The organism is Streptomyces sp. NPDC051109 (genome assembly GCF_044455885.1).
In the GTDB taxonomy this organism is placed as follows: domain Bacteria; phylum Actinomycetota; class Actinomycetes; order Streptomycetales; family Streptomycetaceae; genus Streptomyces.
This window is the reverse complement of sequence record NZ_JBITFF010000014.1, coordinates 111812-224762: the sequence shown is the minus strand read 5'-3', so window position 1 is coordinate 224762 and position 112951 is coordinate 111812. Positions and strand designations below refer to the sequence as shown.

Annotated in this window: 103 protein-coding genes, 1 tRNA gene and 3 pseudogenes; 71 read left to right on the top strand and 36 right to left on the bottom strand. The window is 70.7% G+C overall.

Annotation, left to right across the window (positions count from 1 at the left end):
• Nucleotides 1-93: 93 nt before the first annotated feature.
• Complete coding sequence (locus tag ACIBAD_RS25425; RefSeq protein WP_398908640.1) at nt 94-1260, bottom strand: CopD family protein; 1167 nt, start codon at nt 1258-1260, stop codon at nt 94-96.
• Nucleotides 1261-1354: 94 nt separating this feature from the next.
• Between ACIBAD_RS25425 and ACIBAD_RS25420 the strand changes: the two genes are divergently transcribed.
• On the top strand, nt 1355-2245 hold the full coding sequence (locus tag ACIBAD_RS25420) for a LysR family transcriptional regulator (protein WP_134067794.1): 891 nt from the start codon (nt 1355-1357) through the stop codon (nt 2243-2245).
• Between the two features lie 115 nt (nt 2246-2360).
• Nucleotides 2361-2543 (top strand): 4-oxalocrotonate tautomerase DmpI, encoded by a 183-nt coding sequence (dmpI, locus tag ACIBAD_RS25415; protein ID WP_054224821.1) that lies wholly within the window; start codon nt 2361-2363, stop codon nt 2541-2543.
• A 141-nt stretch (nt 2544-2684) separates the two neighbouring features.
• Here dmpI and ACIBAD_RS25410 read toward each other — a convergent pair whose 3' ends face one another.
• The gene (locus tag ACIBAD_RS25410; RefSeq protein WP_398908637.1) at nt 2685-3248 is read right to left on the bottom strand and encodes a hypothetical protein; all 564 of its coding nucleotides are present in this window, start codon (nt 3246-3248) and stop codon (nt 2685-2687) included.
• A 380-nt stretch (nt 3249-3628) separates the two neighbouring features.
• Here ACIBAD_RS25410 and ACIBAD_RS25405 point away from each other — a divergent pair, with 380 nt between their 5' ends.
• The 4 genes from ACIBAD_RS25405 (at nt 3629) to ACIBAD_RS25390 (ending at nt 6415) form a co-directional block, all read left to right on the top strand.
• Nucleotides 3629-4276 carry an SRPBCC family protein gene (locus ACIBAD_RS25405; RefSeq protein ID WP_398908635.1) on the top strand — a complete coding sequence of 216 codons (648 nt, stop codon included), beginning with the start codon at nt 3629-3631 and terminating at the stop codon, nt 4274-4276.
• A gap of 49 nt (nt 4277-4325) precedes the next feature.
• Nucleotides 4326-4787, top strand: a complete 462-nt coding sequence (locus ACIBAD_RS25400; RefSeq protein ID WP_398908633.1) for a pyridoxamine 5'-phosphate oxidase family protein — start codon at nt 4326-4328, stop codon at nt 4785-4787.
• A 194-nt stretch (nt 4788-4981) separates the two neighbouring features.
• Entirely contained in the window at nt 4982-5536 is a 555-nt protein-coding gene (locus tag ACIBAD_RS25395; RefSeq protein ID WP_398908631.1) for a hypothetical protein, read from the top strand.
• 282 nt (nt 5537-5818) lie between these two features.
• On the top strand, nt 5819-6415 hold the full coding sequence (locus ACIBAD_RS25390; protein WP_398908667.1) for a hypothetical protein: 597 nt from the start codon (nt 5819-5821) through the stop codon (nt 6413-6415).
• Here the strand turns inward: ACIBAD_RS25390 and ACIBAD_RS25385 are convergent.
• On the bottom strand, nt 6391-7041 hold the full coding sequence (locus tag ACIBAD_RS25385; protein ID WP_208328874.1) for a hypothetical protein: 651 nt from the start codon (nt 7039-7041) through the stop codon (nt 6391-6393). The genes ACIBAD_RS25390 and ACIBAD_RS25385 overlap by 25 nt on opposite strands.
• 182 nt (nt 7042-7223) lie before the next feature.
• On the opposite strand from ACIBAD_RS25385, the gene ACIBAD_RS25380 reads away from it, so the two are divergent.
• The 4 genes from ACIBAD_RS25380 (at nt 7224) to ACIBAD_RS25365 (ending at nt 11030) form a co-directional block, all read left to right on the top strand.
• Nucleotides 7224-8078, top strand: coding sequence for an alpha/beta fold hydrolase (locus ACIBAD_RS25380; protein ID WP_398908628.1), 855 nt, complete (start codon nt 7224-7226; stop codon nt 8076-8078).
• Nucleotides 8079-8173: 95 nt separating this feature from the next.
• Nucleotides 8174-8872, top strand: coding sequence for a nucleotidyltransferase domain-containing protein (locus tag ACIBAD_RS25375; RefSeq protein ID WP_398908626.1), 699 nt, complete (start codon nt 8174-8176; stop codon nt 8870-8872).
• A gap of 183 nt (nt 8873-9055) precedes the next feature.
• On the top strand, nt 9056-10291 hold the full coding sequence (locus tag ACIBAD_RS25370; RefSeq protein WP_398908624.1) for a cytochrome P450: 1236 nt from the start codon (nt 9056-9058) through the stop codon (nt 10289-10291).
• A gap of 148 nt (nt 10292-10439) precedes the next feature.
• The gene (locus ACIBAD_RS25365) at nt 10440-11030 is read left to right on the top strand and encodes a hypothetical protein (protein ID WP_166681918.1); all 591 of its coding nucleotides are present in this window, start codon (nt 10440-10442) and stop codon (nt 11028-11030) included.
• A 3-nt stretch (nt 11031-11033) separates the two neighbouring features.
• On the opposite strand, the pseudogene ACIBAD_RS25360 reads toward ACIBAD_RS25365, so the two are convergent.
• From ACIBAD_RS25360 to ACIBAD_RS25345, 4 genes and pseudogenes are all read right to left on the bottom strand, one after another.
• Nucleotides 11034-11432: pseudogene (locus ACIBAD_RS25360) on the bottom strand (IS5/IS1182 family transposase); the annotation flags it as partial.
• Between the two features lie 64 nt (nt 11433-11496).
• Entirely contained in the window at nt 11497-12132 is a 636-nt protein-coding gene (locus ACIBAD_RS25355; RefSeq protein ID WP_134067787.1) for a VOC family protein, read from the bottom strand.
• Between the two features lie 266 nt (nt 12133-12398).
• Nucleotides 12399-13625, bottom strand: coding sequence for a PP2C family protein-serine/threonine phosphatase (locus ACIBAD_RS25350; protein ID WP_398908621.1), 1227 nt, complete (start codon nt 13623-13625; stop codon nt 12399-12401).
• A gap of 111 nt (nt 13626-13736) precedes the next feature.
• Entirely contained in the window at nt 13737-16058 is a 2322-nt protein-coding gene (locus ACIBAD_RS25345) for a macro domain-containing protein (RefSeq protein WP_398908619.1), read from the bottom strand.
• A gap of 205 nt (nt 16059-16263) precedes the next feature.
• Between ACIBAD_RS25345 and hemC the strand changes: the two genes are divergently transcribed.
• On the top strand, nt 16264-17199 hold the full coding sequence (gene hemC, locus ACIBAD_RS25340; RefSeq protein ID WP_398908617.1) for a hydroxymethylbilane synthase: 936 nt from the start codon (nt 16264-16266) through the stop codon (nt 17197-17199).
• Nucleotides 17200-17214: 15 nt separating this feature from the next.
• Here the strand turns inward: hemC and ACIBAD_RS25335 are convergent, their stop codons facing one another.
• A complete protein-coding gene (locus ACIBAD_RS25335) occupies nt 17215-18123 on the bottom strand; it encodes a helix-turn-helix domain-containing protein (RefSeq protein ID WP_134073965.1) in 909 nt (302 codons plus the stop codon).
• A 140-nt stretch (nt 18124-18263) separates the two neighbouring features.
• Between ACIBAD_RS25335 and ACIBAD_RS25330 the strand changes: the two genes are divergently transcribed.
• Nucleotides 18264-18857: an MBL fold metallo-hydrolase gene (locus tag ACIBAD_RS25330; RefSeq protein ID WP_398908614.1), complete on the top strand. Its 594-nt coding sequence runs from the start codon at nt 18264-18266 to the stop codon at nt 18855-18857.
• 103 nt (nt 18858-18960) lie between these two features.
• Here the strand turns inward: ACIBAD_RS25330 and ACIBAD_RS25325 are convergent, their stop codons facing one another.
• From ACIBAD_RS25325 to ACIBAD_RS25310, 4 genes are all read right to left on the bottom strand, one after another.
• Nucleotides 18961-19521: a hypothetical protein gene (locus ACIBAD_RS25325; RefSeq protein ID WP_398908612.1), complete on the bottom strand. Its 561-nt coding sequence runs from the start codon at nt 19519-19521 to the stop codon at nt 18961-18963.
• Between the two features lie 238 nt (nt 19522-19759).
• Nucleotides 19760-20740: a RimK family alpha-L-glutamate ligase gene (locus tag ACIBAD_RS25320; protein WP_398908610.1), complete on the bottom strand. Its 981-nt coding sequence runs from the start codon at nt 20738-20740 to the stop codon at nt 19760-19762.
• Between the two features lie 11 nt (nt 20741-20751).
• Nucleotides 20752-21522: a hypothetical protein gene (locus ACIBAD_RS25315; protein WP_134067780.1), complete on the bottom strand. Its 771-nt coding sequence runs from the start codon at nt 21520-21522 to the stop codon at nt 20752-20754.
• A gap of 34 nt (nt 21523-21556) precedes the next feature.
• Nucleotides 21557-22930 (bottom strand): hypothetical protein, encoded by a 1374-nt coding sequence (locus ACIBAD_RS25310; RefSeq protein ID WP_398908607.1) that lies wholly within the window; start codon nt 22928-22930, stop codon nt 21557-21559.
• A gap of 108 nt (nt 22931-23038) precedes the next feature.
• Here ACIBAD_RS25310 and ACIBAD_RS25305 point away from each other — a divergent pair, with 108 nt between their 5' ends.
• On the top strand, nt 23039-23260 hold the full coding sequence (locus ACIBAD_RS25305) for a hypothetical protein (protein ID WP_134067776.1): 222 nt from the start codon (nt 23039-23041) through the stop codon (nt 23258-23260).
• An 88-nt stretch (nt 23261-23348) separates the two neighbouring features.
• On the opposite strand, the gene ACIBAD_RS25300 is transcribed toward ACIBAD_RS25305, so the two are convergent.
• Nucleotides 23349-23795 carry a hypothetical protein gene (locus ACIBAD_RS25300; protein WP_134067774.1) on the bottom strand — a complete coding sequence of 149 codons (447 nt, stop codon included), beginning with the start codon at nt 23793-23795 and terminating at the stop codon, nt 23349-23351.
• A 220-nt stretch (nt 23796-24015) separates the two neighbouring features.
• Here ACIBAD_RS25300 and ACIBAD_RS25295 point away from each other — a divergent pair, with 220 nt between their 5' ends.
• On the top strand, nt 24016-24525 hold the full coding sequence (locus ACIBAD_RS25295) for a hypothetical protein (RefSeq protein WP_134067772.1): 510 nt from the start codon (nt 24016-24018) through the stop codon (nt 24523-24525).
• 90 nt (nt 24526-24615) lie between these two features.
• On the opposite strand, the gene ACIBAD_RS25290 is transcribed toward ACIBAD_RS25295, so the two are convergent.
• From ACIBAD_RS25290 to ACIBAD_RS25280, 3 genes are all read right to left on the bottom strand, one after another.
• Complete coding sequence (locus ACIBAD_RS25290; RefSeq protein ID WP_398908605.1) at nt 24616-25608, bottom strand: helix-turn-helix domain-containing protein; 993 nt, start codon at nt 25606-25608, stop codon at nt 24616-24618.
• Between the two features lie 137 nt (nt 25609-25745).
• Nucleotides 25746-29480 carry a S8 family peptidase gene (locus ACIBAD_RS25285; protein WP_398908603.1) on the bottom strand — a complete coding sequence of 1245 codons (3735 nt, stop codon included), beginning with the start codon at nt 29478-29480 and terminating at the stop codon, nt 25746-25748.
• 214 nt (nt 29481-29694) lie between these two features.
• Nucleotides 29695-31167 (bottom strand): sialidase family protein, encoded by a 1473-nt coding sequence (locus tag ACIBAD_RS25280; protein ID WP_398908601.1) that lies wholly within the window; start codon nt 31165-31167, stop codon nt 29695-29697.
• Between the two features lie 141 nt (nt 31168-31308).
• On the opposite strand from ACIBAD_RS25280, the gene ACIBAD_RS25275 reads away from it, so the two are divergent.
• The 6 genes from ACIBAD_RS25275 to ACIBAD_RS25250 all read left to right on the top strand — a co-directional run bounded on the left by ACIBAD_RS25275 (nt 31309) and on the right by ACIBAD_RS25250 (nt 35994).
• Nucleotides 31309-31725 (top strand): helix-turn-helix domain-containing protein, encoded by a 417-nt coding sequence (locus tag ACIBAD_RS25275; protein WP_398908666.1) that lies wholly within the window; start codon nt 31309-31311, stop codon nt 31723-31725.
• 504 nt (nt 31726-32229) lie between these two features.
• Nucleotides 32230-32433, top strand: a complete 204-nt coding sequence (locus ACIBAD_RS25270) for a cold-shock protein (RefSeq protein ID WP_134067762.1) — start codon at nt 32230-32232, stop codon at nt 32431-32433.
• A gap of 276 nt (nt 32434-32709) precedes the next feature.
• Nucleotides 32710-34227, top strand: coding sequence for a DEAD/DEAH box helicase (locus ACIBAD_RS25265; RefSeq protein ID WP_134067760.1), 1518 nt, complete (start codon nt 32710-32712; stop codon nt 34225-34227).
• 46 nt (nt 34228-34273) lie between these two features.
• On the top strand, nt 34274-34696 hold the full coding sequence (locus tag ACIBAD_RS25260; RefSeq protein ID WP_398908598.1) for a hypothetical protein: 423 nt from the start codon (nt 34274-34276) through the stop codon (nt 34694-34696).
• A 51-nt stretch (nt 34697-34747) separates the two neighbouring features.
• On the top strand, nt 34748-35059 hold the full coding sequence (locus ACIBAD_RS25255; RefSeq protein WP_134067756.1) for an SCO5918 family protein: 312 nt from the start codon (nt 34748-34750) through the stop codon (nt 35057-35059).
• Between the two features lie 596 nt (nt 35060-35655).
• Nucleotides 35656-35994, top strand: coding sequence for a MerR family transcriptional regulator (locus tag ACIBAD_RS25250; protein WP_134067754.1), 339 nt, complete (start codon nt 35656-35658; stop codon nt 35992-35994).
• 175 nt (nt 35995-36169) lie between these two features.
• On the opposite strand, the gene ACIBAD_RS25245 is transcribed toward ACIBAD_RS25250, so the two are convergent.
• Entirely contained in the window at nt 36170-36583 is a 414-nt protein-coding gene (locus ACIBAD_RS25245; RefSeq protein ID WP_134067752.1) for a hypothetical protein, read from the bottom strand.
• A gap of 169 nt (nt 36584-36752) precedes the next feature.
• Between ACIBAD_RS25245 and ACIBAD_RS25240 the strand changes: the two genes are divergently transcribed.
• Complete coding sequence (locus tag ACIBAD_RS25240) at nt 36753-37049, top strand: hypothetical protein (RefSeq protein ID WP_134067750.1); 297 nt, start codon at nt 36753-36755, stop codon at nt 37047-37049.
• Nucleotides 37050-37174: 125 nt separating this feature from the next.
• Nucleotides 37175-37248: transfer RNA gene (locus ACIBAD_RS25235), tRNA-Met, on the top strand.
• A gap of 61 nt (nt 37249-37309) precedes the next feature.
• On the opposite strand, the gene ACIBAD_RS25230 is transcribed toward ACIBAD_RS25235, so the two are convergent.
• Complete coding sequence (locus ACIBAD_RS25230; RefSeq protein ID WP_398908595.1) at nt 37310-38374, bottom strand: AraC family transcriptional regulator ligand-binding domain-containing protein; 1065 nt, start codon at nt 38372-38374, stop codon at nt 37310-37312.
• A 217-nt stretch (nt 38375-38591) separates the two neighbouring features.
• On the opposite strand from ACIBAD_RS25230, the gene ACIBAD_RS25225 reads away from it, so the two are divergent.
• The 3 genes from ACIBAD_RS25225 (at nt 38592) to ACIBAD_RS25215 (ending at nt 42632) form a co-directional block, all read left to right on the top strand.
• Nucleotides 38592-39368, top strand: a complete 777-nt coding sequence (locus ACIBAD_RS25225; RefSeq protein ID WP_398908593.1) for a type 1 glutamine amidotransferase domain-containing protein — start codon at nt 38592-38594, stop codon at nt 39366-39368.
• A 71-nt stretch (nt 39369-39439) separates the two neighbouring features.
• Nucleotides 39440-41590, top strand: coding sequence for a hypothetical protein (locus ACIBAD_RS25220; protein ID WP_398908591.1), 2151 nt, complete (start codon nt 39440-39442; stop codon nt 41588-41590).
• A gap of 304 nt (nt 41591-41894) precedes the next feature.
• Entirely contained in the window at nt 41895-42632 is a 738-nt protein-coding gene (locus ACIBAD_RS25215; protein ID WP_398908589.1) for a transketolase-like TK C-terminal-containing protein, read from the top strand.
• A gap of 113 nt (nt 42633-42745) precedes the next feature.
• Here ACIBAD_RS25215 and ACIBAD_RS25210 read toward each other — a convergent pair whose 3' ends face one another.
• On the bottom strand, nt 42746-43015 hold the full coding sequence (locus tag ACIBAD_RS25210) for a hypothetical protein (RefSeq protein WP_398908587.1): 270 nt from the start codon (nt 43013-43015) through the stop codon (nt 42746-42748).
• Between the two features lie 51 nt (nt 43016-43066).
• Here ACIBAD_RS25210 and ACIBAD_RS25205 point away from each other — a divergent pair, with 51 nt between their 5' ends.
• Nucleotides 43067-44248 (top strand): 3-hydroxybenzoate 6-monooxygenase, encoded by a 1182-nt coding sequence (locus ACIBAD_RS25205; RefSeq protein WP_398908585.1) that lies wholly within the window; start codon nt 43067-43069, stop codon nt 44246-44248.
• 166 nt (nt 44249-44414) lie between these two features.
• Here the strand turns inward: ACIBAD_RS25205 and ACIBAD_RS25200 are convergent, their stop codons facing one another.
• Entirely contained in the window at nt 44415-45179 is a 765-nt protein-coding gene (locus ACIBAD_RS25200; RefSeq protein ID WP_134067734.1) for an aquaporin, read from the bottom strand.
• A gap of 223 nt (nt 45180-45402) precedes the next feature.
• Here ACIBAD_RS25200 and asnB point away from each other — a divergent pair, with 223 nt between their 5' ends.
• The 14 genes from asnB (at nt 45403) to ACIBAD_RS25130 (ending at nt 59746) form a co-directional block, all read left to right on the top strand.
• Nucleotides 45403-47256: an asparagine synthase (glutamine-hydrolyzing) gene (asnB, locus tag ACIBAD_RS25195; protein WP_134067732.1), complete on the top strand. Its 1854-nt coding sequence runs from the start codon at nt 45403-45405 to the stop codon at nt 47254-47256.
• 64 nt (nt 47257-47320) lie between these two features.
• The gene (locus ACIBAD_RS25190) at nt 47321-48013 is read left to right on the top strand and encodes a DsbA family protein (protein WP_398908582.1); all 693 of its coding nucleotides are present in this window, start codon (nt 47321-47323) and stop codon (nt 48011-48013) included.
• 135 nt (nt 48014-48148) lie between these two features.
• Nucleotides 48149-49744: a hypothetical protein gene (locus ACIBAD_RS25185; protein ID WP_398908580.1), complete on the top strand. Its 1596-nt coding sequence runs from the start codon at nt 48149-48151 to the stop codon at nt 49742-49744.
• Nucleotides 49745-50034: 290 nt separating this feature from the next.
• The gene (locus ACIBAD_RS25180; protein ID WP_398908579.1) at nt 50035-51582 is read left to right on the top strand and encodes an AMP-binding protein; all 1548 of its coding nucleotides are present in this window, start codon (nt 50035-50037) and stop codon (nt 51580-51582) included.
• Nucleotides 51583-51911: 329 nt separating this feature from the next.
• Entirely contained in the window at nt 51912-52397 is a 486-nt protein-coding gene (locus ACIBAD_RS25175) for a DUF2975 domain-containing protein (protein ID WP_134067726.1), read from the top strand.
• Nucleotides 52397-52672, top strand: coding sequence for a helix-turn-helix transcriptional regulator (locus tag ACIBAD_RS25170; protein ID WP_134067724.1), 276 nt, complete (start codon nt 52397-52399; stop codon nt 52670-52672). The genes ACIBAD_RS25175 and ACIBAD_RS25170 overlap by 1 nt, the downstream gene beginning before the upstream one ends.
• 246 nt (nt 52673-52918) lie before the next feature.
• Nucleotides 52919-54265, top strand: a complete 1347-nt coding sequence (locus tag ACIBAD_RS25165; protein ID WP_134067722.1) for a discoidin domain-containing protein — start codon at nt 52919-52921, stop codon at nt 54263-54265.
• The gene (locus tag ACIBAD_RS25160; protein ID WP_398908576.1) at nt 54265-55563 is read left to right on the top strand and encodes an MFS transporter; all 1299 of its coding nucleotides are present in this window, start codon (nt 54265-54267) and stop codon (nt 55561-55563) included. Before ACIBAD_RS25165 ends, ACIBAD_RS25160 begins: the two co-directional genes overlap by 1 nt.
• Entirely contained in the window at nt 55560-56546 is a 987-nt protein-coding gene (locus ACIBAD_RS25155) for a hypothetical protein (protein WP_398908574.1), read from the top strand. Before ACIBAD_RS25160 ends, ACIBAD_RS25155 begins: the two co-directional genes overlap by 4 nt.
• Before the next feature lie 152 nt (nt 56547-56698).
• Nucleotides 56699-57205, top strand: a complete 507-nt coding sequence (locus ACIBAD_RS25150; RefSeq protein WP_398908571.1) for a SigE family RNA polymerase sigma factor — start codon at nt 56699-56701, stop codon at nt 57203-57205.
• A 65-nt stretch (nt 57206-57270) separates the two neighbouring features.
• A complete protein-coding gene (locus tag ACIBAD_RS25145; protein ID WP_398908569.1) occupies nt 57271-58074 on the top strand; it encodes a hypothetical protein in 804 nt (267 codons plus the stop codon).
• A 155-nt stretch (nt 58075-58229) separates the two neighbouring features.
• Nucleotides 58230-58853 (top strand): histidine phosphatase family protein, encoded by a 624-nt coding sequence (locus ACIBAD_RS25140; RefSeq protein ID WP_134067712.1) that lies wholly within the window; start codon nt 58230-58232, stop codon nt 58851-58853.
• 142 nt (nt 58854-58995) lie between these two features.
• Complete coding sequence (locus tag ACIBAD_RS25135; protein WP_398908567.1) at nt 58996-59178, top strand: LysR family transcriptional regulator; 183 nt, start codon at nt 58996-58998, stop codon at nt 59176-59178.
• Nucleotides 59179-59356: 178 nt separating this feature from the next.
• Nucleotides 59357-59746, top strand: coding sequence for a hypothetical protein (locus ACIBAD_RS25130; protein ID WP_398908565.1), 390 nt, complete (start codon nt 59357-59359; stop codon nt 59744-59746).
• A 48-nt stretch (nt 59747-59794) separates the two neighbouring features.
• On the opposite strand, the gene ACIBAD_RS25125 is transcribed toward ACIBAD_RS25130, so the two are convergent.
• The 3 genes from ACIBAD_RS25125 to ACIBAD_RS25115 form a co-directional block, all read right to left on the bottom strand.
• Entirely contained in the window at nt 59795-59938 is a 144-nt protein-coding gene (locus ACIBAD_RS25125) for a hypothetical protein (protein ID WP_398908563.1), read from the bottom strand.
• 389 nt (nt 59939-60327) lie between these two features.
• Nucleotides 60328-60729 (bottom strand): hypothetical protein, encoded by a 402-nt coding sequence (locus ACIBAD_RS25120; protein ID WP_134067710.1) that lies wholly within the window; start codon nt 60727-60729, stop codon nt 60328-60330.
• A gap of 270 nt (nt 60730-60999) precedes the next feature.
• A complete protein-coding gene (locus ACIBAD_RS25115) occupies nt 61000-61203 on the bottom strand; it encodes a cold-shock protein (protein WP_053724154.1) in 204 nt (67 codons plus the stop codon).
• Nucleotides 61204-61712: 509 nt separating this feature from the next.
• Between ACIBAD_RS25115 and ACIBAD_RS25110 the strand changes: the two genes are divergently transcribed.
• Complete coding sequence (locus ACIBAD_RS25110; protein ID WP_398908561.1) at nt 61713-62105, top strand: hypothetical protein; 393 nt, start codon at nt 61713-61715, stop codon at nt 62103-62105.
• Nucleotides 62106-62448: 343 nt separating this feature from the next.
• On the opposite strand, the gene ACIBAD_RS25105 is transcribed toward ACIBAD_RS25110, so the two are convergent.
• The gene (locus tag ACIBAD_RS25105) at nt 62449-63180 is read right to left on the bottom strand and encodes an alpha/beta fold hydrolase (RefSeq protein ID WP_398908559.1); all 732 of its coding nucleotides are present in this window, start codon (nt 63178-63180) and stop codon (nt 62449-62451) included.
• A gap of 312 nt (nt 63181-63492) precedes the next feature.
• Between ACIBAD_RS25105 and ACIBAD_RS25100 the strand changes: the two are divergent.
• The 3 genes and pseudogenes from ACIBAD_RS25100 to ACIBAD_RS25090 all read left to right on the top strand — a co-directional run.
• Nucleotides 63493-64110 (top strand): annotated as a pseudogene (locus ACIBAD_RS25100) (carbohydrate binding domain-containing protein); the annotation flags it as partial.
• 135 nt (nt 64111-64245) lie between these two features.
• Nucleotides 64246-65211, top strand: a pseudogene (locus ACIBAD_RS25095) (chitinase); the annotation flags it as partial.
• A 231-nt stretch (nt 65212-65442) separates the two neighbouring features.
• A complete protein-coding gene (locus tag ACIBAD_RS25090; protein ID WP_398908557.1) occupies nt 65443-66036 on the top strand; it encodes a DUF6082 family protein in 594 nt (197 codons plus the stop codon).
• Between the two features lie 182 nt (nt 66037-66218).
• Here ACIBAD_RS25090 and ACIBAD_RS25085 read toward each other — a convergent pair whose 3' ends face one another.
• The 4 genes from ACIBAD_RS25085 to ACIBAD_RS25070 all read right to left on the bottom strand — a co-directional run bounded on the left by ACIBAD_RS25085 (nt 66219) and on the right by ACIBAD_RS25070 (nt 69587).
• Complete coding sequence (locus ACIBAD_RS25085) at nt 66219-67208, bottom strand: endonuclease/exonuclease/phosphatase family protein (RefSeq protein ID WP_398908556.1); 990 nt, start codon at nt 67206-67208, stop codon at nt 66219-66221.
• A gap of 90 nt (nt 67209-67298) precedes the next feature.
• Nucleotides 67299-68372, bottom strand: coding sequence for a M14 family metallopeptidase (locus ACIBAD_RS25080; protein WP_398908553.1), 1074 nt, complete (start codon nt 68370-68372; stop codon nt 67299-67301).
• Nucleotides 68373-68382: 10 nt separating this feature from the next.
• A complete protein-coding gene (locus tag ACIBAD_RS25075; protein WP_134067701.1) occupies nt 68383-68697 on the bottom strand; it encodes a hypothetical protein in 315 nt (104 codons plus the stop codon).
• Between the two features lie 146 nt (nt 68698-68843).
• Complete coding sequence (locus ACIBAD_RS25070) at nt 68844-69587, bottom strand: TetR family transcriptional regulator (RefSeq protein WP_134067699.1); 744 nt, start codon at nt 69585-69587, stop codon at nt 68844-68846.
• Between the two features lie 326 nt (nt 69588-69913).
• Here ACIBAD_RS25070 and ACIBAD_RS25065 point away from each other — a divergent pair, with 326 nt between their 5' ends.
• The 11 genes from ACIBAD_RS25065 (at nt 69914) to ACIBAD_RS25015 (ending at nt 83211) form a co-directional block, all read left to right on the top strand.
• Nucleotides 69914-70456: a GNAT family N-acetyltransferase gene (locus tag ACIBAD_RS25065; RefSeq protein ID WP_398908550.1), complete on the top strand. Its 543-nt coding sequence runs from the start codon at nt 69914-69916 to the stop codon at nt 70454-70456.
• Between the two features lie 409 nt (nt 70457-70865).
• On the top strand, nt 70866-72053 hold the full coding sequence (locus ACIBAD_RS25060; protein ID WP_398908548.1) for a branched-chain amino acid ABC transporter substrate-binding protein: 1188 nt from the start codon (nt 70866-70868) through the stop codon (nt 72051-72053).
• A gap of 6 nt (nt 72054-72059) precedes the next feature.
• Nucleotides 72060-72980: a branched-chain amino acid ABC transporter permease gene (locus ACIBAD_RS25055; RefSeq protein ID WP_398908545.1), complete on the top strand. Its 921-nt coding sequence runs from the start codon at nt 72060-72062 to the stop codon at nt 72978-72980.
• The gene (locus ACIBAD_RS25050; protein ID WP_398908542.1) at nt 72977-74344 is read left to right on the top strand and encodes a branched-chain amino acid ABC transporter permease; all 1368 of its coding nucleotides are present in this window, start codon (nt 72977-72979) and stop codon (nt 74342-74344) included. The genes ACIBAD_RS25055 and ACIBAD_RS25050 overlap by 4 nt, the downstream gene beginning before the upstream one ends.
• 68 nt (nt 74345-74412) lie before the next feature.
• On the top strand, nt 74413-75195 hold the full coding sequence (locus ACIBAD_RS25045; RefSeq protein ID WP_398908540.1) for an ABC transporter ATP-binding protein: 783 nt from the start codon (nt 74413-74415) through the stop codon (nt 75193-75195).
• Nucleotides 75192-75956, top strand: coding sequence for an ABC transporter ATP-binding protein (locus ACIBAD_RS25040; protein WP_398908538.1), 765 nt, complete (start codon nt 75192-75194; stop codon nt 75954-75956). Before ACIBAD_RS25045 ends, ACIBAD_RS25040 begins: the two co-directional genes overlap by 4 nt.
• 613 nt (nt 75957-76569) lie before the next feature.
• Nucleotides 76570-77145, top strand: coding sequence for an NADPH-dependent FMN reductase (locus tag ACIBAD_RS25035; protein ID WP_398908536.1), 576 nt, complete (start codon nt 76570-76572; stop codon nt 77143-77145).
• Nucleotides 77146-77649: 504 nt separating this feature from the next.
• Nucleotides 77650-79548, top strand: coding sequence for a PQQ-binding-like beta-propeller repeat protein (locus tag ACIBAD_RS25030; protein ID WP_398908534.1), 1899 nt, complete (start codon nt 77650-77652; stop codon nt 79546-79548).
• Nucleotides 79545-80828 (top strand): MFS transporter, encoded by a 1284-nt coding sequence (locus ACIBAD_RS25025; RefSeq protein WP_398908533.1) that lies wholly within the window; start codon nt 79545-79547, stop codon nt 80826-80828. The genes ACIBAD_RS25030 and ACIBAD_RS25025 overlap by 4 nt, the downstream gene beginning before the upstream one ends.
• 11 nt (nt 80829-80839) lie before the next feature.
• Nucleotides 80840-81511: a GTP cyclohydrolase II gene (ribA, locus tag ACIBAD_RS25020; RefSeq protein ID WP_134067683.1), complete on the top strand. Its 672-nt coding sequence runs from the start codon at nt 80840-80842 to the stop codon at nt 81509-81511.
• Entirely contained in the window at nt 81508-83211 is a 1704-nt protein-coding gene (locus ACIBAD_RS25015) for a WD40 repeat domain-containing protein (RefSeq protein ID WP_134067681.1), read from the top strand. The genes ribA and ACIBAD_RS25015 overlap by 4 nt, the downstream gene beginning before the upstream one ends.
• A 96-nt stretch (nt 83212-83307) precedes the next feature.
• On the opposite strand, the gene ACIBAD_RS25010 is transcribed toward ACIBAD_RS25015, so the two are convergent.
• Both ACIBAD_RS25010 and ACIBAD_RS25005 read right to left on the bottom strand, forming a co-directional pair.
• Entirely contained in the window at nt 83308-84015 is a 708-nt protein-coding gene (locus ACIBAD_RS25010) for a DUF4232 domain-containing protein (RefSeq protein ID WP_398908530.1), read from the bottom strand.
• Nucleotides 84008-84532 carry a SigE family RNA polymerase sigma factor gene (locus ACIBAD_RS25005; protein ID WP_398908528.1) on the bottom strand — a complete coding sequence of 175 codons (525 nt, stop codon included), beginning with the start codon at nt 84530-84532 and terminating at the stop codon, nt 84008-84010. Before ACIBAD_RS25005 ends, ACIBAD_RS25010 begins: the two co-directional genes overlap by 8 nt.
• A gap of 36 nt (nt 84533-84568) precedes the next feature.
• Here ACIBAD_RS25005 and ACIBAD_RS25000 point away from each other — a divergent pair, with 36 nt between their 5' ends.
• Complete coding sequence (locus tag ACIBAD_RS25000) at nt 84569-85285, top strand: DUF4232 domain-containing protein (protein ID WP_134067675.1); 717 nt, start codon at nt 84569-84571, stop codon at nt 85283-85285.
• Nucleotides 85286-85348: 63 nt separating this feature from the next.
• On the opposite strand, the gene ACIBAD_RS24995 is transcribed toward ACIBAD_RS25000, so the two are convergent.
• Complete coding sequence (locus tag ACIBAD_RS24995; protein WP_134067673.1) at nt 85349-85858, bottom strand: GNAT family N-acetyltransferase; 510 nt, start codon at nt 85856-85858, stop codon at nt 85349-85351.
• Nucleotides 85859-86191: 333 nt separating this feature from the next.
• Here ACIBAD_RS24995 and ACIBAD_RS24990 point away from each other — a divergent pair, with 333 nt between their 5' ends.
• Both ACIBAD_RS24990 and ACIBAD_RS24985 read left to right on the top strand, forming a co-directional pair.
• Nucleotides 86192-87142 (top strand): SDR family NAD(P)-dependent oxidoreductase, encoded by a 951-nt coding sequence (locus ACIBAD_RS24990; protein ID WP_134067669.1) that lies wholly within the window; start codon nt 86192-86194, stop codon nt 87140-87142.
• Nucleotides 87143-88344: 1202 nt separating this feature from the next.
• Nucleotides 88345-88818: a hypothetical protein gene (locus ACIBAD_RS24985; RefSeq protein ID WP_398908525.1), complete on the top strand. Its 474-nt coding sequence runs from the start codon at nt 88345-88347 to the stop codon at nt 88816-88818.
• 63 nt (nt 88819-88881) lie between these two features.
• Here ACIBAD_RS24985 and ACIBAD_RS24980 read toward each other — a convergent pair whose 3' ends face one another.
• Both ACIBAD_RS24980 and ACIBAD_RS24975 read right to left on the bottom strand, forming a co-directional pair.
• Complete coding sequence (locus ACIBAD_RS24980) at nt 88882-89883, bottom strand: DUF4344 domain-containing metallopeptidase (protein ID WP_398908523.1); 1002 nt, start codon at nt 89881-89883, stop codon at nt 88882-88884.
• A 1261-nt stretch (nt 89884-91144) separates the two neighbouring features.
• Nucleotides 91145-92116, bottom strand: coding sequence for a hypothetical protein (locus ACIBAD_RS24975; RefSeq protein ID WP_398908521.1), 972 nt, complete (start codon nt 92114-92116; stop codon nt 91145-91147).
• Between the two features lie 260 nt (nt 92117-92376).
• On the opposite strand from ACIBAD_RS24975, the gene ACIBAD_RS24970 reads away from it, so the two are divergent.
• From ACIBAD_RS24970 to ACIBAD_RS24945, 6 genes are all read left to right on the top strand, one after another.
• Nucleotides 92377-93681: a M48 family metallopeptidase gene (locus ACIBAD_RS24970; protein ID WP_398908520.1), complete on the top strand. Its 1305-nt coding sequence runs from the start codon at nt 92377-92379 to the stop codon at nt 93679-93681.
• Between the two features lie 49 nt (nt 93682-93730).
• The gene (locus ACIBAD_RS24965) at nt 93731-93964 is read left to right on the top strand and encodes a hypothetical protein (RefSeq protein ID WP_398908518.1); all 234 of its coding nucleotides are present in this window, start codon (nt 93731-93733) and stop codon (nt 93962-93964) included.
• A 130-nt stretch (nt 93965-94094) separates the two neighbouring features.
• Entirely contained in the window at nt 94095-94661 is a 567-nt protein-coding gene (locus tag ACIBAD_RS24960) for a hypothetical protein (RefSeq protein ID WP_398908516.1), read from the top strand.
• 275 nt (nt 94662-94936) lie between these two features.
• On the top strand, nt 94937-96502 hold the full coding sequence (locus ACIBAD_RS24955; RefSeq protein ID WP_398908514.1) for an alpha/beta fold hydrolase: 1566 nt from the start codon (nt 94937-94939) through the stop codon (nt 96500-96502).
• Nucleotides 96503-96514: 12 nt separating this feature from the next.
• Nucleotides 96515-98089, top strand: coding sequence for an alpha/beta fold hydrolase (locus ACIBAD_RS24950; RefSeq protein WP_398908513.1), 1575 nt, complete (start codon nt 96515-96517; stop codon nt 98087-98089).
• A 37-nt stretch (nt 98090-98126) separates the two neighbouring features.
• The gene (locus tag ACIBAD_RS24945; RefSeq protein ID WP_398908511.1) at nt 98127-99224 is read left to right on the top strand and encodes a serine hydrolase domain-containing protein; all 1098 of its coding nucleotides are present in this window, start codon (nt 98127-98129) and stop codon (nt 99222-99224) included.
• A gap of 157 nt (nt 99225-99381) precedes the next feature.
• On the opposite strand, the gene ACIBAD_RS24940 is transcribed toward ACIBAD_RS24945, so the two are convergent.
• Both ACIBAD_RS24940 and ACIBAD_RS24935 read right to left on the bottom strand, forming a co-directional pair.
• Nucleotides 99382-99696, bottom strand: a complete 315-nt coding sequence (locus ACIBAD_RS24940; protein ID WP_398908508.1) for an SCO4225 family membrane protein — start codon at nt 99694-99696, stop codon at nt 99382-99384.
• Nucleotides 99697-99820: 124 nt separating this feature from the next.
• A complete protein-coding gene (locus ACIBAD_RS24935) occupies nt 99821-100735 on the bottom strand; it encodes a LysR family transcriptional regulator (RefSeq protein WP_398908506.1) in 915 nt (304 codons plus the stop codon).
• A gap of 79 nt (nt 100736-100814) precedes the next feature.
• On the opposite strand from ACIBAD_RS24935, the gene ACIBAD_RS24930 reads away from it, so the two are divergent.
• The 7 genes from ACIBAD_RS24930 (at nt 100815) to ACIBAD_RS24900 (ending at nt 110360) form a co-directional block, all read left to right on the top strand.
• On the top strand, nt 100815-101543 hold the full coding sequence (locus tag ACIBAD_RS24930; RefSeq protein WP_398908504.1) for a hypothetical protein: 729 nt from the start codon (nt 100815-100817) through the stop codon (nt 101541-101543).
• A gap of 104 nt (nt 101544-101647) precedes the next feature.
• Nucleotides 101648-102877, top strand: coding sequence for a serine hydrolase (locus ACIBAD_RS24925; RefSeq protein WP_134067647.1), 1230 nt, complete (start codon nt 101648-101650; stop codon nt 102875-102877).
• A 276-nt stretch (nt 102878-103153) separates the two neighbouring features.
• Complete coding sequence (locus tag ACIBAD_RS24920; protein WP_398908502.1) at nt 103154-104584, top strand: amidohydrolase family protein; 1431 nt, start codon at nt 103154-103156, stop codon at nt 104582-104584.
• A gap of 766 nt (nt 104585-105350) precedes the next feature.
• Nucleotides 105351-106667: an ice-binding family protein gene (locus tag ACIBAD_RS24915; protein WP_398908500.1), complete on the top strand. Its 1317-nt coding sequence runs from the start codon at nt 105351-105353 to the stop codon at nt 106665-106667.
• A gap of 112 nt (nt 106668-106779) precedes the next feature.
• Entirely contained in the window at nt 106780-107520 is a 741-nt protein-coding gene (locus tag ACIBAD_RS24910; protein ID WP_398908498.1) for a DUF5819 family protein, read from the top strand.
• Nucleotides 107510-108733: an HTTM domain-containing protein gene (locus ACIBAD_RS24905; RefSeq protein ID WP_134067641.1), complete on the top strand. Its 1224-nt coding sequence runs from the start codon at nt 107510-107512 to the stop codon at nt 108731-108733. The genes ACIBAD_RS24910 and ACIBAD_RS24905 overlap by 11 nt, the downstream gene beginning before the upstream one ends.
• Before the next feature lie 724 nt (nt 108734-109457).
• Nucleotides 109458-110360 (top strand): Scr1 family TA system antitoxin-like transcriptional regulator, encoded by a 903-nt coding sequence (locus tag ACIBAD_RS24900; RefSeq protein WP_134067639.1) that lies wholly within the window; start codon nt 109458-109460, stop codon nt 110358-110360.
• Between the two features lie 493 nt (nt 110361-110853).
• On the opposite strand, the gene ACIBAD_RS24895 is transcribed toward ACIBAD_RS24900, so the two are convergent.
• Nucleotides 110854-112332, bottom strand: a complete 1479-nt coding sequence (locus tag ACIBAD_RS24895) for an ice-binding family protein (RefSeq protein ID WP_398908495.1) — start codon at nt 112330-112332, stop codon at nt 110854-110856.
• Nucleotides 112333-112951 lie beyond the last annotated feature (619 nt).

Here is a 112951-nt window from a genome sequence, read left to right as displayed (position 1 = left end):
TCCGGAGGCCGGCGCGGACTGCCCGCCGCGGCCCTGGGGCTGCTCGGGCGGCCCCGGGGCGCGTTGGCCCCCGGCCCCGTCCCGGCCCCAGGGTCAGGCCGTGACCGAAGTCGTCCGTCGGGCGAGGGCGTCGGAGGCCTTGACGGTGGCGTAGAGGGACGCTGCCAGGGTGAGCACCAGCAGGGCGCCCACGGTGAAGATGCTGCCGTCCGAGACGGCGGGCGGGCTGCCGGCCTCGGAGCGGGCGGAGCCGCTCAGGAACGGGACCACGGCAAGGACGGCGATCCCGAGGACGACCTCGCCCCAGACGACCTTGGGGAAGTGCCGCAGGGTCAGGTGCAGGAGCGAGGAGGTGTCGTCCTCGGCGCGGGCCTTGGCGATGCGGGGCATCAGCCAGAACTGGTTCACGGCGCCCGCCGTCACCATGCCGAGGACCAGGAGGACCTTGACGAGGACGAAGAGCCCGTACGTCGTCGTCCACAGCTGGCTGACGGAGCCGACGTGCTTCCAGCTCATCCACAGTCCGGAGGTGAGCACCGCGCCGACGCTGACGAGGGCGACGAGGGCGAAACGGCGCCAGATGTCCGCCCACAGCAGGCCCGCGCCGTCGCCGAGGCGGCTGCGGGAGGCGGTGAGTGCGGCGAGGAAAGCCAGGCCGCCGACCCAGACGACGCCGCTGATGATGTGGGTCTGGCCGAACACGAGGTCCAGTACCTTGTCCGCGTCCTTCGGCTTGGTCGCCGGTACCGCCCCGATGAGCGTGACCGCAAGGCTCAGCGGCAGGGCGGTCAGCGCGAGGGTGTTCAGGTGCAGGCGTGCCCGCGGAACGAACAGCGCGATCAAGGCAGCTGAGGCGAGCACCAGAACGGCGTTCTGCACCAGGTGGATCGTGCCCTGCGCGATCCACGCGCCCTTGCCCGCCGGTGCGAGGAGGAAGTCCCAGATCCGGCCGGGCGAGAGGGCGTCGCCGAACGGCATGCCCTTTCCGGCCCGGGCCAGGCGTGCGGCGAGCTGGAAGTAGCCGGCGACGAGGAGGACGACCCCGGCCCAGGCCAGGTACCCCGCCGTTCTTCGTCTCATGACCTCCGCGTCACCGCTGTGGCTCTCCGGTGCGCGCAGTGCCGGGCGTACTGAGGCCGCGTAGGTCACCGTGGCGCCGATGGCTCCGGACAGGCCGATGAAATAGCCGGCCTTGGTGAGGACGCGCCAGAGCGGAGGCGTGGTGTAGCCGGCCTCGGCAGCCAGGTGTATGAAATGCATAAGGCGAGGCTAACCTAAATAAGGCTGCCCTTGTCTACTCCCTGCGGACACGAAACGACTACGCCCCGTCAGACGCCGTGGTTACAGTCGGCGGATGGAACTGCGGCAGCTGAGGTACTTCGTGACCGTCGCCGAGGAACTGCACTTCGGTCGGGCCGCCGACCGCCTGCACATCGTGCAGTCGGCGGTCAGCCAGCAAGTGCAGCGGCTGGAAAGGGAGCTGGGGGCCGGTCTGTTCGACCGCTCGCCACGCCATGTTCGACTCACCGGCGCGGGGGAGCGGCTGCTGCCCGAGGCGCGGGCCGTGCTCGCCGCCGCCGAACGGGCCAGGGCCGCCGTCCGGGTACAGGCCGGCCTGCGCCTCGGCACCAGCACCGGCCTCGGTGAACACCTGGACCGGGTGCTCGGGGACCTGGCCGTCCTCGCCCCCGACGCCCCGGTCCAGCTGGTTTCGGCCTCCGCTCACGACCGCCTGGAACAGGTCGCGGACGGCCGCCTCGACGCCGCGTTCGTACGTTCCCTGGAGCCCGCGCCGGGCGTGCGGATCCTGCCCCTGTGGGAAGACCCCCTGGTGGCGGCCCTCCCGGCGGCCCATCCACTCGCCCGCGAGACGGAACTGGCCGTCGCCGACCTGGCCGGCCTGCGACTCTGCATCACCGCCCGCCGCAACAATCCGGCCCTGGTCGATCTGGTCGTCGGAGCCTGCCACTCGGCCGGCTTCGAGCCGCTGCCCGGACCGGTCAGCGGCTCGCTCCAGGACACCCTCGCCACCATCGGCGCGGGCTCCGTACCGATGTGGACCGTGGTGTACGCGGCCCACGCGCGTGTGCTGCTCAGCCCCCGGGTCGCCTTCCGCCCGTTCCGCAGCCCCGGCCTGGCCCTGCCCATCGGCCTGGCCGTCCGCCGCGAGGACCCGCCGGCTGCTCTCGACGTACTCCTGAAGGCGCTCACCGGGCTCCCGACCGGCGACGATCACAACAGCTGATCGCTGCGGTCGCGGTCTGCTTCTTGGTCGCTCGGCACGGATCCGATGGACTGGGGTCACGTCGGTGAGCGACCCGGACAGGCCGGGAAGCCGCCGCTGGCAAGGGAGTTCGGACATGCCCATCGTCACCGTTCAGCAGGGTCCCCGCGACGTCGAGCTGAAGCGCGAGCTCGTCAAGCGGGTCACGGACGCGTTCGTCGACGCGTACAAGATCCCGGCCGAGACCGTCCAGGTGTGGATCCACGAGGTCCCGGCGGACAGTTGGGGCGCGGCCGGCACGCTCATCGCCGACAAGTAGGACCGCCCGCGCCGGTGACCCCCCGGCTCCGGTCGACGTCCCGTGACCCGGAGGCGGGATCCGGAGGCGTGACCCGGAGGCGGGGTCCGGAGGCGTTTGCCCGGGCCCTCGGGCCGCCGCGTCATGGGCGCATGCGCGCCCTCAGGGGCTCAGGCCGGCTTGCCTGAGCGCCACTTGGGACAGGTCGCGGATGACCTGCTCGTCTGCCCGGCGCCAGGCATCGGCGAGACCCTGCGGCGGAACGGAGACCGACGCGAGGTCTTTCACCGGCCCGGTCAGGGCGCGTAGGGCGAGCAGGTCGGCGCCGCCGGGAGCGTCGAGAAGACCTCGGATCCGAGCACTGCGCCGAATCCAGCGCACGCGCGGGGGAAGCCAGAGCGCCAGCACGATCGCCACCGAGGTGACGATCAGGACCCATGCGGTCAGGTCGGCCACACGGCCCACCACGTCCTGCATCGACTGCCCCGCATCGGAGAGCCCGTTGCCGGCCTCGGCGGCTGACTGAAGGGGCTTCTTCAGGACGCCCCCGACCAGCGGTACCTTCGAGGCCGCGTCCCCCGCGCCGTCGAGGCCGGAGGCAAGGCTGCCGCCCGCGTCCTCCACCTTCCGCCCCGGCTCGGCCAGCAGCATGATCCCGTCGTGGACGGCCAGCGCGAACCTCACCGCGACCACCACCAGGACCACGGCGATCAGGTCGGCGAGCATCTGCCGGCAGCGACGTGCTCGGGTCTGGGCGTAAAGACGCATCGGCGTACTCCTGTTCCGGCGCCGTCAACGGACGAGACCGGTCCCCGACCGGACGAGGGGCGACAGCCGTGACGGCGAGCCGCGGCCCACCGCCGACCGTACGCGGCGCCCGCCCCGTCCAGTCGTCTTCACATGCCGGTTTCACCGCCACACGGACGAGAGCGCCCCCGCGGGCCCGGCGCCGGACCATGCCCCGTCCAACCGGTGGCCTTCCATGGTGAGTTATGGGGTGTCACGAAACCTATTGCCCATCACACCGATCTGTTATAGCCTCTAACGACAGCTTGAAGCTCTGACGCTCGGAGACGCCCACCCACCGACACGCCGAAGGGGAACCCGTGCCCGGCATCCACCGCACCCGCAGCCACGCCCTGTTCGCCATCCCGCTCGCCATCGGCCTCCTCGGCACCGCCGCGTTACCCGCAGCCGCGGCCGCCACCCGCGGCGGGCCCCCCGCCAAGTCCCTCACCTGCCGCGGCGCCGGCGTCGACCCCGCCGCCCGAGTCCGCCACCGAGCCGAGATCCTCATCGACGCGCCGCTGCGCACGGTCTGGAAGCTGCAGACCGACGTCGAGCGCTGGCCGTCCTGGCAGACTCCGGTGACCACCGCGGAACGCCTCGACCACGGCCCCCTCCGCCAGGGTTCGGTCTTCCGGTGGACCACCCCGGTACCCCCCAACCCGACTCCGGCCACCAGCCTGGAGATCACCTCGACCGTCGAACAGCTCGGGTACCGCTCCTGCATCCGCTGGACGGGCCCCGCGATCGGCGACGGACTGCACATCGACGGCGTCCACGTGTGGAACTTCACCGAGGTCCCCGGTGGCGTCAGGGTGAGCACCGAGGAGACCCACAGGGGCCCTCAGGTCGACGCGGACGTTCCCACCGCGACCGCCATGCTCCGCCAGGGACTCGAAGCATGGCTGAGCGACCTCAAGATCACCGCTGAGGCTCGCGCCCACCGCCCCGTCGGTCATGGGGAGTAGGACCGACGCCCGATGCGCGCCGCGATGCCACTGCCTAGGGTCGGTACCCATGCAGAACAGGGAATTCGTCCGTCGCGAGGTGGCGGACCGCAGGCGCGACTGTCTGGAACGACTGGCCGCGGAACGGGACGTATGGATGGCCACGGCCCATCCTGATCACGGACCGCATCAGGTGCCGTTGTGGTTCTCGTGGGACGGCCGAGCCGTGTGGATGTGCACCGGCGCGACCTCCGCGACCGTGCGGAACATCCGAAAGGAACCGCGGGTGCGCCTGTCGCTGCCGGACACGTTCGACGTGGTGCTTCTGCAGTGCGAGGCGGAGTGCTTCACCGTCCGGGAAGTGCCCGGAGACGCGGCGGATGCGTTCGCCGAGAAGTTCGGGTGGGACCCGCGCACGGAGGACGGCCCCTTTCAGTACGTACGTGCCGTACCGCAGACCGTGCGCGCCTGGAGGGGCGAACGGGAGCTGCAAGGCAGAGTCATCATGCGCGACGGAACCTGGCTGGAGTAAAGGTGGTGCCGTCCCCCGGGGAAGCCCGGATGTGGCGGCACGTCGTTGACACCTGCCGAACGGCGTGCGACAAAGGCCCCATGGTTCCCGTGCCGACGCCGGGACCGGGGCCGGGTGAAAATGCACTGTCGCCACACGCGAGAATGTCGAACAGTGGGCACACCACCGCACACATGTGAACGGACAACTCTCCTTTGACCACGATTCCCGGATCCCGTGTCCCGGGGCGGACCTGGACGGTCCGTCTGACCGGACACGGTGACCACACCGTCTCCGTCACCTGCACCACCGAGGCGTGCCGCATGCCGCCCCGGTCCAAGGACACGGCGGCCATGCGACGGTTCGCCGCCGAGCACGCCCGCGCGCACGCCCGCCTCGCCACCGTCCGCCCCCACGCGGCGTGTGCCTGCCGGGCCGCCGAATGCGGGTTCCACGAGGACACCAGGGCCTCCTGCACCGGTGCCCCGCTGCTCGTCCTCATCCACAACCCGGCCGTCGGCCAGGTCTGGACCCTCGCCGAGATCTGCCAGGCCTGCGCACCCCTGATCTCCCACACCGCCGTCCTCGGCCGCGCCCAGCAGGCGACGCCTCCCCGTCCCGCCGCGGCATCCGCCCCCGCCTCGCCCCACGCCGCGCCCCCGACTCCGGCACGCGTGGCGGTGGCCGGCGGCTTCTCGTCCCCCGAGGCCGCTCCCGAAGCCGTCTCCCGCCGCCGCCCGCACCGAGGCGGCCCCCGGCGCACCCGCTGACGGCCGCGATACGACGCGCCGACACGCCGGCCGGCATCTGCGTCCGGACGTTCCGGTCGGGTGTGCACTGCAGGCGTGGCCGGCGGTGACGGCGAGGACCCGGGCCGTTGTCAGTGGTGGGCGAGAGCATGGGACGTATCGCTGAGCCGACAGCATTCCGAGGGGTTTTCCATGTCCGTATCCGTTTCCGGTCCTGCTGCAGACATCGCGTCCGTCCGGTTCTCCACCGGTTGGTGCGCCACGGACCTGGGGCGATACCGCTCCTGTGCGTCCACCTATGAGGTGTACCCCTTGGACAGCCTGCCGCCGCTGGATGCTGCGCGACTCGACGGCGGCTTCGGCTGGCTGGGCGGGGTGGACGGGCCGGGGTCCGAGCACGGTGAGCATCTCGCGGCCGTGGAGCGGGATCTGGCCTCGGTCGGGCTGGCGCTCCCCGAGGATTTCGCCGCCTTCTACGGCAGCGAGCGCCTCTGCCGCTCCTTCGACGAGGTCTCGGTGACGGCCTGCTGGAGCAACCTCTCCGGTCCGCTGCGCAGCCCGGCCGAGGAAGGTGCACGCCTCGTGCGGTTCCTGCGGGACCAGCAGGACTGCGTCATCTGGTACCTGTACCTCCGGCCTTCCGGTGAGGCGTTCGTCGTCTGCTCGCCGGTGGAGCTGGAGTCCGCCGGGTGGGGGTCGGACGGGGAGCCGGCGGAGGAGGTGCGGGTCGCGGTCGCCTCCTCGCTGATGCGCTGCGCCGGCACCTTCGAGGAGTTCGCGTACCGCTTCGTCGTGGAGAACGAGCTGTGGATCCAGCTGAACTCCGCCAAGCCTGACGGCCCGCTCGCTCCCCGCCTCCAGTCGTACGCCGACCACTACGGTGCCGCTGCCTCCTCCTGACCCGGTCGGGCGGTCGTTCCCGTTGGCGGGAGTCCGCCGGTGCCCACGGGGGTTGCGAAGCCGGCGATCTGGTCCCCGTCAGGTACGTCCTCGACCGTGACGAGGCGGCGGGGCCGTTCGAGTCCCCGGGATACCGCGTCGGCGAGTCCTTCGGGGTCCGGACGTACCGGGTACGGCGGCTGCTCGTCCTCGCCGTAGCTCTCGATCGCCTTCACGAAGTAGCCCGGGTGCCAGGCGCCGACGGCCCCCTTGACTTGGACCGCGGTCACGGCGCGGTTGCCGACGAGGTGCTTGAGCGCGACCAGGATCTCATCGGATCGCAGTTCACCCGCTACCTCGAACAGGCTGGCGTGAGCACCGACGAGGCCGCCGTCCCGCAACCGCACGGTCACCGTCAGGCAGCTGGTGACGCTCGGATAGGTGATGACACCCCCGGGTGCGACCTCCTTGACCTGCCCTTCGGTGACCGTCGCTCTGTCGGGCACCGCAGGGCCGGCCGCCGCGCGCGGTCTCCCGTGGGTGGGCTCGTAGAGCGCATTGTCAGCAGCCGTACCGGGTGAGGCCAGGGCCAAGGCGCCGACGAGGGCAACCGCGAGGGTGGCGACACCGCGCTTGAGTCCGATCACAACTCGGCATTCTCCCTCATCGGCTTCCCATCCTTGATCGTTGCCATCCAACCCTGATGATCATTAGGTTGTGTCATCGACGTTGAGTGACACAGGGCGCCTGCGGGTCTGGGTGGCGGCGGGGGAGCGGTTGCCACGCGCGTGCCGCCGATGCCGCAGGACATCAGAAGGTGAGTAGACAGATGCAACCGACGTTCGTACTGGTTCACGGAGCCTTTTCGAACTCCTTCTCGTTCGCGCCGCTCCAGGCCGAACTCGGCCTCCTCGGGCACCGTTCGGTCGCGGTCGACCTGCCCGGCCATGGCTTCGGGGCGACCTACACGCGTTCCTACCAGGTGCCGCAGGACCTCGACGGGCTCGCCACGGAACCCGGCTCGATCAAGGGCGTCACACTCGCCGACAACGCCGCGCACCTGATCGGGATCCTCGAAAGGGCCAAGCAGAACGGGCCGGTGGTCCTCGTCTCCCACAGCCGCGGCGGTATGACGGCCACCGCGGCGGCCAACGTGCGACCGGACCTGATCGACCGCGTCGTCTACGTCTCGGCCTGGTGCCCTGTCGACCTCGACGTCAGCGACTACTACGCCGAGCCGGAGATGGCCACGGTCGACGCCGCCTCCCTGGCCCTGGCGCTGGCTGGGAACCCGGCCGAACTCGGCCTGCTCCGCGTCAACTTCCGTACCGCGAATCCGGAAGCCCTCGCGGCCTTCAAGGCGGCCTTCCTCGCCGACGGCACCGACGAGGAGTTCCTGGCCTTCCTGAACACCTTCCAGCCCGACGAGAACCTGGACGTCGGCACCTCCGCGGACCGGGCACGGGCCGAGACCTGGGGCCGTATCCCGAAGACCTACATCCGCCTCGCCGATGACGCGAGCCTGCCGCTCGCCATGCAGGACCGGCTGATCCGCGAGGGCAACGCGCTGACGCCGGACAACCCGTACGACGTCAGCACCCTTGCGGGCAGCCACCTGAAGTGGCTTGTCGACCCGGCACCGGCAGCCCGAGTCCTGGCCGAACTCGCGATGCTGGACCGATAGTTCGAAAACAGGAAGAGAACGCCCCGACGAAGGCGCCGAGGCCGCGGCGGACTGCTCCACGCCGCCGCGGCCAGGTCGAAGGACATACTGCGATCATGGATGACCCTCTGCTCACCGCCCGCGAACTGGTTCGGGACCGATTTCCCGCCGCGCGGGCGGCCTTCCTCGCCGGCAGCGTGCTGACACACCGCCGGACGCCCACATCCGATCTGGACATCGTGGTCCTTTTGGACGGGCCGCCCGCCCCCAGCCGGGAGAACCTGGTGTACCGCGGCTGGCCGGTGGAACTGTTCGTGCAGACGGAGGCCGTCTGGCACGGCTTCGCCGACCAGGAGACCGCGAAGCGGAGTTCGCCGCTGCTCGCCATGTGCGCTGACGGCATGCTCCTGGTGGACACGGACGGGCTGGGCGCAGCGCTCCAGGACGAGGCGCGAAGGCGATGGGCCGCGGGCCCTGCGCCCCTGTCGGAACGTGAGCGTGACTACCAGCGGTACGTCCTGACCGACCTGCTCGACGACCTGCGCGGCTGCACGGACCCTGCAGAGCGGATGTACCTGGTCTCTCACATGCTGCAGCGTGCCTCGGAGCTGGCCCTGCTGGTCGGCGGGAACTGGCTCGGCGGAGGCAAGTGGTTGTCGCGGCGGCTGGCCGCTGCCAACCCCGGGCTGCACCGCGCGTTGTCCGAAGCCGCCGCGCAGGCGATCGCCGGGGATGCGACCGACTTCGCCGCGGTCGTGACAGAGGTGCTGGACCTGGCCGGCGGCCCGCTGTGGGACGGGTATGCCATCGGGTGACGCTTCCCGCCGGGGTTTCGCCCCGCCGGGGCGGCGGCGACACCCGAGAGGGGACCGAGTGCTGCCGACCGTACCCGCCCGTCCGGCGGACGCCCCGACGCGCTCTTTCGAACGGGCCGGGGGTCGGGCAGGATGCCCGGTGCACCGGGAACCCCCGGGCGCCGGCCGCGAGACGGAGGCTGTGTGTCAGCAGGGCACGAGCAAGCGGAACAAGCGCTCCGGGACGCGTTCTACCGCGATCCGTACCCCCGCTACGCGCTCGCCCGCCGCGCCGAGGGGCTGACCTGGATACCGGAGGTCGACGCCTGGTTGGTCGCGCGCGAGGCCGACGTACGGGAAGTCCTGCGACGTGCCGAGGACTTCTCCTCCGCGAACGCACTGCTACCGGACGTCCCGCTGTCGGAGGCCGCGCTCGGCGTCCTCCCGCGCGGGTTCGGGCCGCGGCCGACCGTGGTCTCCTCGGACGGCGCCGCCCACCTGCGCTACCGGGCCCCGCTGAACCGGGGCCTGTCCTCCGGCCGCATCGCGGCGCTGATGCCGTACGCGCGCGAGCAGGCGCGCGGGCTGGTGGACGCCTTCGCCGCGGACGGCTCGGCCGAGCTGGTGGAGGCGTACGCCCGGCGGCTGCCCGGACTGGTCATAGGGCGGCTCATCGGGCTGGATCCCGCAGACGTCCCCTCGGCGGTACACGGCGGCTACCGTGCCGAGGAACTGCTCTTCCGCCCGTTGACACCACCTGAGCAGGCGGCTGCCGCGGAGGACGTCGTGGCGCTCCAGCACGTGCTGGACGGGTACGTCCGCGACCGCCGGGCGCACCCCCGTGAGGACCTGTGCTCGGACCTCGTGGCCGCCTTGGCCCCCGGAGAGGGCGAGTTGACCCTCGACCAGCGTCACGAGCTCGTGGCCAATCTGCAGAACCTCTTGATCGCAGGCTTCCTGACGACGAGCGCGCTGATCTCCACCGCCCTGCTGCACCTGCTCCGCGACCGGGAGCAGTGGGGACTGCTCTGCTCCGATCCGACGCTGATCGGCGCCGCGGTGGAAGAGTGTGCCCGCTTCGACACGGCCATCCAGGGCTTTCGCCGGGTCACGACGCGGCCCGTGACGCTGGCCGGGACGAAGCTGCCGGCCGGGGCCACCGTCCTCGTGGCCTACGCCTCGGCCAACCGGGACGATCGCCGCCACGCGCGGGCCGACCGGTTAGAGATCCGCCGTCCCGCGGACCGGCGCCACCTCGCGTTCGGCCACGGGCCGCACAACTGCCCGGGCTCCCGGCTGGCCCGGGCCCAACTCCACCTGACGCTGGAGCTGTTCTCGCACGCCCTGCCCGGTCTGCGGCTGGACCCGCGCCGCCCGCTGCCCTCCATGCGACCCACCCTCATCCACCGTTCACCCGAGACCCTGCACGTGACCTGGTGAGCCCGGATCCCCACCGCAGCATCGACTGACGGTTGTCCCAACAGCCCATGAAATCAACCCGGTTCACGATCGCTTCCAAACGACTGACAGGGCCGCGGCGCCGTGCGAAGTTGTACGTGCAACGACCGCCGAGGGGGAAGGGGGACGCATGCCCGAGTACGCAAGTTCCGACGAGGAAGCGGAAAACGACCTCATCGCGTACTGCGAGAAGATCGATTTCGACCCCGAGTGGGTGGCCCCGGACAAGTGGGCCTCGTCCATCAGGATTGCGCAGCAGAAGCAGTACGGCTTCGTACAGGCCCGCAAAACGATCCTCACCGACCAGGAGGAGCTGGTCAAAGCGGGCGCCCGGGACGCCCGCAAAGCGAAGCTCGACTCGGACGCAGCGGATCTGCTCGCGCAGATCACGTACGACCACGCCCTGAAGGACTCGCTCGTCGTCACCATCCTCAACCAGTGCGCCGCCGCCTACGTGGGCGGGGAACGCGTCAATCTCGGCCTCGGCGGTTCCCCCATGGACCGCGGCGCCTACGGCGACCTCCGCGACGAGTGGACGGCTGCCGCGGAACTCGCCGACGGCGGCGTGTTCACCGAGTTCGTCAGCCACGCCCCTCAGAACAAGGCCGCGCTCGGCAAGGGCCAGGTCGGCAACACCCTTGCCAAGCGCAAGGTCCAGGGAAACCTTCTCGTACGAATCGCCGGCGTCCGCTTCAACATGCACATCGACATCGCGGACTAGGTTCTGGCCGCCTCGGCGTCCGCGCCGCAGGCGGTGGCCGATCTGGTCGGACAGCTGCGGGATGACCGCGCGGATCCCGCGTCGTCGCAGGTGGGACCGGCTGGCACGGGAGGAGTGGGCCCGGTCCGCGAGCACGGCCAACAGCCGGGTTCGGGGCCTGCCGGGCCCGCTCCGTGGCACGCGGATGCGGGCCACGACCGCTTCGAAGGCGGGCGCGTCGCCGGAGTGGCCCGCGGTGATGGTCAGGGCCGGGGGCCGTGCACGGTCGTCGGCAGCCGGGTGGGCCCTGGTGCTCAGGCCGCCGCGTGAGCGTCCGAGGACGTGGTCGGCGGGCTCGCCGCCGCCTTCGGCCCCTGTTGCGTGCTCCGGCGGATGCTGGTGGGCGCGGACGACGGTGGAGTCAAAGGGGCACCTCCTGGCCGGGAGAACCCGGCCGGCTGCTCCCGCGCGGCCGCTCGGGCCCTGGTCAGATCGTGACCGGGCCGTGGGCGGTGGCGAACTCGACCGAGACCAGGCCCGGTTCCTCATCCTCCACCCAGGTGACGTCGATCCGGTCGAGGGGGTGGTCGGCCGGTTCGCCGAGGAATTCGGCGATGGAGGTGGCGTCGCCGGCGATGGAGACCCCGTGGATGGTGGTGGAGGTGCGCGGGTCGGCGCTCGGGCGCTCCTCGATGGGGACCAACCACTGCAGGAAGTAGGGCAGTTGCGGGTCCTCCAGGAGCTCCAGCAGGCCGATCTGCTTCCACCTCAGGTCGAACCCGTCGGGGCGGACACGGTGGCCCTCGGCCGAGGTACGGCCGAGGCGGGCCTCGACCGGGGCGATGTCGTCGACGGAGACCACCCAACCGAGCCAGCCGCCGCCCTCGGCGGCGCGGCGGGCGACCGCCTGGCCGAAGGGTGCGCGGTCGGCGGCGGGGTGGTCGAGTGTGGTGACGACCTCGACGTAGGTGCCGCCGCTCAGCGGGAGAATGAAATTGCGGGTGCCGAATCGCGGGTGCACGCCCCCGTCGACGAACCCGGCGCCGAGGGCCGATCCGATCCACTGGACGGTGGAGACGAAGCTGTCGCGGGCCACCGCATAGGACACGTGATCAAGTCGCACTGCGCCATCATCACCCCACAACCCGCACAAATCCGGACGCCACGCCACGCCACGTCGCGCCCGCCGCCCCGGCCGCGTCCGCCGTGGATTCAGCCGGGGAGCGGATCGATCACCGTCATCCCGGCGGGGGAGGCCGGCCGAAGCCGGGCGGCGGCGCTGCCGCGACGCCGAGGCCCATGACCCGCTCGTCAGCCGCTGCGGGGTGAGCGCTGCTATACCGGTCCTGAGCGGTCAACGGTGTGCAGCGGCGCCTGACGCGCTGCAGTTCAGAGGCGGACGATGACGAGGGCGGAATCGTCGGTGGCTCCGCCGGGTGGGAGGAGGTCGAGGAGGATCGCGTCGGCGAGGGCCTCGGGGTCCCTGTCCTGGTGGCGAGTGAGGGCGCGGGCGAGGCGGGCGAGGCTCGTGTCGATGTCCTCGCGGCGGCGTTCGACGAGTCCGTCGGTGTAGAGCACGAGGGTGTCGCCTTCGGCGAAGCCCGTGGAGGCCTGGGGACGCGGCACGGGTTCCGGGCGGGCGCCGAGCGGGGGGTCGGTGGCCTGGTCGAGGAACTCGACGCCGCCGTGGGTGCGGAGCAGGGCGGGTGGGAGGTGTCCGGCGCTGCTGTAGGCGAGGGTGCGGGTGTCCCAGTCGATGTAGGTCTCGACCGCGGTGGTGTTCTCGGCGCCCTCGACGGAGCGGGCGTACAGCCCGAGGACCTCCAGCGCGCGGGCCGGGCCGTCGGAGACGAGGGAGGCGGCGCTGAGGGCGCTGCGGAGCAGGCCCATGACGCCGGCTGCGTTCAGGCCGTGGCCTACGACGTCGCCGACGGCCACCGCGATGCGGTCACCGGGCAGGTCGACGAGGTCGTACCAGTCGCCGCAGACGTTGAGGGCGCCGACGGCGGGTCGGTAGCGCACGGCGGCGCGGTGGTGGCCGATGTTGGCGGGAGTGGGCAGCATCGCCTCTTGCAGGGCGAGGGCGATCTCGCGTTCGCGGGCGTGGGCCTGTCGCAGGCGCTCATTGACCTCTTGCAGTTCCCGGGCACGGGTGTAGAGCTCGGCTTCCAGGACCCGGGTGCGGCTGCCGTCGGGGAAGCCGCGGGCCGCGATGAGCTCGGTGACCTCCTCGACCCGGTGCACGATCAGGACGACCCGGCCGTCGGGGCCGAGCACGGGGGCGTTGACCGGGCTCCAGTACCGCTCCTCCCACTCGCCGGGCCGCAGCGTGGACTGGACGTCGTAGCGCTGCAGGGCCATGGTGTCGCGTTCACCGGTGGCCAGGACCCGCCGGAGCGAGGCGTGCAGGTTGCGCGCCCCGCTCGCGGTGGGGTCGTCGGGGTTGTCGGGGAACACATCGAACAGGTAGCGGCCGATCACCTGCTCGCGGGTGCGCCCGGAGGCGCGCAGGAACTCTGCGTTCGCGTCCGCGTACACCAGCTCGGGGGTCAGCAACGCCACCATGCCCGGCAGCGTCTGGAACACCGCCGGGTAGTCGATCTCCACATCCGCCATGCCAGCTCGCTTCAGCGCCTGCCATCCCCGCTGATTTCCACGATAGGGTCCCGCCGGTGTTCGCGCCGCCCGAGACCCACCCGCCGTGCCGCGGCTACCCGGAGACGTGCGTCAGGACACCACGGGAGCGGCGTCCACCTCGGTCAGCTTGACCGTGCACAGCCCACCGCGCTCGCTCTTCACGTCCGTCACCTTGAGCTGCGTGCCCGGTGTGAGGATGTACTCTTCCTCCCCGGTGAAGGCGGAGAAGCTCCTGATCCCGACCGCGTGGGCGGGCGTCACCTCGAAGAGCGTCCGCTTGCCGCGGCTGCCCAGGAAGGACCGGGCCACGTTCAGCTCGGAGGTGCACGAGGAGACGCCCCACCAGGTGACCGTCCGGCCCACCGGGTACTGCGCCCGCAGGTCCAGCGACACACCCCGCCACAGCGGCTGCGTGTGTGCGGGCAGCCCCGAAACCGCCGAGAACAGCAGGCGCAGGTACGGCAGGTAGGGCGTGACCCTTGCGCGGTCGGGGGAGCGGAGGACGGTGTTGATCTCGCGGTAGAACGCGGATTCGCAGGTGTAGAGGTAGAGCGCGGCGATCGCGTCGGCGGACAGGCTGCCGGACGTCTCGTCCGCCCGCCGCTTGCCGAAGTCGTGTGACCGGTCGATGTGTCCGGCGAGCCCGGACAGGGTCTTGGCGACGGGGGCGACGGCGTCCTGGAAATCCATCAGCGGGGTGTCGAACACGCCGGTGATCGCGGGGAGGACCAGGCCCTCGTCCTTGACGCCGGTGAGCCGCTCCAGGTACAGCTGGTGCAGGTTCATGGTCGACTCGATGAAGGCCCCCATGCGGGCGGCGACGCCACCGTCCGCACCCGCTGCCGCCCCCGCGTTCCACCCCTTGCTCGGCAGCCAGTCGATCACGTCGGCACCCAGCGAGGCGAGGGCCTCGTTCACCAGGGCGAAGTGGTCGCCCTCGCAGAAGACGTCGCCCTGCGCGGCCGGGTTCACATGGTCGATGTGCCGGACCTCGACGTCCGGGTACTTCTCCTGGAGCCGCAGGACGACCGCCTTCAGGTTGCGGGCGTGCGCGCCCCACCAGGCGAACACGATTCCGCGGTCCTCCTCGTCGGCGTCCTGCTTGGCCTTGAGGATCTCCTCGATGATCCGTTCGGCGACGGGCCGCCAGAACGCGGTGTGCCGGTCGGTCCCCATCGCTCCGTCGCCGCTCGCCGTGAGCGAGGCGTTCAACAGCAGCACGCCCTGGGTGAGCATCGCCTGGAACCACTCCGGAGGCTGGACGGTGTCCCGCTCCTTCAACAGGGCGCGGATCTCGGCGATGGGCGTCTTCTTGGCGATGCCGTACTTCCACATCGCCGCCGCCTTGATGATGCAGCGGATGCTGATGACCCTGCCGAACTGGCTGTCCTTCCAGTCGTTGAAGGCGTTGTCGAACATGGCTATGCCGGTCGCGCTCTCCGGCCGCGGGTAGGGGTTCTGGCCGAAGGCGACGACCTTCCACTTGTGCGGCGGGTTGGGCTTGAGGGCCTGGAAGGTCAGCTCACGCACCGGGACGACCTCGGGGCTGCGGCCCTTCCCGATGAAGCGGGCGGCGTCCGGCTGCGCCTCGATGACGGGCTTCAGGAGCGGAAGCCAGGGCTCACCGCCGCCGTCGAAGAGTTCGGTGAGGGCCAGGGGGTCGTTCGCGTCGGTCACGGGGAAGGGGCTTTCGTTGGTGGTGGGCGGGGGAGTGACGTGGCCGGCCGGATCGCCGGCCGGGCCGGGCGGGACGGCCTTCGGCGGAACGATGCGTATCCGCTCCTCGGCGGGGGCGTTCTCGATGCCGCCCAGCTGCGTGACGATGGTGGCGCGCAACTCGTCGTCATCCTCGAACCAGTGGTCGTGGAAGAGCGTGTAGCCGGTCCACATGAGGTTGGCGCACACCCTGGCCGGGACCCGGCCGGTCTGCGCACCCATCCCGACCAGCGCCACGGAGCGGATGCTGCCCGGGGCCTGCCGGTTCTGCCGGTGGACGGCCTGGAACGCGGCGGCGCACGCCAGCGCCACGTTCAAGGTGGCGCTCACGTTCTGCGTGGACTGCACCATGGTCGGCGTCGAAATCAGATACCGGGGGACGGTGGCCCCCGACGGGACGCAGACCGCGCTGCCCACGGGGAGGGCGCCGGCGAACCGGTCGCGGATCGCGCGCTGCACGCGCAGCTGGATGCCGGATCCGAGGTGGCGCTTGATGGCGGCGTCGACCCCGCCGTCCATCCGGCCGCGGGAGTTGGTCGGGGTGACCCAGGCGTCGACGTCCTCGTCGAGGATCGAACCCCTGCGGATCTCGATGCCGGGCGTGTCCGCGAACGCCGCCCGCCACGCCTCCACGACGCGCTCGTTCACGTCCGTCAGCACCACCCTCAACGTGGGCTGAACACTGCTCTCGGTCATCGTCCACTCCTGTCGGGAAACGGCCTTGCAACACCTCGAACGTAACCGTCACCACTGACAACGGGCCCCCGGGAACGGCCCGATGACCTGGCGTCACAGACCGTCTCGAACGCCCGCCCGAATTCCCAACTCCCTTTCCCACCGGTTGAGATGACCGTGGTGGCTGGTTCTCGGAGTCCGCCCCCGGAGGGCTATCGTGGGCCGCATGTCAGCCCCTGAACTCATCCGCATCGTCTCCCGCGACTCGCCGATGGCCCTCGCCCAGGTGGAGCGCGTCCGCGCGGAACTCGCCGCGCTCCATCCCGGCACCGCCACGGAGGTGGTGCCGGTCAAGACGACCGGCGACAAGTGGATGGGGGACCTGGCCGCAGTCGAAGGAAAGGGCGCGTTCACCAAGGAAGTGGACGCGGCCCTGCTCGACGGGAGCGCGGACCTCGCCGTCCACTGCGTCAAGGACATCCCCGCGGACCGGCCCCTCCCGGCCGGGACCGCCTTCGCCGCCTTCCTCAAGCGGGACGACATCCGCGACGCCCTCGTCCACCCCGACGGGCTCACCCTGGACGGATTGCCGGCCGGAACCCGCATCGGCACCTCCTCGGTCCGGCGCATCGCCCAGCTCGCTGCCTCACACCCGCACCTGGAGTGCGTACCGATCCGGGGCAACGCCAACAGCCGGCTCGACAAGCTGGCCGCCGGGGACGCCGATGCCCTGCTGCTGGCCGTCTCCGGCCTGGAGCGGATCGGCCGGCTCGACGTGATCAGCGAAATCCTGTCCGCCGAGACGATGTGCCCACCGATCGGAGCGGGCATTCTCGCCCTCCAGTGCCGGGAAGGCGACACGGCCCTGATCGAGGCCGTGAGCGCGCTCGGCGACCCCGCCACCCACCGCGAAGCCACCGCGGAGCGCATGTTCCTCCACGTACTCCAGGGCCACTGCAACAGCCCGATCGCCGGCTACGCCTCCACCCAGGGCAACGGAGAGCTCGCGCTGTTCGCGAAGGTCTTCACCCCGGACGGCAAGCGGATCCTGCGCGCCCACGAATGGGCCGGCCCGCTCGACCCCGCCACCCTCGGCACCTCCGTCGCCGTCGCCCTCCTGCGGCAGGGCGCCCGCGAACTCATCGACGGCATCGCCCACTGAGCGCCGGCCCGGTTCCTACGTCGCGCGCGTGAAGGCCCGGCGGTAGGAGCGGGGCGGGACCCCCCGGCGTCGTACGAACTGTTCGCGCAGCACCGCGGCGCTCCCGTAGCCGACCAGGCGGGCGATCTCCTCGACCGGGAGATCCGTGGTTTCCAGGAGTTCCTCGGCCCTGGTCAGCCGCAGGCTGCGCAGCCAGGCGTGCGGGGTGGTGCCGGTCGCGGCGCTGAAACGGCGGGCGAAGGAGCGTTTGCTCATCATGGCGCGGCGGGCCAGTTCCGTGACGGGCAATGGCTGGTGGAGGTGCTCGCGGGCCCAGGTGAGGACCTCGGCGAGCCGTTCGTCCCGGCCGTTCTCGGGGGCGGGCGCGGCCAGGTACTGGGCCTGCCCGCCGTCGCGGTGGGACGGCAGCACCATGTCCCGGGCGATCGCGTTGGCCAGGGCGGCGCCGTGCTCGCGCCGCAACAGGTGGAGGCACAGGTCGAAGCCCGCCGCGGCGCCCGCGCCCGTCACGATGCTCCCTTCGTCGACGTACAGCGCCTCGGGATCCACGGTGACGCGGGGGTGGCGGTCGGCGAGCAGTTCGGCGAACCGCCAGTGGGTGGTCGCCCGTCGGCCGTCGAGCAGTCCGGCGGCGGCGAGCGCGAACGTGCCGACGCAGTGGGCCGCGACCACGGCGCCGCGCCCGTGCGCGGCCCTCAGCACGTCGAGTACGGCGGCCGCGGGTGGGGTACGGAATCCGGCCCCGGGCAGGGCGATGACCAGGTCGGCCTCGGCCAGCCGGTCCAAGCCGTGCGCGATGGAGACGGCTACCCCGCAGTCCGTGGGCACCAGTCCCGGCCGATCGGCGCACAGGGCGAAGTCGAAGCCGGGTACCGCCGCTCCGTGCGGGCCGAACACCTCGCTGACGATGCCGACGGCGAGCATGCCGGCGCCGGGAGGGACGTACGCGGCGACGGTCTTGAAGGGCGGCACGGTCGCAGTGTGGCACACGGTGGCACGAAAGCTGCGATGAGAGGCATCTCTGCCACTCGTGAACCGCCGCCGCTCCCGGAAGGATTGGGGTCATGACAGACGCACCGCTCGGCCGCAGCGCCGCATACAAGGTCCTGACCACCGGCTACGTGGGATCCACCGGTCCCGGAGTGGCCGCGACCGTCTCCTACGTGCACGACGCGGGACGGCACGTGATCTTCGACCCGGGGATGGTGGCGAGCCACGACGACATCCTCGCCCCGCTCGCGGAACTCGGACTCGGGCCCGAGGACATCACCGACGTGGTGCTCAGCCACCACCACCCGGACAACACCATGAACGTGGGACTCTTCGGCCGCGCCCGGGTACACGACCACAAGGTGGAGTACCTCGGCGACCAGTGGCGGAACCGGGACGCGGAGGGCTATGAACTCACCCCCTCGCTCCGTTTGATCCGCACGCCGGGCCACAGCCACGAGGACATCACGCTGCTGGTGGGCACCGATTCGGGTGTGGTGGCCTTTGCGGGTGACCTGTGGTGGCACGCGAACGGTCCGGCGGACGACCCGGTGGCCCCAGACCGCGAGGTCCTGCGCGCCTCCCGGCTGCGGGTGCTGGCCGCCGCGGACCTGATCGTGCCCGGCCACGGCGGCCCTTTCGAGGCCGACGACAGCACCCCGCTCTAGGGTCGCGTCGATTCCCTCCCCCACCTTGCGATCGCACGCACCAGACCCCTCCCGCCCCGCCCTTCGGGCAGCCGACGCCATGGGGCGACGCTCCCTGGCGGCGCTACTTGTGGACGACGGTACGGCCCCCGATGACCCAGAGGCCGGCCGGTATCGGGGTGCACTTGGTGGCCCGGGCGGGCCGGCTCGGGTCCAGCAGGTCGGCGCCGGCCCAGCCGACCCGGCGCTCGCCGTGCTCGTCGGCCGGGTAGAAGGTGAGACCCGTCTCGGGATGCCAGCCGGCCGGGCCGGTGGTCGCAGGCCCTCCGTCGGCCGGGGTGGCGGTGGCCGTGGCAACCGGCCCGGTGATGGTGACCGCACCACTGTCGGTGTTCAGGCAATCGACCTCGAACTCGACCCGGACGGTGCCCTTCCCGGTGAACACGTGCTGGACGACCGCGTGCCCGCGGGTCCTGCCGTCGACCGTCCGGGCGTCCACCCGGGCGGTGAGCCACTCGCCGGGGTTGGGGCCCGGGCCGTGCTCGTTGAGCAGCGTCCAGCTGCGCAGCGCGAGGTGGTCGGTGGGCACCGGTGCCGGGGCCGCCGCGGAGGCCCCGGTGCTTCCGGCTACGAGGGCCAGGGCCGCGGTGGCGATTGCGACAGTGGTGATGAGCTTGCGATGCATGGTCGATCCTCCATGGAGAGCCGGGAGTCGGGCGTTGACCCGCTGTCTTCAAACCTCTCAGCTCATCCCGGTCCGCAGCCTCCCCCGTACGGGGGGACCGGCTCCCCCGAGCGGGGGAGCCGCTGCCCGCACCGACACCCTCGGGGCGGGTGACGGGCGCGATGTGGTCGCCTCGGCCGAGCAGACGGGCGACCCGCGCCGGGGCGCCGCCTGCGGCCGTCGCGGCCTTCCTGGGCCGTCAGGCGGCCCGGGCGAGCAGCCAGTCGGCGACCGCCGCAGCGATGGGCAGGCCGGTTTCGGACTCGTACCAGGAGAAGCCCGGCGACGGGTTGACCTCGAAGCAGGCGATCCGGCCGTCCGGGAGGAGCTTGAGGTCCACGCCTGCGAACGGCAGCCCCAGATCGGAAGCGAGGGTGACGCAGCGCTCGGCCGTGTCGTCGTCCAACTGGTGGGCGTGCAGCCGTGCGTCGACCCCCACCTGGGCCCGCGCGTAGCGGTAGTCGACCGCGGTGGAGTCGACGAGGACGGCGAACGTCCGCTCGCCGACCACGTGGACCCGTACGTCCGGTCCGTCGAGGCGCTCCTGGAACTGGACCGGGCACCACCGCAGGCGTTCCAGGCGGCCCGTGTCGCGGACCGGATCGAAAGCCGTGACCACGGACCGGATGCCGCTGGTGGACTTGTACACCGCCCCGCCGTGCCGGTCCACGAAGCCGAGGACCTCCTCCGGATCGTCGGAGACCAAGGTCGCAGGGGTGTAGAAACCGTGTCGGGCGATGAGCTGGGCCTGGTACGGCTTGGACGTGTTGGAGGTCATGGCCGACAGCGGGTTCGCCAGCCGGCAGCCGCCCATCGCGTGGGCGACCTCGGTGAAACTCAACAGCGTGTCGTGCACCCGTCTGGCGTGGGTGCGCTCCGCGGGGGCGAGTCCGGGCGTGAATTCGGGTTCCACCGGGCGGAGGTAGGCGGCCGTGACGCGGTCGAGTCGGACCGCGCGGCCGCCGGCTCGGATCACCCCGGAGAGCCTGCAACCGCCGGGTCCGCCGGGTCCGCCGGGTCCGCCGGGTCCGCCGGATTCGCCGGATTCGCCGGGTCCTGCGCCCGACAGCTCCAGGTCGACCGTGGTCCGGGCGAGGGACTGCGGATCGACCGCCAGCACGTCGGCGCCCCGATCCGCCAGGGCCCGCGTCACCATCGCCGTCGGGGGTTCGGCCGGCACTCCCCACACCATTACGGCCATCGCTGCCCCAATGCGCCGATCAGCAGCCGGTACAGCCGGTGGCCGCCCGCCTGCAGGTCGGGGATCGGCGTCGTACCGGCGTAGCGCCAGCTGCCCTCGCCGTCCACGAGGAAGTCGACGCCGAAGAGGGACCGGTCCGCGCCGATCGCCGCGCACAGCGCAGCCACCCCGGCGGCGACCCGTGCCGGCACGTCCGGGGTGAGAACGGCTCCGTCCAGGCACACCGCATGCACCGGACGGGCCGACGGTCCCGCTGCGTGTCGCGCGCCGGCCAGTACCGACTCGGCCGGATGCCAGGGGGCGCGGGTGCCTGCCCGCACGGGGGAGCACAAGAGTCCGGAGGCCTGTGCGGCGGCCCAGCACCGCAGCGGGTCCGGCGCCGGACCGGCCAGGCACTGGGGGGTGGGGCGGTTGCGGACGGGGCAGCTCAGTGCGGCGAGCCAGCTGAGGGAGAAAGCGTGTAGTTCGGCGGTCGCGTACGCGCGCTCCGCCTCCGCGGCGTGCTGCCAGGCGTCGGCGGGCGGCGTGACCATGCGGTTGAGCACGCCGGTGACGCGGGCGCCGTCGACCACCGTCCCGTCGGTCAGCTCGATGACCGTCCGCGGCACGCTCCCCCCGCCGCCGCCCAGACGGTGGGAGCGGCGTCGGGGGAAGGAGAGCTTTTCCGTGGGCAGTACGGTGCAGCGGCGTCCGTCCGCACGGGCCTGCTCGGCGAACCACAGGGCGTGGGCGTCGTTCAGCGGACAGAGCACCAGCAGCACGGCCGTTCCCTTCGGTTGCGCGGCGGTGGCCGGCTCAAGCCATGGGCGTGTCGAACTCGGTCTTCGCCGCGACGGCTTCGGCGACCTGGCGCTCCAGCTCCGACCGCAGCGCCGCCGTCTCGTCCTCCGTCGGCTCTGCCGCGTCGGGGAAGGCACCGCCGCGCAGGTCGGGGCGCTGTTCCGGCTCGATGAAGCTGCCCAGCAGGGCCAGCTGGGCTTCGACGGCGCTCAGCCGCTGGTCGAGCCAGGCTTGGCTGTCGACCGGGCCGGGAGGGCGGATCGGCGGCACCTCGGGCGGCTTGATCTGGTCGACCACGTCCTTCAGCAGCTTGTTGTCCAGGACGGTGTCCTTGCTGAGCTCCTTGACGAGTTCCTTTTCCTTGACGAGTCCCTTGTGGTCCCTGAGGTCCTTCACCACCGATTTTCCGTGCGTCGCCGGGGCACCGCGCAGTGCCTGCGGCCCCGACGTGCACATGGAAATGTTCAGCTCGGACAGTACGGTGGCGATCGGATTGGCCGAGGTACTGGAGCCGGAACCGGCGAAAAGCAGTCCCACCACGAATCCGTGGCTGTCGACGATGACGGAGCCGGAGTCTCCGTGGTCCGAGAAGATGGAGTTCTGGGAAGCGTCCGCGGTGATGCTCACCTGGTTCTTCAGGGTATGGAAGCCGAGCCCGGGACCATAGTTCACCCGGACGGTGCCCGACACCCCGTCCACCGACCCGTGCGTCAGTCCGGTCGTCCGGCCGCGCTTGCGCACGACCATTCCGAGCTCGGCCTTCTTGGTACCGCGTACAGGGCCGATCTCATCGACCTCGCACGAGGTGGCCTTCCCGGGGTCAATGGAGATGAGGGCGCCGTCGACGCCCTCCGACAGGGTGGCGCGGAGCAAGGCACCGAACTCGCCCTGGGGTGCGACACCCGTGTCGATCAGGCTGGGCTGCACCATCCGGTCGCCGATCTGGAACGTCGAGTCGACGCACGCGACGTGGAAGTTGGTGAGAGCGGCCTTGGCCTGGGTGGCCTTGTCGATGACGATGGCACCCAGCGTTCCCGCGAAGATGCTGCCGTCGATGGACCTGCTCGGCCCCATGCTCACACCACCCTTGAGGGTGGAGACGTGCCGGGTGTCGGCCAGCGCGGTCATGTCCACCGGGCGGGACGCCACCTGCAGCTCGTAGTCGCGTTCGACCACGTCGGTGACGAAACCGCCGAGTTCCGCGGGCACCCGTTCGGCCAACGGGATGTCGTCGGTCTTCCGCGCCACGTGCACCCGTACCGCAATCTGGTCCGTGAGCTGACCGCCCACTTCCTTGTAGCCGACGTCGATGCCGGTGACGCCGGGCTGGTCGAGAAATTGCTGCTCCACTCGTTCCTTGACGGCAACGAGCTCCTCCAACGACGGCATGCCGATTTCCTTCCGGTCGCGGAATTCCAGGCTTGCACGACTGCCGGGGACCCGCCCGGGGGGTTGGGGCAGCCGGGTGGCGGCCCCCGAACCGTGGACAATGCCGGAATGGACATGAATCAGGAGCAGGCACTGGCGGTGCAGCGCCGGAACGAGCAGCGCATCCTCGCGCTGCCCTCCGTCACCGGGGTCGGCGTGAAGCTCCGCGACGGCAGGCTGGTACTGGAGGTCGATGTCGATCCGGACGCCGAGGTCCCGGCCGAACTGCGCCTGCCGGAGATCGAGGGACTGCCGCTGGTGGTCGAGAAACGCCGGTACGAGCCGCAATGACGGCCCCTCGCCGGACCTGCACAGCCCCCGTCGAGTCGCAGTGGGGTGACCTGGTCGAAGGCCGGCGCGAGTGCCGGACCCCGCGACTTCAGGAAGTCGGGTCGGCCAGGTCGATCCCTTGGGCGGTGGCCAGTGCCTGGAGCTTCTCCAGGTCATCGGCGGGCACGTTGACGAACGCCCGGAACCCCTCGTCATCGCGGCGCAGGAGGTAGCTGCCGGTGCTGTCGGTCAGCCGGCTGCCGTCCTTGGCGTAGAAGAGCCAGCGGACGCGGACGAGGAAGATCCTCTCGCTGAGCCGTTCATGGCTCACGTGCTCGAATCCCACCGACGCCAGACCCAGCTTGCGGTAGAGCGGGTAGGACCGCTCCAGCCCGCTGGCCATGGCCTCGCGGGACTCGATGACGCCGGCCCCGCGGTCATCGAGGATCATGCCCGGTTCCCCCCAAAGCCCGGCGGCCGCGTGGGAGTCGAAGGCGGTGAGGGTGGCGGCGTACGCGGTGAGGTAGTCGTTGATCTCACTGCCGATGTCGTCCATGGCGACCGATCCTAGGGTGCCGACCCGCCGTGGCCGCGTACCGAACCGCCTGCCCGGGCCGGCGCAGACGGCCGCCGCTCCGGGATTGCGGAAAGGTTCCGTCCGCCCTCTGGCGGACGCGCGTAGACCTGCGCCACCATCTCCTTGCCCGGGCTGGCTCACTCGGCTCGGCGCGCACTGCCCTCCCACCTGTCACGGCCATCAGCAGGAGGCAACCCCGATGAAGCTCCGCTCGGTCCTCACCGCGCTCTCCCTCGTCCTCGGCGCGCTCCTCGCCCCCGGAGTCGGCGTCCTCGGCGGCGCCACCGCCGCCCACGCCGCCACCAAGATCAGCCACACCACCGCGACCTCGATGTTCCGCAGCTCCGCCATCACCTGGTCGTCGTCCGGCGGCTGCTCGGACCGCAACAACTCGACCTGCACGTCCTTCGAGCAGCTCAACCTCGCCACCGCGCAAGGCGCCCAGACCCTCAAGAGCGCCAGCGGCTGCGCCTTGAACATCACCGGGGGCACCGAGGTCGGGCACGCCAGCGGCACCTACTCGCACTGGAACGGCTACAAGCTCGACTTCAGCAAGTACACCTGCCTCGGGAACTACATCAAGAACACCTTCAGCTACATCGGCCTGCGCGGCGACGGCGCCCCGCAGTGGAAGTCCGGGGCGGGCAACGTCTACGCCGACGAGGGCAGCCACTGGGACGTGACCTTCTACAACTGCGGCGGCTGCTGACCCCGTCCGCTCCGGGCACCACCGCACAAGTACGCCGGAACGACACCCTCTTCGGACGTCGCCGGACTTCCGGAGGGGGTTCGCGGACCTTCACCGGGGCTCCGCCCAGCCCTTTCGGACGGCGTGACCGCCGAGCTGCATCCGGGTCCGGACGCCGGCCATGTCCATGAGGTGGCGCAGGCGCCGCTGCAGCGTCCGCGGTGACACACCGAGCTGGGTCGCCACCGCCTGGTCCGTCAGACCGGCCAGGAGGAGCACCAGGATCCTGCGGTCCAGGTCGGTCGGGCCTTCCTGCCCGCGCTCGACGGTGGTTTCGGCAGCCCCTCCGGCGCCCGACAGCTCCAGCGGGTGGGCGGTGCGCCATACCGTCTCGAACAGCGCGTCCAGCGCGTCCAGCAGACCGCTGCGGTGCAGCAGCACGGCGCCGGGCTCCCCGTCCGGTGTGACCGCGAGCGGCACGAGGCCGAGGTCGGCGTCGGCCAGTACGAGTTTCATCGGCAGCTGGTCGGCGACGCGCAGCTGCACCCCGTTGTGCAGGGAACGGACCGCATCGGTCACGATGCCGGGCTCTGCCAGCGCGGCCCGGTCCAAAACCGCCCGGAACTGCACGCCGCGGCCGAGGGCCACGGGTTCGGCCGTGTTCTCGTCGGGGGGCACGGCGACGAACGGTGCGGTGATGAAGGTGCGGACCTGCGTACGGGCCGCGTGCTGTACCTGCAGGAAGCGGTGACCGATGGCGTCGACGCCCGTGACGACCTCGATCAGATTGTTGATGCTGCTCCCGGTCATCGCCGCCCGGTGCTCCTCGGCGAAGGTCACCAGGGCCTGCTCGGCCATGCGCAGGCCGTCCCGGCGCTGGCTGATGAGAGAGCCGAGCGCCATCGCCGGCGGCGCGGCGGTGAACCGCTCGTCCGCCGACCTGATCACCAATCCCCACCCGACCAGGCGGGACAGGACCTTGTCCACGTCGGGTCGCGGTACGGGGAGCCGGTCCGTCAGCAGCATCGCGGTGGAGTTCGGCAGCCCGAGGAGCGCCCGGTAGACGCGCTCGTCATCGGGTTCGAGGCCCAGCACATCCAGCATCGACGACCGACTCCGTTCCGCTTGTGACAGCGGGGAGAGTATGCGCCACGGGGGCAGGACACGAGTAGCCCCTGCCGGAAGCAGCTGCGACGGGAAGGGCCCCGGGGAGTCGCCTCCCCGGGGCCCGACGGTGCGGTTCATCGCAGGCCGTACGCCCGGACGATCTCGTTCTTGACGCTGTAGCCGCTGTTCGTCTCGGCGCCCGCACGGACCGAGAGGAAGCCGCCGGGCTTCTTCGCCGTCCTGAACGAACCCTTCCAGCAGCCGTCGGCGCCCTTGGCCAGGGTCACCTTCTGCCAGGTGGCGCCGTCGTCGTACGAGACGTCCAGTTTCACCGACTTGACGGAGCCCGGCAGGGCGCCGCCGTCCATCGACACCGGCTTGAGCGCGATCTGCTGGCTCGCACCGGCCTTGACGTCGCCGTGCAGGTCCGACTCCAGCTTGTAGTCCAGGTTCAGCACCGAGAACCGCTCGAAGATGTCGGAGTCGACGGTGTCGGACATGAACGTCCACTCGGTGTGGGTGCGCGTCGAGAGCCGGAAGACGTCACCGGGCCGCTCCGCGTCGAGGACGGCGCGGTAGGGCAGGTTGCCCTTCGGCACCTCGATCCACTGCATGTCCGTGCTCTGCGGATTGTCGTGGATCAACGTCTTGCCCTGGAAGACCTGCAGGTGGGTCGGCGTCTCACCCCACGGCAGGTAGCCGCCCAGCCGCATGGTGTCGCTGGAGGAGGCCCACGCCTGCACGTTCCACGTCATCCGGTTCTGCCAGCGGGAGTTGTACACGCCGAAGGACTCGCCCTGGCCGGGCCGGATCGCCGGGGCGAACCAGTCCAGACGGGTCGTCCTGCCCTTGGCGTACGTGTTGTCGCCCGACACCATCACCCACGGCATGGCGCCTTGGACGCCCTGTGCGTGGAACTCCCTCCAGACCTGGCCGGGGGTCACCCATTCCGTACGGGTACCCGGGTGCCACTCGCGCTCGGGGAGGTTGAACGACGGGTTGAGGGTGAAGTCGGAACGGTAGCCCTCCGCCGCCCCGCCCTGCGCGGCCGAGTAGTAGCGGGCGTCGATCCGAGCGAGATCACCCTGGGTCGGCTTGTAGACCAGGGGCCGGTCCGGCACCCGGCCGGGGTAGTCCCGGGTCAGGTCGTAGACGAACGGCGTGTACTCGGTCTGCTTCACGGTCAGCTTGAAGGCGCCGGCCTTGGCCATCGCGATGAGGCTTCTGCCCGCGTCGCGGTGCACGGTGGCGACCGGGATGGCCGACTCGCCGACGTACTCCATCAGGGCACCGACACCGTCGTTGACCACGATCAGTGCCTTCGCACCCGCCGCGACCGCGGCCTCGGCGCGCGCCTGCGGCGAAACCTCGTCGCTGCGCTCGACGACGACGGCCTTGCCCCTGGCCCTGACCTTCTCGTACGCGGCCGCCGCGCCGTGGCCCGCGTAGACCGCGTCGAGCTTGTCCGTGACGGCGCCCAGCGCGCTGCCCGCCTGCACCAGTGCCTCCAAGCCGAGCCGGCCGCCCGGCGCGCTCAGGGTGAGCGGCGGCTCGCCCTTGCGCCAGCGGGTGATGAGCATGAACTCGCCCTGCGTCATCGGCTCCGTCGGCGAGACGTACACGTCGTCGTACGTCGGCGGCACCACGTACCCGCTGCGGAAGTCCGTGAACGGGTCGAGGCCCTTGTAGTGGACGTTGAAGTCGACCTTGCGCTGGCGGTCCTCGGCGCGCTGCGGCGCCTCGGTCTGCAGCAGGCGCGCCTTGCGGGCGTCCAGCACCACCTCCGCGGAGCGGTCCTTGAGCAGGGTCTCCGGGTCGACCATCACGGCCAGGCCCGAGCGGTCCGCGCCCTCGCCGGCCACGTCGAGGTACGCCGCGACGGTGTACGTACCGGGCGCCATGCGCATGGTGGTCCGGCCGTCGACGTACACCGACCACGGCCAGAGGTCACCGGCCAGGTTGACCGTGACCCAGCCGGCGGCGGGCTCGCCGTCCCGGCCGACCAGTTTGATGTTCAGGTCGTAGCGCTCCTCCTCCTTGAGCAGCGCCACGGAGGTGCGGGTCACCGGCTTCCCGGTGGCCGCGTCGGTGCCTATCACGTAGCCGACGTCCCGGCCGGCCGGGGCGGTTCGCGGATCGCCGGTCACCGGGACGGCGGCGGTGCCGCCCGCCGGGACGGTCACCGTGGCGGCTCCGAGCCTGAACGGGCCGCCGGCGTCGGTCAGCGCCAGGTTCAGCCTGACGTCGGTGGAACCGGAGTTGGTGAAGGTCAGGTCCTTGGTCACGGCGGCGTCGCTCGGCTCGTGCGGCCACGTGTGGTTGCCGAAGAAGAGCGATCCCGTGCTGCGGACCGTGGTGCGCACGGCGGCGGCCACGTCGAGACGGCCGGTGCCGACCTCGTACGGCGAGTACCGGTCACCCAGCCCGTTCGCGGTGCTCATCAGGTGTTCCTTGAGCCGGACGCCGGTCCAGTCCGGGTGCTGCTGGGCCAGGATCGCCGCCGCTCCGACCACGTGCGGGGTGGCCATGGAGGTGCCGCTGAGGGTGCGGTAGAGGCCCTCGCCTCCGCCGCTCATCTCCTGTGAGCGGGCCGCGGTGATGTCCACGCCGGGCGCCGCGATGTCCGGCTTCATGGCGCCGGAGTAGGCCAGCGGGCCGGTACTGGAGAAGGACGCGAGCTGGTCCTGCTTGTCCGTGGCGGCCACGGTCAGCGCCGAGGCGGCCGCACCCGGGGCGGAGATGCTCTCCGGGCCCGCGTTGCCGGCGGCGATGACGAACAGGGTGCCGTACTGCGCGGACAGCGCGTCGACGGCCTGCGACATCGGGTCGCTGCCGTCCGTCGGATAGGAGTCGCCGAGGCTCATGTTGACGACGTCCGCACCGGATTCGGCGGCCCACTGCATACCGGCCATGACCCAGGAGTCCTGGCCGGAGCCCTCCGGGCCGCCGAGCACCTTGCCGACGACCAGGTCCGCGCCGGGGGCGACGCCCTTGTTGGCACCGCCGGAGGCGGCCCCCGAGCCGACGATCGTGCTGGCCACGTGCGTACCGTGCCCGTTGACGTCGGTGACGGCCTCACCCGGGACGAAGCTGGCCGTGCCGTCGATCAGGCCGGCGAAGTCGGGGTGGTTGACGTCGATGCCGGTGTCGAGCACCGCGACCTTGACGCCCTTGCCGGTGTACCCGGCCGCCCAGGCCTCGGGCGCGCCGATCAGCGGCACGCTGTCCTTGAGGTTGGCCTTCACACGACCGTCGAGCCACAGCTTCGCCACGCCCGCGCCCAGCGCCGTGCTGCCCCGCGGTGCGACGTCGGTCCAGAAGGTGCGGGCCTGCCGCTTCTCGGTGCTGAGCGCGGCGCCGCCGATGCCCTTGAGGTCGCGGGTCAGCTTGCTGCCGCGGGGGGCCGTCGGCTCTCCCGCCGAACGGGACTTCGACGGGGCGTACGTCGCGATCAGCGGCACCGCGGCCGACTTCGCGTCGTCGTAGCCCATCTCGATCAGATCGGTGACGTTGAACAGCCGCCGGTCCAGCTTGTCGGTGCCCAGCAGCGGCACCGCCTCGTCCGGGATGACGAACAAGTCGCCCTTGACCTGCTGGACCTTCACGCCGCCGACGGCGCTGGCGGGCCGCTTGACGTCGGCCGTCTGCCGGCCGTCGGCCATCGTGGTGACCGTGACGACATCGCCGGTGACCAGGGTGACCTTGTGGGTGGCCGAGGGCGGGGCGGGAACGGGGGGCTTGCTCGGAGCGGCTTGAGCGGGTGTCTGCAGAACGGTGAGCCCGGACGCCAGCAGCGGCACCGCGCCGGCGGCCGAGAGCAGCCGCCAGCGCCTGCGCCGGAAGGCGGAAGCCTGAGAGGGGGAGGACATGCCATGGGTTTATCCGCCCGGAAACACCGACGTGAAGGCCTGGCGACGGCAAGTCCTCGCCATGGCGGGGATTCGCCAGCCGTGAACCGCGCGAATCAGGGCAAGGCGAATCGGGGCGGGGCGAACCCGACCGTGGCTGACGAGAGTTGAGGCCGGCTGTTGCCGTCGGCCGGGGTCGAGACCCGCGTTCGGGCCGGCCGGCGGCGCCGGTCGCTCACCGGGTGCGGAAACTGCCGCTGTACACGTCCGTACGGTTCTGTGGTGCGCCCGAGTGGGTCTCGGTCAGCACCGCCCTGAATCCCTTGCCGTCCGCCACGAGGCCTTGGTAGTCGCCGAGGAAGTAGCCCCCGGCGAACGGCGCCTGCAGCCAGTCGAAGATCCGGGAGATCCGTCGTTCGGTCCGGCGCTTCGGGTCCCCGTGCGGCAGTGTGGCCAGCTGGTAGGCGGTGGGCAGGGTGGTGGTGTCGCCCGGCTTGAGGAAGCGCAGGTCGTAGTAGGTGAGCGCGACCGTGCCCCGCTCGTCGACCGCGATCGACGGGGAGAAGGCCGGCACGGCCTTCGGGCTGATCAGCTCCGGGGCTCCCCAAGTGCGTCCGCCGTCGGTGGAGCGCACCAGTTGGACGGAGTCGAACCTGCCGCCGGAGAAGTCCGCGCCCTCGTAGGCCATGTACAGCGTGCCCGTCTTCGCGTCGACGGCCGGGCTGGGCAGAGTGGACGCGGCGCGCAGCAGCTTGGTGGGGTCGTTCGGGTCGACCTCCGGTACGGAGGTGTCCTTGGCCACGGTGACCGGGGCGCTCCAGGTCTCTCCGGCATCGGTCGAGGTGACCATCGCGTAGTGGGCTTCGACGACGGTGCTCAGGTCGTCGGAGTACGTGATCCGGTCGAAGAAGTCGTACAGGGCGCCGGTGTGCCGGTCGACGACGATCAGATGACCGATGGTCTGCGTGTTCGGCACGGCGCTCGTGTCGACGAACCGCCGGGCCTCGCTCCAGGTGCGGCCTCCGTCGCGGGTGAGGGAGATGTAGCCCGGGCCGTCGAGGGAGCTGGGGCCGGGTGGGTCGTTGTCGAGGCGGTTCCAGACCTGGTAGGCGGTGCCCCTGCGGATCGGGTCGGCGGTGAGGGTGGGCTTGTCGTTGAAGAACGGCTGCTCGTCGACGTGCGTGGTGGTGAGGTTCCGCCAGGTGCGGCCGCCGTCGCGGGACGTTGCGGCCAGGAGGGCGGTGCGTGTGCTCTTGGTGAAGTCGACGCCCTCGCCGCTCGCGTAGACGGTGCCGTCCGGTCCGGTGCTCACCCAGGGGTCGGTAGCGCGTTCGAAGTCCGCGCCGCCCGGGGCGCAGAGGCTGAACGGCAGCGTGCTCTGGTGGAAGGTGCGGCCGTCCGTGGTCCAGCCGGCCACCAGGCCGCGGGCGCCGCCGTCGTTCCAGCGGTCCTGCTGGAACACGGTGACCACGCGCTTCGGGTCGAGCGGATCGACGGACAGGTACGGCTCGACCTCGGTGCCCGGATAGACGACGCTGTCGGGGGAGCTCGCGCCGATGGTGCAGTCCGCGTACGGGTCACGGTGGGACACCTTGACCAGGGGCGCGCCGTAGGGGCTCGGGTCGGCTGCCGCGGGAGTCGCGCCCGTGACCGTGGTGACGAGGAGCACTGCGCCGGCCACAGCGGTCAAGGGCGGGAAGACGCGCATGCAGGATCTCCTTCGGGGCTCGGCGGCCCGAAGGAGCGGGACCGCCGTCATCGGGGCGGCGTGGGGCGCGGAGGCGTCCGGGGAATGCGCGGGTGGGACGACCCCCCTTGATCCTTTTCGGTGTCGCGGCCCGTGCCCTTGATGGGCCGGACGGCGGAGTCCTCCACGGCGTCGCCGGGGCGCACGGCGGGCGACCGGCGGCGCACCGGCGGTGCACCGTTCTCGGAGGACGGCCCTGTGCGCCGTGAAGCTTGCGGTGCGGCGCGCCGGGCCTTTGGGGAACCGGCAGAGGAGATGGCCGGGCATGGCGGCACGAGCAGGCAGAGGTCCCCGGGGGAGGGGGGAGCGGGGGAGCAGGTGGACCGCATCCTCACGGCGGCGCGCAAGTCCTTCGCCGAGCGGGGCTACGCCGAGATGTCGTTGCGGGCCGTGGCGAAGGCCGCCGATGTCGACCCCACCCGACCGTCCCCCTCCCGGACGGCAAGCGTCCGGTCCGCCGGCTCCGGTGAAATGTGGCTTGTCCGCAGCGGGGTCCCGGCGTGCCGTGCCACTCGTTGATTTCCGTATGTGTGGAAATGGGGATGTCGCGGCTCGGTTCAAGCCGGAGAGACGGAGTCCCGGCCGGCCACGGTCGTCGGCGTCCGTCGAACTGACCGGTCGGCGCGCCCGGTTGCCCGGGGAGGCGACCCGTGCGTCGCGTCCGGCCGCACGGGAGGCGGCCCCCCGGGGCGCTTACAGGGCACGATCCGGCCCGCCGGGAGAAACGCTGCACCCGGGGCGAACCAATACCTGTGCCCGCGGGGTGAGGTTTTAACAGGCCTCGCGAGAAGAGTTTTTGCCGGAACGCGCAGGTTGAAATTCTTCACCGCACACGGATCACTGCGGCGTGCTACTGTCGATCTCAGTTGCAGTTTTGGTACCCAAAAACTCCAAGCGCCTCGATCGGCCTCCGCGTCGATGGAAGCACTTTGTATTTCCGGAAATTTTCCGGCGGGGCATCATCGCGGCGACACGGTGTCCGTGAAGTGCGGATCCCGATGTACTGCCCCAAAGGAGACATGCATGCCGGCTGGCACAGTGAAGTGGTTCAACGCAGCCAAGGGTTTCGGCTTCATCGAGCAGGACGGTGGCGGCCCCGACGTGTTCGCCCACTTCTCGAACATCGCCGCACAGGGCTTCCGTGAGCTGAACGAAGGCCAGAAGGTCACCTTCGACATCGCGCAGGGCCAAAAGGGTCCGACGGCCGAGAACATCGTTCCCGCCTGACGTCGACGCACACTCTGCAGCTGGGGCCCGCATCCTTCGGGGTGCGGGCCCCAGCTGCAGGCATCTCCCGCAGTGGGTTGACCTGCGGGATTCCCTCCAGGATGCAGACCGGAATATCCACTCCCGGCGCCATCTGTCTTTCAGCGCCTGCGCCCGCAAGGACTCCCTGCGGCCAGTTTCGCTTTCGCATTCCGTTCGGCCCGTTCTTGCGATTCCCCGCGATGCTCTTCCGCTGCCGGAATTCCTTGATACGCGCCGCATCAAGGAAGGTTCTGAATGAACCCCGCACGTACGAACAACCGCTCCGCCCGCACCCGCAGCCGTACCGGAGGCCCCGCTTTCGGCGCCGCCGCCGGTTCCGGCCGGAGCAGCCGCTTCGGATCGTCCGCTCCCAGCCGTTCGGGCGGCGGTCCCAGCCGCTCGGGCGGCTACGGCCGACGGCCCGCCGCGGTGCAGGGCGAGTTCGCCCCGCCGAAGACGATCACCCCCGCCCTCCCTGCCGTCGAGACCTTCGCCGACCTGGACATGCCCCGCGAACTGCTGGCCGCCCTCGGCGCGCAGGGCGTGAGCGTGCCGTTCCCGATCCAGGGAGCCACGCTGCCCAACACCCTCGCGGGCCGCGACGTACTCGGCCGCGGCCGCACCGGCTCCGGAAAGACCCTCGCCTTCGGCCTCGCGCTGCTGGCCCGCACCGCCGGTCAGCATGCCGAGCCCCGCCAGCCCCTCGCCCTGATCCTCGTACCGACGCGTGAGCTCGCGCAGCAGGTGACCGAGGCTCTGACTCCCTACGCCCGCTCGGTCAAGCTGCGACTGGCCACCGTCGTGGGCGGAATGTCGATCGGCAAGCAGGCCGGGGCGCTGCGCAGCGGGTCCGAAGTCGTCGTAGCGACACCCGGACGCCTCAAGGACCTCATCGACCGCGGTGACTGCCGGCTGAACCAGGTCGCGATCACCGTCCTGGACGAAGCCGACCAGATGGCCGACATGGGCTTCATGCCCCAGGTCACCGCGCTCCTGGACCAAGTGCGCCCCGAGGGCCAGCGGATGCTCTTCTCCGCCACCCTGGACCGCAACGTCGACCTGCTGGTGCGCCGGTACCTGACCGACCCCGTCGTGCACTCCGTGGACCCCTCGGCCGGTGCGGTCACCACGATGGAACACCATGTACTGCACGTCCACGGCACCGACAAGCACCGGACGACGACAGAGATCGCGGCGCGCGAGGGCCGGGTGATGATGTTCCTGGACACCAAGCACGCCGTCGACCGGCTGACGCAGGACCTGCTGAACAGCGGGGTCCGGGCCGCCGCCCTCCACGGCGGGAAATCGCAGCCGCAGCGCACCCGCACCCTCGCCCAGTTCAAGACCGGGCACGTCACCGTGCTGGTCGCCACGAACGTCGCCGCACGCGGCATCCACGTCGACAGCCTCGACCTCGTCGTCAACGTGGACCCGCCCACCGACCCCAAGGACTACCTCCACCGCGGCGGCCGCACCGCCCGAGCGGGTGAGTCCGGCAGCGTCGTCACCCTCGTCACCCCCAACCAGCGCCGCGACATGAGCCGCCTCATGGCCGCCGCCGGCATCGTCCCCCAGACCACCGAGGTCCGCTCGGGCGAGGAGTCCCTGAGCCGGATCACCGGCGCCCAGGCCCCGTCCGGCATCCCCGTCACCATCACCGCGCCGGTGTCCGAGCGTCCCCGGCGCAGCGCCACCTCGCGCGGTCGACGCAGTGCCGCTTCGAGCACCCGGCGCGGAGGCGGGCGGCGTTCCGCCGCCGACGCGGCTGCCTGAGAACCACGTGATCAGAAAGCTGACCCATCTCTGCAGGAGGCACCTTTTGACGCTGCTCCAGACGCAACCCCGCACGGCGGGAGCCGGCCCTGCGCCCATGACTCCGGACGGTGACACGGGGGAGGCCTGCCCGCAGGTCGGTGACGACATGACGGTCGAAGTGGCCCTCTCCGTCATGGCCAGTGCCCGCGCGGGACACCTGATGGTCTGCGACGAGGACGGCCTCTGCACCGGGCTGGTCACCCCGGCCCAGCTCGCCGCCGCCCGGGGCAGCGACACGTACACGGACCGGGTGCGGCTGCGCGACATCCTCGGCGACCGCAGGTCGTTCACCTCGCCCGTCACCACGACGGTCGGGGCAGGGACCGGGCACGCGAAGGGCCGCCGCCGGCTCGACGCGCTGCCCGTCACCGGCGAACGAGGCAGCGCTCCGGGCGCCCCTGCCCTCGTTCTCGCCCTCGCACGCTGAACCGCCTCACCGCGGTCGGACCGTACTCCTTCTTCCCCCCTGTGAGGCATCATGCGCTGTGTCATCGCCCGCTTCCCGTTCGACCTCACCAAGAGCGGCGTTCTGGAAACGATGAAGGGCGTCAAGCCCGAGCCGGTCACCGGTGAATCCGTGACCATCGGCCGCCGTACCTACCCCGTCAAGCAGGTCGGCCAGGCCGTCACCCGCCAGGACCGGCGCGACTTCAGCGCCGGCGAAGTCCTGCGTGCGATGACCCAGCTCGGATTCACCTGCCACGGCCTTCCCCGAGCCGACGCGCCCGCGCGCCGCCTCAGCCCGCTCCAGCAGGCTTCGGCGATGCTCGGAGTCGCGGCGACCGTCTGACCGAAGGGACCGGCGCGAGCCGGCAGGAGCCAGGAGAACAGCAGCGAGGGCCCGACCGGCATCCCACCGGTCGGGCCCTTCCGCGTACCGGGGCATGTTCCTGTCGCCGCGGGGGGCCGCGGCGCGGGGCGGTCCGTACCTCCCGGACTGACCGGGAACATGTATCTCATCTCAGGGAACGCAAAAATCTGTCTCGGCCGGAGTAGACATTGGGTTGTGACGTGATTATGGTTTCTCTCGTAACCCAGGGAGACAGCGAGGCCTGGCAGAGACGAACTGCCGGTCAGCAGTACATGCAGTCGCAGTACCCGTTTGGTACAACAGTTGATCACCGAGGGAGAACGGAGGAGCCGAGCACCATCAGGATCCCCCGGGCGAGTGGAGTCAGGAGTCCGGGTACCGCAGGACATCGATAGCGAGGTGGTCTCCGGTCAGGCAATCGCGATCCCCGTACGTCCCGCCGTTCCTTCTCGGACGGGTCGCCGGAAACAGAGGGCCGACGCAGTAATAGGGTCGGCAGATGGTGTAGCAGTTCCTTCGGGGCCTTGGTGCCGTACGGCGCCAGGGCCCCTCCACGCGTTCCACAGAGAGGTGCAATGACAGCAAACGACTCGTTCGACCGTCTCGACGACGACGACTACCCCGCGTACACCATGGGCAGGGCAGCCGCGATGCTCGGCACCACCCAGGGCTTCCTCCGCGCCATCGGAGAGGCACGTCTGATCACTCCGCTCCGCTCCGCGGGCGGCCACCGCCGCTACTCCCGCTACCAACTGCGCATCGCGGCCCGGGCGCGGGAACTGGTCGACCAGGGCACCCCCATCGAGGCGGCCTGCCGCATCATCATCCTCGAAGACCAGCTCGAAGAAGCCCAGCGCATCAACGCCGAATACCGCCGCGCCGGCGAAACGCCCGATCCACCCGCCGCAGTGTGACGCTTGCGCCGGCGCGGCAGGGCTTCGCTCCCGCCCGGCGTCCGCACCGTCGTTGACGTCTCGGTCTCCCGCGACCGCTTCGCCGCCGGGCCCGACTTGATCGACGGGCCGGGCGGTAGGGACGACGAGGTCGGCCACGCGCAGCCCGACGCGGCGGCCCGACCGCCGGGCGCGGTCAGGGCATCTCGTCGGGGTCGCAGCCGGCCCGGCGCAGCCCGATCGTACGCAGGGCCCGCATCAGGGCCTCGGAGTCCCCCTCGCGCACCACGTGGACGGCGCCCTCGACCGCAAGGCCGGAGACGGCACGGGGCGTGCGGTCGGCACCCGTCCTCAGCACCACCCCGCTCGGCGGGTCCAGGGAGCGCACCCCGCGGAACACGCCGAGGATGTCCGGGTCCGCGTCGAGGCTGTCGAGCCCGGCGGGCAGGGACAGGACGGTGATGTCGGGCAGCAAGAGGCGGGCGTGCGCCAGAGCGACGGCGGGGTCGTGGGCGTGAGACAAGACCCGGAAGTGCGGATTGCGCTGGATACCCGCGCGCAGAAGCTCCAGCTGCTCGCCGTCCGGCACGCCGACCACCAAAACCGTCATCACCTGCTCCAACCTGCGTTCCGACCCGCCGTGACGCGACCCGTGACGCGACCCGTGACGCGACCCGTGACGCGCGCACGCGACGGCGACCGCCCGGGCCTGCGGACCGCCCGGGCCCGCACCCGCGGGGTCTGCGAGCTGATCGCCCCCGGGCGGCGACACTGGAACCATGAGCCAGCACCGCTTCACCGTCGACCCGCCCAGCACGGGCACCGACTACACAGGCAGCACTCCGAGCCATGCCCGTAAGCCCCTGTACCGCCACAGCCTTCGGTACGAGAACCCCGCCGGTGAAGCCTGGACCAGCCCCGAGGGGCACACGCGGCGCACTCCCTCGGGCCTCACCGTCGTGACGTGTTCCTGCGGCCTCAGCACCGACGCGCTCCCGAGCGACGATGCGCGCCTCGTCTACGAGGAACACCGCAATGTGATCCGCGACGAGACGATGCGCGACGATCCGCGGTAGCCGACCCGGGCCCGGGCCGTCCTCACGGGCCTGCTCGTCCGGGCGCGCCGGAGCGGCCGGGCAGCACCCCGGAGCGAAAACTGGTCGGAGCCCCCCGTGCGGTGCCGTAAGGTGGGGTTCACCGACGCGGGGTGGAGCAGCTCGGTAGCTCGCTGGGCTCATAACCCAGAGGTCGCAGGTTCAAATCCTGTCCCCGCTACTACCCGGAAGGGCCCGGATCCTCACAGGATCCGGGCCCTTCCGTCGTACGGTGACGCTCCTCACCCGCCGCCGGCCCCGCCCCGGTCGGGGGCCGCGGGCCCGAGCCGGCCTCGGTACGCGCCGGGAGGCATGCCCTCCCACCGGGTGAAGGCGCGGACCAGGGCCGTCGCGCCGCTCAGGCCGACGAGGGGGGCGATCCGGTCCAGCGGCAGGGGCGTGGTCTCCAGCAGCCGCCTGGCCCGGCCGTGGCGGGCGGAGTCGAGGAGCGCGCGCCACGACGTGCCCTCCGCGTGCAGGGCCCTGCGCAGGGTCCGGACGCTGAGGTTGAGCTCCTTGGCGGGGCCCTCGGGCCCGGCGTCTTCGAGCGTGGCGTGCTCCAGCCACCGCCGTACGCGCTCGGCCACGGTCGCGGACGCTGACAGCCGGTGCAGGAGCCGGTCGGCGTAGGCCCGGTGCAGGGCGTTGAGCGCCGGGTCGTAGAGGGGGCGGCGTCTGTCGAGGTCCTCGTTGGCGACCGTGATCGCGTTCTCAGGGGCGTCGAAGGTGACGGGGCACCCGAGCACGCGGGCGTAGGGCTCCGCTGAGCCCGCACGCGGGTGGGCGAACGACACGGACAGGGGCGTCCAGTCGTCGCCGGCGATCCATCGGCCCGCCCGCACCATGCTGCTGACGATCGCCTCCACCTGCTGCGGGTGCATGGCCGCCGGGTCGACGGTCGGCCGGTAGCGGACCCGGCTGGCGCCGCTGCGGCGGTCCAGGGACACCGTGCCCGCCTGGCTCACCAGGGGGTGGTAGCGCTCGGCCGCCAGAGCGGCGTCCGCGAGGCTGGCACAGGTGAGGACGAGGTGGCCCATGATGTGCAGGCCCTCGGGCCGGATGCGGTCGCCCACGAGGAGGCCGGTGTGCGGGTCGGCGTCCCGGGCTCCGAGCACGGCGTCCCACAGCGCACGCATCTCGCCGAACCCCAGCCGGTCCGTTGGCAGGGCCCAGGAAGCCGCCCCGATGGCCCCAACGGCCCCAACGGACCTGCCGGCCCCAACGTTCCCGACGGTGCCGTCCTCCAAGGCGCGCAGGACGGCGAGGGCGTAGCAGGCGGTGACGGAGGGCGGCTCGATGGTGGACACGGCCGCCAGTCAATGCGGGCACGCCGACCCCGTCAACACCGTCCGCGGGGACGGCCGCCCGGGGGCTGGTCGGGAGAGTCAAGGGGTTGGCCGCCGGAGTGAATGACGGCGCCGCGAGCCGCTTCTAAGGTCGGCCTTCGGACACTGCGGGGATCAGGGGCCCACGGAGCACCCGGAGTCGAGCTGCCCTGATCGCCACCGCTCAGAGGAGTACGCCGTGATTCTCTTCCTGCTCCCCGCAGGTGACTACGACCCGACCGAGGCGGCGGTTCCCTGGGCCGCACTGCGGGACGCCGGCTTCGAGGTACGGTTCGCCACCCCCGGCGGGAAGGTCGCGCTCGCCGATCCCAGACTCACGGACCTCGGCTTCTCCTGGCTGTCGCCCTGGCTGATGACCCGCCGTGCCGAGCTCGCCGCGTACCGGCGCCTCACCGAAGACCCCTGTTTCCTCGCCCCCTCCTCGTACGCGGATGTCGACCCTGCCGAGGTCACGGGCCTCTTCGTACCCGGCGGCCACGCCGAGGGCATGCGGACCCTGCTCGAAGACGCCACCGCGCAGCGGCTGTTCGCCCGGGTCTTCACCCGTGACCTGCCGGTGGGGGCCGTGTGCCACGGCGTACTGCTCGCCGCCCGGGCCAAGGATCCCGCGACCGGGCGCTCCGTCCTCCACGGTCGGCGGACGACGGCGTTGACGTCGCTGCTGGAGTTGACCGGCTGGAACCTCACCCGGTTCTGGCTGGGGCGCTACTACCGCACGTACCGCACCACCGTGCAGCAGGAGGTCACAGCGGCGCTCGCCGATCCGAGCCACTTCCTCGCCGGCCCGCCGCTGCCCATCCGCGACACCGCCGCCCGCCCCGGACGCGGCTTCGCCGTGCGGGACGGCAATTACGTCTCCGCGCGGTGGCCCGGCGACTGCCACCGCCTGGCGGGGGAGTACCTGGCTCTGGTCCGTGCCCATGAAGCGGAGCGGGCGGTGCGCCGGTCCGGGTGACAGGTGGCGGCAGCGCCCTGAAGGTCGAAGACCATCTCCAAGTTGTCATGAACACGTCGTGAGAGGGAGGGATGGCGATGCACCGACGAAGAGTCCTCGGACGACGCCGGTACCTGTTGGTCGGCCTGGCCTTGGCACTGGTCGCACTGGTACTCGGTCCCGCGGCCGCCGGCGCGGCGGCCGGACCCCAGTGGTGGGAGCCCGTCGCGCGCCCGGCCCCGGACTCGCAGGTGAACGTCACGGGCGAGCCGTTCAAGGGGACCGACGCCCAGGGCCGGGTCCGCGGATACGTCGACGCGCACGTCCACCTGATGTCCAACGAGGGTTTCGGAGGGCGGCTGGTCTGCGGAAAGGTCTTCTCCACGGCGGGGGTGACGGACGCCCTCAAGGACTGCCCCGAGCACTACCCGAACGGCGTCCTCGCCCTCTTCGACATGATCACCAAGGGTGGCGACGGCCTGCACGACCCGAACGGCTGGCCGACGTTCCGCGACTGGCCGGCCCATGACTCCGCCACCCACCAGCAGACCTACTACGCCTGGGTGGAGCGGGCCTGGCGGGGCGGCCAGCGGATCCTGGTGAACGACATGGTCACCAACGGAGTCATCTGCTCGCTCTACTTCTTCAAGGACCGCGGCTGCGACGAGATGACCGCGATCAGGCTCCAGATCCAGAAGACGTACGAACTCCAGGACTACGTCGACGCCATGTACGGCGGCGCCGGCAAGGGCTGGTTCCGGGTCGTCACCGAGCCCGACCAGGCCCGCAAGGTCATCCAGGAGGGCAAGCTCGCCGTCGTCCTCGGGGTGGAGACCTCCGAACCGTTCGGCTGCAAGCAGGTGCTGGACAGCGCCCGCTGCACGATGGCGGACATCGACCGCGGCCTGGACGAACTGCACCGGCTCGGCGTCCGCAGCATGTTCCTCTGCCACAAGTTCGACAACGCGCTGTGCGGCGTCCGGTTCGACTCGGGCACCCAGGGCATGGCCATCAACGCCGGCCAGTTCCTGTCGACCGGCACCTTCTGGAGCACCGAGCCGTGCCCAGGCCCCGAGCACGACAACCCGATCGGCTTCGGGCTCGCCGCAGGCCTGGCCGCAGCCGAGGGCCAGCAGGAAGCGGGCGCCACCGCGGCCGCCGAGAACACCGGCCGCTCCGGGGCGAAGGAGGAGGAGGAGCAGGCGCAGGCCCGGATCCGTGGCGCCCTGCCGGAAGGGGTCGAACTGCCCCAGTACGGCGGCTCCCTGCAGGCGGCGCAGTGCAACCGGCGGGGCCTGACCGCCCTGGGTGAGTACGCGGTGCTGGGCATGATGAAGCGCAGCATGATGCTGGAGATCGACCACATGAGCGTCAAGGCGGCGAACCAGGCGCTGCGCGTGCTCGAAGCCGAGCAGTACGCCGGTGCCCTGTCCACCCACGGCTGGATGGACGACAACTGGACCGAGCGGGTCTACCGCCTGGGCGGCTTCATCACAGGCCACATGTACGAGGCGCCCGCGTTCACCGCCGAGGCGCGCCGACACGCCGCCCTGCGCGCCAAGTACGGCGCCGGGTACGGCATCGGCACCGACATGAACGGCTTCGCCTGGCTGCCCGGCGCGCGGGCCGCGGCCGGCGATCCCGTGCACTACCCCTTCCGCAGCCCCGACGGCGGTTCCGTCCTCGACCGCCAGGTGACCGGCGACCGTGTCTGGGACGTCAACACCGACGGCGGCGGTGCCCACTACGGCCTCGTACCGGACTGGATCGAGGACATCCGTGTCACCGGCGGCCAGGACGTGGTGGACGAGCTCATGCAGGGCGCCGAGGGCTACCTGCGGACCTGGGAACGCAGCCGCGGGCACACCACGCCCTACACCCCGCTCGTCCGCGGCTACCGCCCCCACTACGGCCACCTCGCCTCCTCGCGCCCCCTGCCCGGCGACTTCACCCACGAGGCGGTCTGGAAGGTACTGCGGAACCCCTCGCCCGGCACGGTCCGGCTCTACGAGTGCAAGGCGGCCAACCACTCGCTGCTGACCCCCGACCCGGGATGCGAGGGCCAGCAGCCCCTCGGCCCGGTCGGATACGTGTACACGACCGCGGTGCCCGGATCGGTGCCCCTCTACCGGTGCTACATCCCGTCCGTCTTCGACCACTTCGTCTCCAACAGGCCGGACTGCGAAGGCCCGTACACCCGGGAAGGCCTACTCGGCTACGCCATGCCGGCATCGGCGTCCTAGGACCGCACAGCCCCTGCGCCCGCCCCTGGCCGTCCGCACCGGCCCGGGGCGGGTCGGGCGGTGTGCTTGTCGGGCGCAGCGGGGCCCCGGGGGGCTTCCGGGGTGGAGGGCGCCGGGCATCGATCTCTCTCAGCCCTTCGTCCGGGCGCTCAGTCCCACCAGTTGATGTACGGCAGTCCGGGGCGGTCCGGGGCACCTGACGAAGTGATCCCGGCATCCTGCGCGCGCCCGCTGGGGTCGTTGCAGGGTGGCGGTGGGAGCTTCCCCCGTGCCGAACATCAGTCAAGGAGCCCTGAGCAGAACCGTGAGGACCCCACCGAGGAGTGCGGCCGGACGCTTCGAACGGAGCGGGCTGGACCGGTGTGCCGCCGACGCCGTCGAAGGGGCCGGCCCCGGCCACCTGGGTACGGCCACGAGCCCGGCGCCGACCGTGCGCCGTGAGCGCGGACCGTTCGACCCGGAGGCAGCCCGCGGCGAGAGCTCCTTCGGCCACACGGTGTGGGTCCTCGCCTCCGACGGCGAGCTGGAAGAGGGCATCAGCCGCGAAGCGAGCTCCCTGGACGCCCTGTGTGCCGCCCGTGAGGAGACCGGCCGGCCCCCTCGCGTCGCGCTGCGCACCGTGGCCGAGCCGGGTTCGCGGGAGGCCGAGGCCACCAAGGAAGCGATGCGGCCGGACCCCGAACTGCGCTTCCCGATGGCGGCCGAGGGCCTCGCGCGGACCCGGCAGGTGGGCGAGCGGGTGCGCCTGGACCGGGCGGAGTGGAACGGGCGCGAGTGGTTCGGTGAGCAGCGCCAGGGGTACCGCGGGCTGGTGCGGCCGCCGCGGAAGCGGGTCCGGGTCTCGGTGGAGGCCGGGTCCGCGCTCGGCTGGCAGGCGCTGCCGGGCGATGTCGGACAGGCGGTGTGCCCGGACGGGTTCGGAGCCTCGGCTAGGTACCAGGCGCTCGACGAGCGGCACGCACTGACGGCCGAGCGCCTGGCGACGGCGGCCCGTGCCAGTGCCGCCCGTGCCACTGCTGCCCGGGTCAGAGGCCGGGCATGACGACGTCCGAGGCTGCGCCTGCCGCGTGTGTCACCCGTTCCGACAGCGTGACCGACCGGGCCCTGCCGCCGGCCGCCGCGGCCGATGGGTGACCCGGCTGCGCGCGCCGCTGGTCAGCGACGACACCTCGTCCTCCGTACCGCGGCAGCGACCGGCTCCGGGCCCGCCCGCTGCGTCCGATCGTGGACGCCGTCCCCGGGCCGGGCGCCGGACTCCTCCACCGCGTCGTACGTCTTCGCGGCCACCGCGCCGCTCGCCCGGGCCCCCGTCACGCCCCACGGGATCGGGTACGCCCGCGCGGTACGCGTCGCCGGCATCACGCTCCACGAACCGTCCTGCGTAGCCAAGGCCTTCCCCGGCTTCCCGGCCTTCACGGCGAACACCGCCGGCTCTTCCTCGAAAACACACGACAACCCAAGGGATGTGAACCACAGATGGCGGACATACTCATCGCCGGGGGAGGCATCGGCGGCCTCGCCGCTGCGCTCGGCCTCGCGGGCCGCAGCCACCGGGTGACCGTTCTGGAGCGCAGGGAGACGTTCACCGAACTCGGCGCGGGCATCCAGCTCGGCCCCAACGCCTTCCACGCGCTCGACCTGCTCGGAGTGGGCGCACAGGTCCGCGACCGGGCCGTCTACATCGACGAACTGCGGCTCATGGACGCCACCACGGACGAGCGGATCGCCTCGATGCCGCTGACCGGCGACTACCGCACGAGATTCGGCAACCCGTACGCGGTCGTGCAGCGCTCCGACGTGTACGAGCCGCTGCTCGAAGGCTGCCGCAGCCACCCGCTGATCGAGCTGCGCGGCGGTAGCCAGGTGGTGGCGTACGAGCAGCGCGGCCAGGGCTCGGGCGAGGTGACCGCCGTTCTGGGCAGCGGCGAGCGGCTCACAGGCGCGGCACTGATCGGGGCCGACGGCATCCGCTCGGCGGTACGGCGTCAACTGGTCGGCGACGGCGACCCGAGGATCTCCGGGCACACGATCTACCGCTCGGTGATTTCGGTGGAGCAGGTGCCCGAGGAGCTGCGGTGGAACACCGTGACCCTGTGGGCGGGTCCCAAGTGGCACTTCGTCCACTATCCGATCGGCGGCGGCGCGTTCCTGAACCTGGCCGCGACCCGGGACAACGGCGCGCAGGTGGCCGTCGTCGGGCAGCCCACCGAACGCGACCACGTGCTCGACGAGTTCCCGGAGCTGGGCGAGACGGCGCGGCGGCTGCTGGAGCTCGGTCGGGACTGGAAGGCATGGGTGCTGTGCGACCGCGATCCGGTCGAGGTGTGGACCGAGGGGCGCGTGGCGCTGCTCGGCGACGCGGCGCACCCGATGCTGCAGTACGCGGCCCAGGGCGCCTGTCAGGCGCTGGAGGACGCGGTGGTCCTCGCCGAGGCACTGGACTGCTGCGAGGACAGCGTCGTGCAGCGGTTGGAGAAGTACAGCGCGGCGCGCCGGGAGCGTACGGCCCGGACCCAGCTGGTCGCCCGCGAGATAGGCCGCCGGCTGTACCACCCGGTGGGCGACGCGGCGCGCGAGCGCAACGAGATACTGACGGGGCTTTCGGCCGACGACATGTACGACAAGGTCGCATGGCTCCACGGGACGGACCTCGGCTGAGGCGACGGACCCGGCCGCCCCCGGCCTGCCCGCCCGCGCGGCTCAAGCGGTTCATCCCGCCCTCGCCGATCTGCAGGCCGCCGAGGGCGGGGAATGGAAGAGGGGCGGCCCCCGGTCCTGGACCGGGGGCCGCCCCTGCGGAGTCACCCGTGGCGCCCCGACGGGCTCATCGGCGTCGGCGCACCAGAGCCGATACCGCGCCCGCGAGGAGCGATCCGGCGACCGGGGCGAGCAGGTAGACCCACAGCATGCCGGTCGTACCGGACGCGAGGGCGGGCCCGAGTTGGCGCGCCGGGTTCCCGCAACCGCCGGAGAGCGGCCCGAGGAAGATGACGACGGCCGCGACACAGGCGCCTATGACGGGCGGCAGATGGCGCAGCAGCGGTGGACGGGTCCCGAAGTAGGCCACGATCAGCATGATCACGGCCATGGACCCCGCCTCGGCCAGGAACACGCCCCCGGCGCCCCAGCCGGGCCCGGGGGCCAGCGCGGCGTCGCCGACGGCGGCGGCCGCTTCGCCCCATACGAGCCGCGCCAGCACGACCCCGCACACGGAGCCGGCCGACTGCGCCACGATGAAGGGCAGCACCGCCTTTCCGGGGAAGACCCGCAGCAGCCACAGTCCGATGCTGACCGCGGGGTTGAGATGGCCGGCGGTCTCCCGGCGCATGGAGGGGCCGAGTACGGCGGTGACGATCGTGCCGACCAGCAGCCCCATCACCACCATCTGGCCACGGGGGGTCGGCAGCAGGCCGGAGAGGGGAGAGCCGGGTCCTGCCATCCAGCGGGCGGCCGTGACCACGGTGAACAGCATGCCGGTGGTGAGCGCGAACTCGTAGCCGGCGGTCACCAGGAGGGGAGGCGGGCGCCTGGGCGCGCGTACGGGATGCCTTGCGGCCGGGCGATCGGTGTCGAGAGACGTCGGTGTCACCCCACGGAATGTGCGTCCGCGCGCCGGCCGCGGCAATCGACGGGGGATCCCTGTGTCAGGTCGGCGAGGCCCGTTTCTCCTGCCCCCGCGGGCACTTGACAAACTGATCCGGCTCCGGTGGACCCGTGGTTTCGGACCGCCCAAGACTCTGGGGAGCCGGCCAAGGACATCTGGTCACCCGGCCACCTGGTCATACCCCTTTGTCGAGAGGAACCGATCACCTATGTGCGGCCTTGCCGGATGGGTCAGCTTTCAGCGGGATCTGACGGCGCATTCGGACATCGCGTCGGCCATGACGTGCACCTTGGAGTGCCGCGGCCCGGATGCGGGTGGTCTGTGGACCTCGCCCCGTGCGATCCTCGGGCATCGCCGCCTGGCGATCATCGACCTGGAGGGCGGCCGCCAGCCCATGGCCGCCGTCGAGGACGATGACACGCAGCCGGTCATCACGTACACCGGCGAGATCTACAACTTCCGGGAGCTGCGCGAGGAACTGCGCGCACTCGGCCACGAGTTCCGCACGTCCAGCGACACCGAGGTCGTCCTGCGCTCCTACCTGGAGTGGGGCGCAGGCTTCGCGGAGCGCCTCAACGGCATCTACGCCTTCGCGATCTGGGACCCGCGTACCGAGGAACTGCTCCTCATCCGCGACCGGATGGGCGTCAAGCCGCTCTACTACTACCCGACCGCCGACGGCGTGCTCTTCGGCTCCGAGCCGAAGGCGATCTTGGCCCACCAGGACGCCGAGGCCGTGGTCGGCCCCGAGGGGCTGAAGGAGATCTTCAGCATCGTCAAGACCCCCGGGCACGCGGTCTTCCGCGGCATGCACGAGGTCGTTCCCGCCACAACCGTGCGCTTCACCCGCGATGGGCACAGCGTCACGAAGTACTGGGAGCTGAAGGCCGCGCCGCACACCGACGACCTCGAAACGACGATCGCCCACGTCCGCGATCTGCTCGAAGACATCGTGGAGCGCCAGCTCGTCGCGGACGTCACCGTCGGCACGCTGCTCTCCGGCGGCCTCGACTCCAGCGCCGTGACGGCGCTCGCCGCCAAGGCCCTCGCCAAACAGGGTGTCGAACAGCCCATCCGCGCCTTCTCCGTGGACTTCACCGGTCACGACAACCGCTTCGAGACCAACATGCAGTGGGCCGACCCGGACACCCCGTTCGCGGTCGAGGTCGCGAAGCGCGTCGGAGCCGAGCACATCATCGTCGAGCTCGACAACGAGGACGTCCTCGACCCCGAGGTCCGCGCCACCGTGCTGCGCGCCCAGGACCTGCCGGTCTCCACGGGCGACATGGAGTTCTCGCTGCTCATCCTGTGCCGCGCGCTGAAGGAGCGGATGACCGTAGCGCTCTCCGGCGAGGCGGCGGACGAACTCTTCGGCGGCTACACGTGGTTCCACGACAAGGAAGCCGTCGAGCTGGACAGCTTCCCCTGGCACCACCCCTTCGAGAAGCTCGGCGGCATCGGCGCGCTGCGCGACGTCGGCCTGTGGGACCGGCTCGGGCTCACCGAGTACGTGAAGGACCGCTACACCCAGGCCTTGGAGGAGGTGCCCCGGCTGGAGGGCGAGAGCGGCTTCGAGGAGCGGATGCGCGAGCGGACGTACCTCAACCTCACCCGCTGGGAGAACTTCCTGCTGGACCGCAAGGACCGCATGAGCATGGCGGCGAGCCTGGAGGTGCGCGTTCCCTTCACCGACCACCGCCTCGTCGAGTACGTCTACAACACCCCGTGGGCGATGAAGAGCTTCGACGGCCGGGAGAAGAGCCTGCTGCGCGCGGCGATGCGCGGAGTCCTGCCCGACTCGGTGCTCGACCGCAAGAAGAACCCGTACCCCTCCACCCAGGACCGCGCGTACGAGATCGCCCTGCGCGAGAAGGTCGAAGGCATCCTCATCGAGGGCGCCCCGGTGTTCCAGCTGGTCTCGGAGGCGGACATCCGCAAGCTGCTCGACCGGCCGGTCGGCTCCTACGCCGTCGGCGGCCCCTGGAGCGCCCGCGCCGTTCTTGAGCGGCTCATCGAGTTCAACACCTGGGTCACCGAGTACGACGTACGCGTCGAGCTCTGACCGATCCGTGCCCGCCCGGCGCCCGGCCGCCGGTCACATGAGACCCACCGCAGGAGGATTTGACATGGTGACACGAACTGACAGCCCCACGGTGACCGTCTGGTCGGACGTCGGCTGCCCCTGGGCGACCCTCTCCCTGCACACTCTGCGCGCCGCAGCCCGGCGCCGGTCCCTGCCGCTGCTCATCGACCACCAGGCCTTCCCGCTGGAGCTGTTCAACCGCGAGCCCACACCCAAGTTCATCGTGGACCCGGAGATCATGGCGATCGCCGCCCGTCTGCCCGAGCTCGGCTGGCGGATGTGGGACGGACCGGCGCACACCTACCCGGTGACGACCCTGCCGGCCCTCGAAGCCATCCAGGCCGCGAAGGACCCCGCGATAGGCGGGCTGCGGGGCAGCGACGAGCTGGACGAGGCACTGCGCAAGGCGTTCTACGCCGACAGCAAGTGCATCAGCGTCCACGCGGTGATCCTCGACATCGCCGAGGAGTGCGAGCACGTCGACGCCAAGGCGTTGGCGGAGGCACTGGCCAAGGGCAGCGGACGTGCCGAGGTCTACGCGCAGTGGCGCACCGCCGAAGGGCCGCAGATCCAGGGCAGCCCGCACCTTTTCGCCGCGGAAGGCTATGCCGCGCACAACCCCGGCGCCACGTTCACGTGGACGGGCTCCCCCTATCAGGGCGGCCTCCCGCGACTGGACGACTACAGCACCGCCTGGGCTGACGAACTGCTCGACGCGATTCACGGAGAAGGGTAGAGGGAGGAGGTCCTCTCCAACTCCCATAAGGGTCAGGCTCATTGTGAAGTGATCAAGCTTGCGCTTCGCACGCCCGTTCTGGAACCCTCCGTTCAACTTGCTTGTTCCGCAGTAACGGAGAAGACCCACATGCACATGAGCCGACCACGTCGCGCATGGAGCACGGCGGCTGCAGCCGCCGTGCTCGTGTTCACCGGCCTCGCAGCACCGGCCCAGGCGGAGGACGTTCCGCCCGGTGCGCCGGCTTCCTGGAGCCAGGAGCCCCGCGCGGCCCAGAGCAGTCCTTCGCCGAACGGCGCCGGCGTGGCCGCGATCGTTCCCGGCGGCGCGGCCCCGGCCGGTGACTTCACGCTGTCGCCCGGCGACATGAACGCCGAAACCACCAAGCGGGTCACCCGCCTGGGCGGCGTCCTGCCCACGTCGGGCGTGCAGGACCTGCTGGCCGGCGCGAACCGCACGGCCCGTCCGTGGTGCTCCGACGACGCGTTCGGCACCGCACCGGACCCCGACATCAAGTACTGCCTGCAGAACGACGACGCCACCTCGAAGGAGTGGATACCCCAGGGCTTCACCGGGGTCTCCGACGCCAAGGACAACGAGATCTGGGGCGAAGCCAAGAACATCCAGCTGTTCGCCTCCTACGACGGCTGGGACCCGGGCCGGGAGGACGACCCGGATCCGGCGACCGGCGACTGCACCAGTGCCGAGTTGGAGGCCGACGACGCCTGCAACCAGAAGGGCGTCCGGATCACCTTCGTACAGAACCGGATCAACCCGGCGACCGGCAGCCCCGAGGTCAAGTACCGGCACGTCCTGCTGGGCTGGACGTACGTGAACTCCTCCGACCACATCTCCTTCGACGGGCTGCACGCGTCCGAGTACCCCATTCAGAAGGGCGTCCACGCCGGCGGGATCGTCTGGTACGGCAACTACCTCTACGTCGCGGACACCCGCAACGGCCTGCGCGTCTTCGACATGCGCCACATCCTGGACCTCGACCCGGACGGCGATCCCGGCACCCACGACGCCATGGGCGCGGACACCGACGGCGTGAAGACCACCGCCAACACCGAGGACAAGACGAAGGTCGGCCGGCACGACAACGTCTGGTACAGCTTCGGCTACCGGTACGTGATGCCGCAGGTCGCCGCGTGGAAGTTCAAGGCGCAGCAGAGCAACCCCAAGGGCACCTACGCCTGTGCCTCCACCGGCGCCCCGAGGGCTTCGTACATCTCGCTCGACCGCAGTACCGTCCCCGACCGCCTGCTCATGGGCGAGTACTGCCGTCCCGATGCCGACCATCCCTCCACCGGCCGCATCGCCTCGTACCCGGTCGCGGCCCTGGAGGGCCGCTCCGCCGACGTGAGCGCGCAGGGCTGGTCCAACTACCTGCCCCTGCCCAAGGGCGGTGCCCAGGGCGCGGCGGCGTACAACGGCACGCTGTACGTGAACGAGTCCACGGGCACGGACGAGCCGGGCAACCTGCGGCGCTTCACCTGGAGCAACGGCCAGCTGCTCCAGCGGGGCCAGGTCGTGAAGACCGCCCGGGGCGCCGAGGACCTCTACGTCGAGCGCGGCACGGGGCGGCTGTGGTCCCTGTCGGAACACCGCCCGGGGGAGGACCCCGCGACCTGCACGGCGAACCCCGACCCCGCCGACCCGAAGGGGACGGACTACTGCCGGCGACTGCTCTACGGACACAAGCTGAGCTGGCTCGACGCCCAACCGTAGCCCGGTAGGCGGCGGTCGGGGCCGGGGCCGGGGCCGGGGGCCGCTCCCGCAGAACCACCGGTCGCCGGAATTCCGTCCGATACTCCTCTGCGCCAACATCGCGAGACGCCGGCGGAAACCGGGTTGTCCACGCGTCGGCGCGCGCTGTACGAGCCCCCGGTCGGAGCATCCGACCGGGGGCTCGGGGCGTGCGCCGGAGGTTGGCTGGATGTCGGCGTCCGGCTTGGGCGTGTCGATCATCGGCCGTTACCCTCCCCACTAGTTGCTCAGGTCAACCAATAGGGATCGGCATGTACGACACCACCGAACACTTCCGCAGCCACGTGGAAGAGATTCTCGACGCGCTGGGAAAGGAACCGGGCCGTGAGGCCCTGGTACACCGTGGCCGGCGCGTGAGCGCGGGTGAACTGCGCGGCCTCGTCTACGGCATGGCCCGGGCGCTGCGGTCCCAGGGGGTTAATCGCGGCCAGACGGTCACCCTCCTCTCCGGCAACCTTCCCGAGACGATAGCGGCCCGCTACGCCGCCGGGCTGCTCGGCTGCGCCGTGAACCACCTCTACGCCGGCCTTTCGGCCGACGTGCACGCCGACATCCTCCGGGACGTCGAGACCAGGGCGCTGATAGTCGACCCCGTCTACGGGTCGCGCGCCGCCGACCTGGCCCGGCGGGTGCCCCTGGAACGGGTGCTGGTCCTCGGTGGAGGCGCAGGCGTGGGCCTGGACCTGGTGGGGCTCGCCGCCGAGGAGTCCGCGGACGCCTTCACGGGTTCGGCCCGCCCGCAGGACATCTGCACCATCCGTCACACCGGCGGGACCACCGGTCATCCCAAGGCCATCTGCACGACCTTCGAGCAGTGCGCCTCGATCGGACCGGACTGGTCCGAGGAGGGGCAGGTCCGGGCCCTGGTGTGCACCACCCTCGCGCACGCGGCGGGCCTCATGGCGGACGCCACGCTGCACCGCGGCGGCGCCGTCGTCCTGCAGGACGAGTTCGAAGCCGGTGCCGTGCTCGCCGCCATCGAGCGCGAGCGCATCTCCCACGTGTTCCTGCTGCCGCCGCTCCTCTACCAGTTGATGGACCACCCCGAGGTCGACCGCACCGACACCTCCAGCCTGCGCATGCTCACCTACGGGGGCTGCGCCTCGTCCCCGACCCGGCTGGCGGCCGCGGTCCGCCGCTTCGGCCCCGTACTGAACCAGTTCTACGGCCAGAACGAAGCGGGCGGGATCAGCATGCTCTCCCCCCAGGACCACGATCCGCTCCGCCCGGAGCTGCTGCGGACCGCCGGGAAGGTCATGGAGGGCGTCGAGGTCGTCACCTGCGGTGCCGACGGTCGGCACCTGCCCGCAGGCGAGTACGGCGAGATCTGCGTGCGTTCCCCGCACGTGATGAAGGGCTACTGGAAGCAACCCGAGCTCACGGCGGAGGTACTGCGGGACGGCTGGCTCCACACCGGGGACATAGGGTTCGTCGACTCGGACGGCTACGTCACGATCGTGGACCGGCTGAAGGACATGATCGTGGTGGTGGGGGGCCACGTGTACACGGTGGAACTGGAGGACGTGCTGAACTCCCATCCCCAGGTCCTGCACAGCGCGGTGCTCGGAGTCCCCGACGCCAACCTGATGGAGCAGGTGCACGCGGTCGTCGTCCGCGCGCCGGGCGGCGACGTCGGCGAGGAGGAGCTGCGCGCCGTGGTGCGGGAGCGGAAGGGTGCCATGTACGAGCCCGCGAGCATCGACTTCGTCGACGCGCTGCCCCTGACCGACGCGGGCAAGCCGGACAAGAAGCTGCTGCGCGGCCGGGCCGTCGCGCCGACGGGGTCTCCCCGACCGTAGGCGACCGTTCCGGGACAGTGGAGTCGGCCCCGGACCTGGTTGGCGAGGGCCCGCAGGCCGACGCGGCCCTTGGGTGCGGGGCTGTCCGTGACATCGACCTGCCAGTGGTCGGGCGTGCCCGCTGATGCGCGCCACGACTTGACCCGGACGCGGGTCCCGGGGGCGGGAGTGACGTGCGTGAACCAGGAGGTGTTCAGGGGCACCACGGCGCGGATATGTGGGTCCGGCGAGCCCGGGGGGAGAGCGCCGGCGGGGCCTTTCACCCCAGCCATTGTCTGAGCTATCGATATTCGATAGATTCCCATCGTTGCTCGATGGAAGGACTGGCCATGGGAAAGCTGGCGGTGGGTGCGCTGCGCGCCGTTCTGGTGGTGGTGCTCACCGGCACCGTGTTCGTACAGGTCTCGATGGTGTGGGCGTTGGCCTCCGACCCGGAGGACGGGTCGCTCCCGCTGACCCCGCTGCGCGTGATCACGATGATGGGTATGGCGTCGGCCCAGGTCGCCCTGGTCTGCGTATGGCGGCTGGTGACGATGGTGCGACGCGGAACCGTGTTCTCCCATGCCGCCTTCCGGTACGTGGACGGAGTGATCGGCGCGATCGTGGCGGCTGCCCTCCTGTGGTTCGCGGTAACGGCGGTCAACGCGCCCGGCCAGCGGGACGACCCGGGCGTCACCGTCATCATGGGCGGGATCGGCCTGGCCATCCTGGGAGTCGCGCTCATCGTGCTCGTGCTGCGGATGCTGCTCGCCCAGGCCGTCGCGCGGGACGTGGAAGCGACGCAGCTGCAGGCCGAGTTGGATGAGGTGATCTGATGCCGATCGCCGTCGACATCGACGTGATGCTGGCCAGGCGGAAGATGTCCGTGGGCGAGCTCGCGGACCGTGTGGGGATCACGCCCGCCAACCTGGCGGTACTCAAGAACGGTCGCGCCAAGGCGGTGCGCTTCGCGACGCTCGCCGCGCTCTGCGAGGTGCTCAAGTGTCAGCCGGGCGACCTGCTGCGCTGGGAGGCCGAAGAGGCCGAAGAGCCCGAAGGGGCCGCAGGGGCCGAGGAAGTTGCGGGCGCCGCGGGCGCCGCGGACCGGTAAGCCGTACCTGTCGGTGTGTCATCCCGCCCCGCAGGCCGTTGTGTTGAGCCACTGGTAGGAAACTTTCCTGTCCGCTACGCTCCCGACGGCGGCTTGGCGCGGTGCCCGATGGCATGGGCATGACGTGCTCAGCGAGAGCTCTGACCCGGCCGCCGTGACGCTGCCCCCTGCCCGCCGCACGGTCCGGGGGCGGCGTTTCCGCACCGGTGTCCAGCTCTCGCCCTTCCCAGGCCAAGGAGTCCAGGCATGCACCTGTTCACCTCCACCCCACCACCCCCGTCCGCCGGTCGGAATCGACCCGTCCTCCTCGTCGTGGCCGCGGTGCTCGCGCTCGTCGCCGGGCTCCTCCTCGCGTGGCCCGGCCGGGCGGGGGCGGCGGCCGACCCGCTCATCTCGCGCGGCAAGCCCGCCACCGCCTCCTCCACGGAGAGCTCCTCGCTCGGCGCTGCCAACGCCTTCGACGGCTCCGCCTCGACTCGCTGGGCCAGCGCCGAGGGCAAGGACCCGCAGTGGATCCGGGTCGACCTCGGGGCCGGCGCCACCGTCTCCCGGGTCAAGCTGACCTGGGAGTCCGCCTACGCCAAGGCCTACCGCATCGAGGTCTCCGCCGACGGTGCGAACTGGACGAAGATCGCCGAGGAGAAGGCCGGCAACGGCGGCACCGACGACCTCGCCGGGCTCTCCGGCAAGGGCAGGTACCTGCGCGTGTACGGCACCGCGCGCGGCACGGCGTACGGCTACTCCCTCTTCGAGGCCGAGGTGTACGGCACCGCGGACGGCGGGACACCCCCTGGCGGCGCCTTCACGGTCGTCGCGGCCGGTGACATCGCCGCCCAGTGCACGGCCTCCGACAGCGGCTGCGCGCACCCGAAGACCGCCGCCCTGGCCCGGCAGATCGACCCGAAGTTCTACCTGACGATGGGTGACAACCAGTACGACGACGCCCGGATCGCCGACTTCCGCGCCTACTACGACAAGAGCTGGGGCACCTTCAAGGACAAGACCCACCCCGTGCCCGGGAACCACGAGACGTACGACCCGGCCGGCTCCCTCGCCGGGTACAAGGCGTACTTCGGGAACATCGCCTACCCGCAGGGCAAGAGCTACTACAGCTTCGACGAGGGCAACTGGCACTTCATCGCCCTCGACTCCAACGCCTTCGACCAGTCCGCCCAGATCGACTGGCTCAAGGCCGACCTCGCCGCCAACGGCAAGCAGTGCATAGCCGCCTACTGGCACCACCCGCTGTACTCCTCGGGCGGACACGGCAACGACCCCGTCTCCAAGCCGGTCTGGAAGATCCTCTACGCCGCCAAGGCCGACCTGGTCCTCAACGGACACGACCACCACTACGAGCGGTTCGCGCCGCAGAACCCCGACGGCAAGGCGGCCGCCGACGGGATCGTGGAGATCGTCGGGGGCATGGGCGGCGCCGAGCCCTACCCGATCGAGCAGGTGCAGCCGAACAGCCAGAAGCGCATCAGCGGCCAGTACGGGGTCCTGAAGCTCGACTTCACGGACTCGGGCTACAGCTGGACCTACGTCGCCGCCGACGGGGTCAAGGACACCAGCCCGAAGTACAGCTGCCACTGATGTACCTGGCCAACACCGGCCGCCCGGACGCGCCGCCCCGCCCCCTCGGGGCCCGGCGGCGCGTCCCCGCCACGGTCATCGCGCTGGGCGCGGTCAGCCTCGTCACCGACGTCTCCTCCGAGATGGTCACGGCGGTGCTGCCGCTCTACCTCGTCCTGGGGCTCGGTCTCTCACCGCTCCAATTCGGCTTTCTGGACGGGATGTTCAACGGAGCCACCGCGCTCGTGCGGCTTCTCGGCGGCCGCCTCGCCGACCGCGGCGGCCGCCACAAGCGGGTCGCCGGCGCGGGCTACCTGCTCTCCGCGCTGTCGCGGCTCGGGCTGCTCCTCGCCGGCGGCGCCACCGCGGGGATCGCCGCCTCGCTCGCCGCCGACCGGCTCGGCAAGGGTGTGCGCACCGCCCCGCGCGACGCGCTGATCTCGCTCAGCGGCCCGCCGGAGACACTGGGCCGGGCGTTCGGCGTGCACCGCGCCATGGACACCACCGGTGCGCTGCTTGGCCCGCTCGCGGCCTTCGCCGTGCTGTGGGCGACCGCCGACGCCTACGACGCGGTGTTCGCCGTCAGTTTCTGCGCGGGCCTGCTGGGCGTGCTCCTGCTGGTGCTGTACGTCCCCTCCGCCGCGCCCGCCCCACGCATCCGGTCGACACCCCCTCAGCGCGGCGCGCTTGGTGATCCCGCCTTCCGCCGGATCCTGTACGCCGCCTCCCTGCTCGGAGCCGCCACCATCGGCGACTCGTTCCTCTACCTGCTCATCCAGCGCGGCCTCGACCTGCCGCCCGCCCTCTTCCCGCTGCTGCCGCTCGGCGCCGCCGCCGGCTACCTGCTGCTCGCCGTCCCGGCCGGCCGGATCGCCGACCGTGTCGGGCGCCGGCTGCCGTTCCTGGCCGGACACGCCGCGCTGCTCGGCGCGTACGCCGTCATGCTGCTCCCCGTCGGCCGGCCGACCGCGGCCGCGGTGCTGGCACTTCTCGGCGTCTTCTACGCCTCCACCGACGGGGTCCTGATGGCGCTCGCCGGCCCCGTACTGCCCGTACACCGCCGGGGCCGAGGGCTCGCGGTGCTCCAGACCGGGCAGGCGCTGGCCCGGCTGCTGGGCGCTGCGGGCTTCGGGGCCGCCTGGACCTTCTGGGGGCAGGGGCCCGCCCTGTGGGCGGCGGCGCTCGCGCTCGCGGGGGCGCTCGCGGCCGCCTGGCGCATCCTGCCCGCCCCGGCTCCCGCCCCCGCCCCGGCTCCCGCCCCGGCCCCGGCTTCCGACCCCGCTGCCGCACTCGCCGTCGATGCCCCGGAGGCGCCGTGAATCCCCGATCGCCCCAGCTCCGCCGCCTCGCCCTCGTCGTGCTCGCCGTCCTGCTGCTCGGGGGCGGCTCCCTGGGCTACGTACTGCACGCCAGGCACCGCGCCCTGCCGACGGCCGCCGGGGACGGATCGTTCAGCCTGTCCGCACCCGGGCTCTACTACCGGGACTCGGCCACCGGACACATCGCCCGCCGGAGCGGCACCGGCGGACCGCCCGCCACAGGAGGCCCCGCCTGCGAGCGCTTCCACGCGGCGGGGGAGCGCGCCCTGTGCCTGCAGAAGCTGCCCGGTATCCCGGCCCGGACCCAGGCCCTCGTCCTGGACCGGCAGCTGCGCGAGGTCAAGCGCGTGACCGTACCCGGAATCCCCAACCGGGCCCGGGTCTCGGCCTCGGGGAACGTGCTGTCGTGGACGGCTTTCGCGACCGGGGACTCGTACGCCACGACCGCGTTCTCCACCCGGACGTCCATCCTCGACCTGCGCACCGGCTACCTGATCAAATCGATGGAGGAGATCCCGCTGACCATCGACGGGACCCGGTACCACGCCCCCGACGTCAACTACTGGGGAGTGACCTTCGCCCGGGACGACAACCGCTTCTACGCCACGGTGTCGACCAAGGGCCGCACCCATCTCGTCGAGGGGGACCTGCGCAACTGGTCCGCGAAGGCATTGCGCGAGAACGTCGAATGCCCCTCGCTGTCACCGGACGACACCCGCATCGCCTTCAAGAAGAAGGTCTCCGAAGACCCTGCCGCGCCGTGGCGGCTGTACGTCCTGGACCTGGCGGACATGCGCGAACACCCGCTCGCGGAGACGCGCAGCGTCGACGACCAGGCGGCCTGGCTGGACGACGAGACCGTCGGCTATGCCCTCCCGGGACGCGAAGGACGCGCCGCCGACACCTGGGCGGTCCCGGCGGACGGCACGGGCGAACCCCGCCTCCTGATCCCCGGCGGCTCCTCCCCGGCCGCCGCGAACTGACCGGGGCTTCGCGGCCACCCGCCCGCCCGGGCCGCCGCCCATCATCAGCGGTGGAGGAGAAAGTGCTCCCGACCGCGCGACATCCAGACGTCCCACGTAGTCAAGAGGGGTATGCACGGGGATCACGAAGCGAGCGAACGGGCGGGGACCGAGTGAAGTCAGCACAGGAGGATGAGTACCTGGAGTTCGTGGCGACGAGGGCAACGGCGCTCTACCGCTCGGCGTACGCACTCGCGGCCGGAGACACACATCTCGCCGAGGACCTGGTCCAGGAGACGCTCGGCCGGGTGTACCTGCACTGGAAGCGGGTGGCCGGGGCGGACAGTCCGGCCGCCTACGCCCAGACGGTTCTGGTCCGTACCTTCCTCACCATGCGGCGCAGGCGCAGCACCGGCGAGCGCCCGACCGGAAGCGTGCCCGACAGCCCGGAGTCCGGCCCGGACGCCGCGCTGCGGATCACGCTGCTGGACGCGCTCGGCCAACTGCGGCCCCGCGACCGGGCGGTGCTGCTGCTCCGCTACTGGGAGGGCCACAGCATCGAGGAGACCGCCCGGATGCTCAGGCTGAGCAGCAGCGCGGTCCGCTCGCAGGGCACGAGGGCACTCGCCAGGATGCGTGCCCTGCTCGGTGACAGCCTGTCCGATCTGGTTCCGCATTGAGCACCGGAGCACGCCGGTCCATGCCGCCGCACCACCCTCATCAGCAACAGAGAAGTGATGACACCATGCCGTTCGAAGCAGACCTTGCCCACGCCCTGGACCGTACGACGAACTCCCTCGAACCCGATCTCCCCGCGCTCCTGGGCGGAGCCGTCCAGCGAGGGCGGAGCCGCCGGCGTCGGCGCAGCGCCGGCATCATCGCCGGGCTCGGCGCCTTCGGCGCGATCGCGGGAGCCGCTCTGTTGGCTCCCGGCGGGCTGGCTGGGATCCGCCCCGCGGGCTCTGACATGGAGGCGGCGGCGCTGGCGATGCCCCGTTCCGCGATCACCGGTGATCAGATGATCCAGGCCCTGGAGCAGACGCTCCCCGGGGGCCGATTCAGTCAGGTGACCGGACAGAGCAACAACCCCTCGGATCCGAACGGTGGATACGTCGCCAACGGCGAACTGGTCGTCGACGACGGGCACGGCGCCGCCTTCGTCGGCGTCTCGGCCGTGCGGCTCAAGCTGCCGCTCAAGGACGGTGACGGGCTGAGCTGCGAGCGGACCCCCGCGCGTGCCGCAGGCGACACCTGCACGCTGAGCGAGCTGCCGAGCAGTGCCGCGATCCCCGGCGGGGCCGTGGTGATGTCGGAGCAGAACGCGGCCGGACATCCGGCCCGGGCGGACACCGCCCGCCGCTGGACGGTGACGGTGACCCTCAGGTCGACCGGCGCGCAGCTTCAGCTGGTGCAGTGGAACAGCACCGGCGGCGGCAGCGGTTCCGGCACACCGAAGCCGACCCGTACCGCTCCTCCGCTCTCCGAGCAGCAGGTGGTGGCCGCACTCACCGGTGCCGCCTGGGCGCCGATCCTGGGCGCCGTCGGCTGAGCCGCCGCGCCCGGCAGCCCCCAGGCACCGCCGGGCACCGAGGCTTTTCGGGGGCCAGGCCCTCAGCCGGGCGGGGACGGGTGGAGGGAACCGGCAGTCAGGGGGCGTCGTCTCTTGATCCACAAGAGTTCGTTCCCTGGTCAGAGGAGCTCGGAGTGACCGACATGGCTGCCCGCTACCTGTATCTCGTCCGGCACGGCGAGGCATTGCCCGACGAGAGCGGACTGTCAGAGGCCGGCCGACGGCAAGCCACACTGCTCGGCCGGCGCCTCAAGGAGATTCCTTTCGCCGCTGTTCATCATGGTCCGCTGCCCCGCGCGGAGCAGACCGCACGCTTGATCGGCGAGCAGTTGGGAAACGTCCCCCGGCACGTGTCCGTGGTTGCCGGCGACTACGTGCCCTACGTACCGGAGAGGGAGGAGCTTCCTGTCGACTCGGCAGACTTCTACCTCCGCTTCCTCGCCGGTGCGAGCGACGAGGAGCGCCAGCACGGTCCCGTGCTGGCCCGCCAGGCGCTGGAGCTGTTCACAGGGCCGGTGGACGGCGCCGAGGACCGGCACGAGCTGGTCGTCACCCACAACTTCCTCGTCGCCTGGCTCGTCCGGGACGCCATGCATGCCCCGAATTGGCGTTGGCTCGGCCTGAACCACTGCAACGCGGCACTCACGGTCATCCGCTACGCGCCCGGTCGAGCCGCCTGCGTCCTCCTCTCCAACGACATGAGGCATCTGCCCGCCGAGCTGCGCTGGACCGGATTCCCCCGCGAGCTGCACATCTGAAGCGCCACGGCACGGGAACGGTCGGGCCGCACAGGACCGTCGCGCTTCCTGCCGGGCAGAGGCGTCGAGGAAGTGCACGTCGTAGCGGTCCTGCTCGGTCCGGCGGCTGTCGAGAGATCCCCTGCCCCTCGCAGAGGGCAAGGTGGTTCGCCCGCAGCGCGCCGCCGGGAGGCTCGGCGTCGTCCCTTCGGCGGTGAGCCGGCAGATCCGCCGCCTGGAGCGGGAGCTCGGGTCTTCCTGTTCGAACGCTGCACCCGCCCTCTACACATGTCCGGTGCCGGGGAGCGGCGGCTGTCCGAAGCGCCCGCCGTCCTCGGGGCCGTGAACCGCACCCGGCGGGTGGCCGCCGACATCGTCTGTAGCCGGCCAACGGCTGCGCCAGACGGGCGACGGTCGTCGTGGCTGTGAGAATGGGGACCTCTTCAGGTGCTGTCCCGGCGTTGCCATCGCCCGTGTCCGGCCCTGGTTGTTCGGATCAGCCGGATCGTGGCGGGAGCAGCACCTTGACCAATGCCGACCGCTGGCACTTGCGAGGCTCTGTCGGTTACACCTATACCGGCGAGGAGGCTCGACAGCTCCTTCGACGTCGGTGGGACTGGGCGAGCCAGGAGACATGGTTCGAGAATGACGCGGGGCGGCTCCTGGCCGTGGTCACCAACGGCGACCGTGCGATGGTCATGTCGCTGGACGGGGAGGGTGGCCCTGGTGAGCATCTCGTCGATCCGCGTGGCGCAGGCTCCTCGGGTGGCTATCTGCTCTCCAGCGGGCAGGTCGACAGCTACGCCGACCGTGACACGGTCGACTTCGACGTTGCCTGCCGCGCCGTGGCGTACTTCATCGAGCACGGTGCCTGGCCCGCCGAGGTGACCGTGGAAGGCGTCTGCGGCGAATGACCGGAGCCAGGGGGAGTCTCCCGGAATTGCGGACACGCCAGAGGGTCGTCACCCAGCAGCCACGACCTGGCCGGCCGTGACTTCGGGAGGGGCGGGGAGCAGTGAAGCGAGATTGTCCCGTACGAAGTCAGCCGCCCTCTTGACCGATTCGGCGGCCCCGGCTTCGTCTTCGAAGACGCTGGTGGAAACCATCACTCCACCTCCCGTGTCGACCCAGTAGTAGGCCACGAAGCCGGGGACTCGGCGGAGGAGTGGTACGAATCCTTCGTCCACTCGGCGTCCCGCCTCGGCAGGATCGGTCACCCCTTCGTACCGTCGAACCACTGCGTACACGGCTGATCTCCTCATGGATCCCAAGGTCACCTTGCGCGAAACGACATACCCCCACCGCGGGTTGCTCCGTTGCGGGACGCGGCGAAGGCACCCGGATGGGTGCATCGGTGAACCGAGCCGGGCACTCGCTCTGACCGGGGCGGGGCGAACCGGCTTCACGGAAACTGCGGCCGGAGCCGGCATTCGAGATCCGTGTCAGCCGACCCGGCCCGACCGGCCCGAGCTGTCCCGACGCGCCCCGTCCCTGCTCAGACCTCCTTGGTGGCGTTCAGACGGGTGATCTCTGCGGCGTACTTGGCGGTGCGGAGCGCCGACGTTCCGGAGACGTACAAGCCGGTGCCGAGCGAGGCCAGGGGGAGGGAGAGGAGCAGAGCGGCGACTATCGGTCCCCAGTCGCGCTCGGCGTCACAGCGCTCGCCCTCGTCCTTGAGGTACGACACCGCGTAGTCGCTGTCCTGGTGGAAGGCGCGCGACTCGCACTCGACGGGCTTGAACCTCTCGCCCCGGTCGATGCTGAAGGGGAAGACGAGCAGGTAGCCCACCCAGAGCCAGATGAGGGCGGCCGTGGCCATGAACCCCCGGCCCCACCCCTGCTCGCGCAGGCCGCGAACACGAAACTCTCTGTCGTACACCTGTGCCAATGAGTTCATGGGGTGAAGCTAGCGCAGGCCGGTCACCCCGGATGCGGTCAGGTGCCCCGAGAAGTGCTTCGAGCTCGGCGCCATGGGATGGGGAACCAAGCGAGGCCGGTCTTGAGCGCGGCGAGCGAATCGTCCGGCGCTTTCGCTGCGGCGGCGACAGCAGCTGCCGGCGCCCCTCCGCGGATGCCGCTCTCGCGCGGGTTCAGGCCGCACGGGGGGCGCGGATATGGCAAGGCGCCCCGCACCTCGGTGTCGGGTGCGGGGCGCCGAGGTGTCCGGTCAGGCAGGGGTGACGTTCTCCGCCTGCGGGCCCTTGGGGCCCTGCGTGACGTCGAAGTTGACCTGCTGGTTCTCCTGGAGCTCGCGGAAGCCGGTGGAGTTGATCGCCGAGTAGTGGACGAAGACGTCCGGACCGCCGCCGTCCTGCGCGATGAAGCCGAAGCCCTTTTCGGCGTTGAACCACTTAACGGTGCCCGTGGCCATGTGTTTCCCCTGTCGAGGATCGCGGGGTACTGGCTTGTCAGTACCCCTGGGTGAGAGGTGATCGCCCTGGTCCTCGGACACTGCTGTACAGCACGACGCCCGCGACGCGAACCGCGGGCGCTGAGACTTCGGAGCCACGACTACTAGCAGGGAAGTTAGCCGATCCGGAGTCATATGGCTACAGACCGCAGCGAAAGAGGGACACGCGTGTACGGCAGCCGGGGGTGTCACGACCCCGGTCGCCGCGGCGGAGGTGGTGACTACAGCTGCCGCATGACGCTCCCGGAGATCACCCGAAAGAGCAGGTAGAGCTCCACAAGGCCCTGGGGGATGCCTTAGGGACCATGCCCTCGATGCCCCTGCCGGCCCGGCTGGGTGGTGTCGTCAAAGTCGCAGCGGTGCGGGGTGACCGAGCGGGATTCCGAAGCCACGCACCCCTTCGACGGCTGGTGCCACATCAGACGACGACCGCCCGGTCCCGCTGCGCCCGGGCCCCGTACCCTCGCAGGATGCACTCCCATCTGGGCTTCGAGGATCCGCCCGCGCTGCCGCACCTGCCGCATGAGGTGGTGGCACAGACGCTGGAGCGGGCGCTTCGCGACCGCTCGCAGGAAGGCGAGGCGGCGCGCGTCCTGGTCGGGAGCGCGCTGAACGATGACGACCGGGAGTTCGTCGAGCGCTGGTCTGTGCAGGTCGGGACGCGGGCTGTGCCGGGCAGCCCTTTGCTCGGCCTGGCCGGCCTCTGCCTTGGGCATACCGCCCGGCGCTTCGGACATCTCAGTGACGAGGCGCTGGCGCTCTCGGAGTCGCTGGCGGCGCGTGCCGAGGCGGATCCGTCGGATGTGGACGGCCGGGCTCTTGACGGCTTTGACGACGTCCGGAGCTTCCTTCACCTGTGGTGAGCCGGCGGCACCGCTTGGTGGTCAGGTGCGACGAGTGGTTGGTTCGTAAGGGCTTGTGGTTGCCGCTGCGGCAGCCTCTACGGGCGTGACCGGGCCGTACGCCCGGCCCCCGGCCCGGCTGCCCTCCAGCGCAACGCCATCGAGGCCTACGCCGCGGCCCTCCCGCCTGAAAGGCGGGCACGGACGTCACGGGAAGGGGCGGCCCCGCCCACGCCGAGTCGAGCATTGGAGTCTTCCATGCGGCTCTGACCGCTCCTCCGCTACGGCTGCCAGTCCGACGGGTACCGTCGGGCATCGTTTGACGGCCGAGGCCCGTAACGCTTCTCGACGGAGCGCCGGGAGCTCAACCGGGAAGGGCCAGCTGCCGGGCGAAGCGGCTGACGGCGCTGGTGAAGCCATCCGGGTCGTCGAAGTTGGCGAGGTGCCTCGCGCGCGGGATCAGCTCGATCCGTGCCTGCGGGTGGGCGCGGGCGAAGTCCCTTTCACCGGACCGGAAGACGGTGTCCTTCTCGCCGTTGAGGATGAGGACGGGTGCCGCGACCTGGCGCATGGCACCCGCATCGAAGCGGCCCAGTACCTCGCCCCACGCGGCCGGTACGGTGTGAAAGGCGTACCCGGCGCGAATGGTCGCCTCAACCACGTCCGTCGGATACATGCGGCGCAGAAACCGGTCGTTCCACCGGGTCAGCCGGTCCGCAGAAACGCGGGGGGCGAGCTGTGCGACCAACCGGTACGGTATCGCCCAGGCCCCTCGCGTCGAGACGCTGGCACCCGCGAGGACGAGCCCGCGCAGCTTGTCCGGGAAGCACCGCGCGAACTCCAGCGAGGCGTATCCGCCGAGCGAGTGCCCGACCACCACGGCCGGCCCGCGGCCGAGCGAGTCCACTGCCGAAGCGATGATCTCCGTCGCCGCGTCAAGGCTCCATGGCTGGGCAGAACGGGTGCCATGGCCCGGGAGGTCGACTGCGGTCACCGGAAAGCATTCGCGGAGGGCGGCGAGCTGCGGACTCCACTGCGCTGCGCTGAAGCGTGTCCCGTGCACCAAGACGATGGGCGGCACATCATCTGCCCACATGAATCCCCCTGGATCGTTCCTCTGCTCTGCCCAACTCTACTGACAGGGCTACGTGATGACTCTCGCACCCCGGTTGCGAGGCGCTCCGCCCCACCGACTCGGCCCGAGGGTGGGCCACTGGTCGACGAGACCCGTGAGGTGGTGCTCATCAGCGACGAACTCCGACCCAATGGTCCAGACCTATTGACGGGCTTTACCGGTCCTCCTACGATCCGGTCCGGCATCCCCCCATCTCCCCACCTCACCCAGGCCGGGCGTCACGCCCCCACGCGTCAGTCATGCCCATGACGCTCGGCGGGAAGGAAGCGCAGCATGTTCCGTCGAAGGTCGCGCGCTCCACGTACGTCGGGCGACGTCCGCCCCTGCCCCGATACCGGTCGACCCGAGGGCGACCAGGCCGAGAACGAGCTGCTCGGGGCTCCGCGCCCGAACGGGGGAGGTGCGGAGCGCACGCTGCGGGCGAACCGGACCGGCCGCGCCCGGCGCAGACCGGCCCTCCTGAGGCGCTCCCTCGCCGGGATCAGTGCCGCTGCCGTCATCGCTACCGGCCTCGCGGTGGCCGGCTCCGTCACGGCCGGGGCCGCCGGCACCAACCTGGTGGCCAACTCCGGCTTCGAGAAGGGGCTGACCGACTGGACATGCCCCGGCGGTGGTGCCACGGCCGTCGGCAGTCCGGTCCGCTCCGGCAGCTCCGCGCTCAAGGCGGCACCGACAGGTCAGGACAATGCCCAGTGCACCCAGACGGTCAGTGTGCAGCCCAACTCCCAGTACACACTGAGCGCTTACGTGCAGGGCAGTTACGTCTACCTGGGCGCCACAGGCAGCGGCATCACCGGCAGCCCGTCCACGTGGACGCCGGACAGCCCGTCATACGGCCAGCTCAGCGTCGCCTTCACCACCGGGCCGAACACCACCTCGGTGACCATCTACCTGCACGGTTGGTACGGGCAGCCCGCGTACTACGCGGACGACGTGTCGCTCAGCGGCCCCGGCGGCACCGACCCCACGCCGACCGCCACGCCCCCGACCACCACCCCACCCACCACCGCTCCACCCACCACCACTCCGCCCGGTGACACCTGCCCCACGAAGCCCAGGCCGTCGGGCAAGGTCCTCCAGGGTTACTGGGAGAACTGGGACGGCGCCTCCAACGGCGTCCACCCCGGCATGGGCTGGACCCCCATCACGGACAGCCGGATCGCCGCGCACGGCTACAACGTCATCAATGCTGCCTTCCCGGTGATCCTCTCGGACGGCACCGTCCTGTGGCAGGACGGTATGGACGCCGGCGTCAAGGTCTCGACGCCCGCCGAGATGTGCCAGGCCAAGGCGGCCGGGGCGACGCTCCTGATGTCGATCGGCGGCGCCACGGCCGGCATCGACCTGGGCTCCAGCACCGTCGCCGACAAGTTCGTTGCGACCATCGTCCCGATCCTCAAGAAGTACAACTTCGACGGCATGGACATCGACATCGAGACCGGCCTGTCCGGAAGCGGTGACATCAACACGTTGTCCGCCTCCCAGTCCAACCTGATCCGCATCATCGACGGCGTCCTCGCGCGGATGCCGGCCGGCTTCGGCCCCACCATGGCCCCCGAAACGGCGTACGTCACCGGTGGGAGCGTCACCTACGGGTCGATCTGGGGCGCCTACCTGCCGATCATCAAGAAGTACGCTGACAACGGCCGTCTGTGGTGGCTGAACATGCAGTACTACAACGGCAGCATGTACGGCTGCTCCGGCGACTCCTACCAAGCCGGCACGGTCCAGGGCTTCACGGCGCAGACCACGTGCCTGAACGACGGCCTGACCATCCAGGGCACCACCATCAAGGTGCCCTACGACAAGCAGGTGCCCGGTCTGCCCGCCCAGCCGGGCGCGGGCGGCGGCTACATGGCGCCGAACCTGGTCGGCCAGTCCTGGAACGCCTTCGGCGGGTCCTTGAAGGGGCTCATGACCTGGTCGGTCAACTGGGACGGCTCAAAGGGCTGGACCTTCGGCGACAACGTCAAGAACCTGCAAGGCCGCTGATGCGGGGCCGATCCCCCGCACCCGGAGTGCGAGTTCAGGCTCGAATGGCTGTTGTACAGGGTGGTACTTGCCAAGTCGGTCACGGTCGACGAGCTTTGGGATGCGCGCAATTCGAAGGCGCGGCAAGGGGGAGCGCAGGGCCGGCCCTGTGACCCCCGGTGGGGAAGGGGAAACCGGATGGCAGACGCTCCCAGGTCACGCAGGATTCGCCGGTGCCTCCTCTGGGGCGGGGTGCTTCTCGTCTTTGTGTGCGGAGTCGCGGCGACACCGTTCGTCCTGAACCTCGTTGCGCCCAAAACCCTGGACTGGAATCGGCTGAGTGACATAAGTCAGTCGTACGGTGCGGTGTCGCTCGTGATATCGGCTGCAGCTCTTCTCGGAGTCGTCACGTCCATCGCGTTCCAGGCGAAGCAGGCGCGGCTGGAAGGAGAACAGACGTTTCGTGCGGCCCATCGGGAGCTGACGATGCTGACCCTGGGTGACTCGGCACTGCTGCGTTGTTGGGAACCGCCAAGGATTCCGATGACGGAGGCAAGGTGGAAGCAACTCATCGTCACGAACTTGATCGTGAGTATGTGGGCCAGTGACCATCACCTGGGGCGCTTGAATGACAGTGCGCTGCGGGTGGTGCTGGGGGCTCATTTTCGAGGAGAGGTGGCACGAGCTCATTGGGAGAACAGCGGTCCCATGTGGCGTGACCACATGGTTGCGTTGGAGGATCCGCGTCGCCTCCGGTTCGTGGAGATAGTCGATGAGATGTATCGCGACGCCGGAGAATCAGGGCCTCCGGTCTTGGACCGCGAGTTCTTCAGCCCTGATGACTGACGTGCGTCGAATGAGCCACGAGCCGGCGAAATAGGGCCAGGCTGCTCGCAGCGGGCGAAACGGCACCGCCCGGCGGGCCGCCCGGCAGAACGCGCGGTTGGGCGTGACCCCCAGGGCGGCCGGTGTTCGCGCCTCTTGGTGCGGACACCGGCTTTCGGCACACGCGGGCCGCTCCACGCGCCTCAGTCGAATTCGAAGGTGGCAACGACGGGGGCGTGGTCGGATTCGGGGAACTTGTCGTCGGTGGCGAAGGCGAGCGAGTCGTCGTGGAGGACTTCGTTGTGGATCTCCGAGCCGCGGTAGTGGGCGAGGAGGTTGCGGGTGACGAGCATGTGGTCGAGCATCTGGCCGCGACCGTGGTGGAAGAGGGTGTAGCGGGCATCGCTCGGGATGGTGCGTTCGATGGGCACCAGGACCTTCGGGGCGAGTTCGCCGTTGTTGGTGTCCTCGACGTTGCCGCAGATCGCCAGGACCGGGACTTCCTCCGGCTCGGCGTTGAAGTCGCCGGCGACGATGATCCGTGCGTCGGGGTCGTCCTTGAGGATCTGGTCGACCAGGCGCCGCACTTCCAGGGCCTGGCTCATGCGCTTCATGGACGACAGGAAGCTGCCTTCCGCCCAGGCGTCGGCGCTGCGCCAGATGCCCTTCTTGGGGTCGCTCACCTGACCGGGGATCACAGTGGGGATCTTGGACTTCAGGTGCACGACGATGACGTGCAGCAGGCGGCCGGGTGCTGCATGATCGGTGTCGATCTGAGCATGCAGGACAGGACGTTCGATCCCGATCGGGATCGGCTGCGTGTCGGCGGGCAGCGCAGTGAGCCGCTGGTAGTGGGGCTCGGCGACGAGGTCGTTCTTCAGCTGCTCGTGCTTGATGACCGGCAAGTGGGTGGCGACGACCAGGTTGCGGACGTCGTAGACCGCGTCGTCATCGGGTTTCGTGCTCACCAGCTCGGCCCCGTCGAGGTTGGTCCCCGTGAGTAGCTCCTTGAGGGCCAGCAGCGCACGCGGCTGGCCCGGGCGCTCCTGCCCGTGGACTTCCTGGAAGCAAGCGATGTCGGCACGCAGCCGCCTGATCTGCGGCTTCATCAGCCGAATGCGTTCTTCCAGTGTCGGGTGGTCGGTCGGGGCGGTCTCGTCGAAATTCTCCAGGTTGAATGTGGAAATCCGCATCTGTGTCATGAGTGCCCCCAAGGCTTGACTTGGCGGGATGGCGCAACGCACCGGAAGCAACGCGCACGCATGCCCGGCTCAACAGGCGTCCTACGCGGAAGCAGTCAGGCAGAACTGCACGAGGCCGGCGTCTACATCGAGGACGATCTTCTTCATCTCCGCCCACGGTGGGTGGAAGGCCGTTCCCCACTCGATCGTGAAGGCGAGGATCTTCTCTTCCTCCTGGCCCGAGAGGATGTGGCGGGCGTAGGTGTAGTCGTCACTCGTTCCGCACGTCGGGTACAGGTCGAAGGCCGGCTCAGGGGTGTACTCCGTGCCGCGTACGCCCTTCAGGGCCTCGCAGAACCGCTCGGCGAGCACGGCGGAGTCGTCCGCGTCGCCCGCGTCGAGGAACTCCGCGTAGAGCAGTCCGTCCTTCAGGCCGCGCTTGCCGTCGAAGAGGGGATTGCGGAAATTCTTGGCCGGGTCGACGGACTGGTTCTGGTCGTCGCCCCACACGTAGAGCATCTTCTGGGTGTAGCTGTGGACGTCGACGAACCAGTGGGCGCGGATGAACCTGTCCAGCAGCCAGCGCACGTTGCGGGTCTCGACCTCCGAGAAGGGCTCGGGGCCCTGGTAGACCTGGTCGGGGTCGGCTGGGTCGTCCGAGACCCGCACGGGGGCGAGCGGGTGGAAGGCGGTCCGGTAGTCGAAGAGGTGGTCGTAGTTGCGGTTGAGGTCTACGCCGACCGCCTCCGGATTGCCGCCGGACCGGGCCGGATTGCGGTTGCGCCGCCACATGGGATCGACGGTCTGGCTGTAGTGCCGGCCGTCCGGGTTGACGAGCGGGAAGACGACGACGTCGAGCTCCTCCATGAGCGTGCGCACTTGGGCGGAGGTGAAGCTCGTACCGCCGTACGCAAGGCCCGTACCGCCGGTGTGCGCGTGCAACAGGTCGGCGGCGAGGTTGACCAGGATCTCGCAACTGCCCCACTCACGGGCGTGTGCGCCGCCGATCAGGACGACGGCGGGCTTCGGCGCCAGGCGGTGGGTGCCGATGCGCAGGGCGTGGCAGGTCCGGCCCTCGAAGGTCGGCTCGGGCAGCTCGATGAGGTCGGCCTCCGGGAATGCTGCGGCCAGGCTGGTCACCGCGGATTCGACTTCGGTGATGTTCAGGTACGGCATGGCGTCCCTCCTAGATGTCCCGCACCTTGAGGGCGAGCCCCTGCGGAACCGCGTCCTCCGGGCCGAACCGGTCTCCTTCGCCCACCTCGGCCTGGCGGGCGCGTCCGGTGGCGGTGGCGTCCTCGACGGTCTCGACCGACACGCCCTCGCGAGCCAGGTCTTCGGCCTGCTCGGGGGATACGTAGGCGTCGAAGGTGAACGTGCCGTCCTGGTTCTGGAGAACCCGGCCGCCGACGTCGGGACGTGAGTCGCGCAGCACGGCGCGCAGGGTGTCGGCGTCCTTGGCCGTGACGCGGACACGCAGAATGGTGTACTCGGTGGACATGACGGGCCCCTCTCGGGCGCCGTCGGGCCTTCGGATCGACCGGGCCGACCCAGCCGGGGGACGGCGCGCTCATGACGAGTGGACGAGGGGGCGGGTGCGCAGGAAGTCTCCTACGTACGCTTACGCCCGATGTGTACCTCGTATCCTCAGCGTGCGCCCCCGTCATAGAACGAGTCAAGAGGGGGCTCGGGCATCCGGCTCAGGAGGCTGTCGAGGCCGGCGATCATCTCCTGCTCGTCGTCGTACTCGGCGAACTGCGGGACCAACGCGCGCAGGCGGGGGTACTCGGCAGCGGGCAGCCGGTGCAGGCCCAGGCGCAGCAAGGGGTCCGGCTCGTCCGGATCTTCGACCACCTGGCGCTTGTCCACGAGCAGGCAGCCGAGGTTCCAGGCCACGAAGGCGCGGTAGACCGTGAGCGCGGTGGCGTCGTCGAAGCCCGCACGCCCGAGCACGGCCAGGATGTGCTCGGTGAGCTGGAGGGCCGGCGTCGTCCGCCGGGCCACCGGCACGGCGAGCGGGCGGGTGGCCACGACGGGCAGGATCTCGCGGTGGGCGTGTACGACATCGGCGAAGGCGCGGGCGATCCGGCGCAGCTCGGCGTGCCAGGGGGGAACGTCGGGAGGGTCGGGCGAGGGGTCCGCGCGGGTGTCGGCCGTGGTCCGCAGCCGGTCGTTGACCTCGGTGAAGAAGGCCTCGACCAGGCCGTCCAGCAGGGCTTCCTTGCTGGGCGTGTACCGGTAGATGGCCATGGGCTCGACGCCCAGGTCAGCGGCGAGTCGCCGCATGGTCAGCGCCGCGAGCCCCTCCCGGTCCACGAGCGCGACGGCCGCGCCGAGCACCCGCGGGCGGCTCAGCCGTCCGCGTCGCTCGGGGGTGTCCGGCTCGTCCATGTCCCGGCCTACGCATGAGGTCCCTACCGGCGTAGGGATACTTAGTAAATTTCGTCCATTATTGCACTAATAGCTCCGGAATCGGATAGCGGCGGAGGTGTCGCACGGCCCGCGCCGTCGGCCCTGGCCCCTCCGCGGCGCGAGGCGGGCCCCGCCATGGCATGGCCATGCGGTCGGCCCCATGGCCCGCGTCCGGCGAACCGTGCACGCCGCCGCCGGGGCGGCGCCATCGCCCTACCGGGGTTCAGGGTCTCGGGGCGGCGCGGAGCCGATGACTCCGTGGATATCCTGGCCCGTCGTCAACGGACCAGGGAGGCCACCCCGCCATGAGCAGCACCACGTCGTCCTTTCCCGAGCGCATCGAAGTCACCGGGGAGGGCCTCGTCCTGCGCGACTGGACGGAGGCCGACCTGGCCGCCATGCCCGCGCTGTTCGACGACCCCGACGTCGCGTACTGGACGCCCATCGTCTCGCCCTTCGATGAAGCGGCAGCCCGGGCACGGCTGGAACGGGACCGGCGGATGCGGGCCGAAGGCACGGTCGTCCTCCTCGCCATCACCGTCGACGGCCGTGCACCGCTCGGCGAGGTGATGCTGCGGCGCGCTCCCGAGGGTACGGAGCTCGGCTACGCGGTCGGACCGGCTCACCGGGGCCGGGGACTGGCTGCACGGGCGGTACGGCTGATGGCCGCGTACGCCTTCGACGAGCTGGGCGTGGACCAGGTGATCCTTGAGTTGGAGGCCGAGAACGCCGCCAGCGTCGCGGTCGCCAAGAAGGCGGGCTTCAGCCTGCTCGACGTCCCGTTGATCGAAGGCGAGGAGAAGGGTCGGCCCTACACCTTGCAGACGTGGGCCCTGAACCGCCCCTGATCTCCTACCTGACCGCTCCCGCCGACGTCTTCACGTCGCGCCCTGGGGGTACGAGCGGCGGGGCGGAACCGCGTTCTCTCCTGGCATATGCATTCCCGTGGTCACGTGCCCGTGCGTATGGTGTGGCTCCGGCTTCCCCCCGGGCCCGGCGCCCTCCCGGCTCCCCACGGGAGGGCCGTCGCGCGTCACCGGTGAGGTGTTGACCCCCGGCTGCCCGAAATCCCCGCCGACTGCGCCCGCACGCCCGCGGACCTGACAGGTCTTCCCGGACTTGACCAGCTCTGGAAGCGCACCGGGACCGCCGAGCCGACGCTGATTACTGTGCCCGAGTCGCACGCGATCGGCGTGCGGTTTCGGGGGATCGAGCAAGGCACCCCTGTCAATCCACGGGCAGCCACAGGGAGCAGAAGTGAACCGCACGAAGTTGTCGATGTTCGCCGTACTCGTCGTCACGGGCGCGACCGCGCTGACCGGTTGCAACAAGGACGGCGGTGCCGTCGGCGTCGGCAGCGACGGGAAGGCGATATACAAGATCGGTTTCCAGGGCCCGCTCACGGGCGAGAGCTCAGCGATCGGCGTGAACATGGAGAACGGCGTGAAGCTGGCCGTCAAGCAGGCCAACGCCAGGGGCGACCTGCCCTTCCACGTCGAGTACGCCGCGTCCGACGACGCCGGCTCCCCGGACCAGTCCCCGGCCGCGGCGCAGAAGCTCATCGACGACGAGAGCGTCGTCGGCCTCGTCGGCCCCGCGTTCTCGGGTGCGGCCAAGGCCTCGGGCCGGCTGTACTCGGAGGCGAACCTCGTCTCCTTATCCCACGCCAGCAACCCGAGCCTGCCCGAGCTGGGCTTCCGCTCCTTCGTGCGCTCCGTCCCGAACGATAGCGCCCAAGGCGGCGCGATGGTCACGTACTTCACCAAGAAGCTGCAGACCAAGAAGGTCTACGTGGTCGACGACAAGAGCGAGTACGGCGTCGGCCTGTCCAAGGTCGCCGAGAAGCAGCTCAAGGAAGCCGGTGTCGAGGTCGTCAAGGCCAGCATCCCGGCGAAGACCCCCGATTACACCGCCGCCGCGACCGCCGTGAAGCACTCCGGCGCCGACGCGCTGATCTACAACGGGCTCTACGCGGACGCGGCGCCCTTCGCCAAGAAGCTCAAGGACGTGGGCTTCGACAAGCCGAAGATCGCCAGCGACGGGACGTACGACAAGAAGTTCGCCGAGCTGGCCGGCGACGCGGCCGAGGGCTGGCTGCTGACCTGCCAGTGCCTGGACGCCAACGTCGACCCGGGCACCAAGCAGTTCGCCGAGGACTACAAGTCGGAGTTCAAGGCCGCGCCCGGCCTCTACGCGGCCGAATCCTACGACGCCACCAACCTCATCATCGAGCAGATCAAGTCGCTCGGTGGCGGCGACGGCGGCGACGTGCGGCGCGAAGCCGTCCTGGAGAAGGTGAAGAAGGCCAACTACAAGGGCCTCACCCGGCAGTTCTCGTTCAAGGAGAACGGCGAGTTCGCCGGCAACGGCATCTACCTCAGCGAGGTCAACGGCGGCCGGATCGCCCTCAAGGGGAACGTCGACACGCTGGTGAGCGCGGGCTGACAACCGATGACACTCCTGGAATTCCGCGACTACCTGGTCCCGGGCCTCGCGCTCGGCGCGCTGTACTCCGTGATCGCCATCGGCTACACCCTGGTCTACGGCGTGCTCAAGCTGATCAACTTCGCCCACAGCGAGGTGTTCATGCTGGGCGGCTTCGGGGCGCTGATCGTGCTCACCGAGGTCGCCCCCGGCCACCCCACCGGGCTGGTTTCGGCCCTGCTCGTCCTCCTCGGCCTGGGCGTCTCCGGCCTGGTCGGGGCGGGCACGGCCTTCGGCCTGGAGAGGGTCGCCTACCGGCCGCTGCGCAAGCGCAAGGCGCCCGCCCTCATCTTCCTGATCAGCGCCATCGGCGCCTCGTTCTTCCTCTACAACCTCGCGGGCAAGCTCTTCGGACGCGACCCCAAGTCCATGCCGGCGCTCTTCGAGAACGGCGTGCTCTTCCACGTCCTCGGAGCGCCGGTCGACGTCATCAAGCTGCTGCTGATCGTCGCCGCGCTGGCGATGATCGTCGGCCTCGACCTGCTGGTGCGCCGTACCAAGCTGGGGTCCGCCATCCGGGCCGTCGCACAGGACCCCGAGGCCGCCGGCCTGATGGGCGTCGACATCGACAGGGTCGTCTCGCGTACGTTCGTGATCGGCGGCGCCCTCGGCGGAATCGCGGGCTTCCTCTTCGGGCTCAACAGCCAGGTGTCGTTCACCATGGGCTTCGTCCCCGGCATCACGGCCTTCGCCGCGGCCGTCCTCGGCGGCATCGGCAACATCCGCGGAGCCATGCTCGGCGGGATGCTCCTCGGCCTGGTCGAGACCTACAACGTTCCGCTGTTCGGGGAGGAATGGCGCTACGTTGCGGCCTTCGTGGTCCTGGTCGTGGTGCTGATGTTCCGCCCGACCGGCATCCTCGGCGCGAAGCTCGGGAGGATGGCATGAGCACCATGCTGCACGGCAAGACCGCGGTGGCCCCCGGGCGGGCTCCGGCCGCGACGGCAGCGGGCCACCCCTCCGCCGGGGCCCTGGCCGCCCTGCGCCGGGTGCGCTGGTACCAGCGTCCGCGGTGGCGCAGGCTCGGCACCCTCACGGCGGTCGGCGTCCTGCTGGCCGTGATGACCGGGGAGCAGGGATCCGGAGCGGACCTGCTGTTCTCCCTCCGTACGACCCTCACCGGAACCGCGCTGTGGGCCTGGATCGCCGCGGCCGTCGCGCTCTGGGCGGTCGCCGAGTTCGGCGCCGCCCCGCGCCGGGCCGTGGCCTCCGGCGCCAAGGCCGCTGCCGCGCCGCTGACCAGGATCCGCCCCGCGCTGGAACGCCGCCCCTGGCTGCGCGTGGCGCTGGTGGTGGCCGGGCTCGCAGCGGCCGTGTTCCTGCCGCTGTTGTTCGACCGGTCCACGAACCAGGTACTCGTCGACTGGGTCGGCATCTACATCCTGCTCGCCCTCGGCCTCAACGTCGTCATCGGCTGGGCCGGTCTGCTCGACCTCGGCTTCGTGGCGTTCTTCGCGATCGGCGGCTACAGCACCGCCTTCTGGAGCGGACAACTGCCCGTCAAGCCGCCGTTCGAGCTGAACCCGTTCCTGTCCATCCCCGTCGCGATGGTCACCTGCCTCCTCGCGGGCATCCTGCTCGGCGCCCCCACCCTGCGCCTGCGCGGCGACTACCTCGCCATCGTCACCCTCGGCTTCCACGAGATCATCTACCTGATCGCCAAGAACGCCGAATCGGTGACGGGCGGCTCCCTCGGAGTCTTCGGCATCCCGCACTTCTCCGTGGACCTCGGCCCCGTGCAGTACCGCTGGGGCCTGGACCCGCTGGACTACCTGTGGCTGCTCATCGCCCTGATCACGGGGCTGGTGCTGCTCTTCCGCAAGCTGGTGCGCTCCAAGATCGGACGCGCCTGGGAGGCCATCCGCGAGGACGAGGTCGCCGCGGCCGCGCACGGCGTGGACACGGTGAAGTACAAGCTGATGGCCTTCGCCATCGGCGCCTCCACCTCCGGAATCGCCGGCGCCGTCTACGCCAGCAAGGTCGGGTTCATCAACCCCGAGAACTTCCCGCTGCTGTACTCGGTCCTGGTCCTCGCCTACGTGATCTTCGGCGGGATGGGCTCCATCCCCGGCGTCCTGCTGGGGGCCGCACTGCTGGCCTACCTGCCGCACGGCCTGAAGGACGTGGTGGACCAGAAGGACCGGTTCATGTACCTGGGCGCCCTGCTGGTGGTCATGATGATCTACCGCCCGCAGGGACTGCTGCCCGCCAGGCGCCGCAGGCGCACCGTCCGCACGCCGGAGGAATCATGACGGCCACACTCGCAGAACGCACGGCACCGGCGCCCCGCCCCTCCGCTCCCGTCCTTCAGGTATCGGGCGTGACCCTGCGCTTCGGCGGCCTGGTCTCCCTCTCCGAAGTGGACCTCACGGTGTGCCAGGGCGAGATCCACGCGGTGATCGGCCCCAACGGCGCGGGCAAGACCTCCCTGTTCAACTCGCTCACCGGCGCCTACACACCGCAGGAGGGGCGCGTACTCCTCCGCTCCGACTCCGGTACGGAACACAGCCTGCTCGGCCGCAAGCCCCACCACATCAACCGGCTCGGCGTGGCCCGCACCTTCCAGAACATCCGCCTCTTCTCCGCCCTCACCGCACTGGAGAACGTCAAGGTCGCCGCGGAGAGCAGCACCCGCTCCGGACCGCTGAGCATCATGCTGGGCCTGCCCCGGGCGAGGGCGGAGGAACGCGCCGCCGAGGAGAGGGCGCAGCGCCTGCTCGCACTGGTGGGCCTCGACGACCGGGCCGAGGAGAGGGCCGACTCCCTCTCCTACGGAGACCAGCGCCGGTTGGAGATCGCCAGGGCGCTGGCCACCGGCCCCCGGCTGCTCCTCCTGGACGAACCGGCGGCGGGCACCAACCCCACCGAGAAGCGGGAACTGGCCGCGCTGATCCGCCGTATCAACCACGAACTCGACATCAGCGTGCTGCTGATCGAGCACGACATGCCCCTGGTGACCTCCGTGGCCGACCGGGTGACCGTGCTCAACTTCGGCAAGGTCATCGCTTCCGGCTCGCCGTCCGCCGTACAGCGCGACCCAGGGGTCGTGGAGGCCTACCTCGGTGCCTCCGACACGCACTCCCGGCAGGGGGACACCCGATGACCGTCGCGACACGACACCGGCACCGGCCCGCCACCACCACACCGGCCCGAGCGGTCCTGGAACTCACCGGTCTGCACGTGTCCTACGGCGCGATCAGCGCGCTCAAGGGCATCGACATGGTCGTCCGCGAGGGCGAGGTGGTCGCCCTGCTCGGCGCCAACGGCGCCGGCAAGACAACCACCCTGCGCACCATCTCCGGCCTGCACAAACCCACGGCGGGAGCGGTGCGGTTCTGCGGGGAGCGCATCGACGGCATCCCCTCACACTCGGTCGTGGGCCTCGGCATCGGCCACTCGCCGGAGGGCCGCAGGGTCTTCGCCGACATGACCGTCCTGGAGAACCTCCACATGGGCGCCTACCGCTTCAAACGGCTGCGGCAGGAGGACCTGGAGCGGGTGTTCGCCCTCTTCCCCCGGCTGGCCGAGCGGCGCACTCAGCAGGCCGGCACCCTCTCCGGCGGCGAGCAGCAGATGCTCGCCATGGGACGCGCCCTGATGGGCCGCCCCGAACTGCTGCTCCTCGACGAGCCGTCGATGGGCCTGGCACCGCTGGTCGTGGCGCAGATCTTCGAGATCATCAAGGAGATCAACGCCCAGGGCACCACGGTGCTCCTGGTCGAACAGAACGCCGCCCAGGCGCTCAGGATCGCCGACCGCGGCTACGTCCTGGAAACCGGTCGGATCACCATGCACGCCCCGGCCCACGACCTCCTCGACGACCCCCGCATCCGTACCGCCTACCTTGGCGAGACCACCCGCTGACGCCACTCCCCGACACCACTCCCCGACATCACTCCCCGACACCACGAACCCACCGCGCCGCCCCGGGGCACCGTCCCGGGGCGCCGACGCGTGGTGGCTCGCCACCCGCACCGGGAGAGGGAGGCCGCCTCCCGGCGCCCCTCTCCCCGGGGCCTCGCGTTGAGCCCGCCGCGCCCGTCCGTAGGCCCCCTCCGCGGCTGTGACGCGTATCCGGCCAACGACCGGACCACGACCAGCAGGCGCGCCAGGCATCCGAGGAGCCGGCTCCGGGAACCGCTCCGATCGCCGAGCCCGGGATGACCACGGAGATCCTCGGGCCGGTTGTGGCCCCTTCCCCCGGTTCGCCACGGCCGACCACGACCGGCTTCGACCGCCGCCCCGCACCGCCCTCACGCGGCACAAGCGGCGCGCCATCTGCAGCGGAGCCGGCCGGACGCATTCCACACCAGAGCCACCCCGGTGGGAACGCGGGATTCCGGGCCGATTCGGCTCCGACTTGATTCAGCCTGAAAACAGAGTTCTCGCCATTTCACTCAACGCGGCAATCTCATTCCTACCAGGAAGGCCAACCGCCAAGGAGACGGAGGGTCGTTGATCGGTAGGGAGTTGGGTTATGACCGGGATCGTTCTCGTGTCCGGTAGTCTGCGCCGGCACTCGGTGAACAGTGCTGCTCTCGCCACCATCCGCAGCATTCTCGACCGGTACGACGGTGAATTCCACACGTCGGAGATCAGGGTCGCCGACCTTCCTCACTACAACGAGGATCTGGACGTGGGTCCCGGGCCGGCGGCGGTGAGTGCCGCACGCGAGCTGCTCATCGCATCCGATGCCGCGATCATCAGTACACCGTCCTACAACGGTGCCATGACGGGGACGTTGAAGAACGCCCTCGACTGGCTCTCCCGGCCCTGGAAGGCGAGTTCGCTCTCCGGTAAGCCCGTCGCCCTCCTCACCGCTTCCCCCGGCATGTACGGGGGCGCCGATGCGCAGCCCGACACCCGCAGGGTCCTCGAAAGGTGCGGTGCCGTACTGATCGACCACGCGCGGGTGGCCATCGGCAATGCCGAGCTCCTGGTCGGCCGTGACGGGACCATCACCGAACCCTCGGTGGTGGCAGAGCTCGAAGGCGTCGTCGACGCCACCGTCGCCGCGGTACGCGGCCACCGCCGGGTCCCCGTCGCGGCCTAGACGGTCAGGCCCCTCGGACACACCCGCGGAAGGAGGTGATTTCCATGGAGAAGATCGTTCGTCGCGTCGTCCGCCACGACATCTGATTCTCCGTACCCGCCCCTCGCATCGCGAAGGAGGTGAATCTCCATGAAGAAGAAGGTCGTCCGTCGCGTCGTCAACAACCGGATCTGATCCCCGTCCTCCGGGACCGCCGGATCATTCCCGGTTTCGCGCAGCGAGGGAGGTGACTTCATGGGCAAGGGCATCGTACGTCGTGTCACCCGTAACGAGATCTGAGTCCCCGGGGCGGATCTCTCCCGCCATCCCGCCCGCAAGAGGGGGTGATTTCCATGGAGAAGATCGTTCGCCGCGTCGTCCGTCACGACATCTGATGCGGAATCTGCATCTCGGCTGAGGGGCAAGCCCCCTCGGGCACTTGTCTCCCGGGGAAAGCGATCGCAAGCGATCGACTTTCCCCGGGGGCTGTCCCAATGAACCCATTTACCAACAGGGGGTATTTCCATGGCGAACCTGGAGCGCCTTACCCGTATCGTGAGCAGTCCCGGCCGGGGCCTCCTGGGCGCCGATGCCCGTGGTGGTCTGCACTGGCTCGACCGCGATCTCAACGTGCTGAGCTCGTCCCATTCCTCCGCCCCGTCGCAGGACCCCGCCGGCGACCCGGTCTACGCCGTCACCTTCGTCGACGACTGGATCATCACGCGCGACAAGACGGGCACCATCTCCCGCTGGCACGCCGACACCCTGCGGCTCTCCGACCGCCTCGACGCCGCCGCGACCGCCGACACCTCGCTGCTCCTCGAAGGCGAGCAGCCCGCCCCCACCATGCTCCGCGGCATCGGCGTCTGGGACGGCAAGCTCTACACGAACAACGGGTACTTCCAGGTGGTCGTCATCGACCTGGAGACCTTCACCATCGAGCGGATCACCGAGTGGCCGCACGGATACGACATGCTCGAATGGTTCTGCACGGACGCCCCCGGGGTGCACGCCGTATCCGACCGGTCCGGCCGCATCCACCTCGGCTCGCTGCCGGATCTCTCCTTCCCGACGGTCGTCCAGGTCGACAGGTCCAACGTCCACCGGGTCGTCTACGACGCCCGGCACAACCGCCTGTGGGCCCTCGGCGACGCGGGCATCGGGGAGACCCACAACATCGCCAACGGCGTGATCACGCTCGGTCTGGACGGCACCGTCGGCGAGCGCTTCGACTACGCGCGCAACGACGTCGAAGGCCTCGTCTTCTCACCCGACTTCTCCTCCGTCTACACCGGAGGCTTCGACGGCGAGCTGCTGATCTTCGACAACACCGAACCCGAGCTGCGCGTGGCCAAGCGGGTCGGCGGCTTCAGCCACCAGATCATCGACATCACCGTCGACGAGCACGGAGACGTCTACACCCTCACCCAGGACGGTGAGGTGACCGCGCTGACGGCGGACGGCACCGTACGCGCCCGGCTCGGCTACGAGCGCCAGTGCGTGTGGGACCTCCAGCCCGTCCCCGGCGACGACCGCGCCCTGCTGGCCGCGACCGACGACGGCACGGCCCTGCTGCGCCTGGTCGAGCAGGTCCCGGGCCACCCGGCGCTCGTCCTGGCCGGACAGGAGTTCTCGGGCCTCGGGTTCACCCGCCGCCTCGTCACCCTCGACGACGGCTGGGCGGGAGTCTTCTGGCCGGGGACCGTGCGCCGCGTCTCCGGTGCCGGCCAGGTCGTGTGGGAGCGGCGGATGCCCGCCATCTCGCACACGCTCAGCCGCTCTCCCGACGGCAGCCGGCTGCTCGTCGCCTGCAACGCCGGCGCGATCGAGCTCGACGCCGCGACCGGTGAGGAGCTTTCCCGGATCGACGATCTGCCCGCCAGCGCCTGGGCGGGCGCCTACCTGGAGGACGGCAGCCGGCTCATCGCCACCCGCAACGGGGTGATGGCGGCCTACTCCGCCGGGGGCGAGGCCACCTGGACCACCGAACTCGGCAGCTACCCCAAGCGCCTCCTCGTCGACGGCAACCGGGTACGCGCCACCGGGGGCGGCGGCATCAAGGAGTTCGAGGTGGGGCAGCCCCAGCTCGCGCAGCGTTTCACCGAGTTGCTCGACAACACCGGCGAGAACTGCGTCGTGGCGGACGGGACCCTCATCGCGATCACGTACGGCCTCCAGGTCGCGGCGTACGACCACGAAACCGGTGAGCTGCTCGGACTCCACGAGGACCTGCCCGACTTCCCCAAGGGCATCGCCCTGCTGCGCGGCCAGGACGACACCGCGTACGTCGTCATCGGCGGCCGCGGTGGCTTCCTGCGGCTCTACCGCCTGGACCGCGACCGCAAGGACAGCGTCCTGACCGCCGTGCGCGACCTGTGGCTGCCCACCGCCATCGGCGACTACCCGAACGCCGGCGCGCGATGAGCTCTCCCGCGGCCACCACGCCCAAGACGGGCCCCGACCCCGGCTCGGATGCGGTGGTCGAGCCCTCGCCCTTCCAGAACCCGCGGTTCACGGTGTTCGCCGCGGGAAACGCGATCAACAACATCGGCGAGGCGGTGTACGCCACGGCCCTGCCGTTGCTCGCCTACCGGCTGACCGGCTCGCTCGCCGTCATGACGCTGCTCGCCGCCGCGGTCCCCGTCGGCATGCTCCTCGCACCCTCCCTGGGCTGGGTGGCCGACCGCTGGGGGCCGCGGGCCCTGGTCGTACCGGGTCTGCTGCTGCAGGCGGCCGCGGCCCTGGTCATGAACCTCGTCCTGCACGCGGGCACGCCCACCCCGGCCTCGCTCTTCGTCTGCGCGCTGCTCGTCGCGATCGGCGGAGCCGCGTACCGGACGGGCTGGATGACCGGAGTGCCGGGGATGTTCCCCGACTGCCCGGTGCGTGCGCGAGGGACGCTGAACAGCTTCTTCTTCGCCGCCACCCTCATCGGCCCGGTGGTCTTCTCCCTCGGCCTGCCCTTCTTGGGCCACGAGGGTCTGCTGTGGCTCAACCTGGCCACCTTCTTCGCGCCGATCGCGGTCTGGGCGATGGGGGTGCACCCGCCCCGCGTCCAGCCGGGCGTGCCGGGCGCGGGCCGCAACTGGAAGCTCTCCGAGGGCTGGAAGGCGATCACCGCCGACCGCCGTGTCCTCGACATGCTCATCGTGCAGGTGGTGCTCGCCATCTCCTGCGGTGCGGGCTTCGAAGCCCTGGTCGTCTACTCGCTGGGTCACACCTGGCACCTCTCCGAGCGCGCCGTGAGCACCGTCATCACCGTGATGAACGCGTGCATGCTCGCCGGCAACCTGCTCGTCGCCCAGCGCAAGCGGATCCGCCCGTGGATCGCCCTGACGCTCGGCATGACGGCCTGCGCCCTGTCGCTGCTGCTGCTGGCGGTGCCGTGGTGGCCGGTGTTCCTCGCGGCGGTCGCACTCGGCGCGCTCGGCGAGGGCGCCGTCCTGAGCACCGTCGTGATGATGCGGGTCAAGTACCTGCCCGGCCCCGTGCTGGGACGGGCCTCGGGACTGATGTGGCTCATCACCGGCAGTGCCGCACTGCTCTCGCCCGCCGTCACCCCGGCGCTGACCGAGGCCGTCGGAGCACGGGGGACCTTCCTCGTGCTCGGCCTGGGCGCGTGCTCCGCCCTCTGGTACCTGAGGCGCGGCCGCAAGGACTGGGGCCGGCCGTCCGCGCCGGTCGCCTCCGAATCGAACGTCTAGGAGGAAACACCATGCAGGAAGTTGCCGAAGTATCCCGTAGGACGACCCGTCCCGGGCCCCTCCGGTCCCGTGCCACGGTGCGCTCCGAGGTGCGCGTCCCGATCGGCTTCGGGTCCGGCCCCCAGCTCGACGCCCAGGTGCTGACCTTCGACGGACTCGTCGACGGCAAGGAGCACCTGGCCCTGAGACTCGGGATCCTCCCGGCCGACGGCGTCCCCCTGGTCCGCCTCCACTCGGAGTGCCTGACCGGCGACGTCTTCGGATCGGCCCGGTGCGACTGCGGTCCTCAGCTGCACGAGGCCCTGCGGATGATCGACGGCGTCGGCGGCGTGCTGCTCTACCTGCGGCAGGAAGGGCGCGGCATCGGCCTCTACAACAAGCTCGACGCGTACCGGCTCCAGGACGACGGCCTGGACACGTACGAGGCCAACCGCGCCCTGGGCCTCGGCGACGACCTGCGGGACTACGCGGCTGCGGCGCAGATGCTGCGGACGCTGGGGATCACCGAGGTCGACCTGCTCACCAACAACCCCGACAAGTCCGGCCAGCTGACCCGGCACGGCATCTCCGTGCGCAGCACGGTGCGGACAGGGGTGTTCGCCAACCCCCACAACATCTCTTACCTCACGGCAAAGGCCGACAAGACGCTGCACACCATCAGCCTCAAGGAGAAGATCGCGTGATCAAGCACCAAGGCCCGATCAGCGGGGTGGCAACCTTCGGTGACCGCTACGTGGCCACCGCCGGCTACGACAACCAGGTCATCCTCTGGGACGCCGCCGGGCACGCGCCCCTGGCCCGCGGCGTACACGACCATCTGGTCAACCAGGCGGCGTTCAGCCCGGACGGCTCGCTGCTCGTCACCTCCTCCAGCGACTACACCGCACGCCTGTGGTCGGTACCCGACCTGAGGCTGCGCGCGGTGCTCGGGGACCAGAAGGACGACGTGGAGATGTCCGTCTTCCACCCCGAGCAGCAGCTGGTCGCCACGGCCTCCCGCGACCACACGGTCCGCGTGTACGACTTCTCCGGCGCGGTGGTCCGCCGCTTCGAGGGCCACACCGCCGACGTCATCTCCGTCGAGTGGCTGCCCGCCACCGGCGAGCTGATCTCCTCCAGCGACGACGGGACGATCAAGCGCTGGTCGCTCGCCACGGGTGAGATGACCGCCGACATCGACCTCGACGGCGTCGAGACGGACACCATCGCGATCACGCGCGGAGGCGTGGTGTTCGCCGGCAACGACGACGGCGCCATCATCCGCATCGAGAACGGCGAGACCGAGTACTTCCCGGCCCACGACGCCGGCATCAAGCGCCTCGTCCTCAACTCCGCGACCGGCGCCCTCGTCAGCCTCAGCTACGACCGCTCCCTGCGCGTCTGGGACACGACCGAGGGGCTGCGCCCGCTGCACACCGCCGAATTCCCCGCGGAGATCTGGGCCCGGTCCTGCGCGTTCCTCGACGACCACACGCTCGCCTTCGCCACCTTCGGCTCCACGTACGCGACGTACGACACCGCCGCCGCGACCTGGAACCTGGACCTGGTCGAGGGCACACGGTGCGTGAACGCCGTCACCACCCTGCCGGACGGGCGCACCTACACCGTCGGGGACGCGGGAGTGGTCCGCGTCGACGGGGTCGAGGCGGGACGCCCGGACAGCCTGTGCAACTTCCTGGTCCCCGTGGGCGGCCGGGTGCTCACCGGCGGCCAGCTGGGCCGGGTCTTCGACGCCGACACCGGCGAGACCCTCCACCAGCACCGCTCCCCGCTGAACTGCGCGGCCGCCTTCGAGCGCGACGGCGTACCGCACGTGGTCGTCGGCGCCTACACGGGTGAGGGTCTCGTCTTCGCCGTACGGGCGGACGGGGCGGTCGAGCACGTGGCGACGCTCCCGCTGCTCGCCAACGCCGTGAAGGGCCTGGCCGTCTCCGGCGACACGATCTTCGCGGTGTGCGCGGACGCATCGGCCAGCTGGTTCAGCGCGCAGACCCTGCAGGAGACCGCCCGCGTGGAGGAGGCGCACACCCGGATCGCCAACGGCTGCGCACCGCTGCCCGGAGGCCGGTTCGCCAGCGTCAGCCGGGACCTGGTCCTGCGCCTGTGGGACGGTGACGGCGCGACGGCCGTGTCCACCCCGCACGACCACTCCATCAAGTGCGTCGCCGCCTCCGCCGACGGGGCCCTGGTGGCCACCGGCTCGTACGGGGGCACGGTCGCCGTCTACGACACCCGTACCGGAGCCTGGCCGTACGTCGCCAAGCCGACCACCGCGGGCATCTCCAGCCTCCACTACGCCGCGGAGACGGACACCTTCCTGGCAGCCTCGTACGACGGCTCGGTGCACCCGGTCCGGGCGCCTCGGGAGGTGGGCGGCGTGTGACGCCGCGGGCTGCTCATCGAGTGCTGCCGTGCCGCCCCGCTGCGGCGCGGCGGCACTCGGCGCCGATGCGCCGGGCGGTGCCTGTGGCCGGGGTGGTCAGGGTGTGGTGATGTGGCGCAGGGCGAGGTCGGGGGCCGTCTTCCAGTAGGTGACGCGGGCACCGTCGTCGAACGCCACCTGACCGGGCAGCTCGATGTGGACCGGATCGATCACCATCCTGCCCAGGTTGGGGCCTTGGAGACTGAGGGGGATGGTGTTCGTTTCGTACGTGTCCATGCCCCCGCCGCTGGCGAGCACAGCCGCGTACGCCTTCCCGCCCGGGGCAAGAGTGACGGGTGCACCCTCACTGCCCTTGGCCACGGAGAACGGGACCCTGGCATAAGGGAACTTCAGGAAGGGGTAGTGGTAGACGACGCATCCCTTGCTCCCGGTATTGGTGACGGTGAGGAGGAGATGCCTGACACTCTTCTCCTCCCCGTCCTCACCCGTCACGGAAAACCCCAGATCACCCTCAGCACACGCACCAACAGCGGTGGGCGCAGTGGGCGGGGGAGCCGTGGGGGACGGCGCGGTGGGGGAGGCTACGGCCGGCGCCGGGCGCCGATGGGACTCCTGGCCGCCGAGGGCCATCGTCAGCCCGAACACGAGGGCTGCGGCCACTACGGCGGTGCCGCCCGCGAGGACGGTGTGGCGGCGGCGCCGACGGGAAGCGGCCCGGCGGCGTACCTCCGCGCCCGTGGTGGGAGCGGGCCTGCCGGCGCTGTCGGCCAGCTCGCGCAGGGCGGAGGAGAGGTCATCAGCCATGATCGTCCTCCTTCTTCCCGCTACTCCCGCCCGCGACGCCGACCTCGTTCGCAGGCAGCAGCTTGGCGAGGGCTGACCGGCCGCGCGAGAGGCGGGCCTTGACCGTACCCGCCGGGGCGCCGGTCTCGGCGGCCACCTGCTCCACGCTGAGGTCACACAGGTGGTGCAGCACGATCGCCAGGCGCTGCGGCTCCGGGAGCTGTCGCAACGCTGCGACCAGGGCGACGTGTCCGGGGTCGGGCCCGGGGGCGGCACCGGGCAGCGGGGTGCGGCGAACCAGTTCCAGCCACCGCCGCGCCCGCCGCCGGTGGCTGACCGCGAGACGCATCGCGACGATGCGGATCCAGGCTTCCGGAGCCTCGGTGGCGAGGAAGTGACTCCGCCGGTCCCAGGCACGTATGAATGCCTCCTGGACGACGTCCTGGGCCTGGCCGTGGTCACCGGTGAAGGAGTACACCTGGCCGACGACCCGGGGGAACGCCGACGCGTAGAACGCGTCGAACTCGTCCTCCGTCATGCGGCCCTCCACCGATCCCAAGGTTTTTCGTTCCACATGCAACCCGGTGACCTCTGGCATGCGTACAGGTCGTGTAGGGCGAAGCAGACCACAGAGGGGGATCCGTTGACCAGGGGAAACAAGGTAGTCCGGGAATCTGCGGTCGTGGCCGTGCTGGGCGCGCTGCTGCTCGCGTCCACAGCGTGCGGTCCGAGCGGGGCCGCCGGGTCGGGGGAATCCGAGCCGGCGCACCGGTCGAGCGCGACGAGCTCGCCGAAGGCGGGTGAGCCGGCATCGGCGAAGCCGGGCGGCGGTTCGGGAAATGAGGGCGACAGCACCGCTGTTGGTGCGTGTGCTGAGGGTGATCTGGGGTTTTCCGTGACGGGTGAGGACGGGGAGGGGAAGAGTGTCAGGCATCTCCTCCTCACCGTCACCAATACCGGGAGCAAGGGATGCGTCGTCTACCACTACCCCTTCCTGAAGTTCCCTTATGCCAGGGTCCCGTTCTCCGTGGCCAAGGGCAGTGAGGGTGCACCCGTCACTCTTGCCCCGGGCGGGAAGGCGTACGCGGCTGTGCTCGCCAGCGGCGGGGGCATGGACACGTACGAAACGAACACCATCCCCCTCAGTCTCCAAGGCCCCAACCTGGGCAGGATGGTGATCGATCCGGTCCACATCGAGCTGCCCGGTCAGGTGGCGTTCGACGACGGTGCCCGCGTCACCTACTGGAAGACGGCCCCCGACCTCGCCCTGCGCCACATCACCACACCCTGACGAGCCCCACCCCGCCACTGGCGCCCGGCGCCCGCCAGTGGCCGGCACAAGCCACGTTGTTTCTCAACTTCCTGTCGGCTGCCCGCCCCAGCTCACCGCGTAGTACAGCAGCCGTTCGTCCTCGCCCACCGGGATCATGCCGGCCGCCGCCATGACGTGCTGAGAAGCCGTGTTCTCCCGGCCGGTGTCGCCCGACACGGAGACCGCCCCGTGAGCACGGGCATGCTCCAGCAGAGCTCGCAGGGCCTCGGCGGCGTAGCCCAGGCCCCGTGCGGCGGGTACCAGTCCGTATCCGACCGTCACCCGGCCCTGCCCGTCCGCAGGGCCGTGAAAGCCTGCGCCGCCGATCAGCAGCCCGTCGGAGCGGCGCTGGATCTCGAACGCCCCGTACGGTGCCGGGTCGCCGGTGTCGGCGAGTACCCGCAGGTATCGCTCGGCACCGGCGCGGTCCCCGACCTCCGGATACCCCTCGGCGCAGCGGTCACCCGGAGCTGGTGTTCCGGTGGCGAGCAGCCGGGCGCGGTCCGCGTCCAGTGGGAGGAGCACGAGGCGTTGGGTCAGCAGCGGTTCCATCCGCCAGGAGGTATCAGTGCCGCCTCGCGTGCCGCAATCGGATTTCCGCTGCCCCCGCCCCTGCCCCCTTCCCCGCCCCCGCCCGCGCCCGCGCCCGCGCCCGCGCCCGCGTCGGCTCGGGAGTGGCCGGCTGGCGGGCACGCCGGACTCCACCTCGCCGCCACGGCTCGGCGGCGGCGCGGTACGGCGATGAATCAGCTCCGAGTGGCTGGGATGTCGGCCGTCCGCCGGGACTGTCGGTGATCCGTAGGCGATGTGTCGGTGGCCGCTGGGACGGTGGGTGCCTACGGGAACAGCCGTAGCCCCGTTCAACAGCAAGGGAGCCCCGTCGCCATGTCGCCCACGTCCTCCACCCCGCCCTGGAACGTCCTACGGCTGCCCGGTGCCGATGGCCGCGTCGTCCTGGTCACCGGCGGCAACGCCGGCATCGGGTACTTCGTCGCGGAGCAGTTGTCGGCAACCGGAGCCACCGTCGTACTCGGCAGCCGGGATCCGGCCAAGGCCGAGGCAGCCACGGCCTCGATCCGTGCGCGTGTTCCCGGCGCGCGGGTGCGGGCCGTACCGCTGGACCTCGCCCGACTCCCGTCGCTCGAAACCACGGTGGATTCGCTGGAGGTGGCACGGCTCGACGCGGTGGTCCACAACGCCGGCGTCGCGCTCGACGATCCGCCGCGCAAGGAGACCGGCGACGGTCACGAGCTCATGTTCGGCACGAACCACCTCGGGCACTTCGCCTTGACCCATTGGCTGATGCCGCTGCTGTCGGCTGCGCCGGCGGCCCGCGTCGTGACCGTGGGCAGCTTCGCGGCGAAGTCCGAGCGGCTCGACCTGGACGACCTGCAGTCCCGGAAGGACTACCAGCCCAAGCGCACCTACGGACGCTCCAAGCTGGCACAGATGTACTTCGGCGTGGAACTCGACCGGCGCCTGCGCGCTGCCGGGAGCACGGTGGCGAGCGTGGTGGTTCATCCCGGTGGCGCGCTGGACTCCCTCACCCCGTCACGGCCACCGGTCCATGTGCGAACCGCCGGCGCACGCCTGAGCGCGGCACCCGCGGCCCTCCTCGTCCAGGGCAAGGACGCCGGCGCATGGCCCGCGGTGCGAGCGGTGCTCGACCCGGCCGTCCGGGGAGGCCAGCTGTGGGGCCCGCGTGTCTTCGGCCTGCGCGGTGAGCCCCGACGCGAACCGGTGTGGCGGCACCTCGCCGACGCCTCCGTCGCGGCACGGTTGTGGGACGAGAGCTGCGCCCTGACCGGCACCGACCTCGGCGCCGTCCTCGGATGACACCAGGCGGGCGCGCCGCCGGCGGCGAGCTGCGCTCCCCGCGGTGACGCGGATCCGCAGCCCGCGCCGGGTCAGTGCCGCCCCCGGCGCGGAAGGGCACGGGTGCCCGGGGACGGGGGCTCGGATACCGGCGGGCGGCGACGGTGGCCGGCGCCAGGATGGCCTCGGTCAGCCCGACAGCGTCGCCGTGCACTTGCGGGCGCCCGCCTCCGACGGCCGAGGAAGGCGTCACGGGGCGGAGTCGGGGCACGCCGCGGATCCCACCGGTCGGGGTCGAAGACCTCAGGCCCGGCGTGGACGTCGTCGCACAGGACCTGGCGGGTCAGCGCAGGAACCCCAACGGGTCCCGCGCCGGCCGGACCAGGTGGAGCAGCGGCAGCGCTCCGAGGCGTTCCTCACCGTGGCGATGCGCCCGGACGCGGCAGCCTGCGCAAGGCGGGGCTCCGGGGTTTCGCAGCCGGTGGCGGTCACTACGCCTGCTCCTCGTCCTAGGCGGCGACGCGGAGATTACGTGCATTCCTGACCGGCCTCCGCGTCGGTCGCCCTGACCGCTGCGGCGGAGTCCTGTGTCAGCGCGCCGGGCGCGGACACCGGCGAGCGTGATCTGCGCGGCGGCAATGCCCTGCCCACCGGGCCCGTCATGCTCTGCACGAGTGCCCGCGCGCTCGCTCGCAGGTCGGTCTCAAAGGCGCCGGTTTCCGGTTCGGCAAATCCCCGGTCCGCCAACTCGGCGAGGGTCTTCGCCTTGACCCGAACTCCGCGGTCGGGCGTTCTCCGCGCAGAAGGCCGTCGCCCTCGACTCACCCGCACCAACGTTCTCACTGGCGGCGCCAACCGCCCCCGGTCCACTCTGGGGAGCGATGACCCTGCCGCTCCGCGTCGCCTTCCGCGCCACCCCGAAGGCGCCAAGACCTTCCGGTACGCCGCGACCGGCCCGGGGGCCTGGCGGGGCCTGCCGGGGCGGAGGGTATGCCGTGCGCCACAAACCGCTGCGCCCGCCGGCCGTCGGAGCCGTACGAGGACCTCACCGGGGTTCGCTTCAGGCTGCCCGGCGATGGGGGATCCCACCAAGTTCCGCACTGGCAGACCCAGTTCAACTCGGAAGAGACCCGAACTCAGTTCCCCCCGGGAGGCGCCGCAGTCGTCGCGGCCCCTCCCGCGCTCGTGAGCAGCACCTCGACCCCGGACAGGAACCCCGCCCCGTGACCCGCACACCCCACGTCGTCACCGTCGCTTCCCTCGACACTCACCGCCTGATCGTCACTCTTCCGAACCAGGGCCCCGCCGACGTCCACTCGAACCTCCCGCGTGCCACGGCCGCTGCCCTGCTGCGCCACCTCGCCGACGAGCTCGACGCCGAGCAGCGTCTCGTCGCCCTGCCCGGGGAGGCGTTCGCCACCCTCACCCGGCAGCTCGCGCGCCGCCACCGCCCCGCCGAGGCCGCGCGGCACGCCGCCGCAGCCCTCGCCCACCACACCCGCGAGCTCGCCGGCATGCTCGACGCCGCCCTCGACCGAGGCATCCCCGCCCAGGCCCCGTCGGTCGGCCGGCATCTGGTCTCGATACTGCGCAGCCACGCCGTCAGCCTCGACAGCCCTCCCCGGACCGCCGTCGACGACGTGCTCGACCTCGCCGCCGCCCGCCTCGCCCGGCCCACCCGACGGTCGCAGCGCTGAGCAGCCGGCGCGGACGAGGCGGAATCCGGGGCCGGTACCTCGCTCAGCGGGGCGCGAGCACTTTCATCTGCCGCTTTCGCTGCTGCGGAGCTCGTCGATCCGCTCCGCCAGAGCGTTCGTCTCCGCGGTCAGCCGCGCGTGCGCCTTCTTCTGCTCCTTGCCACCCCGGGCCTTGAACGGCCCGCTGAAGTGTGGTTGAAGCTGGGTCCACCAGCCGTAGTCCAGCATCGCCCACGCCTGTGGGCAGAGGGGGGCACGGGTCTTCGGGAGGTAGCCCCCGTCGACCGAGGGCTGCCGGTACTTCTTCGGGTCACTGCCTTCCAGATAGCACAGGAAGTTGAAGACCCTCTGCTGGGTGACGGGGTGGTCGCTCGCCAGGTTTTCCAAGGTCAGCCGACCTTGCTTGCGGGCGATCTCGTCGAAGAGGAGCGCGGCGGCCAGCGATGGACCGGGCCCGACCTCGTTGATGGTGTAGAAGGACGCGAAGCCGTCAGCCGCGTCCTCCTCCAGGCCGAGGTTGGCCAGGAAGAGCTGGCGTTGCAGGGCGTGGCCCAGCTCGTGGCCGAAGACGAACTCCGTCGACAGCACGGTCAGGTCATCGGTGTTGTAGTCGGACACGGGGAACGGGGAAGGCCGTTCGACGGTCTTGACGACGTCGGCGAGGGCCTCCTTGATTTCAGTCAGGAACGACGGCGGGACGTAGATCGTCCTGCCGTCGGGCTGGGTGACGGCGTCGGTGACACCGGGCGGCACCTCGCCGGTGACCTTCACGACCAGGTCGTGGGGGAGGGTGAGTGTTTCGTTCACCCAGCCGGCCGCCCGCTCCAGCACACGGGAGTTCCGGATCAGAGCCACGACCTGCCGGTCCTTCGGTTCGACCGTCCGGTCCTCGTAGACGACGGTGACACTGCCGGAGCGCGCTGCTTGGGGGTGGGGTCCTGCGCCGGGCCCCTGCCCCGAGTCGCGGGCCTCGGCGCTGCAACCGGTCGCGACGACTCCGGCGAGGACCAGCATGCCTGACAGAGCGGTGCGCGCCCTGTTCGAGCGGCCGGTGGTGTTCGGCATCCTCGTCGGCTCCCGTCGCGCGTCCCCGTACTCATCCTCCGGGCGACCGCAGGCGGGTGCCTGCCGAGCCGTCCGTTCGGGGGACCGATGTTGAATCGGCGTCTCGGTGTCCTCGGTGTCCTCGGCGTCCTCAGCTTGCGAAAGCGCCGCGTCGACCTGCGCGCGACGGCCCGGGGGAGGCACCGAAAACAGGTGGCGTGCGGCCTTCCGCGCGGCATGATGCGGACATGCACCATCCCTGCGCGCCCGCCGGCAGGCGCTGACGTGCTGCCCTACGTCTACCGCATCACCCAGTACGAACCCGCCGACCGCGATCAGCGCGTTCGCTACACAGGCCCCGAAGGGCCGCACAGCGACCGGGCGCCGGACGAAGCCGCCCGTCTGCAGGCCGTTGCCGCCTTCGCGGAGGAGACCGGCATCGAATGCCTCGCTGGTACGCGCGGTGCTGCGGGACAGCGGCACCTGGTGTCGTCTGGAGGCGGAGGGCCGGTTCACGATCCACGTCGGCTGGGACCAGTAGGTCTACGTCGGCAGCAGTGACCCCTGCCCGGCGGCCGTGGCCCGTACTCGCGCGCTCGGACTGTTTCCCGAGCGCCGGGAAGCCTCCCCCTACGACGCCGAGGGGGACGAGCCGGGGGTACAGCGGCCCCGCCGACGACATCTTCTGGGCCCGCGTGCGCTGGTGCATCGCCACGCACCAGGCGGCGCTTCTTGAGGAAACCCACCTCGGCAATGCCGCTCGCCGGCACCGACTCGACGGCGACTCCCTGGACGAGGTCCGAGCTCGGCTGGCGCCTCGCTCTCGTGTGCCCGTCCGGCCCGGCCTTTCCCGAGACGTGGGCGCTGGCTGTCCTCGCCGATCTGCGGAGGAAGGCCTGATCGAGTTGGTCTGGGAGGACGAGGACGGCCGGATCGCGAGCGTGGTCGCCGACGAGAGCCAGTTCGCGGAACGGGCGGTGCACGTCTCCGGTGCCCGCGGCGTATCCGCTCTCTCTCCACCTCGACCGGCGGCAACCGCTCATGACGGCCGTTCTGCCCGACGAGGACGGCGTCCTGCGGGGGCGCTGGCGGACCGAGCCGACCGCCGACGACCGCGCCTGGGCGAGCCGGCTCGGCCGGATCCTCACGGGACCGGTCACCGGCCCACACCGCCCGTCGCCTCCGTCCGCTCCGTCCGCATCGGGGACCGCGACGACGGCTCCGGAGAATCGCCGCATCGGGCCGTCGCGCGTCCAAGCCCACCGCGGCACAGGGCGGCGTACTACTGGATGTTGAGGCGGAGCGGGTGCGAGGCGTCCACGGGACACGTGAAGACGCGCAGTTCACCGAACCGGCCGACATTGAGGTCGGGGTCGCGGCCGCTGTCGACCGTGAGGAGCAGCCGGGCCCGCGCACCGCAGGCACAGTCGAGCGGGACCAGGTCCGTGAGGTGCCAGCTCGGCCAGCCGCCGGCCTTCCATCCCTCCCGGCAGGCCACCGTGCGGTGGTACTCGATACCGTGCCGCTCGGCCCAGGCCTCCGCCTCGCCGAAGAGTTCCTCGGGCAGTTCGTCCCGGGCGGGGAGGTCCGTCACCTCGACCGGATCGAGAAGGCAGGGCCGAGGCACGTACGAGGCCACGGCGTCGATCGGTACGGGGACGTCCGCCACGGCGGTGAGCGAAGCGGCGGAACGGTAGTGCATCTCGACCGCGGGCCCCCAGTAGTACGCCTGCCCCGGCAGTTCGGAATGCTCCTGGGGACACCACAGAACCTGCAGCACGTCCATGTCCTCAGGCCAATCGGCCGTGGGTACGTCTTCCTTGAGGAGTTGCAGGACGCCGACCAGGGGTACGCCGGGGACGCTGGAGACCGGTACCCGGCGGATACGCTCCCACGTGATCCTGTCGAGCACGCCGGCGCCGTCCATGATCCGGGAACGGATCTCGGCTTCCTCCCGAGTGATCTCGTACGAGTGGCGGCCCTTCCTGGTCCGCCGGGCTCGCGCGCCCCGGTCGATCCGCTCCAGAGTCCCGCGCTCCGCGTCGGAGAGCCTTTCCCTCACCTCGACCATGTGGGGCCCCCGACACCGGGGCCACTCCTCGTCGCCGGGCCACGGCAGCGGACCACCGACATGACTGGCGTCCGGCGACGGCCCACCCGCTCCGGGGCGCAGCAGCACCGCCTTGCGGGAGTACGGGACAAGGGCGGGTATGTCGGCGAGCAGCGCCTCGACGGTCGGATCCACGGGGGTCATACGGACGACGGTAGCCGCCGCCATCGGCTGCGCCTGAAGCCGCGTACGGAGAGCCCGCCCCACCGCTCGCCGCACACCGAGCAGTTCGGCGGAGGGCAGGACGACCAGCGGGGGCCGGGGCGGCGGGTGACCGTCCCGACGCGAGACCACCACGCTCGCGTGCGCGAACGGCGCAGGTCAGCCCCAGTTCCGCGGCTAGGGCGCGGGAGCCCTATCCTGCCCGGACCGCGGGCCTTCCGATCCGCGGCGGGGAGGGAACCATGGAAAGTACAAGCACCGCAGCGGCGACGTCCGTTCGGGAATGCCCGGAGTGCCGGGCCCCAGTTCCGGTGGACGAGCGGCACGTCGACTGGTGCGCCGCATGCGACTGGAACGTCGATCCGGGCGCACCGGATCCGGAGCCGGGCCGGATCCCGGCCGCGCGGCGCAGACTGGCACACGCGTACGGAGAGCAGCTCGCGGCCGAGATGGAGCAGGGCCGGGGCCAGAGCGGACCGGTGGGGCGCGACGCCGCGACCGTGTCGGCGTTCATGCTCTCCCTGGTGGTGCACGGGGTGACCGTGCTGCTTCTGGTGGCCGGGGTCCTGCTCATCGTGCTGGGCTGGGAGACCGGGGTGCTGCCGGCGGTGGGTGCGCTGCTGCTGGCGCTCGCGGTGGTGCTGCGGCCGCGGCCCGGGCGGCTGCCGAAGGACGCGCCTGTGCTCTACCGGGCCGATGCGCCACGGCTGTTCGAGCTGATCGACGAGGTCGGGGCCGCCATCGGGACGGCCGGGGTGCATGCCGTAGTGCTGGACCCCGGGGCCAACGCGGGCGTGACCACGTACGGCATGCGGGGGCGGCGCATGTTGGTCCTGGGCCTCGGACTGTGGGAGATACTTCTGCCCCAGGAGCGGGTGGCGCTGCTGGGCCACGAGCTGGGGCACTTCGCCCACGGGGACACCCGGCGCGGCGTCGTGACGGGCGGAGCGCTGGACGCCCTGTCCACCTGGTACTACATGCTGGCGCCGAACCGGCCAATAGGGCTGATGGACCGGTTCGTGAACGCAGTGACGTTCCTGCCCCGGTGGATCGCGTACGGACTGCTCGTACTCCTCGACCACCTGACCCTGCGGGCCTCGCAGCGCGCCGAGTACCTGGCCGACGTGAGCGCGGCCGAGGTCGGATCCACGGAGGCCGCCGTCGGGTTGATGGACCGCCTGCTGGTCTGCGGGACCGTCGGTCCCGAGCTGCGCCGGGAGTCCGTGGGCGCCCAGATGCACGGGGGTTCGGCCGGCCGCGAGGCGCGCGACGCGGCGGAACGCGGGCTGTGGGAGCGGCTGGCCTCGCGCATCGCCGCGGTGCCGGAGCACGAGTACGAGCGGCTGCGCCGGGTCGCGGCCCGGCGCGGCCACCGGGTGGACAGCACCCACCCGCCGACCCACCTGCGCAGGCGGTGTGCCGCGGCGGGCGGCCCGTACGCGGCGCAGGTCACGTACGACGGTGCCCGCGGCGCGGCGGTCGCACAGGAACTGGCGTCAGCCCGCGCCGCCGTGGCCCGCCGCGTCATTCGCGACTACGCGGGATGACCCGCGGGATCACCAGGCGGGCGCGAAGGCCCCGAAGGGGGGATGGCCCATGGCTGCGATCGTGTACTTCCGGAAGGTCTCAGAGACCGAAGAGCTCGTGGAGTACGCATTCGGTGACGAACCCGACGCCCTTGAGCGGCGATTGACCATGGACAAGGGGTCCCGCACGTCGACGGCTCGGGACGCGCGGATTGACCGTACGTTCCTGAAGGCCTCGCGGAAGCTCAACGCGCTTCACGCGGAACGGGGCGTGTGGCCGGAGCGGGGGATGAGCGTGAGCTGATCACGGATCGCAGGCGACCTCGTGTCTTCCGTCGTCGTGCCGCAAGCGGAGCCGGTCGAAAGCCGAGGCGGTCGCCCGCCCTGCCGCCCTGGCCACCGGCACCGGCCGGGGATTCGGTAGCGTCCGTTCCATGATCGCCCTCGATGCCCTCGTCCGCCTCTGCCCGCCACCCGCCGGTCCGCTGCCCGCGGTCGACTGGGCGCAGGCCGAGCGTGTCCTGGGTACGGCTCTGCCCGCCGACTACAAGCAGCTCGTCGACACGTACGGCGACGGCGTCTTCGACGAGACGATCTGGCTGCTCGCCCCCGACTCCGCCTACAGCGAGTGCGACCTGCACGCGCAGACCGCGGAGCGGGACGAGATCCTGGCCGACCTGTGGGAGTTCGAGGCGAAGCCCGCCGCCTTGTCGGAGGTCGGGGCGCGGGTCCTGCCGTGGGCGTTCGAGGAGGGCACGGGGGCGTTCCTGTACTGGCTGGCGCGGCCCGGTCAGCATCCCGACGAGTGGACCGTGCTCTACAACGAGGGGCGCGGTCCCCTGTGGGAGCACCACGGCACGGGGTGCTCGGCGCTCCTGCTGGCGGTGCTCACGGGAACGGTGGAAACGGCGTACTTCGGCCACTTCTACGAAGTGCTGAAGCCGACGGATCACCGCTTCGCGACGGCCGACCAGACCCTCGGAGCGGCGTCCCGCCGCTGACGCCGGCCGGCCGCTCTCGACGCCCCGGTTCGCCGCGGCCGGCCGTACGGGCGCCCTCGTCCCGGCGTGATGCCCGCCTCGGGCCTCGGGGCCCCGGGCTCTCGCCCGGTGCCCTGCCGAGCGGCTCCCACACGGCTGCGCGCACCGGTGGCCGCTTCCCGTCCTTGTGCGGGTCTTCGGACCACCGGGTAGCGTTGATGACGTGCGTTCCGCCCAGATCGCCGCGGCGTCGCCCGGTGGGGCAGCCGTGGATGTCGGCAGAGGAACGGGATCACATGGCACAGCACCGCTTCCATGTCGGCGCGCCGGCCGCAGGAGCCGCTCTGGCCCTCCTGACAGCCCTCGCCCCGACGCAGGCCGACGCCGCACCATCGCCTCCCGGCAGCACCCACACCCCCGGCCCCGGTACGGCCGCCGCGTCACGCTTCGTACCGGGTCCCTGCCCCAGGCCACCCGAACCGATCGAAGCGCTGGCCACAGCCCGGTGCGGTGTCCTGGAGGTCCCCGAGGACCGCGAGCGCCCCGACGGCCGGACCATCCGGCTGGCCGTGGCGGTCATCCCGCCCGTCTCGGCGAAGCCGGCCCAGGACCCGGTGGTGTTCATGTCGGGCGGCCCCGGTGGCGAGACGTTCGATGACATCCCGTTCCTGGTCTCCTCCGGCCTGAACCGGGATCGCGAGCTGATCGTCATGGCCCAGCGCGGCAACCTCTACGACACGCCGAACCTCGCCTGCCCGGAGCTGGACCGCTTCTACGCCCGGTCCGTAGGGCTCCCGTCCTACGCACCGCAGACCGAAAGGGGCATGCTCGACGCGGTGAAGCAGTGCCGGGACCGCCTGGCAGCCGACGGGACGGACCTGAGCGCCTACAATAGCGCCGAGAACGCCGCCGACTTCGCCGACCTGCGCACCGCACTGGGCATCAAGCAGTGGAACGTCTACGGCCACTCCTACGGCAGCAACCTGGCCCTGACCTACCTGCGCCTGCACCCCCAGGGGATCCGCGCGGTGGCGCTGGACTCGATCGCCCCCGCACCGTACGTCTCCCTGCCGTTCGCCTGGGCCACCGCCCGGGAAGGGCTCGACAACCTCTACAAGGCATGCGCCGCCGAGCCGCGCTGCAAGAACCGCTACCCGGACCTCGAACGCACCCTGAACGAGCAGGTGCGCAAGCTTCAGGCCCGGCCACTGACCCTGAGCGTCCGGCCGCCGCAGGGCGGCGAACCGGTGAAGGTCGTCCTCGACGGCGGCGCCCTGGTGAACCTGCTCGTCGCCAAGGCGATCCCGCTCAAAGACGTCCCGGCCGCGATCGACGAACTCGGCCGCGGACATCCCGAGCGCTTCGCCCGGGCCCGTGCCGCCGGCTCGGTCCAGGTGCTCGGCCAGACCGCTCACGGTCTGACGCAATCAGTGGTGTGCAGCGAATGGGTGCCCGACCACTCGCCGTCCGACGTGCTGAAGGCAGGCCGCCAAGCGTTCCCCCAGTGGCCGGAACCGGTCCAGGCCCAGGCGCCCCAACTGGCCTTCCAGGACCGACTGTGCCGCATCTGGAACGTCCCGGACCGCACCACCGGCCAACGGGTGGCCACCACCAGCTCGGTGCCGACGCTCTTCATCAACGGCACGTTCGACATGAAGACCAGCCCCAGCTGGGCGAAGAAGGCGGCCGGTTCCCTGTCCCGCTCGACCACCGTGCAGGTGCCGGGGATCGGGCACTGGGTGGTCCCGCAGTCGCCCTGCGCCCAGAAGGTGCTGGCGTCCTTCCTCGCCCGCCCGACCGCACCCGACACCGGCTGCGTGGCGGGGCTCAGGTGGGAACCGTTCACGATCACCCCGAAGTGACCGGGAGGACAGATGGCACGGTCGCAGACACGACGGTTGCACACCAGGTCGGCCGCAGCGGCGACCGGGATCCTCCTCGTCGGCGCGCTCGCGGCGCCGGCGGGCGCACAGGAGGAGACGCCCCCGGGTCCGACCGGCACGGTCGCCCGCACCGTGGGCGACGCCCGCTACGAGCCGGGCCCCTGCCCGAAGACCGCGGACCCGGTCGCCGAACTCGAAGGGGCCCGTTGTGGCACGCTCACCGTGCCCGAGAACCGCGCCAAGCCGGACGGCCGGAAGATCACCCTCGGTGTCGCGATCGTGGCGGCCAAGGCCGACAAACCGAAACCCGACCCCATCGTGTGGCTCGCCGGCGGACCCGGCGACGACGCGGTCGGGGAAGCGAAGATGGCGATCGACGGCGGCCTGAACCGCGACCGCGACGTGATCTTCATGTCCCAGCGCGGCACGTACTCGGCCGACCCGGCGCTCACCTGCCCCAACATCGACGAGTTCAACGCGCGTGCGACCGGCCTCGTCTACGACGCGCCGTCCACCGAGCGCGAGCACGTCGCGGCCACGAAGGCCTGCCGCCACAAACTGGCGGCGAGCGGAGTCGACCTCAGCGCCTACAACGACATCGAGAGCGCCGCCGACCTCGCGGACCTGCGCACCACGCTGGGCCTCAAACAGTGGAACGTGTTCGGCATCTCCTACGGCACCCAGCTGGCGCTCGTCTACATGCGCCTGCACCCCGAAGGAATCCGTGCCGTGGGCATCGACGGCATCCTGCCGCCCTCCACCGGAGGCTCCGCCGTGACCTGGAGCGCCGCCAAGCAGGGTTTCGACGGCGTGTTCAAGGCCTGCGCCGAACAGCCCGCCTGCAACCGGCGCTACCCGAACCTGGCGGCCACCTTCGAACGCCTCGTCCACGACCTCGATGCCAAGCCGGTCACCACCACGGTCACGCTCCCCGACAGCAAGAAGCAGGTGAAGGTCGTCCTGGACGCCGGAGCCCTGCTCAACTGGATGACCGCCGCCACCCACGTGGCACCCCAGGTACCCGCGGCCCTCGACGAACTGGCCCACGGCAAACCGCAGCGGATCGCCCAGCAGTGGGCGGGCGGAAAGTACAGCCCCCAGGCCATGGGCCGACTGTCCCACGGGCTCGTCTACGGTGTCTTCTGCAGCGAGTGGACCCCGTACGAGACCCAGGCCGAAGCAGTGCGCGGCGGCCAGGAAGCCTTCCCGTCGTTCCCCCGCTCGGTACTGGCCCAGGCCCCGCTGCTGACCTCCCTGCGTCCGGACTGCGACGTCTGGAACATCCCCGCGGCGCCCCGATCCATCCGCGACGTCACGCGCAGCGACATCCCGACCCTCGCCCTCTCCGGCGGGTTCGACGGCCAGACCGCGGCGGCCAACGGCCCGTACGTGGCCCGCACCCTGCCTCGGGCCACCGTCCTCACGATCCCCTACGAACCGCACGTCGTGTTCGCCACGTCGAAGTGCGCCCAATCCATCACCGTCTCCTTCTTCGACACCCCCACGGCGCCCAACACCGCATGCCTCAAGGACCTCAAGCCCCCGGCATTCGAGATCGCACCGTGAGCCGGCTCCGTCCCGGGAACGAAAGAGGGTGCTGCCCATGAACCGGACGGCGTCGCTGTGGGCCGCGGGGGGCGCGTTGGTCGTGCTCGTACTCGCCGGTGTCCAAACCCCCCGGGCGTACGGGGCCGACGACGACCGCGAGAAGCGCAGTGCAGAGGTTCTCCGCGAACTGGTGCCTTCCGCCGACGGCCCCGGATGCGCCGCAGCCGTCGGCAGACGCGGCAACGTGGTCTGGGAGGCGGGGAAGGGGAAAGCCGATATGGCGACCGGGCGAGCGATCACACCGAGGACGGTCTTCGACATCGCGTCCAACTCCAAGCAATTCACAGCGGACGCCGTCCTCCTGCTCGCAGGCCGCCACCGCCTCGCCCTCGACGACCCCCTGTCCAAGTTCCTCGACAACGCACCCGACTGGACTCGAAGCGTCACGCTGGCCGACCTGATGCATCACACCAGCGGCATTCCCGACTACCAGGACCTGCTTGAGGCCAAGGGAGTCAAACTGACGGATCCAGCCGGCCAGCGGGAGGCGATCACGGCCGTCCTCGCCTCACAGCCGGAAGCTCCACCGGGCAGGCGCTTCTCCTACTCCAACTCCAACTACATCCTCCTCGCCCACGTCGTCGAAAGGGTCACGGGCACACCATTCCCGACCTTCGTCCAACAGGAGTTCTTCACCCCGCTGCGCCTGCGCATGACCTTGGCCCCGGCAACCGAACTCCCGGGCAAGGCAAAGTCGTACGACGAGAAGGACGGCTCGTTCACTCCCAGCTCATCCCCTTGGAAACAGTACGGAGACGGGTCCGTCCAAACCACCCCCGGCGAACTCGTCCGCTGGGCCGACAATTACCGCACCGGCCGCATCGGTGGAACACGACTGCTCGCCGGAGTCACGGAGGGAGCGGTGGACACGGGCGACGCCCTGAGCGCACGGGGCGTCAAAGGAGGCCGGTACGGGGCCGGAATGGTCCTCCTCCCCGACAAGAGCCTGGTCCACCGCGGAGACTGGGAGGGGTTCCACAGCACCTTCAAGATCAGCCCGGACCGCAACACCGCAGTCGCCGTCGTGTGCAATGTGGAACCCCCCGACAGCCTGCCCGCCGCGAACCAACTGCTCGACATCTGGACCGAATGACGCGGACGAGCAGCCCTGCACCCTCATCAGCGCGCAGCCCGGGCCGCCGTCCCCCGGGTGACTTCGGCGCCAGGACACGCGTGGCCTCCGCGGTGGCGCGCGGCTCCGCCTTGCGGCCACGGCCCTCGCGGGTGACCGGCAGTACGGCGGCGGCCGATCACCGGAGTGAGCGTTCCGACCTCCGGCGTGCTGCGCGTACGAGCAGCCCCAGTACATGGGCCTGGATGGTGTACGAGAACACCAGGAGACAGCACACCACCAGGTCCGTCTCGGCCCAGGCTCCGAGTGACTTGACGACAACGAGGAGGACGGCGCCTGTCGGCAGGGTGAGCGCCACGCCCAACAGCCCGGCCACGTAACTGCCGTTCACCCCGAAGCCGAACAGGAGCAAGAAGGAGACAAGGGCGAGGTAGGACACCGACAGCCAATTGCCGAAGGTGGTGCGCGCAAACGAGCGCAGTCCGGAAGGCATGCTTCTCCTGAGTCGGTTGCCAGCGGGTGCCTGACCGCTGCGAGGGGGCGTGGGGCCGGTATCCGCGCCCCGTGGTGATCACCATGATGGTGCCGCCCCGCCGACGGCGTCAGAGTACGCGTACTCACATGAGGACTGCCGGCTGAGTAGTCGAGCGGGCGGCCGTGTGCAGTGCTGCGATGACGGCGGTGGTCGTCGGATTCGCGTTCTCGGTGTGACGGGTCGCGGCGAACAGGAGGCGTTGGATCGGGTGGTCGGCGATGGGGGCCGTGCGGATGCCGGGGGTGGTCGGGTCGATGGCCGTGCGGGGGACGAGCGCGGTGGCGAGGCCGGCTCGGGCGAGGGTGAGCTGGGCGGCGATGTCGGCGGTGACGTAGCGGGGGGTGGGTGTGAAGCCGGCCCGCCGGCAGCCTTGCAGGACGGCTTGTCCGCAATCCGTGGTCGGCGGCGGTACGGCGAGATCGTGCGCGGCGAGGTCCTGCAACATGACGGGCCGGCCGTCGCCTTGGTCGGCTGCGGTGACGACGAGCAGCGGGTCGTCGAGCAGGGGTGAGACGTCGATGCCCCGGGGCGTCGCGTCCGGCAGTTGGTGATAGCGCTGTCCCAGCACCACGTGGACGGTGCCCAGTGAGAGTTCGCGTAGCTGTGCCTGGTCGGTGATGAGGCAGGTCACGGCGAGTTGGGGGTGGCATGAGCCGAGTGCGGTGAGGGCGGGGGCCACGATCCTGGCGACGGTGGACGGCAGCGCGGCGAGCGTGGCGGTGGCGCCGACCGCGCCCTTGACCGCCGCGACGGCACTTTCGGCCTCCTCCATGGCAGCGAGGATCCGGTCGGCGTGTTCGAGGAGGACACGGCCGGCCTCAGTCAGTGCGACGGTTCGCCCGTCGGGGCGCAGCAGGTCGACTCCCACGTCGTTTCTCAGAGCGGCCAGTTGCTGGGACACGGCCCCTGCGGTCAGTTCCAGGGAGTGGGCGGCGGCGGTGATGGAGCCTCGGGCGGCGACGGTCTTGAGCATGTACAGGCGGCGGACATCGAGCATGACTCGATAGATTAGCTAAAGGATTCCATCAGAAAAGCACCTCTTGACCTGCTGTGTTGTGGTGGGCGACTTTCAGGGCATGGAAATCTCTCAGTGCATCGCCGCGGTGTCCCGTCCCATCCACGACTTCGGTGACGAGTTCATGTCCGACGGGGCGACCGCCGGTGTCGGTCTGCGTGCCGGGTTCGCCCCGGGTCGTGGCTTCTACTGCCGAGGCCGTTTCGGGGTGCTCGGCGAGGCACCGGTCGCGGTGGTCCAAGCGGTACAGGGCTTCCTCGGCCCCCGGCTGGTGACGGCGGGCTGGCTGGCGGGACGGTCCGTGATGCCGGCGGAAGAGGCCGCCTCCTGCTACGCGCAGGCCGTCCGCGCGTGGGGGCGGGCGCACATCCCCGCCGACACGGACGTGGAGCACTTCAACCACCTGGCACAACAGCTGATCGATGCTGCCGACGCCGACGCACTGCCCCTGTTCGCCGGCTGGCGCGCGCAACCGTGCCCCGACGACGACCCGGCCGGCACGGCCATGCAGCGCATACACGTACTACGCGAACACCGGGGCGCCTGCCATCTGGCGGCGGTGCGCAGGTGCGGGCTCAGCGCCCAAGCCGCCATGGTCGTCAACCTCGGTGTCGAGCAGGCGGCCCGCTACGGCTGGCAGGACCCGCAGCCCGCCGACGCGGCGCAGATCGTGCGACGGCAACGTGCCGAGCGGATCACCGACGAGATGCAGATGCCGCTCTACGCCCGTCTGACCGACCGGCAGCGCGCCGAGTTCGCCCGTCTCATCGATGAGCTGACCGCCCCCTGACGACCCCGGGACCGGTCGAGTCGCGACGCACGCCTCCGGGGAACGCTACGCCGGTCGGCCCACGCCGGGCTGCGAGCGGGCCGGAGCGTCCTTACCGTGACCGGATGATCCTCAGTCCGTCCGTACGCAGGTTTCTCTCCTGTGCGGCCGCTCTGGCCGCCGGTGTGGGCGTCGCCTTCACGCCGTCGTTCGCCGGCGCGGCCCGAGCCGAGCCCGCGCCCCCGCGGGCAGCGGCTCCGCCGGACCCGGCCCTCCTGCACCGCCCCGGCGTCCACCTGCGGAAACGCGAGGGCGCCCCCGCACTACCCGACGACATCTCCGCGCTTTCCTGGCTGGTGGCCGATGCCGCCAGCGGTGAGGTACTCGCCGCCCACGACGCCCACCTGGGCCTGCCTCCGGCCAGCACCATGAAGACGCTCTTCGCGCTGACGGCCTTGCCCCGCCTGCCGCGTACCGGCACCCACACGGTCACCGACGAGGAGCTCGCCCAGGTGGGTGAAGGCAGCAGCCTGGTGGGTCTCGACGTCGGTCGCACCTACCGGATCTCAGACCTGTGGAAAGGCGTTTTCCTCAGCTCTGGCAACGACGCCGTCCACGTCCTGGCCGCGATGAACGGCGGCTGGGCGCAAACGGCCGCGCAGATGCAGGCCAGGGCCCGCGCCCTGGGAGCACGGGACACCCACGTCGTCTCTCCGGACGGCTACGACGCCGACGGCCAGGTGTCCTCCGCGTACGACCTCGCCGTCTTCGGCCGGGCGGGCCTCGCCGATCCCGATTTCGCCCGGTACGCGGCGCTGGCCGACGCCCCGTTTCCCGGGGACACGGACGCTGCGGGCCGGCCGAGCTGGACGTACGGCATCGAGAACACCAACCGGCTGCTCACGGGTGAGGACGGGGTGGAACGCTACCCGGGCATCATCGGCATCAAGAACGGCTACACCTCCAGCGCCGGATTCACCCTCGTCACCGCCGCGCGACGCGGTGGCCGTACCCTCCTGGTCACTGTCATGAACCCCCAGCAAGGCGGCGCCTTCGCGGTGTACGACGAGGCGCGGGCCCTGCTGGACTGGGGCTTCGCCGCCGCCGGACGGGTGGACCCGGTCGGATCGCTTCTCCCGCCGCCCGCCAAGCCCACCCGCACCGGTCCGCCTCCCGTGGCCGCCCCTCCGTCCCCCGCCGAGCCGCGCACCGGCTATGCGTGGTCCGCCATCCTCCTCGCGGGAGCCGGCGGAGCCGGGACCGCCGTGTATCGCCTCCGACGCCGACCGCGGCGCCGGAAGGCCGGCTCGTACGCAGGACCGGACCCCGACGTGCCGCAAGGGACTGATGCGTGACGGAGGCGCGACGCACGCCCCTCCGCGAAGGGCGGGGTGGCACGGCGCTGCGCGTGGGCCGGACCCGAACGGTCCCCAGGCCGCCCGCAGGTCCGCGAGCGCTGTCGGCGCCGGAATGACCGGCACATGGTCGGAACGGAAAATGTTTTCCGCGAACGCCTATGGAAGGCGCGTTGGTTGGGAATGCTGCGTGTAACCTCCCGCCTCTGCTCGACGCTCCGTCACCGCGTCGTCCGGGCGGGACTGCCGTTCTGAGCTCTCGGGAGGTACCACGCCATGCAGCCGAACCCCACTCCGCCGCGGGCCCGCAGCCGCCGCGATCTCCTCACCGGCCTCGGCGCGGCCGCCGCCGCCCCGCTCCTCCTCGGTGCCACCGCCCGCTCGGCCCCGGGCGACAGCCTCGCCCACCGGCCCGTCCCGGCCGGCCGTACGGTCCTGCTCCGGGGCGCCGCACTCGCGCTCACCATGGACCCTGCCTTGGGCAGCGGCCCCCTCGGCTCGGTGGAGAACGCCGACGTCCTCATGCGGAACGGAGCCATCGCCTCCGTGGGTACGGCCCTGCAGGCTCCGCCCGGCGCCCGGGTGGTGGATGCCTCGGGCAAGCTGGTCATGCCGGGCTTCGTCGACACGCACACCCACCTCTGGCAGGCGGCGATCCGCGGAGGGTGTACCGACGGCAACCTGTTCGGCTGGTTCGAGCGGTGTACCGACCCCGCGCGCGGCCGGCTGACCCCTGAGGCGCTCCACAGCTTCGTGCGCCTCGCCGCCCTCGACGCCGTCCAATCGGGCGTGACCACCCTCGTGGACTGGGTGGACATCTTCGCCTACGACCTCATCGAGAGCTACGTACGGGCCCTGGCCGACACCGGGGTGCGGTTCACGTACGCGTGGTTTCCGCCCAAGCCCGACGGGACGCTCCTCGCGAAGGTGAAGAAGGACCTCGTCGACCCGGTGCCGCTCGGTTCCTTCCAGGTCGCCACGCACGCGGCGCGGGCAGTCCAGCACCTCAACCGCGCGCACTGGGAGGCCGCCCAGGACCTGGGCGTCATGCTCAACTCCCATGTCCTGGAACGCCCCGAGCAGCGCGCGGACGATCCCCTCGGGGTCCTCGCCGACATCGGCGCCCTCGGGCCGCGGCTCCTGATCAACCACGCGATCCACCTGACCGACGAGGAGATCGCCGCCGTCGCACACCACGACACGCGTGCGGTCCACTGCCCGCTGAGCAACATGCGCCTGGCCTCAGGCGTCATGCGGCTCCCGGAGTTCAGACGACGGGGCGTCAAGGTCGGTCTCGGGCTGGACGGCGGCACCAACGACACCTCGGACTTCCAGGCGTTGATGAAGACCGCCATCGGCCTGCAACGCTCCCGCGCCATGGACGCCGGGGTGTACCCGCAGGTGCACGACGTCCTGCGGATGGCGACCCTGGGCGGCGCCGAAGCCCTCGGCATCGCCGACCGGGTGGGCTCCCTGACTCCCGGCAAACGGGCTGACGTGGTCGTCATCGACCCGGCGGCCCTGAACTTCGCGCCGCGCTTCGAGTGGGTCGGCCAGATCGTCTTCAACGGGCGGCCCGAGAACATCGACTCCGTGTTCGTGGACGGACGTCCGCTGAAATTCGGTGGCCGACTCGTCGACATCGACACGACCCGCGTGGTGCGGGAGGCGGAGGCGGCGGCCGCCCGCCTCCGCGTGGCCGGATGAGCCGCCACTGACGTCTGTCCGAGCGTCAGGGCGTCGTCGGCAGCGGCAGGTCCGTCGGGGCCGGCACGCACGGGCTCGCGGAGGAGGTCCTGGCGATGGACCGCGACCAGCTGCCCTCGGTTTCCTCGACGGCACCCGGTCTCCGTACGAGCTGTGGCTGATCGACATGCCCACCGGCGTGACCTCGGAGCGGCTTGACGCATTCGCCCTCGTGCTCAGCACGATCAGCATCGACGAGTCGCTCCTGGCTCGCCTGCCGACCCTGTTGGCCGGCTCCGCCGTCGCGGCACTCACTCGACGGCGGCGCTCGATGCAAGGCGGCATTGGCGGCTGCTCGCGTCCGCCTATGGCGCGGCTTCGATTCCCGTCATCCGCTCCATGGCAAGCCCCGGGCCAGTGACCTCGGCCGTGGTGAAGTGACGGCGAACTGCCGCCACGCCCGTCCCGCGGGGTTCGCGAGATCACCTGCCTGGCAGTACATCTTCGTGTGTGGCGCTGAGTCTGTTTGGACAGGTGTGCGGCGCTGCCTCTTTTGGGTTAATCGAGCCCTGTCCATTCGGGGCGAATTGGGATTATCAATAATGTGAGTTTGATTATTTTCTCACAGATTTCGCCATGGAATATGTTTGTGTTAATCCCTCCCCGCGCCTTACTCGTGGTTGGTGCGTGAAAATTCCTGTGTAATATGCGGCGGCGACACACCAGGGCTTCCCGGGCGAACGGTAGGGCTCGGTACGCCACAGCTCCCACAGGAAATGGCCTCTTGATGAAGCTGAAAATCCAAGGCGCTCAGCGCCGCACTCTCTCCGGCTTTCTGGCCTCGGCCGTCGCCGTAACGGTTGCCACTGTAATGGTCGCCGGATTGCCGACGCAGGCGCTGGCCATCGCGACACCCGTGCCCCTGGGCACCACCGCCAGCTACTCCGTTCTGGCAGGTCAGGGTGTCACCAACACCGGTCCCACGGTGATCGACCACGACCTCGGGACGCACCCGAACCCGGCAATCACCGGGTTCCCGCCCGGCTTGGTACTCGGTGCCGTGCACCCCGCGGACGCGGCGGCCCTCCAGGCCAAGAGCGATCTGATCGTGGCGTACAACAACGCGGCCGGTCAGGCCGAGGACTTCGACCTTCCGGCGGCAATCGGGTCAGGGACGTCCGGCCCCACGGAGCTCATTCCGGGCGTCTACACGAGAGACCCCGCCGGCAGTGTCGGACTCACCGGCGACCTGGTCCTGAATGCCGGAGGAAATCCCAACGCGGTCTGGGTGTTCCAGATCCCTGCAGCCCTGACGACGGCAACCTCCAGCCGGATCCTCCTCACGAACGGCGCTTCGCCGTGCAACGTGTTCTGGCAGATCGGGAGTTCGGCGGAGCTCAACACCAACACCACCTTCGTCGGCACCATCATGGCCCTGACCTCGATCTTCCTGCGAACGGGGACGAACATCGAGGGCCGTGCGCTGGCCCGTAACGGCGAGGTGACGATGGACAGCAACCGGATCTTCCTCGGTGGGTGTGCTACCGGTGGCACGACGACCGGCACGACGACCGGCACGACGACGGGCACGACGACCGGCACGACGACGGGCACGACGACCGGCACGACGACGACGGGCACGACGACCGGCACGACGACGACGGGCACGACGACCGGAACGCCGACCGCCGGATCGACGACCGGTACGACCGTGGGTCTGATTGGTGGTGGCCTCCTGGGCGGACCGATCGTGGACCTCGTGTCCGGCGGAACCTCGGGGAACATCGCCGGAAACACCTCCGGCAACACCGCTGGCAACACGGCCGGGAATACGACCGGTGGAAACACGACCGGCGGCATCACGACTGGCGGGACGATCACCGGCGGCAACGTTGCCGGAGGGGTGCACGGGGGTAAGCCCGGCGGTTCGGACCATGGCGGGCCGGGCAAGGGGCACGGCGGGCCGGACAAGGGGCACGGCGGGCCGGGCAAGGCACACGGTAAGCCGGGACACGAGCACGACCACGGCGTGAAGCCTGGCGAGCACTATGGCTACGGCAACAAGCCCGCGGGATACGAGGGTCCCAAAGGCCACGAAGGCTAGGCGACAGGCTGCGTGAAGCCGGTTCATCGGATGGCGGCGGGCGGCGGGATCCTCATCGAATCCGCGGCGCGCCGCCGGTGAGAGTCGTAGAGACCTCAGGCGAACAGCAGACATGAGAAAGACCGGGTGGGCGGTGTCGAGCGGAATTGAAACTGCAGGCGGGAAGATGCTTCATCAGTCCGATTCCGGTCCGGCCCTCCAGGAGCGTCATGACGAGGCGGCCAGGCCGGTCAAGCGGCCCATGGGTGTTCGGGTGGTGCAAGCAGGGCTGTACGCAGCCGTAGCCCTCTGCCTGGTGACGACTCTGGTCCATGTCGTCTTGGTGTTCCTTCACGTGGCCCCCTCCAACCCTGTATCGAAGCGGTACAGCTCGCAGGTCAACGGTTGGGTGTACCCGCTCTTCGAACAGAACTGGCGGCTCTTCGCCCCGGACCCCGACTCCTTCAACCGGAAGATCCTGGCGAGAACCGCACGCACTGACTCCGACGGATCGGTGCGGGTGACACCCTGGCTCGACCTGGCTGCCGTGGACAATTCCGCAGTCGACCACAATGTGTTTCCGAGCCATACGTCTCAGAACCTTCTGCGCCGCGCCTGGACCTCTTATGTCGAGACACATGGAGGAAGCGACACGGCACGCTCGGAGCGGGCCGTGATGTTGCAGGAGTATCTGCGCAACATCGCCGCGGACCGCGTCGCTGCCCACAACGACGGCGGCACTTTCGACTTCATTCAGCTTCGGGTCGTCACAGTGCCTGTCGCTGCGCCCGGTCTCGCGGCCGGGACCCGTCCGCCGGCACCCACCGAGGACCGGCTCCTGCCCTGGTGGAAGGTGACGTCCCATGGGAAATGAGCAGATCCCCCAGCCCCCCTCCGCGGCAGCCACGCCGCACCGACCTGCGACCCAAGAAGAGACTCGGGGCGCAGGCGCGGCCCGCCGGCGGCTCCTCGACCGGATCGGTGCTCTCCGGGCGCTTCTCACCGACCGCCCGATGTCCCTGTACGCCGCATCGGTTCTGCGCATCGGCTACGGGCTGCTCTACCTGACGTTCCTGCTGCGCGAGTTCCCGCACCGAGACGAGATCTGGGGCCCCGGATCCCCTTGGTCACCGGCGCTGGCCCGACAGCTCTTCGACCAGACGGGCTGGAACAGCATCCTGATCCTGTCCGACAGCCGCGCCTACTTCGAACTCTGCTACGGGACGGCCCTCCTCACGTCCGCGCTGTTCATGCTGGGGTGGCGGACCCGCGCCATGTCCGTCCTCTTCGCCGTCGTGGTCACCTCGTTCCATGCCAGATCGATCTTCATGACGGATGGGGGTGACAACCTGATCCTGCTGATGGCCCTCTACCTGGTCCTCACCGCCTGCGGCCGGCGCTGGTCCTTGGACGCACGCAGAAACCGCCTGGGGACAGCTCGCGCGGGCAACGCGCAGGAGCCGGTGAGGAGCTGCTACGCACAACAACTCCACGATGCCCGCGTCACCTTGACGACGGTGGTGCACAACTGCGGCATCCTCGTCATCGCAGCACAGGTCTGCTTCCTCTACGGATCAGCCGGCCTGTACAAGATCCAGGGCCCGACCTGGGGCGGCGGCACGGCTCTCCACTACGCCTTGAACCTCGAACTCTTCCAGCCCTGGCCCGCGCTCTCCCACCTTGTGGACGAGTACCCGATGGTGATCGCGATCGCGAGCTACATGACGGTGCTCTTGCAGGTCGCCTTCCCGTTCGTGCTCTTCGGCAGGCTCAAGTATCCCGTTCTGACCGTGCTGCTGGGCATGCACATCGGCATCGCAGTGCTCTTGGGACTGCCCCTCTTCTCCGGTGCGATGATCATTGCGGACGCGGTGTTCCTTCCCGACCGCTTCTATGCCGTTCTGCCTCGCCTGTGGCGACGCGCAGCACAGCGCGCAGGGATGTGGCGGCCGGAACCCGGCCGAGCGGCAGGATGCGGAATCGTACCCCCGCAGGGCAAGCCCGGCCTACCCGGCTCCAGGCATCGAGGAGTTCCTGCGCAGACGAACGCCACGCCGTCCAACTGGCTCGCGTCCGAGCAGAGCTGAGCAGTCGCGCGGACGCTGTGCAGTCCAAGGGCTCTGCCTGCCGGGGTCGGCCCACGTGCGGCGGGATCAGCGACACTCTTCGGCCGCTCCGGCTTCTCCCGGGGCGGCTTGCCTGCAGGGGCCCGCTCCGGCGGTGGAGGAGCAGACGGGGCTTGATGAGGTAGCGGCCGGCTGCGGTGAGGGGTAACACCAACGACCCCGGCACATTCATACGCCGGGGCCGCCCTTCCGGGCCGCCGCACGTGGGAGTGCAGTGACCGATCTGTCATGATATGTCGGTATCAGGATTCCGGCGGCCGGGGCTTTTTGTGGCGCTGGGGCCGCCAGTCGACGCGCTCCAGGGCGCCTCGGCCGACAGGACCGTGAGGCGATCGCGAACACGGACGGGCGTCCTGCTCGGAGGCGGCCCTGCGGTACTGCCTGGCGCGGGGCGATCCCCTCGGAGCCGGCGGCATATTGCGCAGAAATCCGTACCGGCTGTGGTTCGGCTGGGTAATTTCTGTGCAATATGCCATTCGCGTGGCGAAAAACCGACACGAGATCGTTCTGATTCTTGTTATTTTAACGAGAAAATACGGCCGGTTGGGTGAGAACGGAAGCGTCCCGAGCTGGCCTTCGCCTGGCTCTCACGCCGTGCGCGACACGGCGCCAAAGTGGATCCGGCTGACCCAGCCGTGGCAATCTGCTCGCCTGTGCCAGGCCTTTGAGCGGAGGTACCCGTCCTGTGGGCGTCACTGTCAATCCGACCGTCAGTAGGCGCCGGCTGGGGTCGGAGCTACGCCGGCTCCGGGAAACCAGCGGTATGACGACACAGCAGGTGGCGGCGAGCCTCCTGATCTCCCAGCCCAAGATCAGTCTGCTGGAGAACGGCCGCCGCCTCGTCAAGACGCGAGACCTGCGCGATCTCTGCGAGCTGTACGGAGTTCAGGATCAGCGGCGGGTTGACCATCTGATGCAGCTGGCCAGGGAATCGGGTCAGCAGGGCTGGTGGAACTCCTACGGTGACATCCCGTACGGCGACTACATCGGCCTGGAGGCCGGGGCGGCGGCGATCCGGCTCTACGAGCCGCTGATGATCCCCGCCCTGCTACAGACTCCCGCTTACGCCCGGGAGGCCATCGCAGGAACGATCCCTCATGTCACGGCCGAACAGGCCGCCGCGCGCCTCCAGGTGCGTCTGCGGCGTCAGGACCGGCTGGCGGCCCCGCGCAAACCGCTTCGCTTGTGGGCCGTACTGGACGAATCGTCACTGCGCCGCGTGGTGGGCAGCCGCGAGGTCATGCGGGGGCAGCTGGGCCATCTGACCCGCCTCAGCGCCCACCCACACATCACCGTGCAGGTCCTCCCTCACGGAATGGGTGCCCACCCGGGTGTCTCGGGACAATTCTCGCTGCTTGAGTTCGCCGACGCCACCGATGTGAGCGTGGTGTATCTGGAAAGGTTCACCAGCGACCTCTATCTGGAGAAACGATCCGACGTGCGGCTCTACAGCGACATGTATGCACACCTGCAGGCCCAGGCGCTGAGCCCGGACAGTACCCGGCATTTCATCAACGAAGCCATCAAGGCGTACGCCGGCCCGGAGTTCCAGCCAGACGCCGACACGCCATCCCCGCCGAACCCGTGAGCGACGCCCTGACTACGAACCCGTCCAGGTGCCGGTTCGGCCATGCCATGGCAGTCCAGTCCAGCCCGGCTCGTCGTCGACCGGAGCTGTGGCACCTCCGGCCACTACGCCCGTAGATCGGGCTGTCGGCTGATCCTCACCGACAACACCATGCATTGCGTGAGCAGTTCTGGGGCCAGATCTGCGCCGCCAGGAGCGGTATGGGTTTCGGCGGACCGAATACCGCCGAACGCGGTGGCATTCACGGAGACTTCGACCCCGTGAGGGCCGTTTTCGGAGCTGATCACTCGCGAGCGCTGCTGAGGCCCCGGACGATGTGTCCCGGGGGCTCAGCCGCCGAACGGCGGATGTGACTTCCCATGTGCTTGACCGGGTCCCAGCCCTTGCCTCCGCCCCGTCGTAGCCGGCGGCGGGACGGCGGAACGTGGGCCGATCTGGCCGAGTGCTCGTGGCCGAAGGATCAGGGGCGCGATGCGGTCACATCTGCGATGAGCTAGTCCTGCCGAGTCGCCGTGCCTCGCCGGATTCGCTTCCTGGTGAAGAGGACCGAGCCTCCGACGAATGCCAGCACTGCCGCAGAGGTGGCCATGATGCCGGTCCCGCTCCTTGAGTCGGCCCCCTCCGGCTGCAGACCGGTGGCGGCGCTCACGTGCGCGAAGTTGACGCTCCTGGCCGCGTGGCCAGGACCCTCGGGGCCGAGATCATTGTCTTGGCTGTTCGGCATGAAGTTGGCCCACGGCGGATTGCCCTCGTCGTGGTCGTCTCGACCGTTCTCGCCGTCGCCCTTGTCGTGCTCGCCCTTGTCGTGGTCGTGGGCGCCGTCCTCATCGTTGTCGTGGCGGCCCTTCTCGCCCTTGTCCTTGTCCTTGTCCTTGTCCTTGTCCTTGTCGTGGCCGTGGTGCCCCTTCTCGCCCTTGTCGCCGCGGGGCCCCTTGGGTCCTGCGGGTCCTGCGGGTCCTGCGGGTCCGGTAGGTCCTACAGGTCCTGCAGGTCCTGCGGGTCCGGTCGGGCCGGGGGCACCAGGGGCGCCAGGGGAGCCGGTCGGGCCGGGGGCGCCAGGGGCGCCGGGGGAGCCGGTCGGGCCAGGGGCACCGGTCGGGCCGGGGCTGCCGGTCGGGCCGGGGGCACCAGGAGCGCCGGGGGCGCCGGGGGCGCCAGGGGCGCCAGGGGCACCGGGGGCGCCAGGGGCACCGGGAGAGCCGGGGGCGCCGGGGGCGCCAGGGGCACCGGGGGCGCCGGTCGGGCCGGAGGAGCCAGTCGGGCCAGGGGCGCCGGTCGGGCCGGGGGCGCCGGGGGCGCCGGTCGGGCCAGGGGAGCCGGTCGGGCCGGGGGAGCCGGTCGGGCCGGGAGGGCCGCTCGGACCGGGAGGTCCGGGCGGGCCAACGGCGCAGGCCGGCCTTGTAATGGTGTTGTCGTCCATCGTGACCGCGGCCTCACGCGCCAGGGCGCGGCCTTCGATCACGGCGCTGTTGTTCAGCGTGATGGACTGCATGGCCAGGATGGTGCCCTTGAACTGCGTGGTCGTGCCGAGCGTGGCGGAGCTGCCTACCTGCCAGAACACATTGCAGGCATTTGCTCCGTTGATGAAAGCCACGGAACTTGACGAAGCCGTGGTCAGGGTCGAGGGGATCCGGAAGATGAAGACGGAGTTGGGGTCGCCCTGGCCGTCGAGGGTGACCGTCCCGGTGAGTTGCAGGGACGGCGGGGACGCCGGAGCCGTGTAGACGCCGGGCGCCAGCGTCAGTCCGCCGATCTCGTCCGAAGCGAGAATGGTCCCGGGCCCCCGGCCTGCCGCGTCGTCGTAGGCGACGACGAGGTCGGACTTCGCCTGAGCGGCGGCGGCGTTGGGGGCTACGCGAATCACTCCGTTGACGATGCCGGGCGGGAAGCCGGTCACCGATGTGCCCGGATAGAGGCCCAGGTCGCCGTTGATGACGGTGTCGTTCGTGTTGGTGACCGTCGAACCGGCCAAGACCCCGTAACTGGCGGTGGTCCCAGCAAAACGGGAGCTTCTGCGGCGTGGGCGAGGGTCGGGACCAGGGCGGCCGACGCCAGGAGCACTCCGGGGAGTAGGACGAAGGCTCCCCGTTTGAGCAGATTGCGTTGAGGGCTTGCGTCAGGTGGAGCCGACCGGATGACATCCAATGCCATAGCAGGACCTTTCTTGTTGCTGGTCAGGGCCGCCGGCCAGCTGCCTGTGCCGACACCCAGGCTCATCCCGAGCCGGTGAGGCAGGCCTACTCCGCGCCAGACATGGTGACGGGTTGTCACGGGGAGCATTACCGCATATTTCAGAGTGATAGACGGTAAGCAGGAAAAAGGGTCTGCATGAGTGACGCAGCATCAGAAATGGAGTAAACCGTAGATCTGTTCGTATTTGCTGCGTCGTCAAACGCGGAGCACCGGCACGGGTGCGGAGGTCTGGGCCACGGTCCTGCAGGCCCGCGACGGGGTCGAAGGGGACTGGTCTCCCGACTGCGCCAGCGGCGCCGGCGCCGCCGCCCTTGGCGGCGCCGACGAGGGCGAAGGCTGCGCCAGGGTGTGCTGGGCAGAGGGCCGCAGGCAGGCGTAGCACCCTCGCTCGGCCAGCG

Excerpts from the sequence above, each read along its gene's own strand:
- ACIBAD_RS25330 (WP_398908614.1), top strand. The coding sequence starts at position 18,264 with ATGACAGACGCACCGCTCGGCCGCAGCGCCGCATACAAGGTCCTGACC.
- ACIBAD_RS25115 (WP_053724154.1), bottom strand. The coding sequence starts at position 61,203 with ATGGCCACGGGCACCGTTAAGTGGTTCAACGCCGAAAAGGGCTTCGGC.
- ACIBAD_RS24910 (WP_398908498.1), top strand. The coding sequence starts at position 106,780 with ATGAGAAAGACCGGGTGGGCGGTGTCGAGCGGAATTGAAACTGCAGGC.
- asnB (WP_134067732.1), top strand. The coding sequence starts at position 45,403 with ATGTGCGGCCTTGCCGGATGGGTCAGCTTTCAGCGGGATCTGACGGCG.
- ACIBAD_RS25425 (WP_398908640.1), bottom strand. The coding sequence starts at position 1,260 with ATGCATTTCATACACCTGGCTGCCGAGGCCGGCTACACCACGCCTCCG.
- ACIBAD_RS25185 (WP_398908580.1), top strand. The coding sequence starts at position 48,149 with ATGAGCCGACCACGTCGCGCATGGAGCACGGCGGCTGCAGCCGCCGTG.
- ACIBAD_RS24990 (WP_134067669.1), top strand. The coding sequence starts at position 86,192 with ATGTCGCCCACGTCCTCCACCCCGCCCTGGAACGTCCTACGGCTGCCC.
- ACIBAD_RS24940 (WP_398908508.1), bottom strand. The coding sequence starts at position 99,696 with ATGCCTTCCGGACTGCGCTCGTTTGCGCGCACCACCTTCGGCAATTGG.
- ACIBAD_RS25025 (WP_398908533.1), top strand. The coding sequence starts at position 79,545 with ATGAGCTCTCCCGCGGCCACCACGCCCAAGACGGGCCCCGACCCCGGC.
- ACIBAD_RS25350 (WP_398908621.1), bottom strand. The coding sequence starts at position 13,625 with ATGGCGGATGTGGAGATCGACTACCCGGCGGTGTTCCAGACGCTGCCG.
- ACIBAD_RS25190 (WP_398908582.1), top strand. The coding sequence starts at position 47,321 with ATGGTGACACGAACTGACAGCCCCACGGTGACCGTCTGGTCGGACGTC.
- ACIBAD_RS25085 (WP_398908556.1), bottom strand. The coding sequence starts at position 67,208 with ATGCGGATTTCCACATTCAACCTGGAGAATTTCGACGAGACCGCCCCG.
- ACIBAD_RS25280 (WP_398908601.1), bottom strand. The coding sequence starts at position 31,167 with ATGCGCGTCTTCCCGCCCTTGACCGCTGTGGCCGGCGCAGTGCTCCTC.
- ACIBAD_RS25065 (WP_398908550.1), top strand. The coding sequence starts at position 69,914 with ATGAGCAGCACCACGTCGTCCTTTCCCGAGCGCATCGAAGTCACCGGG.
- ACIBAD_RS25040 (WP_398908538.1), top strand. The coding sequence starts at position 75,192 with ATGACCGTCGCGACACGACACCGGCACCGGCCCGCCACCACCACACCG.
- ACIBAD_RS24960 (WP_398908516.1), top strand. The coding sequence starts at position 94,095 with ATGATCGCCCTCGATGCCCTCGTCCGCCTCTGCCCGCCACCCGCCGGT.
- ACIBAD_RS25110 (WP_398908561.1), top strand. The coding sequence starts at position 61,713 with ATGCACTCCCATCTGGGCTTCGAGGATCCGCCCGCGCTGCCGCACCTG.
- ACIBAD_RS24995 (WP_134067673.1), bottom strand. The coding sequence starts at position 85,858 with ATGGAACCGCTGCTGACCCAACGCCTCGTGCTCCTCCCACTGGACGCG.
- ACIBAD_RS25240 (WP_134067750.1), top strand. The coding sequence starts at position 36,753 with ATGAGCCAGCACCGCTTCACCGTCGACCCGCCCAGCACGGGCACCGAC.
- ACIBAD_RS25145 (WP_398908569.1), top strand. The coding sequence starts at position 57,271 with ATGCCGTTCGAAGCAGACCTTGCCCACGCCCTGGACCGTACGACGAAC.
- ACIBAD_RS24920 (WP_398908502.1), top strand. The coding sequence starts at position 103,154 with ATGCAGCCGAACCCCACTCCGCCGCGGGCCCGCAGCCGCCGCGATCTC.
- ACIBAD_RS25420 (WP_134067794.1), top strand. The coding sequence starts at position 1,355 with ATGGAACTGCGGCAGCTGAGGTACTTCGTGACCGTCGCCGAGGAACTG.
- ACIBAD_RS25000 (WP_134067675.1), top strand. The coding sequence starts at position 84,569 with ATGCAACCCGGTGACCTCTGGCATGCGTACAGGTCGTGTAGGGCGAAG.
- ACIBAD_RS25205 (WP_398908585.1), top strand. The coding sequence starts at position 43,067 with ATGGCGGACATACTCATCGCCGGGGGAGGCATCGGCGGCCTCGCCGCT.
- ACIBAD_RS24975 (WP_398908521.1), bottom strand. The coding sequence starts at position 92,116 with ATGACCCCCGTGGATCCGACCGTCGAGGCGCTGCTCGCCGACATACCC.
- ACIBAD_RS25400 (WP_398908633.1), top strand. The coding sequence starts at position 4,326 with ATGCAGAACAGGGAATTCGTCCGTCGCGAGGTGGCGGACCGCAGGCGC.
- ACIBAD_RS25375 (WP_398908626.1), top strand. The coding sequence starts at position 8,174 with ATGGATGACCCTCTGCTCACCGCCCGCGAACTGGTTCGGGACCGATTT.
- ACIBAD_RS25365 (WP_166681918.1), top strand. The coding sequence starts at position 10,440 with ATGCCCGAGTACGCAAGTTCCGACGAGGAAGCGGAAAACGACCTCATC.
- ACIBAD_RS24950 (WP_398908513.1), top strand. The coding sequence starts at position 96,515 with ATGGCACGGTCGCAGACACGACGGTTGCACACCAGGTCGGCCGCAGCG.
- hemC (WP_398908617.1), top strand. The coding sequence starts at position 16,264 with ATGTCAGCCCCTGAACTCATCCGCATCGTCTCCCGCGACTCGCCGATG.
- ACIBAD_RS25270 (WP_134067762.1), top strand. The coding sequence starts at position 32,230 with ATGCCGGCTGGCACAGTGAAGTGGTTCAACGCAGCCAAGGGTTTCGGC.
- ACIBAD_RS25050 (WP_398908542.1), top strand. The coding sequence starts at position 72,977 with ATGAGCACCATGCTGCACGGCAAGACCGCGGTGGCCCCCGGGCGGGCT.
- ACIBAD_RS25255 (WP_134067756.1), top strand. The coding sequence starts at position 34,748 with ATGCGCTGTGTCATCGCCCGCTTCCCGTTCGACCTCACCAAGAGCGGC.
- ACIBAD_RS25105 (WP_398908559.1), bottom strand. The coding sequence starts at position 63,180 with ATGTGGGCAGATGATGTGCCGCCCATCGTCTTGGTGCACGGGACACGC.
- ACIBAD_RS25005 (WP_398908528.1), bottom strand. The coding sequence starts at position 84,532 with ATGACGGAGGACGAGTTCGACGCGTTCTACGCGTCGGCGTTCCCCCGG.
- ACIBAD_RS25165 (WP_134067722.1), top strand. The coding sequence starts at position 52,919 with ATGCACCTGTTCACCTCCACCCCACCACCCCCGTCCGCCGGTCGGAAT.
- ACIBAD_RS25035 (WP_398908536.1), top strand. The coding sequence starts at position 76,570 with ATGACCGGGATCGTTCTCGTGTCCGGTAGTCTGCGCCGGCACTCGGTG.
- ACIBAD_RS24905 (WP_134067641.1), top strand. The coding sequence starts at position 107,510 with ATGGGAAATGAGCAGATCCCCCAGCCCCCCTCCGCGGCAGCCACGCCG.
- dmpI (WP_054224821.1), top strand. The coding sequence starts at position 2,361 with ATGCCCATCGTCACCGTTCAGCAGGGTCCCCGCGACGTCGAGCTGAAG.
- ACIBAD_RS25410 (WP_398908637.1), bottom strand. The coding sequence starts at position 3,248 with ATGCTCGCCGACCTGATCGCCGTGGTCCTGGTGGTGGTCGCGGTGAGG.
- ACIBAD_RS25265 (WP_134067760.1), top strand. The coding sequence starts at position 32,710 with ATGAACCCCGCACGTACGAACAACCGCTCCGCCCGCACCCGCAGCCGT.
- ACIBAD_RS25300 (WP_134067774.1), bottom strand. The coding sequence starts at position 23,795 with ATGGACGACATCGGCAGTGAGATCAACGACTACCTCACCGCGTACGCC.
- ACIBAD_RS25285 (WP_398908603.1), bottom strand. The coding sequence starts at position 29,480 with ATGTCCTCCCCCTCTCAGGCTTCCGCCTTCCGGCGCAGGCGCTGGCGG.
- ACIBAD_RS25245 (WP_134067752.1), bottom strand. The coding sequence starts at position 36,583 with ATGACGGTTTTGGTGGTCGGCGTGCCGGACGGCGAGCAGCTGGAGCTT.
- ACIBAD_RS24915 (WP_398908500.1), top strand. The coding sequence starts at position 105,351 with ATGAAGCTGAAAATCCAAGGCGCTCAGCGCCGCACTCTCTCCGGCTTT.
- ACIBAD_RS24935 (WP_398908506.1), bottom strand. The coding sequence starts at position 100,735 with ATGCTCGATGTCCGCCGCCTGTACATGCTCAAGACCGTCGCCGCCCGA.
- ACIBAD_RS25310 (WP_398908607.1), bottom strand. The coding sequence starts at position 22,930 with ATGCCGTCGTTGGAGGAGCTCGTTGCCGTCAAGGAACGAGTGGAGCAG.
- ACIBAD_RS25120 (WP_134067710.1), bottom strand. The coding sequence starts at position 60,729 with ATGAACTCATTGGCACAGGTGTACGACAGAGAGTTTCGTGTTCGCGGC.
- ACIBAD_RS25160 (WP_398908576.1), top strand. The coding sequence starts at position 54,265 with ATGTACCTGGCCAACACCGGCCGCCCGGACGCGCCGCCCCGCCCCCTC.
- ACIBAD_RS25180 (WP_398908579.1), top strand. The coding sequence starts at position 50,035 with ATGTACGACACCACCGAACACTTCCGCAGCCACGTGGAAGAGATTCTC.
- ACIBAD_RS24930 (WP_398908504.1), top strand. The coding sequence starts at position 100,815 with ATGGAAATCTCTCAGTGCATCGCCGCGGTGTCCCGTCCCATCCACGAC.
- ACIBAD_RS25125 (WP_398908563.1), bottom strand. The coding sequence starts at position 59,938 with ATGGTTTCCACCAGCGTCTTCGAAGACGAAGCCGGGGCCGCCGAATCG.
- ACIBAD_RS25170 (WP_134067724.1), top strand. The coding sequence starts at position 52,397 with ATGCCGATCGCCGTCGACATCGACGTGATGCTGGCCAGGCGGAAGATG.
- ACIBAD_RS24925 (WP_134067647.1), top strand. The coding sequence starts at position 101,648 with ATGATCCTCAGTCCGTCCGTACGCAGGTTTCTCTCCTGTGCGGCCGCT.
- ACIBAD_RS25080 (WP_398908553.1), bottom strand. The coding sequence starts at position 68,372 with ATGCCGTACCTGAACATCACCGAAGTCGAATCCGCGGTGACCAGCCTG.
- ACIBAD_RS25295 (WP_134067772.1), top strand. The coding sequence starts at position 24,016 with ATGAAGCTCCGCTCGGTCCTCACCGCGCTCTCCCTCGTCCTCGGCGCG.
- ACIBAD_RS24955 (WP_398908514.1), top strand. The coding sequence starts at position 94,937 with ATGGCACAGCACCGCTTCCATGTCGGCGCGCCGGCCGCAGGAGCCGCT.
- ACIBAD_RS25275 (WP_398908666.1), top strand. The coding sequence starts at position 31,309 with ATGGGCCGGACGGCGGAGTCCTCCACGGCGTCGCCGGGGCGCACGGCG.
- ACIBAD_RS25290 (WP_398908605.1), bottom strand. The coding sequence starts at position 25,608 with ATGCTGGATGTGCTGGGCCTCGAACCCGATGACGAGCGCGTCTACCGG.
- ACIBAD_RS25250 (WP_134067754.1), top strand. The coding sequence starts at position 35,656 with ATGACAGCAAACGACTCGTTCGACCGTCTCGACGACGACGACTACCCC.
- ACIBAD_RS25325 (WP_398908612.1), bottom strand. The coding sequence starts at position 19,521 with ATGCATCGCAAGCTCATCACCACTGTCGCAATCGCCACCGCGGCCCTG.
- ACIBAD_RS25075 (WP_134067701.1), bottom strand. The coding sequence starts at position 68,697 with ATGTCCACCGAGTACACCATTCTGCGTGTCCGCGTCACGGCCAAGGAC.
- ACIBAD_RS25335 (WP_134073965.1), bottom strand. The coding sequence starts at position 18,123 with ATGCTCGCCGTCGGCATCGTCAGCGAGGTGTTCGGCCCGCACGGAGCG.
- ACIBAD_RS25220 (WP_398908591.1), top strand. The coding sequence starts at position 39,440 with ATGGCGATGCACCGACGAAGAGTCCTCGGACGACGCCGGTACCTGTTG.
- ACIBAD_RS24945 (WP_398908511.1), top strand. The coding sequence starts at position 98,127 with ATGAACCGGACGGCGTCGCTGTGGGCCGCGGGGGGCGCGTTGGTCGTG.
- ACIBAD_RS24965 (WP_398908518.1), top strand. The coding sequence starts at position 93,731 with ATGGCTGCGATCGTGTACTTCCGGAAGGTCTCAGAGACCGAAGAGCTC.
- ACIBAD_RS25010 (WP_398908530.1), bottom strand. The coding sequence starts at position 84,015 with ATGGCTGATGACCTCTCCTCCGCCCTGCGCGAGCTGGCCGACAGCGCC.
- ACIBAD_RS25305 (WP_134067776.1), top strand. The coding sequence starts at position 23,039 with ATGGACATGAATCAGGAGCAGGCACTGGCGGTGCAGCGCCGGAACGAG.
- ACIBAD_RS25380 (WP_398908628.1), top strand. The coding sequence starts at position 7,224 with ATGCAACCGACGTTCGTACTGGTTCACGGAGCCTTTTCGAACTCCTTC.
- ribA (WP_134067683.1), top strand. The coding sequence starts at position 80,840 with ATGCAGGAAGTTGCCGAAGTATCCCGTAGGACGACCCGTCCCGGGCCC.
- ACIBAD_RS25175 (WP_134067726.1), top strand. The coding sequence starts at position 51,912 with ATGGGAAAGCTGGCGGTGGGTGCGCTGCGCGCCGTTCTGGTGGTGGTG.
- ACIBAD_RS24980 (WP_398908523.1), bottom strand. The coding sequence starts at position 89,883 with ATGCCGAACACCACCGGCCGCTCGAACAGGGCGCGCACCGCTCTGTCA.
- ACIBAD_RS25030 (WP_398908534.1), top strand. The coding sequence starts at position 77,650 with ATGGCGAACCTGGAGCGCCTTACCCGTATCGTGAGCAGTCCCGGCCGG.
- ACIBAD_RS25070 (WP_134067699.1), bottom strand. The coding sequence starts at position 69,587 with ATGGACGAGCCGGACACCCCCGAGCGACGCGGACGGCTGAGCCGCCCG.
- ACIBAD_RS24970 (WP_398908520.1), top strand. The coding sequence starts at position 92,377 with ATGGAAAGTACAAGCACCGCAGCGGCGACGTCCGTTCGGGAATGCCCG.
- ACIBAD_RS25055 (WP_398908545.1), top strand. The coding sequence starts at position 72,060 with ATGACACTCCTGGAATTCCGCGACTACCTGGTCCCGGGCCTCGCGCTC.
- ACIBAD_RS25345 (WP_398908619.1), bottom strand. The coding sequence starts at position 16,058 with ATGACCGAGAGCAGTGTTCAGCCCACGTTGAGGGTGGTGCTGACGGAC.